119 protein-coding genes and 1 tRNA gene (2 of these 120 running past the window's edge) are annotated in these 110,856 nt (G+C 62.6%); 66 read left to right on the top strand and 54 right to left on the bottom strand.

Annotation, left to right across the window (positions count from 1 at the left end):
* A protein-coding gene (locus AC07OE_RS08525; RefSeq protein WP_495070140.1) for a rhodanese-like domain-containing protein crosses the window boundary here: on the top strand, positions 1–608 show its 3' portion. Its footprint begins 40 nt before the window's first position; 608 of the gene's 648 nt are visible here — the last part of the coding sequence; its start codon lies beyond the left edge, outside the window; the stop codon is at positions 606–608.
* Between the two features lie 7 nt (positions 609–615).
* On the opposite strand, the gene AC07OE_RS08530 is transcribed toward AC07OE_RS08525, so the two are convergent.
* Positions 616–1,095: a TetR/AcrR family transcriptional regulator gene (locus AC07OE_RS08530; RefSeq protein ID WP_495070141.1), complete on the bottom strand. Its 480-nt coding sequence runs from the start codon at positions 1,093–1,095 to the stop codon at positions 616–618.
* Complete coding sequence (locus AC07OE_RS08535) at positions 1,068–1,193, bottom strand: hypothetical protein (RefSeq protein ID WP_495070142.1); 126 nt, start codon at positions 1,191–1,193, stop codon at positions 1,068–1,070. The genes AC07OE_RS08530 and AC07OE_RS08535 overlap by 28 nt, the downstream gene beginning before the upstream one ends.
* A 148-nt stretch (positions 1,194–1,341) precedes the next feature.
* On the opposite strand from AC07OE_RS08535, the gene AC07OE_RS08540 reads away from it, so the two are divergent.
* Positions 1,342–2,259: a sterol desaturase family protein gene (locus AC07OE_RS08540; RefSeq protein WP_495070143.1), complete on the top strand. Its 918-nt coding sequence runs from the start codon at positions 1,342–1,344 to the stop codon at positions 2,257–2,259.
* Positions 2,260–2,262: 3 nt separating this feature from the next.
* Here the strand turns inward: AC07OE_RS08540 and AC07OE_RS08545 are convergent, their stop codons facing one another.
* Complete coding sequence (locus AC07OE_RS08545; RefSeq protein ID WP_495070144.1) at positions 2,263–2,778, bottom strand: disulfide bond formation protein B; 516 nt, start codon at positions 2,776–2,778, stop codon at positions 2,263–2,265.
* 128 nt (positions 2,779–2,906) lie between these two features.
* Here AC07OE_RS08545 and AC07OE_RS08550 point away from each other — a divergent pair, with 128 nt between their 5' ends.
* Positions 2,907–3,179, top strand: a complete 273-nt coding sequence (locus tag AC07OE_RS08550; RefSeq protein WP_029709568.1) for an oxidative damage protection protein — start codon at positions 2,907–2,909, stop codon at positions 3,177–3,179.
* Positions 3,176–4,897, top strand: coding sequence for an FAD-dependent oxidoreductase (locus AC07OE_RS08555; RefSeq protein ID WP_495070145.1), 1,722 nt, complete (start codon positions 3,176–3,178; stop codon positions 4,895–4,897). Before AC07OE_RS08550 ends, AC07OE_RS08555 begins: the two co-directional genes overlap by 4 nt.
* On the opposite strand, the gene AC07OE_RS08560 is transcribed toward AC07OE_RS08555, so the two are convergent.
* The 7 genes from AC07OE_RS08560 to AC07OE_RS08590 form a co-directional block, all read right to left on the bottom strand.
* Positions 4,894–5,631, bottom strand: a complete 738-nt coding sequence (locus AC07OE_RS08560; RefSeq protein ID WP_495070146.1) for an ANTAR domain-containing protein — start codon at positions 5,629–5,631, stop codon at positions 4,894–4,896. The genes AC07OE_RS08555 and AC07OE_RS08560 overlap by 4 nt on opposite strands.
* A gap of 12 nt (positions 5,632–5,643) precedes the next feature.
* Positions 5,644–6,612: an ABC transporter permease gene (locus tag AC07OE_RS08565; protein ID WP_495070147.1), complete on the bottom strand. Its 969-nt coding sequence runs from the start codon at positions 6,610–6,612 to the stop codon at positions 5,644–5,646.
* Positions 6,605–7,729 carry an ABC transporter permease gene (locus tag AC07OE_RS08570; RefSeq protein ID WP_495070148.1) on the bottom strand — a complete coding sequence of 375 codons (1,125 nt, stop codon included), beginning with the start codon at positions 7,727–7,729 and terminating at the stop codon, positions 6,605–6,607. Before AC07OE_RS08570 ends, AC07OE_RS08565 begins: the two co-directional genes overlap by 8 nt.
* Entirely contained in the window at positions 7,726–9,279 is a 1,554-nt protein-coding gene (locus tag AC07OE_RS08575; RefSeq protein ID WP_495070149.1) for an ABC transporter ATP-binding protein, read from the bottom strand. The genes AC07OE_RS08570 and AC07OE_RS08575 overlap by 4 nt, the downstream gene beginning before the upstream one ends.
* Positions 9,280–9,401: 122 nt before the next feature.
* Positions 9,402–10,385: a BMP family lipoprotein gene (locus AC07OE_RS08580; RefSeq protein WP_495070150.1), complete on the bottom strand. Its 984-nt coding sequence runs from the start codon at positions 10,383–10,385 to the stop codon at positions 9,402–9,404.
* Between the two features lie 155 nt (positions 10,386–10,540).
* Positions 10,541–11,467, bottom strand: coding sequence for a pseudouridine-5'-phosphate glycosidase (locus tag AC07OE_RS08585; protein WP_495070480.1), 927 nt, complete (start codon positions 11,465–11,467; stop codon positions 10,541–10,543).
* A 25-nt stretch (positions 11,468–11,492) separates the two neighbouring features.
* Positions 11,493–12,443, bottom strand: coding sequence for a PfkB family carbohydrate kinase (locus AC07OE_RS08590; RefSeq protein ID WP_495070151.1), 951 nt, complete (start codon positions 12,441–12,443; stop codon positions 11,493–11,495).
* A gap of 83 nt (positions 12,444–12,526) precedes the next feature.
* On the opposite strand from AC07OE_RS08590, the gene AC07OE_RS08595 reads away from it, so the two are divergent.
* The 4 genes from AC07OE_RS08595 to AC07OE_RS08610 all read left to right on the top strand — a co-directional run bounded on the left by AC07OE_RS08595 (position 12,527) and on the right by AC07OE_RS08610 (position 16,201).
* A complete protein-coding gene (locus AC07OE_RS08595) occupies positions 12,527–13,459 on the top strand; it encodes a ribokinase (RefSeq protein WP_495070152.1) in 933 nt (310 codons plus the stop codon).
* A 31-nt stretch (positions 13,460–13,490) separates the two neighbouring features.
* The gene (locus AC07OE_RS08600; RefSeq protein WP_495070153.1) at positions 13,491–14,477 is read left to right on the top strand and encodes a nucleoside hydrolase; all 987 of its coding nucleotides are present in this window, start codon (positions 13,491–13,493) and stop codon (positions 14,475–14,477) included.
* Between the two features lie 24 nt (positions 14,478–14,501).
* Positions 14,502–15,347, top strand: a complete 846-nt coding sequence (locus AC07OE_RS08605; protein WP_495070154.1) for a 2OG-Fe(II) oxygenase family protein — start codon at positions 14,502–14,504, stop codon at positions 15,345–15,347.
* A gap of 107 nt (positions 15,348–15,454) precedes the next feature.
* A complete protein-coding gene (locus AC07OE_RS08610) occupies positions 15,455–16,201 on the top strand; it encodes a hypothetical protein (RefSeq protein ID WP_495070155.1) in 747 nt (248 codons plus the stop codon).
* Positions 16,202–16,215: 14 nt separating this feature from the next.
* Here the strand turns inward: AC07OE_RS08610 and AC07OE_RS08615 are convergent, their stop codons facing one another.
* Entirely contained in the window at positions 16,216–16,596 is a 381-nt protein-coding gene (locus AC07OE_RS08615; protein ID WP_495070156.1) for a MerR family transcriptional regulator, read from the bottom strand.
* Between the two features lie 75 nt (positions 16,597–16,671).
* On the opposite strand from AC07OE_RS08615, the gene AC07OE_RS08620 reads away from it, so the two are divergent.
* The 14 genes from AC07OE_RS08620 to AC07OE_RS08685 all read left to right on the top strand — a co-directional run bounded on the left by AC07OE_RS08620 (position 16,672) and on the right by AC07OE_RS08685 (position 27,893).
* Complete coding sequence (locus tag AC07OE_RS08620) at positions 16,672–17,130, top strand: SRPBCC family protein (RefSeq protein ID WP_495070157.1); 459 nt, start codon at positions 16,672–16,674, stop codon at positions 17,128–17,130.
* A gap of 89 nt (positions 17,131–17,219) precedes the next feature.
* A complete protein-coding gene (locus tag AC07OE_RS08625) occupies positions 17,220–18,011 on the top strand; it encodes a sulfite exporter TauE/SafE family protein (protein WP_495070158.1) in 792 nt (263 codons plus the stop codon).
* 2 nt (positions 18,012–18,013) lie between these two features.
* Entirely contained in the window at positions 18,014–19,831 is a 1,818-nt protein-coding gene (locus AC07OE_RS08630; protein ID WP_495070159.1) for a nitrite/sulfite reductase, read from the top strand.
* 29 nt (positions 19,832–19,860) lie between these two features.
* The gene (locus AC07OE_RS08635) at positions 19,861–20,259 is read left to right on the top strand and encodes a DUF934 domain-containing protein (protein ID WP_495070160.1); all 399 of its coding nucleotides are present in this window, start codon (positions 19,861–19,863) and stop codon (positions 20,257–20,259) included.
* A gap of 20 nt (positions 20,260–20,279) precedes the next feature.
* A complete protein-coding gene (locus tag AC07OE_RS08640; RefSeq protein WP_495070481.1) occupies positions 20,280–21,059 on the top strand; it encodes a phosphoadenylyl-sulfate reductase in 780 nt (259 codons plus the stop codon).
* Positions 21,056–21,988, top strand: a complete 933-nt coding sequence (gene cysD / locus AC07OE_RS08645) for a sulfate adenylyltransferase subunit CysD (RefSeq protein WP_495070161.1) — start codon at positions 21,056–21,058, stop codon at positions 21,986–21,988. Before AC07OE_RS08640 ends, cysD begins: the two co-directional genes overlap by 4 nt.
* Complete coding sequence (locus AC07OE_RS08650; RefSeq protein WP_495070162.1) at positions 21,988–23,319, top strand: sulfate adenylyltransferase subunit 1; 1,332 nt, start codon at positions 21,988–21,990, stop codon at positions 23,317–23,319. The genes cysD and AC07OE_RS08650 overlap by 1 nt, the downstream gene beginning before the upstream one ends.
* Positions 23,320–23,427: 108 nt before the next feature.
* Positions 23,428–23,757: a ferredoxin FdxA gene (gene fdxA, locus AC07OE_RS08655; protein ID WP_495070163.1), complete on the top strand. Its 330-nt coding sequence runs from the start codon at positions 23,428–23,430 to the stop codon at positions 23,755–23,757.
* A 13-nt stretch (positions 23,758–23,770) separates the two neighbouring features.
* Positions 23,771–24,835 carry an NAD(P)/FAD-dependent oxidoreductase gene (locus AC07OE_RS08660; RefSeq protein ID WP_495070164.1) on the top strand — a complete coding sequence of 355 codons (1,065 nt, stop codon included), beginning with the start codon at positions 23,771–23,773 and terminating at the stop codon, positions 24,833–24,835.
* A 66-nt stretch (positions 24,836–24,901) separates the two neighbouring features.
* Positions 24,902–24,977 (top strand) — tRNA-Asn (locus tag AC07OE_RS08665).
* 90 nt (positions 24,978–25,067) lie between these two features.
* Positions 25,068–25,343 carry a DnaJ domain-containing protein gene (locus AC07OE_RS08670; RefSeq protein ID WP_495070165.1) on the top strand — a complete coding sequence of 92 codons (276 nt, stop codon included), beginning with the start codon at positions 25,068–25,070 and terminating at the stop codon, positions 25,341–25,343.
* A gap of 12 nt (positions 25,344–25,355) precedes the next feature.
* Complete coding sequence (locus AC07OE_RS08675) at positions 25,356–25,907, top strand: hypothetical protein (protein WP_495070166.1); 552 nt, start codon at positions 25,356–25,358, stop codon at positions 25,905–25,907.
* Between the two features lie 16 nt (positions 25,908–25,923).
* Positions 25,924–26,673 carry a hypothetical protein gene (locus AC07OE_RS08680; protein ID WP_495070167.1) on the top strand — a complete coding sequence of 250 codons (750 nt, stop codon included), beginning with the start codon at positions 25,924–25,926 and terminating at the stop codon, positions 26,671–26,673.
* A gap of 2 nt (positions 26,674–26,675) precedes the next feature.
* Positions 26,676–27,893, top strand: coding sequence for a hypothetical protein (locus tag AC07OE_RS08685; RefSeq protein ID WP_495070168.1), 1,218 nt, complete (start codon positions 26,676–26,678; stop codon positions 27,891–27,893).
* 25 nt (positions 27,894–27,918) lie between these two features.
* On the opposite strand, the gene AC07OE_RS08690 is transcribed toward AC07OE_RS08685, so the two are convergent.
* The 10 genes from AC07OE_RS08690 to AC07OE_RS08735 form a co-directional block, all read right to left on the bottom strand.
* Positions 27,919–28,257, bottom strand: coding sequence for an L-rhamnose mutarotase (locus AC07OE_RS08690; RefSeq protein WP_495070169.1), 339 nt, complete (start codon positions 28,255–28,257; stop codon positions 27,919–27,921).
* A 20-nt stretch (positions 28,258–28,277) separates the two neighbouring features.
* On the bottom strand, positions 28,278–29,840 hold the full coding sequence (locus tag AC07OE_RS08695; protein WP_495070170.1) for a methyl-accepting chemotaxis protein: 1,563 nt from the start codon (positions 29,838–29,840) through the stop codon (positions 28,278–28,280).
* Positions 29,841–29,861: 21 nt separating this feature from the next.
* Positions 29,862–30,638, bottom strand: a complete 777-nt coding sequence (locus tag AC07OE_RS08700) for an L-fucose dehydrogenase (RefSeq protein ID WP_495070171.1) — start codon at positions 30,636–30,638, stop codon at positions 29,862–29,864.
* Between the two features lie 29 nt (positions 30,639–30,667).
* Positions 30,668–31,555 (bottom strand): L-fucono-1,5-lactonase, encoded by an 888-nt coding sequence (locus AC07OE_RS08705; RefSeq protein WP_495070172.1) that lies wholly within the window; start codon positions 31,553–31,555, stop codon positions 30,668–30,670.
* Positions 31,552–32,847: an L-fuconate dehydratase gene (locus AC07OE_RS08710; RefSeq protein WP_495070173.1), complete on the bottom strand. Its 1,296-nt coding sequence runs from the start codon at positions 32,845–32,847 to the stop codon at positions 31,552–31,554. The genes AC07OE_RS08705 and AC07OE_RS08710 overlap by 4 nt, the downstream gene beginning before the upstream one ends.
* Before the next feature lies 1 nt (position 32,848).
* Positions 32,849–33,703, bottom strand: a complete 855-nt coding sequence (locus AC07OE_RS08715; RefSeq protein WP_495070174.1) for a fumarylacetoacetate hydrolase family protein — start codon at positions 33,701–33,703, stop codon at positions 32,849–32,851.
* 127 nt (positions 33,704–33,830) lie between these two features.
* On the bottom strand, positions 33,831–34,772 hold the full coding sequence (locus AC07OE_RS08720) for an ABC transporter substrate-binding protein (RefSeq protein ID WP_495070175.1): 942 nt from the start codon (positions 34,770–34,772) through the stop codon (positions 33,831–33,833).
* A 104-nt stretch (positions 34,773–34,876) separates the two neighbouring features.
* Complete coding sequence (locus AC07OE_RS08725; protein ID WP_495070176.1) at positions 34,877–35,875, bottom strand: ABC transporter permease; 999 nt, start codon at positions 35,873–35,875, stop codon at positions 34,877–34,879.
* A gap of 30 nt (positions 35,876–35,905) precedes the next feature.
* Entirely contained in the window at positions 35,906–37,426 is a 1,521-nt protein-coding gene (locus AC07OE_RS08730; protein ID WP_495070177.1) for a sugar ABC transporter ATP-binding protein, read from the bottom strand.
* A gap of 25 nt (positions 37,427–37,451) precedes the next feature.
* Positions 37,452–38,213 carry an SDR family oxidoreductase gene (locus AC07OE_RS08735; RefSeq protein ID WP_495070178.1) on the bottom strand — a complete coding sequence of 254 codons (762 nt, stop codon included), beginning with the start codon at positions 38,211–38,213 and terminating at the stop codon, positions 37,452–37,454.
* 150 nt (positions 38,214–38,363) lie between these two features.
* Here AC07OE_RS08735 and AC07OE_RS08740 point away from each other — a divergent pair, with 150 nt between their 5' ends.
* Entirely contained in the window at positions 38,364–39,209 is an 846-nt protein-coding gene (locus AC07OE_RS08740) for an IclR family transcriptional regulator (RefSeq protein ID WP_495070179.1), read from the top strand.
* Between the two features lie 54 nt (positions 39,210–39,263).
* On the opposite strand, the gene AC07OE_RS08745 is transcribed toward AC07OE_RS08740, so the two are convergent.
* Complete coding sequence (locus tag AC07OE_RS08745; protein WP_495070180.1) at positions 39,264–39,803, bottom strand: hypothetical protein; 540 nt, start codon at positions 39,801–39,803, stop codon at positions 39,264–39,266.
* 133 nt (positions 39,804–39,936) lie between these two features.
* On the opposite strand from AC07OE_RS08745, the gene AC07OE_RS08750 reads away from it, so the two are divergent.
* The 3 genes from AC07OE_RS08750 to AC07OE_RS08760 all read left to right on the top strand — a co-directional run bounded on the left by AC07OE_RS08750 (position 39,937) and on the right by AC07OE_RS08760 (position 41,655).
* On the top strand, positions 39,937–40,533 hold the full coding sequence (locus tag AC07OE_RS08750) for a cytochrome b/b6 domain-containing protein (protein ID WP_495070181.1): 597 nt from the start codon (positions 39,937–39,939) through the stop codon (positions 40,531–40,533).
* 8 nt (positions 40,534–40,541) lie between these two features.
* Positions 40,542–41,336: a molybdopterin-dependent oxidoreductase gene (locus tag AC07OE_RS08755; protein ID WP_495070182.1), complete on the top strand. Its 795-nt coding sequence runs from the start codon at positions 40,542–40,544 to the stop codon at positions 41,334–41,336.
* Positions 41,337–41,406: 70 nt separating this feature from the next.
* Complete coding sequence (locus tag AC07OE_RS08760) at positions 41,407–41,655, top strand: pentapeptide MXKDX repeat protein (RefSeq protein ID WP_495070183.1); 249 nt, start codon at positions 41,407–41,409, stop codon at positions 41,653–41,655.
* A gap of 40 nt (positions 41,656–41,695) precedes the next feature.
* Here the strand turns inward: AC07OE_RS08760 and AC07OE_RS08765 are convergent, their stop codons facing one another.
* The 4 genes from AC07OE_RS08765 to AC07OE_RS08780 all read right to left on the bottom strand — a co-directional run bounded on the left by AC07OE_RS08765 (position 41,696) and on the right by AC07OE_RS08780 (position 46,107).
* Positions 41,696–43,957: a putative bifunctional diguanylate cyclase/phosphodiesterase gene (locus AC07OE_RS08765; RefSeq protein WP_495070184.1), complete on the bottom strand. Its 2,262-nt coding sequence runs from the start codon at positions 43,955–43,957 to the stop codon at positions 41,696–41,698.
* A 108-nt stretch (positions 43,958–44,065) separates the two neighbouring features.
* Positions 44,066–44,605, bottom strand: coding sequence for a CcdC protein domain-containing protein (locus tag AC07OE_RS08770; protein WP_495070185.1), 540 nt, complete (start codon positions 44,603–44,605; stop codon positions 44,066–44,068).
* Between the two features lie 8 nt (positions 44,606–44,613).
* Positions 44,614–45,012: a GFA family protein gene (locus tag AC07OE_RS08775; protein WP_495070186.1), complete on the bottom strand. Its 399-nt coding sequence runs from the start codon at positions 45,010–45,012 to the stop codon at positions 44,614–44,616.
* Positions 45,013–45,036: 24 nt separating this feature from the next.
* Positions 45,037–46,107, bottom strand: a complete 1,071-nt coding sequence (locus AC07OE_RS08780; RefSeq protein WP_495070187.1) for a 3'-5' exonuclease — start codon at positions 46,105–46,107, stop codon at positions 45,037–45,039.
* 69 nt (positions 46,108–46,176) lie between these two features.
* Here AC07OE_RS08780 and AC07OE_RS08785 point away from each other — a divergent pair, with 69 nt between their 5' ends.
* The 5 genes from AC07OE_RS08785 (at position 46,177) to AC07OE_RS08805 (ending at position 49,741) form a co-directional block, all read left to right on the top strand.
* Positions 46,177–46,635 (top strand): flavodoxin domain-containing protein, encoded by a 459-nt coding sequence (locus tag AC07OE_RS08785; RefSeq protein ID WP_495070188.1) that lies wholly within the window; start codon positions 46,177–46,179, stop codon positions 46,633–46,635.
* A 62-nt stretch (positions 46,636–46,697) separates the two neighbouring features.
* Entirely contained in the window at positions 46,698–47,594 is an 897-nt protein-coding gene (locus AC07OE_RS08790) for a CoA transferase (RefSeq protein ID WP_495070189.1), read from the top strand.
* A gap of 24 nt (positions 47,595–47,618) precedes the next feature.
* Entirely contained in the window at positions 47,619–48,698 is a 1,080-nt protein-coding gene (locus AC07OE_RS08795) for an acyltransferase family protein (protein WP_495070190.1), read from the top strand.
* Positions 48,699–48,728: 30 nt separating this feature from the next.
* On the top strand, positions 48,729–49,442 hold the full coding sequence (locus AC07OE_RS08800; RefSeq protein WP_495070191.1) for a YebC/PmpR family DNA-binding transcriptional regulator: 714 nt from the start codon (positions 48,729–48,731) through the stop codon (positions 49,440–49,442).
* 5 nt (positions 49,443–49,447) lie between these two features.
* Entirely contained in the window at positions 49,448–49,741 is a 294-nt protein-coding gene (locus tag AC07OE_RS08805; RefSeq protein ID WP_495070192.1) for a DUF1294 domain-containing protein, read from the top strand.
* Positions 49,742–49,790: 49 nt separating this feature from the next.
* Here the strand turns inward: AC07OE_RS08805 and AC07OE_RS08810 are convergent, their stop codons facing one another.
* The 9 genes from AC07OE_RS08810 to AC07OE_RS08850 all read right to left on the bottom strand — a co-directional run bounded on the left by AC07OE_RS08810 (position 49,791) and on the right by AC07OE_RS08850 (position 65,537).
* Entirely contained in the window at positions 49,791–50,615 is an 825-nt protein-coding gene (locus tag AC07OE_RS08810) for a substrate-binding periplasmic protein (protein ID WP_495070193.1), read from the bottom strand.
* 67 nt (positions 50,616–50,682) lie between these two features.
* Positions 50,683–53,151 (bottom strand): glycogen/starch/alpha-glucan phosphorylase, encoded by a 2,469-nt coding sequence (locus AC07OE_RS08815; RefSeq protein ID WP_495070194.1) that lies wholly within the window; start codon positions 53,149–53,151, stop codon positions 50,683–50,685.
* Positions 53,148–54,617, bottom strand: coding sequence for a glycogen synthase GlgA (gene glgA / locus AC07OE_RS08820; protein WP_495070482.1), 1,470 nt, complete (start codon positions 54,615–54,617; stop codon positions 53,148–53,150). The genes AC07OE_RS08815 and glgA overlap by 4 nt, the downstream gene beginning before the upstream one ends.
* A gap of 41 nt (positions 54,618–54,658) precedes the next feature.
* The gene (gene glgC / locus AC07OE_RS08825) at positions 54,659–55,963 is read right to left on the bottom strand and encodes a glucose-1-phosphate adenylyltransferase (protein WP_495070195.1); all 1,305 of its coding nucleotides are present in this window, start codon (positions 55,961–55,963) and stop codon (positions 54,659–54,661) included.
* A gap of 48 nt (positions 55,964–56,011) precedes the next feature.
* Positions 56,012–57,643 (bottom strand): alpha-D-glucose phosphate-specific phosphoglucomutase, encoded by a 1,632-nt coding sequence (locus AC07OE_RS08830; RefSeq protein WP_495070196.1) that lies wholly within the window; start codon positions 57,641–57,643, stop codon positions 56,012–56,014.
* A gap of 29 nt (positions 57,644–57,672) precedes the next feature.
* On the bottom strand, positions 57,673–59,766 hold the full coding sequence (gene glgX / locus AC07OE_RS08835; protein WP_495070197.1) for a glycogen debranching protein GlgX: 2,094 nt from the start codon (positions 59,764–59,766) through the stop codon (positions 57,673–57,675).
* A 24-nt stretch (positions 59,767–59,790) separates the two neighbouring features.
* On the bottom strand, positions 59,791–61,974 hold the full coding sequence (gene glgB / locus AC07OE_RS08840; protein WP_495070198.1) for a 1,4-alpha-glucan branching protein GlgB: 2,184 nt from the start codon (positions 61,972–61,974) through the stop codon (positions 59,791–59,793).
* A 159-nt stretch (positions 61,975–62,133) separates the two neighbouring features.
* Complete coding sequence (locus tag AC07OE_RS08845; protein ID WP_495070199.1) at positions 62,134–63,102, bottom strand: TraB/GumN family protein; 969 nt, start codon at positions 63,100–63,102, stop codon at positions 62,134–62,136.
* Between the two features lie 32 nt (positions 63,103–63,134).
* Positions 63,135–65,537, bottom strand: a complete 2,403-nt coding sequence (locus AC07OE_RS08850) for a YgiQ family radical SAM protein (protein ID WP_495070200.1) — start codon at positions 65,535–65,537, stop codon at positions 63,135–63,137.
* A gap of 269 nt (positions 65,538–65,806) precedes the next feature.
* On the opposite strand from AC07OE_RS08850, the gene AC07OE_RS08855 reads away from it, so the two are divergent.
* The 8 genes from AC07OE_RS08855 to AC07OE_RS08890 all read left to right on the top strand — a co-directional run bounded on the left by AC07OE_RS08855 (position 65,807) and on the right by AC07OE_RS08890 (position 74,022).
* A complete protein-coding gene (locus tag AC07OE_RS08855; RefSeq protein WP_495070201.1) occupies positions 65,807–66,652 on the top strand; it encodes a transporter substrate-binding domain-containing protein in 846 nt (281 codons plus the stop codon).
* A gap of 71 nt (positions 66,653–66,723) precedes the next feature.
* Positions 66,724–67,410, top strand: a complete 687-nt coding sequence (locus AC07OE_RS08860) for an ABC transporter permease (protein ID WP_495070202.1) — start codon at positions 66,724–66,726, stop codon at positions 67,408–67,410.
* The gene (locus AC07OE_RS08865; protein WP_495070203.1) at positions 67,407–68,120 is read left to right on the top strand and encodes an ABC transporter permease; all 714 of its coding nucleotides are present in this window, start codon (positions 67,407–67,409) and stop codon (positions 68,118–68,120) included. Before AC07OE_RS08860 ends, AC07OE_RS08865 begins: the two co-directional genes overlap by 4 nt.
* 6 nt (positions 68,121–68,126) lie before the next feature.
* Positions 68,127–69,254, top strand: a complete 1,128-nt coding sequence (locus AC07OE_RS08870; RefSeq protein ID WP_495070204.1) for a succinylglutamate desuccinylase/aspartoacylase family protein — start codon at positions 68,127–68,129, stop codon at positions 69,252–69,254.
* Between the two features lie 38 nt (positions 69,255–69,292).
* Positions 69,293–70,069: an ABC transporter ATP-binding protein gene (locus AC07OE_RS08875; protein WP_495070205.1), complete on the top strand. Its 777-nt coding sequence runs from the start codon at positions 69,293–69,295 to the stop codon at positions 70,067–70,069.
* A gap of 24 nt (positions 70,070–70,093) precedes the next feature.
* Positions 70,094–72,142, top strand: coding sequence for a diguanylate cyclase domain-containing protein (locus AC07OE_RS08880; protein ID WP_495070206.1), 2,049 nt, complete (start codon positions 70,094–70,096; stop codon positions 72,140–72,142).
* A gap of 7 nt (positions 72,143–72,149) precedes the next feature.
* Entirely contained in the window at positions 72,150–73,055 is a 906-nt protein-coding gene (gene yihG / locus AC07OE_RS08885; protein ID WP_495070207.1) for a 1-acylglycerol-3-phosphate O-acyltransferase, YihG family, read from the top strand.
* A gap of 37 nt (positions 73,056–73,092) precedes the next feature.
* Complete coding sequence (locus tag AC07OE_RS08890) at positions 73,093–74,022, top strand: DMT family transporter (protein WP_495070208.1); 930 nt, start codon at positions 73,093–73,095, stop codon at positions 74,020–74,022.
* 64 nt (positions 74,023–74,086) lie between these two features.
* Here AC07OE_RS08890 and AC07OE_RS08895 read toward each other — a convergent pair whose 3' ends face one another.
* From AC07OE_RS08895 to AC07OE_RS08905, 3 genes are read right to left on the bottom strand one after another with little or no spacing between them, the layout of a single operon-like run.
* Positions 74,087–74,998, bottom strand: a complete 912-nt coding sequence (locus AC07OE_RS08895) for an OmpA family protein (protein WP_495070209.1) — start codon at positions 74,996–74,998, stop codon at positions 74,087–74,089.
* A gap of 25 nt (positions 74,999–75,023) precedes the next feature.
* A complete protein-coding gene (locus AC07OE_RS08900) occupies positions 75,024–75,407 on the bottom strand; it encodes a DUF4398 domain-containing protein (RefSeq protein ID WP_495070210.1) in 384 nt (127 codons plus the stop codon).
* A 37-nt stretch (positions 75,408–75,444) separates the two neighbouring features.
* Positions 75,445–76,323 carry a transglutaminase-like domain-containing protein gene (locus tag AC07OE_RS08905; RefSeq protein ID WP_495070211.1) on the bottom strand — a complete coding sequence of 293 codons (879 nt, stop codon included), beginning with the start codon at positions 76,321–76,323 and terminating at the stop codon, positions 75,445–75,447.
* A 152-nt stretch (positions 76,324–76,475) separates the two neighbouring features.
* On the opposite strand from AC07OE_RS08905, the gene AC07OE_RS08910 reads away from it, so the two are divergent.
* The 4 genes from AC07OE_RS08910 (at position 76,476) to AC07OE_RS08925 (ending at position 80,828) form a co-directional block, all read left to right on the top strand.
* The gene (locus AC07OE_RS08910) at positions 76,476–77,951 is read left to right on the top strand and encodes a DHA2 family efflux MFS transporter permease subunit (protein ID WP_495070212.1); all 1,476 of its coding nucleotides are present in this window, start codon (positions 76,476–76,478) and stop codon (positions 77,949–77,951) included.
* A 182-nt stretch (positions 77,952–78,133) separates the two neighbouring features.
* Positions 78,134–79,267, top strand: a complete 1,134-nt coding sequence (locus tag AC07OE_RS08915) for a DUF3734 domain-containing protein (RefSeq protein ID WP_495070213.1) — start codon at positions 78,134–78,136, stop codon at positions 79,265–79,267.
* Complete coding sequence (locus AC07OE_RS08920; RefSeq protein WP_495070214.1) at positions 79,264–80,001, top strand: acetoacetate decarboxylase; 738 nt, start codon at positions 79,264–79,266, stop codon at positions 79,999–80,001. Before AC07OE_RS08915 ends, AC07OE_RS08920 begins: the two co-directional genes overlap by 4 nt.
* Positions 80,002–80,045: 44 nt before the next feature.
* Positions 80,046–80,828, top strand: coding sequence for a 3-hydroxybutyrate dehydrogenase (locus AC07OE_RS08925; protein ID WP_495070215.1), 783 nt, complete (start codon positions 80,046–80,048; stop codon positions 80,826–80,828).
* Here the strand turns inward: AC07OE_RS08925 and ybgC are convergent.
* Positions 80,818–81,261: a tol-pal system-associated acyl-CoA thioesterase gene (ybgC, locus tag AC07OE_RS08930; RefSeq protein ID WP_495070216.1), complete on the bottom strand. Its 444-nt coding sequence runs from the start codon at positions 81,259–81,261 to the stop codon at positions 80,818–80,820. The genes AC07OE_RS08925 and ybgC overlap by 11 nt on opposite strands.
* Positions 81,262–81,398: 137 nt before the next feature.
* On the opposite strand from ybgC, the gene cobG reads away from it, so the two are divergent.
* Genes cobG through cobJ form a run of 4 tightly spaced genes read left to right on the top strand, consistent with a single transcriptional unit; the run spans position 81,399 to position 84,652 of the window.
* Positions 81,399–82,559, top strand: coding sequence for a precorrin-3B synthase (cobG, locus tag AC07OE_RS08935; RefSeq protein ID WP_495070217.1), 1,161 nt, complete (start codon positions 81,399–81,401; stop codon positions 82,557–82,559).
* Entirely contained in the window at positions 82,543–83,175 is a 633-nt protein-coding gene (locus tag AC07OE_RS08940) for a precorrin-8X methylmutase (protein WP_495070218.1), read from the top strand. The genes cobG and AC07OE_RS08940 overlap by 17 nt, the downstream gene beginning before the upstream one ends.
* A complete protein-coding gene (locus AC07OE_RS08945) occupies positions 83,175–83,906 on the top strand; it encodes a precorrin-2 C(20)-methyltransferase (RefSeq protein ID WP_495070219.1) in 732 nt (243 codons plus the stop codon). The genes AC07OE_RS08940 and AC07OE_RS08945 overlap by 1 nt, the downstream gene beginning before the upstream one ends.
* Positions 83,903–84,652: a precorrin-3B C(17)-methyltransferase gene (cobJ, locus tag AC07OE_RS08950; protein WP_495070220.1), complete on the top strand. Its 750-nt coding sequence runs from the start codon at positions 83,903–83,905 to the stop codon at positions 84,650–84,652. The genes AC07OE_RS08945 and cobJ overlap by 4 nt, the downstream gene beginning before the upstream one ends.
* Here cobJ and AC07OE_RS08955 read toward each other — a convergent pair.
* Positions 84,613–85,410 carry a cobalt-precorrin-6A reductase gene (locus AC07OE_RS08955; RefSeq protein ID WP_495070221.1) on the bottom strand — a complete coding sequence of 266 codons (798 nt, stop codon included), beginning with the start codon at positions 85,408–85,410 and terminating at the stop codon, positions 84,613–84,615. The genes cobJ and AC07OE_RS08955 overlap by 40 nt on opposite strands.
* Here AC07OE_RS08955 and cbiE point away from each other — a divergent pair.
* Genes cbiE through cobF form a run of 4 tightly spaced genes read left to right on the top strand, consistent with a single transcriptional unit; the run spans position 85,379 to position 88,491 of the window.
* Entirely contained in the window at positions 85,379–86,560 is a 1,182-nt protein-coding gene (gene cbiE / locus AC07OE_RS08960; RefSeq protein ID WP_495070222.1) for a precorrin-6y C5,15-methyltransferase (decarboxylating) subunit CbiE, read from the top strand. The genes AC07OE_RS08955 and cbiE overlap by 32 nt on opposite strands.
* 10 nt (positions 86,561–86,570) lie before the next feature.
* The gene (locus AC07OE_RS08965; protein ID WP_495070223.1) at positions 86,571–86,960 is read left to right on the top strand and encodes a cobalamin biosynthesis protein; all 390 of its coding nucleotides are present in this window, start codon (positions 86,571–86,573) and stop codon (positions 86,958–86,960) included.
* Positions 86,957–87,745: a precorrin-4 C(11)-methyltransferase gene (gene cobM / locus AC07OE_RS08970; protein ID WP_495070224.1), complete on the top strand. Its 789-nt coding sequence runs from the start codon at positions 86,957–86,959 to the stop codon at positions 87,743–87,745. Before AC07OE_RS08965 ends, cobM begins: the two co-directional genes overlap by 4 nt.
* Positions 87,742–88,491 carry a precorrin-6A synthase (deacetylating) gene (gene cobF / locus AC07OE_RS08975; protein WP_495070225.1) on the top strand — a complete coding sequence of 250 codons (750 nt, stop codon included), beginning with the start codon at positions 87,742–87,744 and terminating at the stop codon, positions 88,489–88,491. The genes cobM and cobF overlap by 4 nt, the downstream gene beginning before the upstream one ends.
* A 33-nt stretch (positions 88,492–88,524) precedes the next feature.
* Here cobF and AC07OE_RS08980 read toward each other — a convergent pair whose 3' ends face one another.
* The 4 genes from AC07OE_RS08980 to AC07OE_RS08995 form a co-directional block, all read right to left on the bottom strand.
* A complete protein-coding gene (locus AC07OE_RS08980; protein WP_495070226.1) occupies positions 88,525–89,133 on the bottom strand; it encodes a hypothetical protein in 609 nt (202 codons plus the stop codon).
* A 12-nt stretch (positions 89,134–89,145) separates the two neighbouring features.
* On the bottom strand, positions 89,146–89,598 hold the full coding sequence (locus tag AC07OE_RS08985) for a DUF4864 domain-containing protein (RefSeq protein ID WP_495070227.1): 453 nt from the start codon (positions 89,596–89,598) through the stop codon (positions 89,146–89,148).
* Between the two features lie 44 nt (positions 89,599–89,642).
* On the bottom strand, positions 89,643–89,786 hold the full coding sequence (locus AC07OE_RS08990) for a hypothetical protein (protein ID WP_495070228.1): 144 nt from the start codon (positions 89,784–89,786) through the stop codon (positions 89,643–89,645).
* Between the two features lie 131 nt (positions 89,787–89,917).
* Entirely contained in the window at positions 89,918–90,490 is a 573-nt protein-coding gene (locus AC07OE_RS08995; RefSeq protein ID WP_495070229.1) for a glutathione peroxidase, read from the bottom strand.
* A gap of 172 nt (positions 90,491–90,662) precedes the next feature.
* Here AC07OE_RS08995 and AC07OE_RS09000 point away from each other — a divergent pair, with 172 nt between their 5' ends.
* Positions 90,663–91,163 carry a hypothetical protein gene (locus AC07OE_RS09000; RefSeq protein WP_495070230.1) on the top strand — a complete coding sequence of 167 codons (501 nt, stop codon included), beginning with the start codon at positions 90,663–90,665 and terminating at the stop codon, positions 91,161–91,163.
* A 29-nt stretch (positions 91,164–91,192) separates the two neighbouring features.
* On the opposite strand, the gene AC07OE_RS09005 is transcribed toward AC07OE_RS09000, so the two are convergent.
* On the bottom strand, positions 91,193–92,356 hold the full coding sequence (locus tag AC07OE_RS09005; RefSeq protein WP_495070231.1) for an acyl-CoA dehydrogenase family protein: 1,164 nt from the start codon (positions 92,354–92,356) through the stop codon (positions 91,193–91,195).
* Positions 92,357–92,485: 129 nt separating this feature from the next.
* On the opposite strand from AC07OE_RS09005, the gene AC07OE_RS09010 reads away from it, so the two are divergent.
* From AC07OE_RS09010 to AC07OE_RS09040, 7 genes are all read left to right on the top strand, one after another.
* On the top strand, positions 92,486–93,691 hold the full coding sequence (locus tag AC07OE_RS09010; RefSeq protein WP_495070232.1) for an acetyl-CoA C-acetyltransferase: 1,206 nt from the start codon (positions 92,486–92,488) through the stop codon (positions 93,689–93,691).
* A gap of 69 nt (positions 93,692–93,760) precedes the next feature.
* Positions 93,761–95,920 (top strand): 3-hydroxyacyl-CoA dehydrogenase NAD-binding domain-containing protein, encoded by a 2,160-nt coding sequence (locus AC07OE_RS09015; protein ID WP_495070233.1) that lies wholly within the window; start codon positions 93,761–93,763, stop codon positions 95,918–95,920.
* 10 nt (positions 95,921–95,930) lie between these two features.
* Entirely contained in the window at positions 95,931–96,842 is a 912-nt protein-coding gene (locus AC07OE_RS09020) for an esterase/lipase family protein (RefSeq protein ID WP_495070234.1), read from the top strand.
* Positions 96,839–97,663, top strand: coding sequence for a metal-dependent hydrolase (locus AC07OE_RS09025; protein ID WP_495070235.1), 825 nt, complete (start codon positions 96,839–96,841; stop codon positions 97,661–97,663). Before AC07OE_RS09020 ends, AC07OE_RS09025 begins: the two co-directional genes overlap by 4 nt.
* 9 nt (positions 97,664–97,672) lie before the next feature.
* The gene (locus AC07OE_RS09030; protein WP_495070236.1) at positions 97,673–98,278 is read left to right on the top strand and encodes a chromate transporter; all 606 of its coding nucleotides are present in this window, start codon (positions 97,673–97,675) and stop codon (positions 98,276–98,278) included.
* Complete coding sequence (locus AC07OE_RS09035; protein WP_495070237.1) at positions 98,275–98,871, top strand: chromate transporter; 597 nt, start codon at positions 98,275–98,277, stop codon at positions 98,869–98,871. The genes AC07OE_RS09030 and AC07OE_RS09035 overlap by 4 nt, the downstream gene beginning before the upstream one ends.
* 24 nt (positions 98,872–98,895) lie before the next feature.
* Positions 98,896–99,267, top strand: a complete 372-nt coding sequence (locus tag AC07OE_RS09040; protein WP_495070238.1) for a hypothetical protein — start codon at positions 98,896–98,898, stop codon at positions 99,265–99,267.
* A 98-nt stretch (positions 99,268–99,365) separates the two neighbouring features.
* Here AC07OE_RS09040 and AC07OE_RS09045 read toward each other — a convergent pair whose 3' ends face one another.
* From AC07OE_RS09045 to AC07OE_RS09055, 3 genes are all read right to left on the bottom strand, one after another.
* Positions 99,366–99,677 carry a hypothetical protein gene (locus tag AC07OE_RS09045; protein WP_495070239.1) on the bottom strand — a complete coding sequence of 104 codons (312 nt, stop codon included), beginning with the start codon at positions 99,675–99,677 and terminating at the stop codon, positions 99,366–99,368.
* On the bottom strand, positions 99,674–100,228 hold the full coding sequence (locus AC07OE_RS09050) for a hypothetical protein (RefSeq protein WP_495070240.1): 555 nt from the start codon (positions 100,226–100,228) through the stop codon (positions 99,674–99,676). Before AC07OE_RS09050 ends, AC07OE_RS09045 begins: the two co-directional genes overlap by 4 nt.
* 262 nt (positions 100,229–100,490) lie before the next feature.
* Complete coding sequence (locus AC07OE_RS09055) at positions 100,491–101,252, bottom strand: SDR family oxidoreductase (RefSeq protein WP_495070241.1); 762 nt, start codon at positions 101,250–101,252, stop codon at positions 100,491–100,493.
* A gap of 218 nt (positions 101,253–101,470) precedes the next feature.
* On the opposite strand from AC07OE_RS09055, the gene AC07OE_RS09060 reads away from it, so the two are divergent.
* Positions 101,471–101,890 carry an ester cyclase gene (locus tag AC07OE_RS09060; RefSeq protein WP_495070242.1) on the top strand — a complete coding sequence of 140 codons (420 nt, stop codon included), beginning with the start codon at positions 101,471–101,473 and terminating at the stop codon, positions 101,888–101,890.
* Here the strand turns inward: AC07OE_RS09060 and AC07OE_RS09065 are convergent, their stop codons facing one another.
* From AC07OE_RS09065 to AC07OE_RS09080, 4 genes are all read right to left on the bottom strand, one after another.
* The gene (locus AC07OE_RS09065; RefSeq protein ID WP_495070243.1) at positions 101,891–102,355 is read right to left on the bottom strand and encodes a MarR family winged helix-turn-helix transcriptional regulator; all 465 of its coding nucleotides are present in this window, start codon (positions 102,353–102,355) and stop codon (positions 101,891–101,893) included.
* A gap of 133 nt (positions 102,356–102,488) precedes the next feature.
* A complete protein-coding gene (gene rlmB, locus AC07OE_RS09070; RefSeq protein WP_495070244.1) occupies positions 102,489–103,268 on the bottom strand; it encodes a 23S rRNA (guanosine(2251)-2'-O)-methyltransferase RlmB in 780 nt (259 codons plus the stop codon).
* Positions 103,269–103,275: 7 nt separating this feature from the next.
* Positions 103,276–103,644, bottom strand: a complete 369-nt coding sequence (locus tag AC07OE_RS09075) for a 2OG-Fe(II) oxygenase family protein (RefSeq protein ID WP_495070245.1) — start codon at positions 103,642–103,644, stop codon at positions 103,276–103,278.
* The gene (locus tag AC07OE_RS09080; protein WP_495070246.1) at positions 103,641–104,258 is read right to left on the bottom strand and encodes a TetR/AcrR family transcriptional regulator; all 618 of its coding nucleotides are present in this window, start codon (positions 104,256–104,258) and stop codon (positions 103,641–103,643) included. Before AC07OE_RS09080 ends, AC07OE_RS09075 begins: the two co-directional genes overlap by 4 nt.
* A gap of 86 nt (positions 104,259–104,344) precedes the next feature.
* On the opposite strand from AC07OE_RS09080, the gene AC07OE_RS09085 reads away from it, so the two are divergent.
* Positions 104,345–104,773, top strand: a complete 429-nt coding sequence (locus AC07OE_RS09085; RefSeq protein WP_495070247.1) for an LIC_13387 family protein — start codon at positions 104,345–104,347, stop codon at positions 104,771–104,773.
* On the top strand, positions 104,770–105,165 hold the full coding sequence (locus AC07OE_RS09090) for a DUF4345 domain-containing protein (protein ID WP_495070248.1): 396 nt from the start codon (positions 104,770–104,772) through the stop codon (positions 105,163–105,165). The genes AC07OE_RS09085 and AC07OE_RS09090 overlap by 4 nt, the downstream gene beginning before the upstream one ends.
* Here the strand turns inward: AC07OE_RS09090 and AC07OE_RS09095 are convergent.
* Together AC07OE_RS09095 and AC07OE_RS09100 are read right to left on the bottom strand one after the other, a co-directional pair.
* Positions 105,142–106,347 carry a DUF2325 domain-containing protein gene (locus tag AC07OE_RS09095; RefSeq protein ID WP_495070249.1) on the bottom strand — a complete coding sequence of 402 codons (1,206 nt, stop codon included), beginning with the start codon at positions 106,345–106,347 and terminating at the stop codon, positions 105,142–105,144. The genes AC07OE_RS09090 and AC07OE_RS09095 overlap by 24 nt on opposite strands.
* A 94-nt stretch (positions 106,348–106,441) precedes the next feature.
* Positions 106,442–106,759, bottom strand: coding sequence for a hypothetical protein (locus AC07OE_RS09100; protein WP_495070250.1), 318 nt, complete (start codon positions 106,757–106,759; stop codon positions 106,442–106,444).
* Positions 106,760–106,942: 183 nt separating this feature from the next.
* Between AC07OE_RS09100 and bfr the strand changes: the two genes are divergently transcribed.
* The 4 genes from bfr to AC07OE_RS09120 form a co-directional block, all read left to right on the top strand.
* Positions 106,943–107,419, top strand: a complete 477-nt coding sequence (gene bfr / locus AC07OE_RS09105; RefSeq protein WP_495070251.1) for a bacterioferritin — start codon at positions 106,943–106,945, stop codon at positions 107,417–107,419.
* A gap of 124 nt (positions 107,420–107,543) precedes the next feature.
* The gene (locus AC07OE_RS09110; RefSeq protein ID WP_495070252.1) at positions 107,544–108,701 is read left to right on the top strand and encodes an imelysin family protein; all 1,158 of its coding nucleotides are present in this window, start codon (positions 107,544–107,546) and stop codon (positions 108,699–108,701) included.
* Positions 108,701–110,143: a di-heme oxidoreductase family protein gene (locus tag AC07OE_RS09115; protein WP_495070253.1), complete on the top strand. Its 1,443-nt coding sequence runs from the start codon at positions 108,701–108,703 to the stop codon at positions 110,141–110,143. The genes AC07OE_RS09110 and AC07OE_RS09115 overlap by 1 nt, the downstream gene beginning before the upstream one ends.
* A gap of 47 nt (positions 110,144–110,190) precedes the next feature.
* Positions 110,191–110,856 carry the 5' portion of an imelysin family protein gene (locus tag AC07OE_RS09120; RefSeq protein WP_495070254.1) on the top strand. The gene runs 360 nt beyond the window's last position, so only the first 666 of its 1,026 coding nucleotides appear in the window; its start codon is at positions 110,191–110,193; its stop codon lies off the right edge, out of view.

Here is a 110,856-nt window from a genome sequence, read left to right on the forward strand (position 1 = left end):
CCCTGGCCAGCAACTTCGGCAGCAAAGAGGCTTGGTTAACAGCTTTTTTGACCACCGCCCAGGCAACCACCCAACCAGGTTCGGCACTGCTGGTGTTTCAGCCGCACACAGGGGTACTGGTGAACCAGTGGTCGCCGACCGCCAGCCCGGCTGGCAGAGACGAGCTGGTTCTGCTGGCGCTCAACCAGGACGCGTTCTCTGAAACCGCGGTACGAGACCCGGAGGCCTTCCTGTGCAGCATCCCATGGGACGAGGTCTACGCGCGCTACCAGAACGCCGTCCACGACGCCACCGAGTCTCTGGGTGCAACCCAGGCCGATGTGGCCGACGCCATCTTGCTGGACGTACGCCGTGCAGGCGTGTTTGAGAAAGCGCCCACCAAACTGGAGGGCTCGCAGTGGAAGGATCCTGCGGCCGTTGGCCAATGGGCGCGCGATTTGCCTGCGGACACGGAGATCATCGTCTACTGCGTCTATGGCCATGAGGTAGGCCGGGTCACGGCCCTGCGGTTGCAGGCAGCAGGCCTGAACGCGCGCTACCTGGCGGGTGGCATTGATGCATGGCAAGCCGCAGGACTTGCCGTAGAGCCCAAGCCCGTAAGCGCCTGAGCCTGCGTCAGGAAGCAGACGTGGCCAACACTGGCTGGCTCCATTGTTCAAACAGGGCTTCAATTTCAGCAGGCTTGTGGGGCCGGTTGCTGCCTAGCCACCAGGCCAACAGTTCAAACAACGCCCCACCCAGGTAGTGCGCTTGGGCCGCGGCCTGCCAGCCGCGTCCCTTGTTGTACGTGCCGGCCTGGACCAGCTCAATCAACAGCTCCCGGAAGCGGTCTTGCACATAGTGGCCTGAGCGGCGCCCCAGCAGGGCGCGGAATACATCCTGCGCCTCATGCACATGGGCAATCAGGCCCGACACAAACGCCAGGCGCCCCTGCTGCGCCGGACCCGCTTGGGCTTGCGCCAGCAAGGCATCCCGCAAGCCGGCAAAGTTCGCTTTGAGCAGCTCCTCCTTGTTCGGGTAGTGCTGGTAGAAGGTCGAGCGGCCAATATTGGCACGGTCGCACAGGGTTAGTAATCGATGGCGTCCCAGCCGCACTCCACCATCAGCGCCATCAAGGCTTCACGCAAGGCATCCCTGGTGCGTTGGATGCGGCGGTCCACCATGTCTGCGGGTGCGGGCGAACGGGTTTTCATACAAGTCTCCTGAACACCGGACGCAAAAGTGTCTGGTTATGGACGAAGGGCTTGGCACAGTGCTTGGTGGCCTGTACCAGGGACGGCAAGATGGCGGCCACGGAGCCTGTTATCGAACACGGTGTCCGCTATCTTTTCAAGGAATTGTATGCACCCTTCTTCCTCTGTGCCCTCACCAGCCCCAAGCTTCAAGCCACTGCGCGGTGTTGTGGGCAGTTTGGTCTCCTACCTCTTTTATCCGCTGTTGCTGGGCACCACATTGGCGCTTTACTTCGGTGCGCAGCTGCATGGCTGGAATCTGGCGACCGTCTTTGCCTGGATGGGCGGTGCGCGCATGGTGCTGATGCTGGCTGTGGAATTTGCCTTTCCCGCGAAGCCTGAGTGGAAGATGAGTTGGGCCAGCTTCACGCGCGATCTGAAGTACATGGCGGTGAACGGTGGCATCACCGGGCTTCTGAAATTCGGGCTGGGCTGGCTGGCGCTTGACCTGAGCCGCTACAACACGGGCATCGTGGCCAACACTTCCATCTTGGTGGAGTTTCTGGCGCTGCTACTGGTGTTCGAGTTTTTTCAGTACTGGTACCACAGGTTGAGCCATGTCGGCACGGGCCGCTGGGGCGCCTGGCTATGGAAAGTCCATGTAGCCCACCATTTGCCAGACAAGGTGTATCTGCTGATGCATCCCGTGGGCCACCCCCTGAACCTGTTGATCTCTCTGGCCCTGGTGCAGTGGCCGTTGGTGGTACTGGGCGCACGCCCGGAATCCATCTTTTTGTTCAACGCCCTCATGGGACTGCAGGGGCTGGTGTCCCACTTCAATGTGGACATCAAGGCGGGCCCCCTGAATTACCTGCTAGTGGGAGCAGAGTTGCACCGCTTTCACCACAGTGCGGATATGGCCGAGGCAAAGAACTTTGGGGTGTTGACGCCGTTTTGGGATTTGGTATTCCGCACTTTTGTCTACAACCCCAAGCGCTTCCCCACCGCGCTGGGAGTTCAAGCGCCGGGCCAATACCCCGCCAGCAGCGAAATGGGCAAGGTCTTGGCCCTGCCCTTCAAACCCTGAAAACTAGGCCCGGCGCAGGCTGCGCCAGGTCTGCAAAGAACCCACCAGCGCCAAGCCGCAAAAGCACAGGAACGACCAGTTGGCAATGGTGCCTCCCAGGAACGTCCAGTCGACCTTGCTGCAATCGCCCCCGCCGCGGAAGATCATGGGCAGTGCGCGCTTGAGGGGGAAGGTTTCAATCATGCCGTACAGGTCGCGCCCGCAGGACACCACCTCGGGCGGGTACCACTGCAACCAGCTCTGGCGCGCGGCCACGTAGGCGCCTAGTACCGACAGCACCACCAGCAGCACACCGCCGCCAACATGTAAGCCTTTTCTACTGCTAGCCACCGTCAGTGCTGCACAGACTGCTACCAAAACAAGAGCATACCGTTGCACGATGCACATCGGGCAGGGCTCCAGCCCCACCACATGCTGCAAATACAGGCCAAACGCCAGCAGCCCCACACACACCAGCGCCACCGCGCCATACACACGCCGCGGCGCGTGGTCCATCCAGTCCAGTACCAGTTTCAACATCAATGTCCCAAGGTTGATTGCAGCGTGTTGGTGCCGCCGCCGCGGCCGAAGTTCCCTGTGCCCGGAAGGGCCATGCAAACCCCATAAAATTCAGCCTTCTGATTTTTACACCATCCAAAGGCATCTCCATGGCACGCACCGTTCAATGTATCAAGCTGGGCAAAGAAGCCGAAGGCCTGGACTTTCCCCCGTACCCCGGCGAACTGGGCAAACGCATCTGGGAAGGTGTAAGCAAGGAAGCCTGGGCGGCCTGGCTCAAGCATCAGACCATGCTGGTCAACGAAAACCGCCTGAACCTGGCCGACGCACGCGCCCGCCAATACCTGGCCCGACAGATGGAAAACCATTTCTTTGGTGACGGCGCCGACGCCGCACAAGGCTACGTTCCGCCCTCGGCTTGACCCTGAACCGACTCACGCTCTGCCGCCTGCCTGGCGGCTGGGCGGGCGAAGCGTCTTGGACTGTGCTCGACACGCGCTTTGCAGCTGGCGAAGCGTTCCTGGATTGCTGGCAGGCTTGGCAAGCCGACCCGCAGCGACCCCGCATGCTGCATTACGTGGGCATCCTGAGCCTGCCAGAGCTGCAGGCACTGGGCACCCCTTCCTGTAGCGGCTCCCCACCCACAGACTTAGCCCAAGCACTGGTAGACCGGTGCCAGGACTTGGGCACCGGCTTTCACCGTTTGCTGCTGGACGGCGGCCAGGTGTCGCTCACGCTGTGCGTCGGCGATACCAAACCCGTGCTCGCCGAGCTCGCATTCAAAGCCAACACCGTCTGGGCGCAGCACGATGCCGGCTGGGACAAATGGACCGCTAAGGCCCTGGCGCGCTGCTGCCAGCGCGGTGCCCGCCTGGTGCTCCAGGCGGCGTCCGATCCGGCCAAAGACTGGCTCGCGGAAGCCGGCTTTGTAAATATAGAAGGCGGCGCCTATCTGAGCGCTGAATTCAACCCGCGCTGGTCTTTGGGGCCGCGCGACGCCGAGCCCCCCCGTCGTACACCGGCCCGCTGCGTCATCATTGGTGCGGGCCTGTCAGGGGCCAGCGTGGCCCATGCCCTCGCCTTGCGCGGCTGGGACGTCACCGTGCTGGACAGGCACCCTGCGCCCGCCAGCGGTGCCTCCGGCCTGCCAGCGGGTCTCGTCGTACCCCACGTGTCAGCAGACGACAGCCCGCGCTCGCGCATGTCACGCGTGGGCGTGCACTTGATGCTGCACCACGCCCGCACGCTGCTCCATGAGGGTCGGGATTGGCAACTGACGGGCGTGCAGGAGCAGCAACTCGACACTGCCAGGTCCCTTTGGCACACCGAGGCCGCCTGGATTCAGCCGGGGCAGCTGATCAAACGGTGGCTGGACCACCCCAATATTCACTACCAAGGCAAATCCCCGGTGGCCGAGCTGCAGCAGAACAGCGATGGTGCTTGGAGTTTGCAAGGTGCATCGGGTACTACGCTGGCACATGCCGATGTCGTCGTATGCGCCAATGCCACAGGCAGCGTGCCCTTGCTGCTCAACACGCAAACGGCGCCCATGCTCAGCCCCGGGCTGTCGCAAAGACTCTCCAGCTTGCAAGCCGTACACGGCACCGTCAGTCTCGGCCCCGTACCCCGGCCCATGCCCGCCACCTGGCCAAGCCACCCGGTCAACGGCCACGGCAGCTTTATTCCGGACGTGCCTCTCGCACCTGGCCGCACGTGGCTGGCCGGCGCAACGTTTGAGCCTGAAGCCATTCCCGAACGCACCAGTTCGGCCATCGCACCGCTCTACGAGCAGCACCAGGCGAATGCCAAGAAGCTGTCTGAACTGCTGCCCGTCATCGGCATGTACTTGGCACCCGAATTTGAAAACGGGCAGGTCAACCACTGGTCGGGCACACGCTGCGTGACACACGACCGGTTGCCGCTCGTGGGGCCCCTCATCGAGGGTGCACAGCCCTCGCTGTGGATGCAGGTGGGCATGGGAGCACGGGGGCTGAGTTTTTCTGCGCTTGGAGCGGAGTTGCTGGTAGCCCGCCTGTGCGGAGAACCCTGGCCCCTGGAAGCCAGCTTGGCGCGCAGCCTGGATGTGGGCCGCACCGGCCGCCGCCGCGGCGCCACGCGCAGGCCAGTATCAGAGGACTAGACGCGCTGCAGCAGGGCGAACACTTGCTGGGGATTGAACGGCATTTCCATCACACCCATGCAGCCCATGCGCTCGGCAAGATTGATGGTTTTCCAGCTCGGCTGTTGCACCACGGCGATCACACTGCGCTGGGGTGCGGGCATGTCCTGCAGATGTTTGACCATGGCCCACGCGTCGATTTTTTCGGCATCCACATGCACCAGCACGACGTCAAATGAACGTTCCTTGAGCTTGGTATCCAGCTGAGCCAGCGTTTCCACTTCCTCCAGCGCCGTGATGCCTGCCAATGCCAAACGGGCACGCAGGTACAAGCGCGCCTCGGAAGGCAGCGCTGCCAGCAGCGCGACGCGGATGCCGGGTGGCAACGCAGCCACCGTGGGCTCGTCGAGCGAGATGTCGATGTCTACATCGGGCGATGCCACGAACAACTCATCCAGCATGTGCACCATGGCGGCCCAGTCCACGGGGCGTTGTACGGTGCGCCAGGCGCGCGTCGGCGCCTGTGCGCCTACGCAAATCATCTTCAAATGGGGATTGAATCCGGGGGAGACCAGCTCCAAGCCAGCCTCGTAACTATCCACATCAATCAGGGCAACCTGCGGAGAAGCCGGAGACTCGGGCGACCACAGCGAATACTGCAGACCATCCCGCGCCGACAAACGGAACAAGGTGTTGAGCGAATGCCGCTCAACGTCGCTAAACCCTACAACCTTGACCCAAACGGTAGATGCCATACACCCGAGAGTCTAGCGCTCCTTGGTATACGGTTTGCCCAAGGCCTGGGGTGCTACCGCTTTGCCGATAAAGCCCGCCAACAGCACCACCGTCAAAAGGTACGGCAAGGCCTGGATCAGTTGCACCGGCACCTCGCCCATGCCCGGCACATGCACTCCCTGAAGGCGGATAGCCGCTGCATCAAGAAAGCCAAACAACAGGCAAGCCCAGAAAGCGCTCACCGGGTGCCAGCGGCCAAAGATCAGTGCAGCCAGGGCCATGAAGCCGCGGCCTGCCGTCATATTGGCCGAGAAGTTGGCACTTTGCGCCAACACCAAGTAACCGCCTGCCAGGCCGCACAACACTCCGTTGAGCGTAAGCGCGGTGTAGCGCAAGCGGCTGACCGACACACCGGCAGCATCCACCATCTGCGGGTTCTCCCCCACCGCGCGCAAGCGCAGCCCAAAACGGGTCCGAAACAACAGCCACCAGGTAGCGGGCACCAGCGCGAATGCCAGGTACACCAAGGCGTTGTGGCTTAGAAAGCCCAAGCCCAACAAATTGCCCACCACGGGAATGCGTTGGGCCGCCTCTTGCAGCGCCGGAAACAGCGGCTGTATGCGCACGGCCGCACTCACGGGCGGTGTCTGTCCGCCCTGCTCAAACCACGCAATGCCCAGCACCACGGTCATGCCGGCGGCAATGATGTTGATAGCCACACCCGACACCACCTGGTCACCCTTGTGGCTCACGCAGGCCAGACCATGCATCCACGACAGGGCCGTAGCCACGAGCACTCCAACCAGCAGTGCCAGCATGGTGGACTCGTAGGTGGCCCCCATGGCGCCAGCGGCAAACGCGGCAGCCAGCATCTTGCCTTCCAGCCCAATATCCACTACGCCCGAGCGTTCGGACAGCAAGCCAGCCAACGCGCACAAAATCAGCGGTGTGGACACGCGTAGCGTGGACGCCAGCATGGCAACAAACAACGTGTCATCCATGGCGCACCCCCACCTTGAAAACCTTGGCCACTTGCACCAATACCCAGCCCAGCATAGGCGCAATTACATACGTCATGGCACCGGAAAACAGCACAATAAAACCCTGCAGCATCACCACCATGTCGCGGCTGAAGCCCGTCACTTCGAAGGCCACCTCGGCCCCGCCCTGGAACAGCGCACCAAACAACACACTGGCGAAAATAATTCCCACCGGATGGTTGCGCCCCATGAGCGCAACCGCAATGCCAGTGAAGCCAGCGCCACTGACAAACTCCAGCAGCAAACGGCCGTTCACACCAGCAATCTCGTTCATGCCCACCAGCCCGGCAAGCCCGCCAGAAATAGACATGGCAATCATGATCTGGTGGCGGGAACGGATGCCTGCGTACTCCGCCGCACTGGGACTGGAACCTACGGCACGCAGGTGGTAGCCCGCGCGGGTGCGCCACAAGAACAGGTACACGCCCAGTGCGGCAGCCAGGGCCAGCAACAGGCTCAGGTTCAACGGCGAATCGGCCCACTCCACTCCCAACCAGCCAAGCGCTACATGCATGGCGGGCAGCTTGGCGGATTCCGCAAATGCCGCGCTTTCCACCGACATGGAGCCGGCAGGCCGCAGGTGGTTCACCAGCAGGTACACCAACAAGCTGCTGGCGATGAAATTGAACATGATGGTTGTGATCACCACGTGGCTGCCGCGGTAGGCTTGCAGATAGGCTGGCACGGCAGCCCAGGCTGCACCAAACAAGGCCCCCGACAGCACCATGAGCGGTAGCATGATCCAGGCTGGCAAGGCATGCGACAACCACAGAGCCACCAGGCCCACACCGAGCCCGCCCAAAATGGCCTGGCCTTCACCACCAATATTGAACAGGCCGCCATGGAAGGCCACGGCGACGGCCAGACCCGTGAAGATGAAGGTAGTGGCGTAGTAAAGCGTGTAACTGATCCCGCGCTGGGTACCAAACGCACCGTGGACCAGCACCGAGATCACTTCCACGGGGTCCTGCCCCACCAGAGCCACAACGCCAGCGGCAGCCAGCAAGGCCACCATCAGGCACACCACCGGCAACAGGACCAAATCCGCCCAACGGGGCAAGGGGTAGGCGCCGCTCATTGCGCACCTCCAGTCATCAGCAGGCCAATACCTGCTTCAGTGCAATCCTGAATGGCCAGCTCTCCGGTGACCCGCCCTTGGTTCATCACAATGACCCTGTCTGACAATGCCAAAATTTCATCCAGTTCGCTGGATACCACCAGCACCGCGCAGCCTGCGTCGCGCATGGCGCGCAGCTGCGAATAAATGAACTCGATCGCGCCGATGTCCACGCCGCGCGTGGGCTGGCCCACCAGCAACACCTTGGGCGACTGGCCCAGCTCACGCGCCAGCACCAGTTTTTGCTGGTTGCCGCCCGAGAACTTGCTGCTGCCCAGCTCCGGGTCGCGCGGGCGCACATCGAAGCGCTCCATCATGCGCGCCGTAGCCTGGCGCATACGTCCATGGGCCATCCAGCCACGCGTGGCATATTCGGCCAGGCCGTCATAGCCCAGTACGGCAGACTCCCAGGCCACAAAATCCATCACCATGGCACGCGCGTGGCGGTCTTCAGGCACATGGGCCAGGCCCATCGCACGAGCAGTTTGCGGGTCGAGCCAGCGCTGGGGGGCAAACTGCCGCCCACCCAATGCCAGACTGCCTTCTTGCGGCGACAGTAAACCGGACAGCACATCCAGCAACTCACTCTGGCCGTTGCCAGACACACCGGCCACGCCCACAATTTCCCCGGCGCGCAGCTGCAGGTTCAGACCCTGCAGGCGCACCACCTGCATGGCATCGCGCACCAGCACATCGCGCAAGTCCAGCAGCACTTCCCCCACGGGGCGCACGTCTTCATCCAGGCGACCCATCTGAACCTTGCGGCCGACCATAGCCTCCGCCAAACCTTCGATGGAAGCCTCTGCAATCGGCAGCTCCTGGACCACGCGGCCACCCCGCATCACAGTCACCCTGTCGCACAGGCCCATGACCTCCTTGAGCTTATGGGTGATCAGCAAAATGGTGGTGCCCTGTCCGCGTAATACGCGTAACACCTTGAACAAATGTTCGGTTTCCTGCGGTGTCAGCACGGCTGTGGGCTCATCCAGAATTAGCACCTTGGCGCCACGGTACAGAGCCTTGAGGATTTCCAGGCGCTGACGATCGCCCACCGGCAAGTCTGTAACGAGCGCATCCAGCTTGACTTGCAGGCCCGTGGCCCGCATGAGCTCATCCAATTTGCGGCGTACCGTGGCATCGGCCTTTTGCAGAAGCCAGTGGGGCTCGGCACCCAGCATTACGTTTTCCAGCGCAGTCAGCGTGTCCACCAGCATGAAGTGTTGGTGAACCATGCCAATGCCCTGGGCAATGGCATCGTCCGCGTTGCGTATGGTCACTGGCTTGCCCAACACGGCAATCGACCCACTGTCGGCCTGGTAGAAGCCGTAGAGGATGGACATCAGTGTGCTTTTGCCCGCTCCGTTTTCGCCCACGATGCCGTGGACCGTGCCACTGTGCACGCGCAGCTCCACATCCGCGTTGGCGGCCACAGCGCCAAACCGCTTGTTGATGCCACTCATGTGCACTGCCGGCTGGGCAGCCATGGCTGGCGATACGCTCTCTGAACTCAAATCTTGCTCCTCACAGGGGCACTCCCACCGATGTGAAAAGCCCACGACACCAAAGGCACCGCGGGCTTGTCTGTCCGTAGGGCGGGCCCGGACCAGCGTCCTGTGCCCACCTTGTCAGGTTCTTAGAACTTGCAGGCGTTGTCCGCCATGAAATCAGCCACTTTGATCTTGCCGCTGATGATGTCAGCCTTGGCAGCTTCCACCTTTTTCTTCATGTCGGCCGTCACCAGCTTGGCGTTGTTGGCGTCCATGGCATAGTCCACGCCACCTTCTTTCAGGCCCAACACGGAGATGCCAGGCTTGTGGCCCTTGGCCACGTTGTAAACAGCCACGTCCACGCGCTTGAGCATGGAAGTCAGCATCGTGCCGGGCTGCAGATGGTTCTGGTTGCTGTCCACACCAATGGCCAGCTTGCCGCTGTCCTTGGCAGCCTGGTACACACCGATGCCAGTGCCCCCAGCAGCAGCAAACACGACGTCCACACCTTGCGAGAACTGGGCCTTGGCCAACTCGCCACCACGTGCTGGGTCGTTCCAGGCGGCACCGGTCGTGCCGGTCATGTTGCCAATCATTTCAGCCTTGGGGTTGGCCCACATAGCGCCTTGCTTGTAGCCGCACTCAAACTTGCGGATCAGAGGGATGTCCATGCCGCCCACAAAGCCGACCTTGCCACTCTTGCTGGCCATCGCAGCCATCGCGCCCACCAGGAAGCTGCCTTCTTGTTCCTTGAACACGACGGACTGCACGTTGGGCAGGTCCACCACCATGTCGATGATGGCGAATTGCAGCTTGGGGAATTCCTTGGCTACTTTTTCGATGCTGGACGCCTGGCCGAAACCAATGCCGATGATGGGGCTGGCACCGCGTTCAGCCATACGGCGGATCGCTTGCTCACGCTGGGATTCGTTGGTGATTTCAAACTGGAGGTACTTCTTGCCAGTTTCCTTTTTCCACTTTTCGATGCCGGTGTAGGCAGCTTCGTTGAAGGACTTGTCGAACTTGCCGCCCATGTCGAACACGACCGCGGGATCAGCGGCCATGGCTTGGAAGCTGGCAGCCAGAGTAGCAGCCAAAAGGCTCATGTGCACAGTAGTTTTCATGTTCATAACGTCTCGCAATTCCCTATAAGGTTTAAAAAAAGACACGGCTTTCAATGTAAGCCAAGAATACCTTCGCGCTGTAGTGTCACCATCAGTGCTTATCCGTATATAAGTTAATCGTTATAACCTGTTTATCGTTACAAGCATCCGACTTTTGTCACTCAGGCGCCCTTGCCCAATCCGGCCAGTTCAATGCCCACGGCGGCAGCCAGTCTGGCGTTATTCAGTACCAACTGGATGTTGGCCGCCAGGCTGTCGCCACCCGTGATGTCACACACACGGGCCAGCAAAAACGGTGTGGACTCCTTGCCACCAATGTTTTGGGCCTGGGCTTCGGCCAGCGCCTGCTCAATGGCCGCGTCAATCGCGGCCCGCGGCATGGCATAAGCCTCGGGGATAGGATTAGCAATGACCATGCCACCCTGGAGGGACATGGCCCACTTGACGTGTAAAGCCCGCGCAATCTGCTGCGGGGTGTCCAGCCGGTAGTCCACGGAGAACGTGCTGTCGCGTGTAAAGAAGGCCGGCAAGGCATTGGTCTGGTAGCCCACCACGGGCACGCCATGCGTTTCCAGGTACTCCAGCGTCAGGCGCAAATCCAGAATCGACTTGGCACCCGCACACACCACAGCCACGGGCGTTTGGGCCAGTTCCTGCAAGTCTGCAGATACATCAAAGCTTTGCTGCGCACCGCGGTGCACGCCGCCAATGCCCCCCGTGGCAAACAGGCGAATGCCCGCCATGGCCGCAATGATCATGGTGGATGCCACCGTGGTGGCACCCGTCGCACCGGCGGCCACGATGAAAGGGACATCACGACGGCTCACTTTCACCACATCTCGGCCCGACTTGCCCAACGCCTCAATCTCTGCCGTCGACAACCCCGCCTTCAGGCGGCCGTTGACGATGGCAATGGTGGCGGGCACCGCACCGTGGCTGCGCACTTCCTGCTCCACCTGCAGCGCCGTGGCCACGTTTTGCGGGTACGGCATGCCGTGGGAAATGATGGTGGATTCGAGTGCCACAACGGGCTGACCCGCATCCAGCGCGCGCTGCACTTCGGGGGCAATATCAAGATAGGCGTTCAGTGTCATAGAGGTTCCAAAAAATATCTCAAGCCGCTACAGCGGCCAAATGTCTTTGCACCGCTGCGTGCGACAGGTCCAAAGCGTTGGCGAATGTACTGGAAAGGGTGATCTCGGCGCAGGCCATGGCGTATTCCACACTGCGCGGCAAGGACAGGCCCAGTGTGTGCGCATGCACCAATCCGGCCAGCAAAGCGTCGCCCGCCCCCGTGGTGCTGACCACCGGCACTTTGGCAGCGGCGCGCACGCCGGTGCTGCCGTCGGCATCGCACCAGGCTACCCCGGTGGCGCCCAGGCTCAGCACCACGCGCTGCACGCCCAGGCCATGCAAGGCCAGTGCGGCACGTTGGGCATCTTCGTTGGTATCGACCGCTGTGCCGCAGAGGGCTTGCGCCTCAATACGGTTGACCTTGAGCGTGTGTAACCGGCCCAACACGGGCACCAGGCGCTGGCATTTGGCCACCGACACGGTATCCACAAACACGGGCTGCGTCGCATGCTCCAGCAACCAAGCCAGAGTGGGGGCACTCAGGTTGCAATCCAGCACAAGCACGTCCGTCTGTGGGCGCATGGCGGGCTCGGCACGCAATAACGCGGGCGTCAGACTGTCCAGAACGGCCATGTCGTTCACCGCCAAAGCCATATCACCATCTGGTCCGTGCATGGACAGGTAAGTGGCGGTGCGTTGCCCGGTCAATGCTTTGACCCCGGCCACATCCACGCCGACGCTGCGGGTGTGGGTCAAAATGTCACGCCCGAAGGCATCATTGCCCACGACAGAGACCAGTGCCACCGCACTGCCCAGGCGCGCCAGATTCTCCGCAATGTTGCGGCCCACGCCACCGGGCGCGTAATGGATATGGCCTGGCGTTGAGTCGCCGGCCAACAGGGGAATGGACGCTTTGGCGCCCACGTCCATATTGGCGCCGCCCACTACGGTGATACGGGCGATGCCGGTACGGGTCATTTGCTGGGACATTGGGGTCTATACGCCGGGACTTATCGTTGAATGGGAAATTCGGCGTCAGAATAGACGCTCTTTGTGTACAGAAAGTGCAACCGATGATACTTGTGGCTGGCTCTGCGAATCTGGACTTTGTGGTCCGGGCCCATCACATCCCCAGCCCGGGAGAAACCGTGCTGGGCCGCGATTTCAAAACCTTCCCAGGTGGCAAAGGTGCCAACCAGGCCGTGGCCAGCGCCCGCGCCGGTGCGGCGCCCACGCACATGTTGGTCGGCCTGGGAAATGATGCATTTGCCGTACCGCTGGAGGCGTCACTCACAGGTGCAGGCGTACAACTTCACATCGTCCGCACGCCTGACCACCCCACCGGTACCGCTTTCATCTGCGTGTCCGATGATGCCGAGAATGCCATCACGGTGGCACCGGGCGCCAACGCCCAGTTGCGTCCCGAGCACCTGCCCAATCTGAAGGGCTTCACCCACATCCTTCTGCAATTGGAAACCCCACTGGAGACGGTAACCGCCTATGCCAAGGCCGCCCGCGCCCAGGGTGTAACGGTCGTGCTGAATGCAGCCCCCGCGCAAAGCCTGCCTGCCGAGTTGCTGGCACACACCGACGTGCTGGTAGTGAACGAAGGCGAGCTGGCTACCGTGTCCGGCCACAGTGGCAGCATTGCCGAATGCCTCGCGCGTATCAACGTGCCTACCGTGGTCGTCACCCTGGGGCACCACGGCAGTTGCGCGCGCCAACACGGTGCATTCACCCTGCAAGGTGCCTACCCCATCACGCCCGTGGACACCACTGGCGCAGGGGACACCTTCTGTGGCAGCTTGGTCGCAGCCCTCAGCCAGGGCAAGAGCCTGCCCGACGCACTGCAGTACGCCAGCGCCGCCAGTGCCATTGCCTGCACACGCTGGGGCGCCCAGTCCAGCATTCCCGAAGCGGCGGAGGTCACTGCCTTCATCGCGCAGCTCGCCAAAACCTCCCCCGAGGCCGAGCAGGCGCTACGCGCCTTCTGTGGCCTGAGCTGATTTTTGAATCTTTTTTAACCGAGACGTTTGTATGAGCAATACCACCGCACGCAAAGTAATTTATGACACCGACCCTGGTGTAGACGACGCCATGGCGCTGTACTACGCGCTGGCCCACCCCGGTATCGATGTGGTGGGTATCACCACCACCTTTGGCAACGTGACGGTGGAGCAAGCCGCCGTTAACGGCCTGTACTTGACCGAAATCGCCGGCAAGAAAATTCCCGTGACCCAAGGTGTGAAAACCCCCTGGCTCAAAGCCCCCGGCACCCCGCCCGACTTCATCCACGGCGCCGATGGCCTGGGCAACCTGCCTAGCCGCGTGCCCACCAAGAGCGTGTTGGACCCCCGCCCCTCCGCCCAGTTCATCGTGGACATGGCGCGCGCCCACCCCGGTGAAATCACCCTGGTGGCCGTAGGCCCCTTGGGCAATCTGGCCACCGCGCTGAAGCTGGAGCCCAACCTGCCCAAGCTGCTGCAAGAAGTCATCATCATGGGCGGCACGGTCGCTGAGCCTGGCAACGTGTCTCCCGTGGCCGAAGCCAACATCTGGAACGACCCGCACTCGGCCGACTTTGTGTTCACTGCCGGCTGGAAACTCACCATGGTGGGCCTGGACGTGACGCACCAGTTGATCCTGCCACTGGCACTGTTCAAGAAGGTAGCCGACCAGCACAAGCATGTCGCCACCGACGTGTTGCACCATGCCGTGGCCTTCTATGCCGACTTCTACAGCGGCATGTACCCGCATGTGGCCAAGATCCACGGCTGTTTTGGCCATGACGTGCTGGCCTTTGTGGCACTGACCAACCCGGAGATGTTCGAGATTCAAAGTGGTCGAATTCGCGTGGCACTGGACGGCGCTGGCAATGGCCAAACCATGATGCGCCGCAAGGACATTTTCTACCCTCAACCCGGCTGGGGCGACGAGATGCCCGTCACGCAGGTCTGCATGAACTTGCAAGTGGACGCAGCGCGCGACCTGATCGAATCCACCCTGCTGTCGAATTGGCTGTAATTTTTGACCCTAGCGAGAACCGCCATGCATTTACCCGTCGTTGACTTCACCAGCCCAACCGCTCCACAAGAGTTTTGCAAGAGCCTGCATGAAACAGGCTTTGGCGTGCTGAAGAACCACCCGCTGAGCCAGGACCTGGTGGAAAGCATCTACGCCGAATGGCTGGGGTTCTTCCAATCCGAGGCCAAAGACAAGTACCCCAACGACCCGGTAAAACATGATGGTTACTTCTCGCCCAGCGTGTCTGAAACGGCCAAGAACAATACCAAGAAAGACCTCAAGGAGTTCTTCCACATCTACCCCTGGGGCCGCTATCCCGCAGAGGTAAGTGACAACGCCAAGCGCTACTATGCCCAGGGCGCCAACTTGGCGGCGACCTTGCTGGGCTGGGTGGAAGAAAACTCACCGCCCGAGGTCAAGGCCCGCTACTCCATGCCACTGCCCAAGATGATCGAAGGCAGCGACCACACGCTCTTGCGCGTGCTGCACTACCCGCCCCTGCGTGGCGACGAAGAACCTGGTGCCGTGCGTGCCGCCGCCCACGGCGACATCAACCTGCTGACCATCCTGCCCGCGGCCACCGAACCCGGTCTGCAAGTGCTGGGCAAGGACAACGCCTGGTTCGACGTGCCTTGCGACTTCGGTCTGTTGATCGTCAACATTGGCGACATGTTGCAGGAAGCCTCAGGCCATTACTACCCCAGCACCGTGCACCGTGTACTGAACCCCGCGGGCGAAGGCGCCAAGAAGTCGCGCATCTCACTGCCGCTGTTCCTGCACCCGCGCCGCGAAGTCGTGCTGTCCGAACGCTACACGGTGGAAAAATACTTTAACGAGCGCATGGAAGAACTGCGCGGCAAAAAGTACTAGGCACCCGCGCAGGAAATAACCGCCTTTTCCCCGCCATATCGGCTGACCTGCACCCGCGGCCTGCGGTACCTTCGTGCGCACGCGCCATCTGCGCACAGGGGATCACTGTGGACATCAGCCAAATACTCAAGTCCAGCACTGCTGGCACCAACACCAGCACCCAAACTGCCGAGCAGAAGGCGGCCCAGGCGGCAGCCAAACTAAGCCCGGCTGCGCAGGCCGCTACCAAAGCGGGTAGCCGCATCCAGTCGCAGCTGGACACCACTACCACCCAACTCTCCGCATACGGCAAACTCATCTCCACCGTATCCGATGCGCAGCTCGCTGCCAAAAGCCTGCGTGGGCTTACCGCCGCATCGCCAACTGCGGATGTGAAAGCAGCGGTCAGCAAATTGGTCAACACCTTCAATACCGCCATCACCACCGGCAAGACCACAGCAGGCATTGCCGAGTCCGGCAACGCCAAACGTGTGAGCAATGACCTGGGGCGGGCCATCACCGCAGCCCCCGGTGTGCTGGATGCACTCAAGAAAATCGGCTTCAAGCAAGCGTCAGACGGTACGCTGACGGTGGATGCAGCGAAGTTCGACGCGGCACAAAAAGCCGCCCCTGCCGCCGTGGAGGCCACGCTGGAGAAGCTGGGCAACTTGGTCGACAAGGTGGCTACCAAAGAACTGGCCGCAGGCAGCGCCGTGGCGGGTTCGATCGACGCGCTGAACCAGCGCGCAACCCTGCTTAAAACCCAGAAGAACGCCATGGCCACGCTGATGCAGCAACTGGCCACCCAATCCTCCAGCAGCAACAGCTCTGGGTTTGGGGGGTATGGGGTGTCTGCCTACCAGGCGAACAGCTGAAACCCTGAGTGGCTTCAACCGGGCGCGTCACTGCCCATGTGACGCGCCGCCCGGTCTTCCAGACGCTGCTGTTCCCGCATCAGTACCTTGCTGACCTTGCGCAGGTTTGCAATCTGGGCTTGCACCGCGGCGCGTTTCTCTGCCATGAGGCGGGCGCCTTGCGCGCAATCAATGCTTTTGGCACGCATGGCGCTCAGCACCTCGCGGATCTCCTGCAATGAGAACCCCAGGGATTGGAGCTGTTGCAGCAACGTGGTGTCTTTGACCGCGGACTCCGAGTAATCGCGGTAGTTGTTGGCCCCGCGGCTGACGCCGACCAGCAGGCCTTCCCGTTCGTAAAAGCGCAGGGCATGGCGCCCCAGTCCGGTTTTGCTTTCCAGCTCGGCAATGCGCATGGATATTTCTCTTGACTGTAGACCCAACTCTACAGATTAGCATGGACTTCCAAACAACTTGACGACGACATGCCCATGCATTTGCTGACCGAAAAAACCACTCACATTCGACGTCCTGCAGAGGCTGTATTCAACTATGCGGTGAACATGGAGACGTTTGGAGAATGGTTCCCGGGCATCATCAGCATCGCATCGGCAAACGACCTTCCTCATGGGCAGGTGGGGAAAAAATACCTTGAAACGGCGTCAATGCCGTTGAGGGGAACACGAAAAATCCCACTGGAAGTGCATGAGATACAGGGGCATCATTTTTTCGCCACGCAAGGACTGCTTCTGCCCTTGTTGCCACGCATGGAAATTTCACTAAATGAAACAGGCATCAATTCCTGCCAACTCATATGGCGTATGTTCAGCAGAAATGACAGCCTCCTTGTCAGGTATACCTTGCTCCCACTGGCCAAGCGCGTGATGGACAAACGCGCTGCACTGGGTGTTGCGGCACTGAGGAAACGACTGGAAGATAGCGCACCGTAAGGCAAGGGGATATCTATATAACCAAACCTCATACCCCCATAGCAAAAAAATAGTTTTCAATCTAAGCCCGCCCCCCTAAAGTCCGTGCCATGCATGATTTGGCGTTTGTATTTGCGGGCTTCTTTGTGGGCTTGGTGGTGGGGCTCACTGGGGTCGGCGGCGGCTCGCTGATGACGCCCATCCTGATCTTCTTTTTCGGTATCAAGCCCTACCTTGCGGTCGGCACCGACCTGCTATTTGCCGCGTTCACCAAAATGGGGGGCACCATCAAACTGGCGCGCTCCAAGCATATTGATTGGCGCGTGGTGCTTAATCTGTCTGCCGGCAGCATTCCCGCCGCGCTCATCACCCTCTACACCCTGCACACCTTGGGCGCGACTAGCCCCACGGTGCAGCATGTCATGACCACCACACTGGGTGGCGCGTTGTTGTTGACGGCTGCGGCCACGCTGTACAAGGCCCTGCGCGGCAAGGCGGCGCCAGTGTCCGTGGCCGTGGGCCAGGAAGCTGCGGCCGCCCTCCCCCGCCACTGGAGCCTGCCGCTGCTGTTCGGCGCCCTCATTGGCACGCTGGTTACACTCACGTCCGTCGGCGCGGGCGCCATTGGTGTCACGGTGTTGATGCTGCTGTACCCGCTGCTGCCTCTGCCGCGCATTGTGGCGGCGGACATTGCGTATGCGGTGCCGCTGACGCTGGTGGCCGGTTTGGGCCATGCCTCGCTGGGTTCGGTGGACTGGCCCATGCTGGCCAAGCTGCTGGCGGGCTCGATTCCCGGCATCTGGGTGGGTTCGCACCTGATGTTCAAAACGCCTGAGCGCGTCATTCGTTCTTTGCTTTCCATTCTTCTTGCCTATGCTGGCTTGAAACTCATTGCACTCTGACCATGTACCAATACACCGAATTTGACCGCCAGTTCGTCCGCGCCCGTGCTGCCCAGCACCGCGACCAGCTGGAACGCAACCTGGCTGGCACGCTGAGCGACGACGAGTTCCGCCCCCTGCGCCTGCAAAACGGCTGGTACATCCAGCGCTACGCGCCGATGCTGCGCGTGGCTGTGCCCTACGGCGAGTTGTCCAGCGCCCAGCTGCGCGTGCTGGCCCGCATCGCCCGTGAATACGACCACCCCAGCAAAGAAGTGTTCGACAAGGCCATTGGTACCCAGGCGACCTGGGGCACCACCCACCTGCCCGTGGGCTACGGCCACTTCACCACACGCCAGAACGTGCAGTTCAACTGGATTCCGCTGGCCAAGAGCGCCGACGTGATGGACCTGCTGGCCACGGTCAACATGCACGGCATCCAGACCAGCGGCAACTGCATTCGCAACATCACCAGCGACGAGCTGGCTGGCGTGGCGCCCGATGAGATTGCTGACCCGCGCCCCTGGGCCGAAATCATGCGCCAGTGGAGCACGCTGCACCCCGAGTTCGCCTTCCTGCCGCGCAAGTTCAAGATCGCCATCACCGGCGCCACGGCCGACCGAGCAGCCACTTACTGGCACGACGTGGGCCTGCACCTGAAGAAGAACGAGGCGGGTGAGTTGGGCTTCAAGGTACTGGTGGGCGGTGGCATGGGCCGCACGCCCGTCATCGGCACCACCATCCGCGAATTTCTGCCTGCGCTGCAGATCATGAATTACCTGGAAGCCGTGGTGCGCGTCTACAACCGCTGGGGCCGCCGCGACAACATGTACAAGGCGCGCATCAAGATTTTGGTGAAGGCCGAAGGCCAGCGCTATATCGACGAGGTGGAAGCCGAGTACCAGCAGATCCTGACCGTGGACGGCGCGCCGCACACCATCACCCAGGCCGAGCTGGACCGCGTTACTGCATCCTTTGTGCCGCCAGCCCTCGTGGAACGTGCGCCGGCAGCTACCAAAACCGTAGCAGTTCCGCCCGAACGCCAGAAGGACTACGACCGCTGGTTGCAGCAAAACGTCGCCAAGCACCAGAACCCCCAACTGCGTGCCGTGACCCTGAGCTTCAAGCGCCTGGGCCAGGCCCCTGGCGACGCCGACGCCGACCAGCTGGACACCGCCGCCGCCCTGGCGGACGAGTTCAGCGCTGGCGAAGTGCGCGTGACGCATGACCAAAACTTGCTGTTGCCTTGGGTGCACGAAGCCGACCTGCCCGCCCTGTGGGTGGCGGCCAGCCATGCCGGCCTGGCGCGCAGCAACATCCGCCTGCTGACCGACATGATTGCCTGCCCCGGCGGCGATTTTTGTGCGCTGGCGAATGCCCGCTCTATCCCGATTGCCGAAGCCATCACCGAGCGCTACCAGGACATGGACGAGCTACACGACCTGGGCGAGATCGACCTGCACATCAGCGGCTGCATCAACAGCTGCGGCCACCACCACAGCGGCCACATCGGTATTCTGGGTGTGGATAAAGACGGCAAGGAGTGGTACCAGGTGTCCCTGGGCGGCTCCGATGGCTCCACGCTGAGCGGCGCTGCCGTGCCCGGCAAGGTGGTGGGTCCCTCCTTTGGTGCGGGCGAAGTACCTGGTGTCATCGAAGCACTGCTGGACACCTTCCGCCTGAACCGCCAAGGCCGCGAGACCTTCATCGACTGCGTGAAGCGCGTGGGCTTTGACACCTTCAAGGCCGCCGCCAACAGCGCCCGCCTGGCCGACAAGCACGAAGACCTGCACGCCCTGCCCAAGTCGTCTGGCTATGCCAAAGACGCGCAAGAAGCCTGAATCCCGGACGCAGAAAGAGAGAATTCACTATGAAATTGATAGCTGCCTCCGTACATTCCAACGGGGCTACTGCCGAAAATGCTCAAAACATTCTCGCCATTGCCAACACCGAAGACCCGCGCAGCCTGTCGCTCGAAGGCGTGACCCGCATCGACCTGCACTTCCCCAAGTTCACCGACGGCCGCGCCTACAGCCAGGCCTTCCTGCTGCGCCGCCGCCTGGGCTTCACCGGCGAAATCCGCGCCACGGGCGATGTGCTGATTGACCAACTGGTGCAGATGGAACGCACAGGCTTTGACGTGGCCGTGCTGCGCGAAGACCAGAACGTGGACTTTGCCCAGCGCCAGTTCGACCGCTACCGCGGCTTCTACCAGGGTGACGCCGTCACCGTGAAGCCAGTCTTCGCCCGTGAAGGAGCTACCGCATGAGCGACGACACCGTCTCCAGCCTGGGCAGCCGCTTTGCCGTGCAGGCCCAGCCCGCCGGCAGCGCTATCACACGCAACGCCGCGCCCAGCGGCGAGTACACCATCAAACTGGCCGAAGCCCAAGCCGTGCTGGCCCAGGCGGCAGCCCAATTTGCGGGTGAAGACGGCGCGCCTTCCAAGGTGACACAGGCCTCCAGCCTGGGCGCCGAAGACGTGGTCATCAGCCACCTGATCAACAGCCTGAAGCTGGACATCGGCATTTTCGTGCTGGAAACCGGCCGCCTGCACCAGGAAACCCTGGACCTGCTGGAGCGCTTCAAGGCGTCCAGCCGGGCTGCCGTCACCGTCTACACGCCTGTGCAAGAGTCCGTCATCCACTTCGTGGACCGCGAAGGCAAGGACGCGATGTACAAGAGCATTGAGCTGCGCAAGGCCTGCTGCGGCATCCGCAAGATGGAACCGCTGGAGCGGGCCCTCAAGGGCAAGGACGCCTGGGTGACCGGTCTGCGCCGTGAGCAGTCGGGTGCGCGTGCCGATGTGCCGCTGGTGGACACCAGCGAGAAGCGCACCAAGATCAACCCCCTGGCCAACTGGACCTGGGGTGATGTGTGGCACTACATCCGCGAGAACAAGCTGGACTACAACCCCCTGCACGACCAGTTCTACCCCAGTATCGGCTGCGAGCCCTGCACCCGCGCCATCAGCCTGGGTGAGGACTTCCGCTCCGGCCGCTGGTGGTGGGAGGACGAGGCCGCCAAGGAATGCGGCCTGCACGTGAAACACGAAGAAGCAAAAGCATGAACGCCATGACAGACACCTCCCATTTCAATCGCCTCTCCAACCAGCACCTCGACGCGCTGGAAGAAGAGACGATCTTCATCCTGCGCGAAGTGGCGGCCGCCTTTGAGCGCCCCGCCCTGCTGTTCTCGGGCGGCAAGGACTCGCTGGTCATGCTCAAGTGCGCCGAGAAAGCCTTTGGCGTGGGCCGTATTCCCTATCCGCTGCTGATGATCGACACCGGCCACAACTTCCACGAAGTGACCGACTTCCGCGACTTCCGCGCCAAAGAATTGGGCGCCGAATTGATCGTGCGCAGCGTGGAAGACTCCATGGCCCGCGGCACCGTGCGCCTGGCCCACCCTGGCGAAAGCCGCAATGTGCACCAGTCGGTCACGCTGCTGGAAGCCATCGACGAATTCCGCTTCGACGCGCTGATTGGCGGCGCCCGCCGTGATGAAGAAAAGGCCCGCGCCAAGGAGCGCATCTTTTCCCACCGCGACAACTTCGGCCAATGGCAACCCAAGGCCCAGCGCCCCGAGCTGTGGACGCTCTTCAACACCCGCCTGCAGCCCGGTGAACACTTCCGCGTGTTCCCCATCAGCAACTGGACCGAGCTGGACGTCTGGCAATACATCGAACGCGAAAAGATCGCACTCCCCAGCCTCTACTACACGCACAAGCGCGACGTGGTGGAGCGCAAGGGCCTGCTGGTGCCCGTAACCGACCTGACCCCTGCCAAGGATGGCGAGAAGATCGAAAGCCGCGACGTGCGCTTCCGCACCGTGGGCGACATCACCTGCACCTGCCCGGTGGACAGCCTAGCTGCTACAGCGGCTGACATCGTGATCGAAACCCTGGCCGCCGACGTGAGCGAACGCGGTGCTACCCGCATGGACGACAAAACTTCTGAGGCTTCCATGGAGAAGCGCAAGAAAGACGGATACTTCTGATGACTGCTACTGTTTCTATAGCTACTCCCGCACATTCCACGGGGGCTAGCGGCCAAAATGACACCTCATCCGCGCTGCGCTTCATCACCTGCGGCAGTGTGGACGACGGCAAGAGCACGCTGATTGGCCGCCTGCTGGTGGACAGCCGCTCGGTGCTGCAAGACCAACTGGCCAACGTCTCCAAGAGCGGTGAAGCCGACCTGGCGCTGTTCACCGACGGACTCTCTGCCGAGCGCGAACAAGGCATCACCATCGACGTGGCCTACCGCTACTTCGCCACGCCCGCCCGCAAATTCATCATTGGCGATGCGCCCGGCCATGAGCAGTACACCCGCAACATGGTCACCGCGGCCAGCAGCGCCCACGCGGCCGTCGTGCTGGTAGACGCCACCAAGCTGAAGTGGAATGTGGACGGCCTGGTGGACCTACTGCCCCAGACCCGCCGCCACAGCCTGCTGGTGAACCTGCTGCGCGTGCCCGGCATCATCTTTGCCGTGAACAAGCTCGACGCGCTGGGCGACGACGCGGCCAAGGCCTTTGCCAAGATCACCGAGGCGCTGCACGACTTTGCCGCGCAAGCTGGCATTGCCGTCACCGCCACCATTCCCATGTCGGCCCTGAAAGGCCACAACGTGGTGACCGCCAACCCCGGCTGGTGCGGCTACAGCGGCCCCAGTTTGCTAAGCCTGCTGGAAACCCTGCCGGTGACGGCAGCTGAAACCGACGTGCCCTTCGCCTTCCCCGTGCAGTGGGTCGAAAAGTTCCATGACTCGGCTGACACCAGCAAGGGCCGCCGCGTGTTCTGGGGCCGTGTGGCCACGGGCACCGTGCAGCCTGGCGACACCGTCTCCATCCTGCCCAGCGGCAAGACCGCCGTGGTGGCCCAGGTGCTGAACCACGCCCGCGTGCCCAAGAACGTGGGGGCCGGTCACGGCGCCGGCCTGGTGCTGGACCGCGAGGTAGACGTGTCGCGCGGTGACTGGATTCTGGCCTCCAATGACGCGCCCAGCCACTTCGAGACCACGCGCGAGATCAAGGCCACCGTGGCCTGGATGGACGACGAACCCCTGGTCGCCGGCCGGGTCTACCTGGCGCTGCATGGTCACCGCTGGATCAAGGCCAAGGTTAAGCGCATCGTGCACAGCCTGGACATCAACACCCTGCAAGAGCACGATGCGAAAGAGATCCTTCCCAACGCCATTGGCCACATTGAAGTGTCTCTGCAGGAGCCGATTGCGGCTCTGCCCTATGCCCAAAGCCGGGTGCTGGGGTCGCTGATTCTGGTGGACACGGCAAGCCACAAGACCTCGGGCGCGCTGCTGCTGGGTTGATGCAACGCAAAGGAGTCGCCCCTGTTTACAGGGTCGACTTCAAAACCCAATAAAATCAAAGGCTTGGCACCTTGTTGCCACATTTACTACTACTAGCCGCCAAACAACATGACACACATCGTCACCGAAGCCTGTATCAAGTGCAAATACACCGACTGCGTGGACGTGTGCCCCGTGGACTGCTTCCGCGAAGGCCCCAACTTTCTGACCATCGACCCCGATGAATGCATCGACTGCGCCGTCTGCATTCCCGAATGCCCGGTGAATGCCATTTACGCCGAAGAAGACGCGCCCAAAGACCAGCAGCACATGATTCAGCTCAATGCCGAGCTGGCACGCCTGCCGGGATGGAAGAGCATCACCAAGCGCAAAGCGCCCCTGCCCGAAGCCGACGACTGGAAAGACAAAACCGGCAAGCTGTCTGAACTGATCCGCTGACGCGGCACACGGCATGGCTGTACCCGTCATTGAAGCCGATGCCGTCGTGATAGGCGCAGGCCCGGTGGGCCTGTTCCAGGTCTTCCAGCTCGGCCTACTGGAAGTCAAAACCCATGTGATCGACGCCCTGCCCTATGTGGGCGGCCAGTGCGTCGAGCTCTACCCCGACAAACCCATTTACGACATCCCCGCAGTGCCGGTCACTACCGGCCGCGGCCTGACCGAAAGCCTGCAGCAGCAAATCGCCGCGTTCGGCGCGCAGATGCATTTGGGTCAGCAGGTTGCATCCGTACAGCGTCAGGACGATGGTCGCATCCACCTAGCCACAACCCATGGCCAAGCCTTTGTGACCAAGGCCCTTTTCATCGCCTCGGGGGTGGGTGCATTTGTGGCACGCAGCCTGCATCTGGAAGGCATCGCGGCGTTCGAAGGCAGCCAGTTGCACTACCGCACGCCGGCTGTGGATAGCCTGTCCAAACGCCATGTGGTCATTCACGGCGGTGGTGACGCCGCGCTGGAATGTGCGCTGCAGGTGCTGGCCCCCGACAACACCCACCGCCCGGCTTCGGTCACGCTGGTGCACCGGCGTGATGTGTTGGTGGCAGAGGCCGACACCCTTGCTCGCGTACAGGCGCTACGCGCGAGTGGTGCGTTACGCTTTGTGGCCGCACAGATCACCGGCTTTGAGGCGACCGATGGCGTACTCAAGGCGCTGCAGATTCTGGATGCGGAAGGCAAGACACGCTCACTGCCCGCCGACCAGGTCCTGGTGTTTCTCGGCGTTTCACCCAAAATGGGCCCCATTTCCAAATGGGGCGTGGCCATGGAGCGCAAACAAGTAACGGTGAACACCGAAGACTTTGGTACCAATGTGCCTGGCATATTTGCCGTGGGCGACATCAACACCTACCCCGGCAAAAAAAAGCTGATCCTCTGCGGCTTTCACGAAGCGACATTGGCCGCATATGGCGCCATGCCCTTCATCTTTCCCGAGAAAAAAGTGATGCTGCAATACACCACGACCAGCCCGCGCCTGCATGCGCTGCTGGGCGTGCAGACGCCGCAAAAAAATGCGTGACTTTTTTCAAAAAAACCGGCGCTTTCCAAATCACCCAAAAAATCACGCTATAATTCAAGGCTTCATTCCTCAATAGCTCAGTTGGTAGAGCGCCGGACTGTTAATCCGTAGGTCCCTGGTTCGAGCCCAGGTTGAGGAGCCAGACAAAGCCGCAAGGCTGCAAAAACCCCGCTGCCAAACACAGCGGGGTTTTTGTTTTACGGCAGAAATGCGCTTCCATGAAAGCCGTCGCATGAAAGACCATTACGCAGCCCTCGGGCTCAACAGCGCGGCCACGCTGTCCGATATCAAGAAGGCCTTCCGCCAAAAGGCCGCGCTGTACCACCCTGACCGCAACCCGGCTGCCGACGCAGCCCAGCGGTTCCGGGAGGTTCAGGAGGCCTATGACGTGCTGTCCGACGATGACAAGCGCCAGGCCTATGACGACAACCGTCGCCGGGGCCTGCTGGACAGCCCGATTGAGACCGCACGTGAAATCTGGAACGCCTATTTCGGCCGCATTCTTTGAGTTAGACAACCCATGAGCATTTCCCCATTTTTCCAACACCTGCGCAGTGCCTACGAAGCGGAGATTGACGATCTGGCATCGGACTCCGAAGGCACCCACGTGTTGCCCAAAAAGCTGGCCGAGCGGCGTAAGGAGCTGGGCTTTTTGCTCAGCATGCTGGAGCTCAGCCCCGAGATGGTGGCCGTGGTGTTCCACCAAGCCTTCCGCTTCAAGTCGCCTGCTGCACTGAACGATTTGCTCTCGCACGAATCAGAAGAACTCCCCGAGTGGAGTGAGTTGAGCGACTCCATCGAAATTGCGCCCTGGGCCCGTCCGCTGGCGGAGCAGGTGCTCAAGCAGCCCGCCGGTCCCTGGTTCATGTGCGTGGCCGCGGCACTGGAATACATGTATGCCCGCCCCGACAGCCGCCCTGCCGCAACCCATGGCGAGGACGACGAAGACAGCGACACGAACGCCGAAGACGGTGGCCAGGATGGACTGGACGAGGACGAACGCGAAGCCCGCGTGAGCGAGGAAGAAGGCGCCGCCTGGATGGTCGAACAAGGCTTTGACCACAAAGACTGATTGAGCTGAGAACACGATGTCCCAACTTGCCCTGATTGAAAAAACCCAAGCCCTCATCGCCGCTGGCGACATCGTGGGCGCCGAATCCGTGTTGACCGAGCTGGCTGACAGCGAAGGCGATGGCGCCCTGATGGTGGTGCTGGAGCAACTGCCGCCCAAAGACATTCTGGCTGTGATCCGCGAGTACGACGACTCCAAGGAATCCATCGTCAACCTGCTGATCACACCGCAGCAGTTCGCGCACGCGGTGGTCATTGAAAAGCAGTACAAGGACCTGACCCGCACCCACCTGCGCGGCATGATGAACTCGGTCATCTTCCGCGATGACGCAACCGATGCCGTGGAGTTTTTGACTGCGATTGGTGACCTCGAAGGCGGCAGCGAAGCCCTGGCCGACTACTTCACCGAAAAGTGGAGCCGCGTGGAGGCCTTTGCCCGTACCGGAACCTTTGACACGGTGGAGGATGACGGCGAAATGCTGTCCGAGCAGGCACTGTTGCAGTCCGCCTATGTGCGTCCGCGTGTGGAGCTGGACGAAGTCGCCGACCAGGACTGGATGCAACTGGCATGGCTGCTGCGCCACGAAGTGCCTGACCTGTTCATTGAAATGCTCATCGTCTTGCGGGCCAAGGCCCGTGCCCATGACATGGGCCTGGAGGACGAAGAAGAGGCCGAGGAAGACGACGGCAAGGTAGAAACCGGCGACACCGACCGCGGCAAAGCCACGCCCGCTGCACGTGAAGACGACGAAGAATCCGCCATCTGACCATGTCTGCGCAGCCGCAAGCCGTCTCCCTGTTCGATGCCCGCCCCTTCTTCGAGAAGGCGCTGTCCTATGGCGTGCAGCACGGCCTGATAGACCAGGCCAAGCTGGATGCCATATGCGCTGATGCACCCAAGGGCATGGTGCAGATTGCCCGCTACTTTGGCACCGAGTTTTTGCGCCCCGAGCTGGAGCAGGCCAAGGACCGCATGGTCAACCTGGTAAGCCTGTACCTGGAACACAGCTGCGACGGTGACCTGCACCGCGCGGCCGAGGCGCTGCGCGATCACAGCTTTCTCTCGCGCTCCAAAGGCGGCTCCGACATGCTCAAGGCGCTGATCGCCATGCCGCAGAGCACGCACTTTGGCATGAACGAACGCAGCGGCTTTCGCGACGAGCACATCCCCCAGCTGGCCAAATGGGCCCTGCGCAGCCTGCCCGACTACCAGGCCGAACTCGCTACCCGCAGCAGCGTGGCTGCCGTGGTGGACGCAGCCCTGTGGCTGGCCCAGCAGCTGGGTGTGGACGAAGACGCACTGGAAGAAGCCGGCAAGGACGCCGAGGCCGTGATCCGCACCGCGCTGCTGGCACTGGCCCTCAAGCGCACCAAGATGCCCGACTGGGTGCTGTTCGAAAAAATGGTGTTGGCGCTGCGCAAGAAGTTCGCCACGCAAACCGACAAGTTCAACATTCCCCTGCCCAAGGGCTTGCCCGACGAATACGCAGAGACCGTGGAGGCCGTGCGCCAATCGCTGTTGCAGGATGCGCCGAAGTGGCTGGAATCCACCGTGCCCGCGCGCAAGCTGTTTGACCAGACGCCGGCCTTCATGGGTCGCTATTTCTGGCAAGAAGACGCGCTGGCCGAGGTGGAGCACTTTGCCCGCGCCACCAGCAAAGCCTGGGACAAGGCCACCGGCGGCAATGACGACGAGAGTTCGTTGCTTACGCTGTTTTTGTGCATGGCGGCAGGCAGCACGCCCAAGACATTGCTGACCGAGAAGGCCGCAGCCACACTGGTGCGCAAGATCCGCAAGTCGGGGTTGAAACCTGAGCTCGCCCGTGCATTCATTGCGGAACACGCTCCGGCCCAGCACCAGGATGACTACGCCAGCCTGTGGGACAACTTCATCGAGGACGCGCTGCCCACACTGCAGAGCGACCACGACCACACTTTCAACGATGCCATCGCCCTGCTTCGGCGGGAATGCCATATCGGGGCTTGAAGCCCTGGGCAATTGACCTGCGCGATTATTGGGTCGCCAAATCGAAGATCTTGGCCATGGGCACCCATTTCTCCCCTGCGGGTGTCCATGGCGTGGGCGCCTGGTAGGTCCACATCAGGGTCTCCCAGCGCACGATGGCCGGGTTGTTCAACGACGCATGGGCCATGCCTTCGGCGCTGTACACCGCAGGGTCCACCTCCATCACCATGAACAGGCGCGTGCCCAAGCGGTAAATCTCCATGCCCAGTACGCCCTGGGTGCGCAAGTGTTCCCGCACCTCGGGCCAGATTTTTTCATGGGCTTTTTCGTACTCGGCAATGCGCTGAGCATCGTCCACCAGATCCAGGGCCAGGGCGTAACGCATGGGGATTCCTCTTGTGCATGTCAGGCGGGTACCGCCCTGATTCTGAACTGTGCCACTGTACCCACCAAATCATGGGCCTGGCTTTGCAGGCTGCCGGCTGCGGCAGCCATCTGCTCGACCAGCGCGGCGTTCTGTTGCGTGGCTTGGTCCATCTGGCGCACGGCCTCTCCTACTTGGGATACACCTGCGCTCTGCTCTGAACTGGCTGCGCTGATTTCAGACATGATGCCGGTGACGCGCTGAATCGCCGACACCACCTCCGCCATGGTCTCACCGGCCCGGTCCACCAGTTGGTTCCCCAGAGCCACACGCTCCACACTGGTGTCGATCAACTCTTTGATCTCTTTGGCGGCCTGCGCAGACCGGCCCGCCAGCGAACGCACTTCCGATGCCACCACGGCAAAACCGCGGCCCTGCTCTCCCGCACGGGCGGCCTCTACGGCAGCGTTCAGCGCGAGGATGTTGGTCTGGAATGCAATGCCGTCGATGACACTGATGATGTCGGCAATTTTTTGGGAAGACTCGTTGATGCCTTTCATGGTCTCCACCACCTGCCCCACCACCGCTCCGCCCTGCGTGGCCACAGTTGATGCCGTCATCGCAAGCTGACTGGCTTGCTGGGCACTGTCGGCGTTTTGCTTCACGGTTGAGCCCAGCTCCTCCATGGAGGCAGCGGTTTCTTCCAGCGCACTCGCCTGTTGTTCGGTACGGGCACTGAGGTCGTTGTTGCCATGGGCAATTTCAGAGCTGGCCGTCGCCACAGCCTCGGACCCAGAGCGCACCGACAACACCACCTGGACCAGGTTGGCCTGCATGCTCTTCATGGCGGCCATCAGGCTGCTGGTGTCGTTGTGATGCACCGCAATGTCCTGGGTCAAATCTCCCGCGCCAATGTGCAGCGCCACCCGTGCCGCGTCCCTGGGCTCGCCTCCGAGCTGCGACACCAACAGCCTGACAATGACCAAAGAAACGCCCACGGCCAACAACACACTGACAACGGCAATCGTGCCCAACTGCAGCAGTGCCGCTTTGTAGACCTTGTTGGAATCGTCGAACGCCACCCGGTTGGCGTCCTGCTGGTAGCGCATGCCGGCGTCCAGCGCACTCTGCCAATCCCCAATCGCGTCCCCCACCAGTTTGAGGGCTTTGATCGCTTCAGAGTCGCGGTGCTCCTGTACTGCGGCGTAAAGACCGTCCAACAGCGGCCCGGCCTTCTGATGGGCGTCGTCGACCTTCTGCCAAGGCCCTTGGGTTTGCGAGAAAACATCCGACGTCGACAGCTTTTCGCGGACCTTGTTGTAGCGCTCTGCCTCGGCCTTGTAGGCCTTGATCTCGTCGAGGATTTCTGCATCGCTATTGAGCAGAATGATTTTGCGCACCGAGAGGCTGATGTTGGAGACCGATTTGTGCAGGTCATGCGCAATTGCAATTTGCGCATTGTTGGTGGTTTCCATTTGCACCAGGTTGGCATGCATGCGGCGCATCATTTCGGCATTGATGGCACTGGACACCAGGTACACCACCACCAGCAAACCAAACCCGGCGTACAGAATTTGGGAAATCTTCAGATCAGAGAGCTTCACTTAGTGTCTTTTCCGAAGAACCTAGGACAAGGCGCGATCCAGATGGGTGTAACCGCCGTCCACAAAAATCCATTGACCCGTGGTGTGCGACGACGCATCGGACAACAGGAAGACGCACATGTTCGCCATCTCTTCCGACGTGGTCATGCGGTGGCCCAGCGGAATCTTGGCGGTGATCGCTGCCAGCTTCTCTTGCGGCTTGTCGAAGCTGTTGATCCAACGCTCATAGAGCGGCGTCATGACCTCGGCGGGGATCAATGCATTCACCCGGACGCCGTCTTCCAGCAGTGCGGCAGCCCATTCCCTCGTCAGGGAGAGCTGGGCCCCTTTGGACGCACAGTAGCCGCTGGTGTTGCCCTGCCCAGTTACCGCCGTCTTTGACGACACGTTGACGATGGCGCCCTTCACCACCTTGAGGTGCGGCACGCAGTAGTGCGCCATGGTGTAGTAGTGGATCAGGTTACGCTCCAGCGAGCCAACAAAAGCATCGCGGCCAGCATCCAAGCCGATGTTGTCGTTAATACCGGCGTTGTTCACCAAGCCGTCGATGCGCCCAAAACGTTCTACCGTCTGCGCCACGGCGTCGCGGCAGGCGGCTTCGTCGGACAGTTCCACCTGCACGAACAGGTGCTGGCGGGCCAAGGTCTTGAGCTGCTGGGCAAAGTCCTGAGGCATGGGGCTCTTGCCGAACACCACGGGGATCGCACCTTCCCGGGCCAGCGTGAGCGAGATGGCCGCGCCAATGCCACTGGCGCCACCAGTGACGATGACCACCTTGTCTTGTAAATGCAAATCCATGGGAACTCTCGGTCAAATGTCTATGGGGGTCAATCTGCCAGGGCCTGCACATTCAGGCCATAGCAGCGAATGGCATTGCCACTCCAGAAGGCGTCTTGCTCGCGCACGGTCAGGCGCGTGCTGGCCCATTTGTGCGCCAGCCCGTGCACCACGTCATACGGTGCCGCCAGCTGGCACACCGGCCAGTCGGAACCAAACATCAGTCGCTGCGGTCCGAACGCATCCAGCGCTTGGTCAAAGCAGGACAGGATGATCTTGGCATCATCGGGGCTTACCCCCGCACGGCCACTCCAGTCGGCCTCGGTCACTACGCCCGAGAGCTTGCACATCACATGGGGCAACGTGGCCAACTCGCGGATGCAGCTGCTCCATCGGCCGGGCACCTCGGTGCTGCGGGCCCAGTCTCGCACTGCGGGCTTGCCCACATGGTCCAGCACCAACCAGTGCTGGTCGTGGCGGGCACAAAACTCGGTCACGCTGGGCAACTGGTGGTCAAACACCAGCACGTCATAGACCAAACCCCGCTGTTGCACCGCACGCAGCCCAGCACTGATGGCAGGCGCATTCACCCAAGCACTCACATCCGCCTCGTCCTGCAGGATGTGGCGCAGGCCTTTGAAGGCCGCGTGGTCAGCCCACTGCTCCAGGTGGTGCTCCAGATCAGCAGCACCCAAGTCGGCCCACCCGACGACCCCCAGCACCTCGGGGTTCTGGTCGGCAAGCCGTAGCAAAAAATCAGTCTCGGCAGACAGCGTGCGGGCCTGCACCGCCACAACGCCGTCCACCCCCGAAACGCCCATCGCCGCTTCACAGTCCGAGGGCATGCAATCCTGCTTCAGCAGGGGCATGGCCTCACTGATCCAGGGAAACTCCTCGGCGCGGTAGCGCCAGTAGTGCTGGTGGGTGTCTATCTTCATGCCGCAATGGGTTGGGGTTGGAAGGTGTACTGCGTGAGCGATGCGGCCTTCATCTCGATCGAGAAACCTGCCGCTTGCGGAGGCATGTAGGCAGCGTTCTCGATCACGCATGGATCCACAAAGTGCTCGTGCAGATGGTCCACGAATTCGATCACACGGCCTTCGCGGGTTCCGGCAATGCACAGGTAGTCGATCATGGACAGGTGCTGCACATACTCACACAGGCCCACGCCACCGGCGTGCGGGCACACCGGCAGGTTGTACTTGGCGGCCATCAGCATCACCGCCAGGATTTCGTTGACACCGCCCAGGCGGCAGGAGTCGATCTGCACCACGTCAATGGCGCCGCGCATGATGAGCTGCTTGAAAATGATGCGGTTCTGGCACATCTCGCCCGTTGCCACTTTCATCTTGCCGAGCATGGATTCGCGAATCTGGCGGTGCCCTTCGATGTCGTCGGGGCTGGTGGGTTCTTCGATGAACCAGGGTTTGGCGAATGCCAATTCCTCCAACCAGCCGATGGCTTGCGGCACTTCCCACACCTGATTCGCGTCGATCATCAGATGACGATGGGGGCCTAACACCTCGCGGGCAATGCGCAGGCGGCGGATGTCGTCGGCCTTGTCGCGACCTACCTTGAGTTTGATGTGGTTAAAGCCAGCGTCCACAGCCTCTCGGGCCAGGCGACGCAACTTCTCATCGTCATAGCCCAGCCAGCCAGCAGACGTGGTGTAGCAGGGATAGCCCTCGCGCTCCAGCGTGGCCCAACGCTCCTCCTTACCCACCGCGCGTTCACGCAGCAGGGCCAGGGCTTCTTCGGGCGTGATGCAATCGGTGATGTAGCGGAAGTCGATGAGCTTCACCAACTCTTCGGGGCTCATGCGCGCCACCAGCTTCCACACCGGAACACCTTCGAGCTTGGCCCACAGATCCCACACGGCGTTGACCACGGCGCCCGTAGCCAGGTGAATGGCGCCCTTGTCCGGACCAATCCAGCGCAGTTGGCTGTCCGAGGTGATGTAACGCCAGAAGCGCCCCATATCCTCGGCCACCCAGGCCATGTCCAGGCCCACCACCAGGTGGCGCATGGCTTCGATGGCGGCGCAGCAGATTTCGTTGCCGCGGCCAATGGTAAAGGTCAGGCCGTGGCCTTCATTGCCAGGCTGGTCGGTCTCCAGAATCACATAGGCCGCGGAATAGTCCGGGTCCGGGTTCATGGCGTCCGAACCATCCAGATGTTGGGACGTGGGGAAGCGCACGTCGACGACGCGCATGTTGGTGACTTTGGTCATATCAGGCCTGTACGGTCTTTTGGGTTTGGGTCCCCAGGCCATCGATGCCCAGGTGAATGGTCTGGCCCGCGCGCAGGTACACCGGTGGCTTCTGGCCCATGCCCACACCGGGCGGGGTTCCGGTGGAAATCACATCGCCCGGCTGCAGGCTCATGAACTTGCTGAGGTAGGCAATGAGAAATTGGACCCCGTAGACCATGGTGGAAGTGCTTCCATTCTGATAGCGCTTGCCATCTACCTCCAGCCACATCTTGAGGGCTTGTGGGTCGGGCACCTCATCGGCGGTGACCAGCCAAGGACCGGTGGGGCCGAAGGTGTCACAGCCCTTGCCCTTGTCCCAGGTGCCGCTGCGGTCCAGCTGGTATTCGCGCTCGGACACATCGTTCACTACGCAATAGCCCGCCACGTGGGACAGCGCGTCGGCTTGCGCGATGTAGCGGCCGCCCTTGCCAATGACCACGCCCAACTCCACTTCCCAATCGGTCTTGACCGAGCCGCGCGGAATCTCCACCTGGTCATCGGGGCCGACGATGGCGCTGGTCCATTTGTTGAAGACCACGGGCTCGGGCGGCACCTGCATGCCACTCTCGGCCGCGTGGTCCGAGTAGTTCAATCCAATGCAGATGAACTTGCCCACGCTGCCCACACAGGCACCCAGGCGCAAGTCTTTCTGCGGAGTACCCGCCACCAGGGGCAGGCTCTCAGTGTTCACGCCACGCAAACGCCCCAGGCTCTCGGGCAGCAGTGCAGCCCCGGCCACATCGGCAATCTGTCCCGACAGGTCGCGCACGCGGCCTTGGGCATCCAACACACCGGGCTTCTCCTGACCTGGCAATCCGTAGCGTACTAATTTCACAGTCTTTCCTTTTCAGTCAACAAAATCAGGGCACCCGCGGAACTGGGCTCTACCAGGCCGCTGGGTGCGCCCCCCTCCCGCCGCAGGCGAGAGAGGGAGGAGCGGCGCAGCCGCTCAGGGGTGCATTTCAATCGTAAAGAACGGCCGCAATCTTGGCGTCCTTCATATTGCTCTTGTCGTAGTAGTAGAAGCCGGTGTCGATGATCTTGGGCAGCGCCTCACCCTTAAGAGCCTTCACCGCAGCCTCTACCGTCTTGTAGCCAATGCCCACAGGGTTTTGGGTGATGGAGCCTGCAATAGTGCCGTCGTTGATCATGTCCTTTTGCGCCTTGCCGGAATCGAAGCCGATGATGACCAAGCCCGTCTTCTTGGCTTCCTTGATACCTTTGCCGGCACCGATGGCTCCGGGTTCATTGGTACCAAAAATACCTTTGAGCTGGGGGTGTGCCTGCAGCAAGGCTTTGGCAATTTCAGCAGACTTCAGCTGGTCGCCACCGTACTGCACATCCACCACCTTGATCTTGGGGTATTTGGCCTTGATCTGGTTCAGGAATCCGTCGCGGCGGTCCACACCGGTGCGGCTGGTCTGGTCATGGGCGATCACGGCCACTTCACCTTCGCCACCAATTTTCTCGGCCATCTTGTCTGCAGCCAGAGCAGCAGCAGCCACGTTGTTCGTAGTCGCTGTGGTCACTGGAATGTCACTGTCCACGCCCGAGTCGAATGCGATCACCGGGATTTTGGCCGCTTGCGCCTTCTTCAGCAGAGGAATGGACGCCTTGCTGTCCAGCGCAGCAAAGCCAATGGCAGCTGGCTTCTTGGCCATGGCCGCAGACAGCATGTCGATCTGCTTGTCCACTTGCTGTTCGGTTTCTGGGCCTTCGAAGGTGACCTTCACCTTGTAGTCCTTGGCGGCTTGGTCAGCGCCCTGCTTCACAGCTTGCCAGAACTGGTGCTGGAAGCCCTTGGAGATCAGGGGAATGTAGACCTCCTGGGCCGTTGCGAAGCTGGAAAAACCAGCCAAGGCCAGGCCAGCAGTCAGGGCCAGTAGTTGTCGTTTTGCGTTCATGGGTTGTCTCCTGTTAGAAAAAGTTATGTCACACGGAATCACGAAAAAAAGCGAGAGAGAAATCGAAAAAGTAGGCGTCGGGCATGGGGCGTGGTGCGGTCTCCTTATTTCTTGTTGCGGCGCAGGTTGTCGGTGTAGACCGCCAAAATGATGATGAGTCCGGTGAGCACCATCTGCCACTCTTGGGCGACCGACATGATGCGCAAGCCATTGATCAGTACGCTCATGATGAAAGCGCCAATGATGGTTCCCAGAATCGTGCCCACCCCACCGCTGAGCGACGTGCCGCCGATCACCACGGCGGCGATGGCATCCAGCTCGTAACCCTGGCCCAGTGCGGGCTGTGCGGAGTTCAACCGCGATGCAATCAACAACCCCGAGACGCCACAAATGCCACCTGCAAAGGTGTAGATGATGACTTTCCACCGGTCCACATTCACACCCGAAAGGCGAACCGCTTCTTCGTTGCTGCCCAGCGCGAAGGTGTAGCGGCCTAGCGCCGTCTTGTTCAGCACCACCGCACAAACCACCGCCACCACAAACATGATGAGGACCCCATTGGGGATGGGTAGCGCAGGAATGAGATCGCCGATCAGCGAGCCCAGAGAAATCTGGTCAAACCCCTCCACATCATTGAAGTAGATGGGCCGGGTGTGGGTAATCAGCAGGGACAAGCCCTTGAGCAACATCATCATGCCCAGCGTGGCGATGAAGGGAGGTACCTTGAGTTTGGTGATCGCCAGGCCAGAAACACAGCCCGACAACGCCCCCATAGCCAGTGCACACACAACGCCCAGGGGCATGGGCATCCCCAAATTCACCATGAATACGCCCGCCATCACAGCGCAGAAGGTCATGAGCACACCGACCGACAGGTCAATACCCGAAGTAATGATGACAAAGGTACTGGCAATGGCCAGCACGCCAATGACCGTGGTGGATTGCAGGATGCCGATGATGTTGTCCTGCGTCATGAAGGCATCGGGCTTGAGGACGGTGAACACCACGATCAGTGCAATCAGACTGGCGAAGGCCAGCAGTTTTTGCTTGGTCTGGCCGCCAGACAAGCGCGCCAGCCAGGAGGGAGAGTTCGATTCAGACATGGAAGAGTTACCTTGGTGTTTTTATGAATGTCAGTGCACAACGGCCGCGGGGTTGTCCGTCTCGCGCCGCGTGGCCAGGGCCATGAGCTGCTCTTGCGTGGCCTCGTCGCCGCGCACTTCCCCGGTGATACGGCCTTCGCACATCACGAGCACACGGTGGCTCAGTTGCAGCACTTCAGGCAGTTCACTGGAGATGACCACAATGGCCCGACCCTGAGAAGCCAGGTCGTTGAGCAGCTTGTAGATTTCGCTCTTGGCACCCACGTCGATACCGCGTGTGGGTTCGTCAAAAATCAGTACCTCGCAGTCCTGCACCAGCCACTTGGCGATCACTACCTTTTGCTGGTTGCCACCGGACAGCAGCTTGGCGGTTTGTGTCAGCGTTGGCGTCTTGATGCGCAGCTTCTCCACCATCTGCTGCGAGATGGTGCGAATGGCCGGGCGGTTCAGGAACACGCCCCACTTCAACCAGCGCTTCAGACTGGGCAGCGTGATGTTGGACTCGACGTCCATGCCCGTGGCCAAGCCAAAGTGTTTGCGGTCTTCTGACAGGTAGCCAATACCGGCCTGCACGGCGTCCTCCGGTGAAGTGAGCCGAATGACCTGTCCGCGCACGCGCACTTCGCCCGACTCCACCGGGTCTGCGCCAAACACGGCCCGCGCCACCTCGGTGCGGCCCGCGCCCATGAGACCGGCAAAACCCAGAATCTCGCCGCGGCGCACGCTGAAGTTCACATCGCGGATGGCACGCCCCCGGTTCAGGCCACGCACCTCCAGCAGCACCTCATTAGCCGAGGTATCGGGAATCGTCTTCTCGGTCTGCTCCAGCTTACGGCCTACCATCATGGCGATCACGTCGGACATGGGTGTTGTAGCAGGCACGGTGGCAATGTAGGTGCCATCGCGCATCACCGTGATGCGGTCGGCAATGCGCTGGATCTCGTCCATCTTGTGCGAGATGTAGACAATGCCAACGCCTTCCTCTTTCAGCTGGCGGATGATGCGAAACAGGTCTTCAATCTCGGCGTTGTTCAGTGCGGCAGTGGGCTCGTCCATGATGAGCACGCGCGACTTGTGCGACAGCGCCTTGGCGATCTCCACCATCTGCTGGCGCGCCACTGTCAGCTCGCCAATCGGCGTGGTGGGGGCCAGCGCCAGGTGCATGCGGTCAAACAGGGCCTGTGCGTCGCGGTTGAGCTGGTCTTCGTCCAGAAACAGGCCTCCCAGTTTGCGCGGCTCACGCCCCAGATAGATGTTTTGTGCGGCCGTCAGGTGGCCCATCAGATGCAACTCCTGGTGGATGATGCCGATGGCCAGCGACTGTGCGTGGGCCGGACTCTCGATCTCCACCGGCTTGCCATCCAGCAGCACCTCGCCACTGTCCTTGCGGTAGACGCCAGCCAGGATTTTCATCAGCGTGGACTTGCCCGCGCCGTTCTCGCCCATCAGGGCATGCACCTCGCCCGGCATCAGGTCAAAGCGCACACCGTCCAGCGCCTTCACGCCAGGGAACGATTTACTGAGGTTTTGTAGGGAAACCAGTGGGGTCACGATCAGGCCTTGTGTGTTGCGACGCTCAGATGGTGACACCACCGTCTACCAGCAGAGTCTGCCCGGTGACAAAGCGTGATTCGTCACTGGCCAGGTACACCACCATGGGCGTGATGTCGGACACCGAGGCCAGGCGTCCCATCGGCTGGCGCGCAACGAAGTCTTTTTCGGCCTGCACGGGATCAGCCGCACTGGCAATGCGCCCGCGCAGCGACGGCGTATCGACCGTGCCGGGGCACAACGCATTGGCGCGCAGGCCGGTCTTCACATAGTCGGCCGCCAGCGATTTGGTGAGGCCAATGACTGCGGCCTTGGTGGCGCCATAGGCGCAGCGGTTGGCAAAGCCTTTGATGCTGGACGCCATGGAAGCCATGTTGATGATGGACACGCTGCCACCTGTAGTTTCCGCCTTGGCCAGCATGGCGGGCAAAAAGGCGCGTGTCATGCGAAACATGCTTTTCACGTTCAGCTCGAAGCTCAGGTCCCAATCAGCCTCCGTGCACTCCAGCACACTGCCGTTGGCAACCATGCCTGCACAGTTGAACAAGGCGTCCAATGCCGGGGTACGGGCGGCCAGGGCTGCCACTGCGGCGTCGCTGCGCACATCCAGCAGCTCCACCTGAATGCCGCTGTGCTCAGCGGCCAGGCTATCCAGAAAGGATTGGTTGATGTCGGTGGCGATCACGCGGGCGCCCTCGGCCGCACAGGCCAGCGCACTGGCCCGGCCGATACCTTGGGCCGCCGCCGTGATGAGCACTGTTTTACCTTGCAAACGCCCTTGACCCATGCTGCTGACTCCGGTTTAATAATTCAAATATGAATAAACAATTCATGTATGAAGCAGAATGATAGGCATGTTTGCTGCCGCAACGCCTAGTACTTACCCTAGGCCACGGAGGCTCTGCTATAAAAACCCAAGAACGAAAGCGCCCACCCCATGACCACGCCAGAACCCAAGCCCCGCGGCCGCCGCCCCAAGACCGAAGAACCGCAAGACCTGCTGGCCGGGGACGAGCGCTACCGCGCACCCGCGCTCGACAAGGGGCTGGACATTCTGGAATTGCTGGCCACGCAACCGCATGGTCTGACGCGCGCCGAAATCGTGAAGGAGATGGACCGCAGCGCCAGCGAGATCTACCGCATGCTGGAGCGGCTGGTGGCGCGCCAGTACGTCATGCGCAATCCGTCGGGTGACCGCTACGCGCTGAGCCTGAAACTCTTTGCATTGGCCAATATGCATCCACCCTTGAGCCGCCTGATCAACCAGGCGCTGCCCATCATGGATGACTTCGCGCGCAAGGCCGAGCAGTCATGCCACATGGGGGTGTACGACCGGGGCAACGTGCTGATCAGCGCACAGATCAACAGCCCCAGCGGCTGGAGCTTTGCGGTGCAACGCGGTGCGCGTGTGGGCCTGCTGGACACGGCCTCGGGCCATTTGCTACTGGCCTATGCGGACGAAGGGAGCTACCGTCGCATGCTCGCCGAACACACGCCGCTGGACGGCGAAGTTCCCATCACCGAGGAAAACTTGCAGGCCACCCTGTCCGACGTGCGCCGACGCGGATACCTGGAACGCAACAGCGCGCAAACATTGGGGGTGGTGGACATTTCCTTCCCCATCCTGGGCCCGGACAACACGGCCCTGGCCACCCTCACCTGCCCCTACATCCGACGCATCGACCGGCACATTGGCCCTGACATGGCCGATGTGCGCGAACACCTGCGCGAGGCCGCAAAGACCCTGTCATTGACGCAGGGCATGGCGCGCGAACTGCCGTGAATTGCTATGGAATATGTAGCTGCAAGCGCATATTTCACGGGGGCTAGAAGCCTTTTACGTTACAAACACATACTTGCCGGACTGCTTTTTGGGTGAGAACACCAGAAAGTCCGGGAACAGTTTGTAGCGCACGTACCAGACATAGGCGAGCACCGCAACGTTGATGGCCACCGCCACTAGGGTAACGACGGGGTCGGTGTTGAAGTCCTTGAATGCCTTGGGCAACTGCGCCACCTGTAGCAGCAGGTAGGCGTTGTAAAACCCTGCGAGGTTTTTGTAAAAACCCCAGGCAAAGAACAGGGGTAGCCCCGCACACAGCAGCAGCGCAAACGCCTTGCCACCCGGCCCCCACGCGGCAGCCATACCCCAACCGATCCACAGCCCCAGCAGCGCCTGGGCATACATGACCCACAGCAGGCGGTCCACCTTGTCGGCATGCTCGTCCACCTCGGCAACATCCACATGCGATGCGATGTAGTGCGCCAGCACGCTGTCGCGCACACCGTGCCCGGACAGCAGCCGGAACACGGCCGTTTTTCCCACACCGGCGGTCAGCAAGGCATCCACCTTGGCTTTGATTTGTTTTTTGTTCACGCTTTCTCTCCCTGAAGCAGGAAGTCTAAAAAAACGCAACGGATTTGCCCATCCCCCGAACGGGTGAAAACACCTTCACAAAAATAAATACAGGATTTTTGTAAGAACGGCGCGGAGTGCGTGACTAACGCCCATGCAAACCAAAACGCCCCCCGTCCATCCTGCTTGGCTACGCGTCATGCACTGGATCAACGCCCTTGCCGTGGTGGTACTGGTGATGAGCGGCTGGAAGATTTACAACGCAACCGCCTTCCTGGGCTTCGTCTTCCCCAAAGAGATCACGCTGGGGGGCTGGCTAGGTGGTGCGTTGCTGTGGCACTTTGCTGCCATGTGGGTGCTGGGCATCAACGGCCTGGCCTACCTGGTACTGAACCTCGCCACCCGGCGCCTTGGCAACCGTTTCCTTCCGGTCTCCCGCAAAGCCCTGATAACCGACGTGCAGGCTGCCCTGCGCGGCCGCCTGACGCACGCGGACCCACGCCACTACAACGCGGTGCAGCGCGTGGCCTATCTGTTTGTGATGTTGGACAGCGTCTTGTTGGTGCTCTCAGGCCTGGTGCTTTGGAAATCCGTGCAGTTTCCATTGCTGCGGTTCCTGCTGGGCGGCTACGAAGGCGCGCGCCTTGTGCATTTCGCAGCCATGGCCACACTGGTTGGCTTTGTTGTCATTCACCTGGTCATGGTCGCACTGGTACCGCGCACCCTGGTCTATATGGTCCGCGGCCGCTGAGAAACATCATGAACATCCGAACCCCCAAGCGCCTGGACATCGACGGCCCCGCCGTATTGCAAGACGCCGTGGCCCGCCTTGCCTACGCCAACCCCGATATGCAATCGGGCCGACGCAACTTCCTGCGCCGCTCGCTCACGCTCGGCGGGCTGTCCATGCTGACCGGCTGCACCCTGGTGGATGACAGCAGTGTCGAAACCGCGCTGACCCGCATTTCCCGCATGAACGATGAGGTGCAGGGCTGGCTGTTTGACCCCAATCGACTGGCCCCCACCTACCCGGACTCGATGATCACGCGGCCCTTTCCGTTCAACGCCTTTTACAGCGAAGACGAGGTGCAAGACATTGACGGCGGCGCGTTCCGCCTGGAAGTCACCGGCCTGGTGGCCGACAAACGCAAATGGTCACTGCCAGAGCTGCAGGCCATGCCCCAGATTGAACAGGTGACCCGCCATATCTGTGTAGAGGGCTGGAGTGCCATCGGCAAATGGGGTGGTGTGTCGTTTGGCAGTTTTCTGCGCCGCGTGGGGGCCGACCTGAGCGCCAAGTACGTGGGCTTCAAGTGCTCGGACGATTACTTCACCAGCATTGACATGGCTACAGCGTTGCACCCGCAAACCACCTTGGCCTTGACCTACGACGGCCAACCCCTGCCACCCAAGTACGGCTTTCCCATGAAGCTACGGATTCCCACCAAGCTGGGCTACAAAAACCCCAAACACATTCAAGCGATTTTCGTCACCAACACCTACCCTGGCGGCTACTGGGAAGACCAAGGGTACAACTGGTTCGGAGGTAGCTGAGCTCGGCTCAGGTACGTCCAAACACCGGCACTTCTGCCACACCACTCTCCACACTTTTACGGGAATTACCATGAAAAAACTGACTGCCACCCTCCTCTCTGCATTCATGCTGCTGGCCACTACGGGCGCCATGGCTGCCGACGAAATGAAGAAGGACGCCATGGGCAAAGATGGCATGACCAAAGACTGCATGAGCAAAGACGCCATGGGCAAAGACTGCAAAAAAGCCCCCATGAAGAAGGACGCCATGAAGAAAGATGGCATGGAAAAAGACGCGATGGCTAAAGACGAAATGGCCAAGGACGAAATGAAGAAGTAATTCCCCGGGGGTCGCTGGCCGACGCTTTTGCCTGAATACCCTAGCAAAAAAATGTAGGGCTTTTTCCTTCAGGAAACTGCAGCAACAGGTCTTGCAGACTCAGCGGTCGGCTCAGCAAAAAACCCTGGATCAGCGTGCAGCCGGCCTGCCGCAGCACCTTCAACTGGGGCAGCGTCTCCACGCCTTCGGCTATCACGTCAAGCCGCATGTGCTGGCCCAGGTCGACAATGGTCGTAACAATGGCACGGTCCCGTTCCTGGGTTGGCAGGTCCCGCACAAACGAGCGGTCCACCTTCATTGAGGAAATGGGCAGGTTCTTCAGCATGGACAGTGAGGAATGCCCCATGCCAAAGTCGTCCAGGCTGATCTCGAAGCCCAGCTTGCGCAGGTCATGCATCACGCGCACCACCTGCTCGGGGTGCTGCATCAGCATGCCCTCGGTCAGCTCCAGCGAAATGCTGCTGGGGTCTACCCCCAACGACGCCGTGAGCTGGCGCAAGTTTTCGGGCAAGGCGCTGTTGGCAAATTCGGTGGCCGCCATGTTCACGTGCACCTTGAGCCCCGCAAAGCCCGCCCCACGCAACGTGGCCAGGTCGCGACAGGCCTGCGCCATCACCCATTGGTCAATCTCCACAATCAGGTGGCTCTGCTCGGCAATGGGGATGAACAAGTCCGGCGACACCAGCGTGCCGTCCTGGCGGCGCCAGCGCACCAGCGCTTCCACTGCATGCATGCGGCCCGAGGCAATGTCGAAAATCGGCTGGTAAGCCAGGAACAGGGCGTTGTCCTGCAGCGCATGGTGCAGCTCCGTCTCAATGGCCAGCCGCCGGGCAATGGTGGCCTGCTGCTGCGCCAGCAAATTGGGGCTGCTGTTGGAGAAGACATCGCTGTTGTTGCGGCCGTTTTGCTTCACGCGGTACATCGCCGCATCGGCGCTGCGTAGCAACTCCGGGCTGGTCAGGCCGTTGTCGGGAAAGCGGCTGATGCCTACACTGGCCGACACCGTGAGCTCGATGCCCTCGTACTCGAAGGGCGTACGGGCGGCCTCCAGAATCTCTTCGGCAATGCGGGCCAGATCGGCATCGTTGCGGCAGGGCACCAGCACCGCAAACTCGTCCCCCCCCAAGCGCCCCACCACGGCGTCATCAGGTGCCACCTGCTTGAGCCGGGCCGCAAACCCGCGCAAGACCACATTGCCTGCTTCATGGCCAAACGCATCGTTGATGGGCTTGAAGCGATCCAGGTCGATATACATCAGCCCGAACCCGGTATTGGCCCTGGCCGCTCGCGCACAGCGACGGTCCAGCAGCGCATAAAAGTGCCCGCGATTGGCCAGCTCGGTGAGCTCGTCCACCTGTGCCATGTGGCGAATTTCCGCTTCCTTTTCCAGGCGCCCCGCGGTTTGGGCGATCAGGGCGCCAATGGTCTTGGAGAGCTTGGGCAACTGGGCCTCTGGCTGGCGCGACAGGCTGCTGTAGAACTCCAGCACGCCCGGGCGGTGGTGCACGCCATCGTCCGACACGTAGGTCACTGGAAACACATAGCCCGACCACAGGCCACAGGCGCGGGCACTGGCATGGCGCAGAAAACGCGGGTCGTTGCCCATGCTCTCCACCCACTGCGCCTCGCCACTTTCCCAGACCCGCCCCACCAGGCCCTGCCCAGCCTGCATGAACAGGCTGGTGCTGGCTTGCGAAAACTCCGCCAGGTCGTAGTCCGCAGGGTGCCAAAAGTTTTTACAGGACAGGTGCGGCTGCACCAGACCCGACTCCTCCATGGCCCAGTAGGCGCCCCACTCCCAGCCCAGGTTTTTGCAGATCAGCTGAATGGCGTTGTCAATGGCGTCACCCAGCGCATGGCTGCCCACGAGGTACTCGGTCAGCTCAAAGCCCAGGCGCTCGCGCACTGCCGCATGTTTGACGGGGCTGATGTCCTGCAGCATGCCATTGACCAATTGTGGGTGCTGCGCATCAGCGGGCAGCGTAGAAATACGCAGCCAGCGCATACCTTCGGCCGCACTGAGCACGCGCACCTCCATACTCCCGGTACAGGGCGCAGTCTTGTCCGACAGCAGCGCCGCCAGCCGGGCCGCATCATCGGGCACCACGTGGATCAGGCACTCGTCCAGGTTCTTGTGGTGACGCCCCTGCACATCCAGGAGGGTTGCCGCGTGGCTGGACAGCAAGACCTGCCCGCTGTGCACGTCATGCCACCACAGACCAAACCCCGCGGTGGCCTCCACGGCAGACGCGTGGTCGGTATCCGTGCGCAGCTTGGCCCGCAGGGGAACAGAAATGCCCAACTTTGGGGCTAAGTCCAGAAGAGCGCCAACGAAGACCGCCATTGATTACCCATGTCATACCTTATGGTTGACAGGGAATGCAAGTTACATGCCGACACATTCTGGGCCTCAGACCTGCCGTGCTTCCCGCTCCCGTTTGGCCCGCAGCACCGCCCAGCGCCAACGCACCAGACCGATGGCATAGGTGACGTAGTACGCACCCAGCAGCCCGAACACCGCCAGCGTGAGCGGGCTGCGGGCAAAGTCATCCAGGCCGTGCGACCCACTGGCCTGCATGCCGTAAACCTCCACCAGACGGTAGGCGATGCGCGCCACAAACAGCAGTGACAGCGCAATGCCCAGGTGCGCATTGGGCGTGTAAAACAGTCCCGTGGACGTTGGTTCAAACCGCGTCCGCCCCAAGCCGAAGCGCCCCAGCAGCACGCCGCCGGCCACCCCGGCGGCCAGCCACCACAGGCGCTCCGGGTGCGCGTGGGCCGCCAAGGCCAGGATGACAAACAGCAGCGGAAAAATCACCAGTGTGACCCAGGGCCGCACCTTGGACAGGCGCTGCCGCCCCACCAAGCGGCGAAAGCGCGAGTACACGCGCCAGACGATCAACGGGAGCAAAACCATCAGGGTGATGGTGGATGAACCGGGGGCTTGCATACAACGACCTACAGGTAACTGGTGATGGCGGGTGCCGAAGCCTTGTCATGCAGACCGTCAATAAAAACCACGGGCGCAGCGGCCAGGGTCTGCGGGCTGACGCCTTCCAAGCACCCCAGGTTCACACTGTAAATCTGGTGTCCTTCGGGCGTGTTGCCCACACCATGGGCACGTACGCCGCAATGGCGGCAAAAGTAGTGCTGGTTGAGCCGGGTGTTGAACAGGTACTCGGTCAACGCCCCCTCGCCCGCCAGCAGTCGAAACGCGCCGGGTCGCACCACCGCGTGCCAAAAACGGGTGCGGCTGCAGATGGAGCAGTTGCAGCGGTAGGTGGCCGCGGTCAAGTCCAGGTCGGCCTCAAAGCGCACTGCACCGCAGTGGCAACTTCCCTGGTAGGTGGTCAGCATGGGGTACCTCCGCCAAAGGACCGTTCACAGTTGCTGGTGCACCACCACGCCGCCGCGGTTGGAGTACTTGGTCAGCGCGTCCATTTTCTCGATCTGCACTGCAGCGTGACGATGGTTGTAGACATGTTCGCGCAGCCAGTCGAATTCAGCATGCAGCGCCGCGTCGTCGGCCAGGCGCGTGGCCCAGACGCGCTGGTCCGCGTTCCAGCGGTAGCCGCGCGCCTTCAGCAGGTCTTTGGCATCAAACGGCGCATTGGTGGCGCTCAGGCGGTAGCTGGGGTGGTTGGCGGCCTCCAGCAGCTGGGCCAGGCCCGTGTGGGGGGCATGCGGCAGCGGCACGGCCAGCACGGCCAAGAGCGCGTGGCAGTCCATTTCGGCGCGGTGGGCGTCGTAAAACAACCCCAGCTCCTGTGCCAGGCTCTCCAGCTTGGCAGAGCCGCGGCCCTGGGCCTTCCAATCAATGTCGGCAAACGAGCAAGACCATGCCACCTTGGCGAACTGCGGCAAGCGGCTCTCCACAAACGGCCGGTCAAAGCCCGCGTTGTGGGCAATGACCACATCCACCCCGTCCAGCAGCGTCGCCACACGGTCCAGGTCCAGTGCCTGGCCCTGCACGTCGGCATCGGTGATGCCGGTGATCTTCACCACGTCGGCCGGGATCGGCTTGCCCGGGTCTTCCAGCCCGTCATACACCTGCACCGGCCCCACAGGCAGGCCGGTGGCGGTGTCCACGTCCACGCGCAACAACGCCAGTTCAATGATTTTTTCGCGGGCCTGATCCAGGCCCGTGGTCTCCGTGTCCAGCACCAGAATGCGCTTGACCGCGCCCTGCGCCGTGGGCCAGTTCAGCCGGGGCACCAGGCGGCGCTGCACACGGTAGTCGGGGTGGGCTTCGAGCAGGCGGGCCGCAGCCTCTGCGTCCAGCGGCGAAGCCTGCACGGCGGGCAGGGCCTCTGCCACGACAGTGGGCGCTGCGCGGGCCGTGGCCGGCGCCTTGGCGGCGGCACTGGACGCACGCTTTTTGGCTGCCGGCTTGGTGCTGGGCAGCGTGGGCAAATCGGGCAAAAAGTCAAAACCGAGCTGGTCTGTGGTCACGGGTGCACCTGGCAAGAATAGGTGCTCCATTATTGCCCCTATCATCGGCGCCACCCTCCGAGAACCCCTATGCAAATCACCATTCTTGTGGGCACCGTGCATGGCAACGCCAGCGCTGTGGCCCAGGCCCTGCAACTGGCCGCCGATGACATTGCGGCCCAGATCACCGTACTGCCCATGGACGGGCTGGATATCAGCATCTTTGACCAGCCCGGTGCCTTCATTGTCTGCACCAGCACCACCGGCAGCGGCGATGTGCCCGACAACGCGCAAGCGCTGTTCCACTCACTGGATGCCCAGGCCAAATACCTGGGCCATGTGCGCTTTGGCCTGGTGGCGCTGTGCGACAGCAGCTATGGCGACAGCTTCATGGGCGGTGGCAAACAGTTTGACGAACGCCTGCGCGACCTGGGCGCCCAGCGCGTGGGTGAGATCTGCGTGCTGGACGCCATGGAGACCACCCAGCCAGAGGAAGACGCCATCGCCTGGCTCAAGCCATGGGCAGTCCAACTGGCGACAGCTGCATAACAAATAGGCTTCTAGCCCTCGTAAAATATGCGCGAGCAGCTTCACTTTTGATAGCACGCACCATGACTACCAGCGCTTCCAAACCCGCCACCGCCGCCCAACTGCTGCGTCAACTCAAGGGCGTGCGCATCCTCAGCTTGGCGTTGAACCTGCCGGGACCAGCCGCGCTGATGCGCTGCCACGCCATGGGCGCCAGTTGCGTGAAGCTGGAGCCGCCGCAGGGCGATCCCATGGGCGCCTACAACCCCAAGGCTTATGCCACGTTGCACGCGGGCATGAAGATCGCCAGCGCCGACCTCAAGACCGAGGCCGGCCAGAAAACCCTGCACAAGGAACTGGCCCGCACCGATGTGCTGCTCACCTCATTTCGCCCCTCCGCGCTCAAGAAGCTCGGGCTGGAGTGGAAGTTGCTGCGCAAACAGTACCCCGAGCTCTCGGTCGTGGCCATCGTCGGCGCCCCCGGCGCGCGCGCCGAGGAGCCCGGTCACGACCTGACCTACCTGGCCGAAAACGGTCTGGTGACCGGGCTGGACCTGCCGCCCACGCTGTACGCCGACATGGGCGGCTCCCTCATGGCGTCCGAGGCCGTGTTGCAGGCCCGACTGCACCAGCTGCAAAAAGGCAAGGGCACCTACCTGGAAGTGGCACTGTCCGACGCCGCCGGCTACCTGGCCCTGCCGCGCAGCTGGGGCCTCACCACGCCGGGTGCCGCCGTGGGTGGGGGCCACGCGGGTTACCGGGTCTACCCCTGCAAAGACGGCCGCGTGGCCCTGGCCGCGCTGGAACCCCACTTTGCCGCCGCACTGGGTGCCGAGGCGGGTCTGCGACAATCGGGGCTTCTGGCCCTGTTCGCCCCCGAGGCGCACGCAGCCATCGCCGCCTTTCTGGCTGGCAAAACCCGCCAGCAACTGGATGCGCTGGCCCTTTCCAAAGACATACCGCTGTACACGCTGGCCTGAAACAGGCCGGCCTCTTTTTGTTTGATGACTGCCGCCCGCGCCCCCTCCCCCCAGTTTCGCCTGATCGACATCCTTAAAGTCGTTGCCGCCCAGTGCATCGTGTTGCACCACTTTTCAGCCTACGGCCCGCTGTCCGATGCCGCGGCCGAAGTAGCCCCTACGGCCAGCGAGTGGCTGTTTGACGACGCGCGCATTGCCGTACAGGTGTTTCTTGTCGTGGCCGGCTACCTGGCCGCACGCGGCATGGCGTTCACCGTGCGCCGCGCGCCCAGCGTGTTGCAGGCGCTGGGCCAGCGCTACCTGCGCCTGGTGGTGCCGTTCGCCGCCGCGCTGGGCCTGACCATCCTGTGTGCGGCCATTGCCCGCCCCCATCTGGACGGCGACCTGGTGCCCGCCGCGCCCAGCCTGGCACAACTGGCGGCCCACGCCAGTCTGCTGCACAGTGTGCTGGACGTGGAATCGCTTTCCGCCGGCGTCTGGTATGTGGCGATCGACTTTCAGCTCTACGCCATGATCGCGCTGCTGCTGTGGCTGGGCCGCGGCCAGCGCCTGTTGAGCCTGGGTCTGGTGGCGGCGCTGGCCGTGGCCTCGCTCACCTGGTTCAACATGGATGCCTCGCTGGACGCCTGGGCGCCCTACTTCTTTGGCGCCTATGGCCTGGGCGCACTGGCCTGGTGGGGCGGCCTACGGGCGCGCCATGGTGTGATGGCACTGGGCCTGTACCTGACGACGCTAAGCGCGGGCCTGGCCTCCCTGGTGGTGGACTTCCGCTCACGCATTGCGCTGGCCCTCAGCGTCTCGGCCGTGCTGGCCACCTTTGGCAGCTATCGCCTGGCCCTGCCCCGCGCGGTGGACCGCTGGGTGGGCCGCCTGAGCCGCACCTCGTACGCGCTGTTTCTGGTGCACTTCTCGGTGCTGCTGTTGGCCAATGCGCTCTGGGCCGAGCTAGAGCTGGACGATGCTGAATGGGCGCTGGTCTTCATCGCCGCCAGCTGGGTGCTGAGCCTGGTGGCCAGCTACGCCTTCCACACCCAGGTGGAACTGCGCTTTGAGCAATGGCGCCGCAGCGCCAAAGACGCCATCGCGGCCCAGGCCGCCAAGTAAAATCCGCCATCCAACTCAGAAAGATTCGCTATGGGCGCGCAATGGAAAGCAAAGGGCAAGGCCCTGGTGGCCGATGCCAAGGGCCGGCTGTTTACCAAGCTGGTGAAAGAAATTACCGTGGCCGCACGCGGCGGTGCCGACCCGGCCGCCAACGCCAAGCTGCGCCTGGTGGTGGAGCAGGCCCGCAAGGTCTCCATGCCCAAGGACACACTGGACCGCGCCATCAAAAAGGGCGCTGGCCTGACCGGTGAAGTGGTGCACTATGAGCACGTGATCTACGAAGGCTTTGCCCCGCACCAGGTGGCCGTAATGGTGGAATGCCTGACCGACAACGTGAAGCGCACTGCGCCTGAGATGCGCGTGCTGTTCCGCAAGGGCCAGTTGGGCACCAGCGGCTCCGTGGCATGGGACTTCAACCACCTGGGCATGATCGAAGCCGCGCCCACCGCAGCAGACTCCGACCCCGAAGTCGCCGCCATCGAAGCGGGTGCCCAAGACTTTGAGCCCGGCGACGAAGAAGGCAACACCGTCTTTTATACCGACCCCACCGACCTGGACCTGGTGAGCCGCGCCCTGCCCAACTTCGGCTTCAACGTGCTGTCCGCCAAGCTGGGCTACAAAGCCAAGAACCCGGTGGACCCCAGCAGCCTGAGCGCCGAAGCACTGGAAGAAGTGGAAGCCTTCCTGGCCGCCATCGACGGCAACGACGACGTGCAGAACGTCTACGTGGCACTGGCCGGCTAATTCCCATGGCCCTGTGGCTCGTTGCCGCCTGGGCCGTCCTCAACCTGCTGACCTTCGCGCTCTACGCGCGCGACAAGCACGCCGCCCGCACCGGCCAGTGGCGCACCCCGGAAAACACGCTGCACCTGCTCAGCCTGCTGGGCGGCTGGCCCGCAGCGCGGGTGGCGCAGCGTGTGTTGCGGCACAAGACCAGCAAGGCCAGTTTTCAGGCGATGTACTGGCTGACGGTAGTGGGCAACCTGGCTGGCGTGGGGGCTTGGGTGTTCCGGGATACGTTCAAAGCGCTATGGTTTCAATAGCTGCTAGCGCACATTCCACGGGGGCTAAAGGCCTTTTTCCTCAAGAAGCTTACTTGCCTGCCTGCTTGCGCCAGAGCTGAATGTTTGCCTCAATCAGTTTGTTCATCACGCCCTGCTTTTGCAAGGTGTAGAGCGCGCGGGACACCCGGCCACGAAACTCGCCGGTGTTGCAGGGGGATTTGTGCGACAGCGTCACATACAGGCTCTCGTTGCTGATGGACGGTGACACGGTGCGCAGGCCAGTGATTTCCATCTTGGCGGCATAGGCCAGGCCGGGGTCTTCCTCGTAAACCAGGTAGTCCACGCGCCCGGCCTGCAGCACCTTCAGGGCATTTTCCAGACTGGCGACACTGTCAATGGTCAGTGACTCTTTGGCATAGCGGTCAAAGCTTTCACCAAAGCTGTTGTTGATCACGGTCACCCCCTTGAGACCCTGCAGGTCGCTCCACTTCCGGTACTTGATGGGCTTGCTCGCCTGCACCCAGATGACCGATCGTGTCTCACGAAACGCCGGGTAGAAGTAATCCATGTACTCCAGCCGTGGCAGCGTGTAGAAGGCGCCGGCAATCATGTCGGCGCGGCCACTGCGCACCACCTCCTGCACGCGCGCCCAATTGCCCACATATTTCATCTCGATGCTGACCCCCATTTCCTTGGCCAGCAATTGCATCAGGTCGGCATTGGCGCCGACCAGACGCGTGTCATCGGTGGGGTCGCGCCACAGGTAGGGCGGGTACTCGGGGTTGCCGGTGACTACCAGCTTGTCACAGGCGTCGGCGGCCCATGCCCCCAGTGGCTGCCCTAACGCACATACCAACGCCAGCACAAGGGCCCACGGCCCCCCGACATGACTGCCTCTGCCATTGTTCAACATGGTGTCCCCCAACGCGGGGCCCCGGTTATGCGTTGCGCCGTTCGGCGTCGGCAGCGCTGTCGCGGCCCTATGAGGCCAGCTCCAGCGGCTTGCTGCGCCAAATCTTGTCTGCGTACTCCCCAATCGTCCTGTCCGAAGAAAACGGGCCCATGGCCGCCACATTGCGCAGGGCCTTGACGGTCCAGGCATCACGGTTCTGGTAAGCCACATCCACCTGCTCCTGGGCGGCGATGTAGGCTGCGTAATCGGCCAACAGCAGGTAATGGTCGCCCCAATTTACCAGCAAGTCATAGATCGCCTGGAAGCGCCCCGGCTCGTCGGGGCTGAAGAGGCCATCCCGGATAGCCTCCAGCACCGCGGTGAGCTCGGCGTTGCCCTCTGCAATAGCGCGCGGCTGGTAGCCAGCGGCGCGCGTGGCGGCCACCTGCGGCGTGGTCATGCCGAAGATGAAAATGTTGTCGGCGCCCACGTTTTCCAGGATCTCGACGTTGGCACCGTCCAGCGTGCCGATGGTGAGTGCGCCATTCAGGGCAAACTTCATGTTGCCGGTGCCGGACGCCTCAGTGCCCGCGGTGGAAATTTGCTCGGACAAATCGGCCGCAGGGATGATGCGCTCGGCCAGGCTCACGCTGTAGTTGGGGATGAACACCACCTTGAGCAGATGGCCCACACGCGGGTCGTTGTTCACCACGCTGGCCACGTTGTTGATCAGGTGGATGATCTGCTTGGCCATGTGGTAGGCCGATGCGGCCTTGCCTGCAAATACCACCACGCGGGGCACGGTCACGCTGCCGGGGTGGTTGATGATGCGCAAATAGCGCGTGACCACATGCAGCACATTGAGCAGCTGGCGCTTGTACTCGTGGATGCGCTTGACCTGCACGTCGTACAACGCATCGGTGGGGATGGTCAGGCCCATATGGGCCTGCACCCAGGCGGCCAGGCGCTCCTTGTTGGCGAGCTTGGCGCCCTGAAAGGCCTCGATCACCTTGGGGCTAGTCAACACGCCGTTCAGGCCACTGAGCTGCGTGAGGTCCCGGCGCCAGCCGGTGCCCACCTGCTTGTCCAGCACGGCGGACAGCGCCGGGTTGGCCTGCGCCAGCCAGCGGCGTGGCGTGATGCCATTGGTCTTGTTGTTGAAACGATCGGGCCAGAGGTTGGCAAAGTCCAGAAAGATGCTTTCCTTCATGAGCTCGGAGTGCAGCGCCGACACGCCGTTGACCGAGTGGCTGGTCACCACGGCCAGGTAGGCCATGCGCACGCGGCGCTCGCCGCCCTCGTCCACCAGGCTGACCTTGCGCAGCAGTTCGGCACTGCCGCCACGCTGGGAAATCTGGGCCAGGAACTGGGCGTTGATGTCGTAAATGATCTGCAGGTGGCGCGGCAGGATGCGGCCCATCATCTCCACGGGCCAGGTCTCCAGCGCCTCGTGCATGAGGGTGTGGTTGGTGTAGCTGAACACGCCCTGGCACAGGCGCCAGGCATCGGCCCAGGGCAGGTGGTGTTCGTCCAGCAGCAGGCGCATGAGCTCGGGAATGGCCAACACCGGGTGGGTGTCGTTGAGGTGGATGCTGACCTTGTTGGGCAGGTTCTCAAAGCCCGTGTGGGTGCGCAGATAGCGGCGCAGCAGATCCTGCACGCTGGCGCTGCAGAAGAAGTACTCCTGGTGCAAGCGCAGCTCGCGGCCCGAGGGCGTGGAGTCGTCCGGATAGAGCACGCGAGACACGTTCTCGGAGTGGTTCTTGGTCTCCACCGCCGCAAAGTAATTGCCACGGTTGAAGGCACCCAGGTCAATCTCCTGCGTGGCCTTGGCCGACCACAGGCGCAGCGTATTGGTGGCCTTGGTGGCATAGCCGGGGATGATGGTGTCGTAGGCCATGGCCTGCACATCGTGGCTGTCCACCCATTTGTAGGCGTCACCCTCCTTCACCACATGGCCGCCAAACTGCACGCGGTAGGTCACCTCGGGACGCGGGAACTCCCAGGGGTTGCCGTGGGTGAGCCAGTAGTCGGGCACCTCCACCTGCCGGCCGTCCACAATGGTCTGGCGGAACATGCCGTAGTCGTAACGGATGCCGTAGCCAAAGCCCGGAATGTTGAGCGTGGCCATGGAGTCGAGAAAACACGCGGCCAGGCGACCCAGGCCACCATTGCCCAGTGCCGCGTCGGGCTCCAGCTCGGTCACCGCGTCGATGTCCACACCAAAGTCGGCCAGAGCCTGCTTGACCCGCTCGCGCAGGCCCACGGCCAGCATGGCGTTGCTGAAGGTGCGGCCAATCAGAAATTCCATGCTGAGGTAGTAGACGCGCTTGGCGTCCTGTGCGTACTGGGCGCGCGTGGTGGTCATCCAGCGCTCCACCAGCTGGTCGCGCACGGCGTAGGCGGCGGCGTGCAGCCAGTCTTCGGGGCGTGCGGCCTGCGGGTCTTTGCCGACCACGAACATCAGCTTGTTGGCAATGGAGCGCTTGAGGGATTCGAGGTCGCGGCCGGGCGCGTCAAATTCAAAATTCACGGGGGTGGGCGTCGAGTTGGTCATACGTGGATCAGCTGTTGGTACAGCGCGGTGTAGTGCCCGGCGGCGGTAGTCCAGTCGAAGGCAAGCTTCATGCCGGTCTGGCGCACGCGGCTCCATTCGGCCTTGCGGTGGTACAGCGCGAAGGCCCGACGCACCGCGCGGCGGTACTGGGTTTCATCAAAATCGTCAAATACAAAACCAGTGGCGCTGCGGTCTTCCAGGGTTTCCAGGTCAGAGTCCACCACGGTGTCGGCCAAGCCACCGACCCGGCGCACCAGCGGCAGGCTGCCGTATTTCAGGCCGTACATCTGGGTCAAGCCGCAGGGCTCAAAACGCGAGGGCACCAGCGTCACATCGCTGCCCGCAAAGATGCGGTGAGCAAAGGTCTCGTCATAGCCGAGCTTGACCGCCACCCGGCCTGCGTGGGTCCTGGCCTGGGCCACAAAGGCCTGCTCCAACCCGGTCTCCCCACTGCCCAGCACCAGCAGCTGGCCACCCCGCGTGACGATCTCGTCCACCGCGGCCAGCACCAGTGGCAGGCCTTTCTGCTCGGTCAGGCGACTCACCACCGCAAACAGCGGCGCATCGGGCTCCAGCGCGAGGCCCATTTCGGCCTGGAGCACCGCCTTGTTCTGTGCCTTGCCAGCCATGCGGCGGGCGTCATACGGGTGGGCAATCAGCGCATCGGTGGCTGGGTTCCACACGCTGTCGTCCACCGCGTTCAGGATGCCGCTCAGGTGCTGGTTGCGTGCACGCAGCAGGCCGTCCAGCCCGCAGCCCTGCTCCGCCCCCTGGATCTCCCGGGCATACGTGGGGCTGACGGTGGTGATGTGGTTGGCATAAAACAGCCCCGCTTTCATGAACGAGAGCTGGCCGTGGAACTCCATGCCATGCACATGGAAGGCGCGCCCGGGCAGGCCCAGGTCGCCAAAATGTTCAGGTCCAAACACGCCCTGGTAGGCCAGATTGTGCACGGTGTAGACCGAAGGCACGTGCGGGCCGCGGCCTTCATTCCAGAGCGCCAGGCTGGCCGGAGCCAGCGCAGCGTGCCAGTCATGGCTGTGCACCAATTGGGGGCGCCACTGTGCATCCAGGCCGTGCACCACATGGGCTGCCGCCAGACCCAGCGCCGCAAAGCGCCGGTGGTTGTCGCCATAGGCCTGCTTGTTCGCATCTTCGTAGGGGTTGCCCGGCCGGTCGTACAGACCGGGAGCGATGAGCACATAGGCGCCCAGCGTGCGGCCCTCACGCGCCAGCGCGGGCAGCGTGCCGTAGACCACCTCCACGCGCTCGCCCCAGGGCATGGCAAAGCTACCCACAGGCACCGACCCATCCAGCCCTGCGCAGATGGCCGGAAAGCCCGGCAGCATCACGCGCACATCACATCCAGCCTCTTGCAAGGCCGCAGGCAGCGCCCCGGCAATGTCGGCCAGCCCTCCGGTTTTGAGCAGCGGAAAAATCTCGGCACTGACTTGCAGGATGCGCATGGATGAGGGCATTTTGGAGGTGTGGATGCGGTGGTGGGGAATCAGGGTGCCGGCAGGCGGTTCAGCATGTCCTTGGTGACCAGGACCACGCCATTTTCGGTGCGCTCGAAGCGTGCGGCATCGGCCACCGGATCTTCGCCGATCACCAGCCCTTCTGGCACGGTGCAACCGCGGTCCACCACCACGCGACTCAGGCGGCAACCGCGGCCAATGGTCACCTCGGGCAGCAACACGGCCTGGTCGATGACGCAGAAGGAGTGCACGCGCACGCTGCTGAACAGTACCGAGTTGCTCACGATGGAGCCCGACACAATGCAGCCGCCCGACACCATGGTGTTGATGGCCTGGCCGTGTTTGCCATCGGCGTCCTGCACAAACTTGGCCGGGGGCAGCTGGCGCTGGCTGGTCCAGATGGGCCAGTTAGTGTCATAAATGTCCAGCTCGGGGGTGACGGACGCCAGATCGAGGTTGGCCTCCCAGAACGCATCAATGGTCCCGACATCGCGCCAGTAGGGAATCGCGTCGGGGGTGGATGACACACAGGACATCGAGAACGGATGGGCAATCGCCCTGCCCTCGCGCACCACGCGCGGGATCACGTCCTTGCCAAAGTCGTGGCTGGAGTTGGGATTGGCAATGTCGTCTTCCAGCAGGTCGTAGAGGTATTTGGAATCGAAGATGTAGATGCCCATGCTGGCCAAGGACACGGCATCGTTGCCAGGCATGGGGGGCGGATCGGCCGGTTTTTCCACGAACTCGGTGATCTTGCGGGTATCGTCCACGGCCATCACACCGAATGCGCTCGCTTCGGCGCGTGGCACTTCAATGCAGCCCACGGTGCAGCCTGCGCCGCTGTCCACATGGTCCTTGAGCATCAGCGAGTAGTCCATCTTGTAGACGTGGTCGCCGGCGAGCACCACCACGTACTCGGGTTTGCTGCTCTGGATGATGTCCAGATTCTGGTAAATGGCATCGGCCGTGCCGCGGTACCAGTGCTCCTCGTCCACGCGCTGCTGCGCAGGCAGCAGGTCCACCATCTCGTTCAGCTCGGCACGCAGAAAACTCCAGCCGCGCTGCAGGTGGCGCAACAGCGAGTGCGACTTGTACTGGGTGATCACGCCAATGCGGCGAATGCCGGAGTTCACGCAGTTGGACAGCGCGAAGTCGACGATCCGGAACTTGCCGCCAAAGTACACCGCGGGTTTGGCACGGCGGTCGGTCAGCTGCTTGAGGCGTGAACCACGGCCTCCGGCCAGCACCAGGGCGATGGTGCGACGTACCAGCATGTGGGGCTGCATATGGCGCTCTTGCTGCACCAGGCTGCGTTGGGTCTCCGTTGTGTTCATGTTTGTCTCCTGTTCATTTTTAGTGGGGAAAGTGGGTATCGGTGTATCTCAGGTCATCACGGTCGGGTGGTCCATGCCGGTGAAGGCCCGGACTTTGGCCACGGTTTCGGCCAGTGCCACTAGCGGCTGCAAGGCCTCTTGTGCAGGCAGGTCCTGGCGGGCAGGATTGGGTTCGTGGCGCTCCAGATAGATCCGCAAGGTGGCGCCTTCCGTGCCGGTGCCCGAGAGGCGGAACACCACGCGCGAGCCGTCGGTCAGCACCACGCGCACGCCCTGCTTCTGGCTCACGCTGCCGTCCACGGGGTCGGTGTAGGCAAAGTCATCTGCAAAGGCGATGGGCAAGCCGGCCACCGTGGTGCCGCCCAGCGCGGGCAGGACCGCACGCAGCTCGCGCATCAGCGCATCGGCCTTGTCGGTGGGAATGGCCTCGTAGTCGTGGCGCGAATAGACACAGCGGCCATGCTGCTGCCACAGCGCACGCACCAGCTGCTCCACGGTCTGGCCTGTGGTGGCTACCAGGTTGAGCCAGAACAGCACGGCCCACAGGCCATCTTTTTCACGCACGTGGCTGGAGCCCGTGCCGTAGCTCTCCTCGCCGCACAGCGTGACCTTGCCCGCATCCATGAGGTTGCCAAAAAACTTCCAGCCTGTGGGCGTCTCAAAACACGGGATACCCAACGCCTTGGCCACGCGATCTACCGCAGTGCTGGTGGGCATGGAGCGCGCAACACCGGCCAGACCTGCCTTGTAGCCGGGCACCTGGGTGGCATGCGCCGCCAGCACCGCCAGGCTGTCGGACGGCGACACAACAAACTTGCGGCCCACCACCATGTTGCGGTCTGCATCACCGTCACTCGCGGCCCCCATGTCGGGCGCGTTGTCGGCAAACAGGTGGGCGATCAGGTCTTCGGCATTCACCGGGTTGGGGTCGGGGTGCAGGCCACCAAAGTCTTCCAGCGGCTCGGCATTCACCACGGTGCCGGCAGGCGCACCCAGCTCGCCCTCCAGCAATGCCTTGGCATACGGTCCACCCACGGCCCACATAGCGTCGTAGCGCAACCGGAAACCACCCGCAAACAGTGTGCGAATGGCCGCAAAGTCAAACAGGCCGCGCATCACTTCGGCATAGTCCGCCACGGGGTCGATCACCACAATCTCAGTACCTTCGAGCTGGCTGACGCCCAAAGCATCCAGCGCCACATCCTGCGTGTCGGTGGTATGGAGTTGGGTGACCTGCTGGGTGCGCGCATAGACTGCTTCAGTCACCTTCTCGGGTGCCGGTCCGCCATTGGCCACGTTGTATTTGATGCCGAAGTCGCCATCAGGCCCGCCGGGGTTGTGGCTGGCCGACAGCACGATGCCACCGCTGGCGCCGTGCTTACGGATCACGGCACTCACCGCCGGCGTGGACAGAATGCCGCCTTGCCCTACCAGCACGCGGGCGTAGCCCTTGGCCGCCGCCATGCGCAGAATGGTCTGGATCGCAACGCGGTTGTAAAAACGTCCGTCCCCCCCCACCACCAGGGTCAGGCCTGCGGCATCGGGCAGTACGTCAAACAACGCCTGCACGAAGTTCTCCAGATAGCGCGGCTGCTGGAACACAGTCACTTTTTTGCGCAACCCCGAGGTACCGGGGCGTTGGCCGTCAAACGGCGTGGTGGGCAAGGTGATGATGGACATAGGTCGTTGGGACGTAGTAACAAAACGGGTTAAGGAACAGCGGCGCTGGCCAACCAAAGACTCTGGGCTGGCACTTGCACCCGCAGTGGCAAGGCCATATCCGGTGCGGTGCCGGCATGGGTTTCCAAACGCAGGCGCCAGCGGGTCCCGGCAGGCGGCACGGGCAGAGCGAACTCCATGCTGTCAGCGGTCGGGTTGAGCAACAGCAGGCAGGCGGCGGGTGGCAGCGCAGCGGCTGGAGTCGGCGCAGGAAGCAGGTGCAACACCAGAGCGCGCTCCTGCGGGTGGTGCCAATCCGACGCGCTGAGAACCTCGCCATGTGGCGCCCACCATTGCGCTACCGGTGCGTGCTGCGGACCATGGTCGGCGCTGCTGCGCCACCAGGCCTTGCTGTGCAACAAAGGAAGTGCGCGCCGCAACGCCAACACCTGCGCCACAAAGGCCGTCAGGCTGCTATCCGCCCGGTCCCAATGCAGCCAGGTCGTGGGGTTGTCCTGGCAGTACGCGTTGTTGTTGCCGCCCTGGCTGTGGCCCAGCTCATCACCGGCCAACAGCATGGGGGTGCCCAGCGACCAGAGCAGGCCGGCCAGCAGCACGCGCTGTTGACGGGCGCGCAGTACCTGCACCTGTGGGTCATCGCTGGGGCCTTCCACGCCATTGTTCACACTCAGGTTGTGGCCATGGCCATCGCGGTTGTGCTCGCCATTGGCCTCGTTGTGGCGCTCGGCGTAGCTCACCAGGTCCATCAGCGTAAAGCCGTCGTGCGCGGTCACCAGATTCACGCTGCTGTGCGCTGCGCGCCGCATGGGGTTGAAAGCATCCACCGAGCCGGCCAGGCGGTTGGCCAGATCAGCGCGGCTGGCGCCGTGCTGCAGCCACGCGCTGCGCTGGGTATCGCGAAAGCGGTCGTTCCACTCCAGCCACCCGGCCGGAAACGCACCCAGCTGGTAACCGCCGGGGCCGATATCCCAGGGCTCGGCCACCATGAGCCGGTCGCGAAGCACCGGGTCTTGGGCCACCGCCATGAGGAATGGGGCGTTGGCCTCGAAGCGATGCCCACGGTCGGCGCCCGCGCGTGCCATTACCGGCGCAAGGTCAAAGCGGAAACCGTCCACACCAAACTCCTGCACCCAGCCACGCAGGCTGTCCATCACGGTGCGCAACACCAGCGGGTGGCTCAGGTTCAGGCAGTTGCCGCAACCGGTCCAGTTGGCGTACAGCGCGGGGTTGCTGCTGTCCAGGTGGTAGTAGGTCGCGTTATCAATGCCGCGCAGGCTGAGGGTCGGGCCGAGCTCATCGGTTTCGCCCGTGTGGTTGTAGACCACATCCAGAATGACCTCCAGCCCTGCGGCGTGCAGCGCATCCACCAGCGCGCGAAATTCGCTGCGCGGGCTGGTGCCCTGGGTTCCGCTCCAGTAGCGGTGTTCCGGGGCATTCCAGGCAATCGGGCTGTAGCCCCAGTAGTTGGACAGGCCCAAGCGGATCAGCCGCACTTCGTCCGCACGGTGTGCCACGGGCATCAGGCTCACGGTGGTGACACCCAGGCTGCGCAAATGCGCGATCGCTGCGGGATGCGCCAGGCCTGCATAGCTACCCCGCAAGGCGGCTGGCACATCCGGGTGCAAGGCGGTGAAGCCCTTCAGGTGCAGCTCGTAGAGCACACGCTGCGCGGGGTCCACCTGCACCCGCCCCTGCACAGGCGGAAGATCGCGAACAACCCGGGCCTTGAGCGCAGTGGCGGCGTTGTCGCGCGTATCCTGCTGGTTGGGGTTGCCGGGCACATGGCCCAGGTGGATATCGTCGCCATCGTAGCGGCCCACCACCTCACGTGCTGCCGGGTCCAGCAGCAATTTGGCGGGGTTAAAACGCTGGCCGTGCGCAGGGCTCCAGGGGGCATGCACACGCCAGCCGTAAACCAGGCCCGCCTCGGCACCAGGCAAAAAACCATGCCACAGGCCATCGACCGGGCCTTGCATGGGCAGGCGTTGCACCTCCCGCGTGGCACTGGTGTCAAACAAACACAGCTCCACGGCTTGCGCGTTGGGTGCCGCCAGGCAAAAGTTCACGCCCAGGTCGCGCAACTGTGCGCCCAAGGGTTGCATGTGGCCGGGTTGCAAGGTCATGACCGACTGGATCCGCGAGGTCGTTTAAGGGGTCACCCGGGTGAGCACAAGGCATGCCAATGGCGGTAAGGTCAGTACCACGGACTGCGCGCGGTGATGGGCGGCAACCGCATCGGTGCTCAATTCGCCATTGCCCACACCGCTGCCACCGTACACCACGTTGTCGGTGTTGATCAGTTCTCGCCAGGTACCTGCGCTGGGCATGCCAATACGATACCCATAGCGCGGCAGGGGCGTGAAGTTGCACACCACAACGGCGCTCTCGCCCTTTTGACCATGGCGCACAAATGCCACGACCGACTGGGTCGCATCCTCATGGGCGATCCAGTCGAACCCATCACTTTGCACGTCCTGCTGGTGCAACGCCGGGAAGGCCTGGTACACCCGGTTCAGGTCGCGCACCAGGCGCTGCACGCCCTGGTGGGCAGGCTGCTGTTCCAGCGGCCAGGAGAGTTCTGTCCCATCGGCCCATTCGGTCGGTTGTGCGAGTTCCCCGCCCATGAACAACAGCTTCTTGCCCGGGTAGGCCCACATGAAACCGTAGAGCGCGCGCAGGTTGGCAAAGCGCTGCCACTCGTCGCCCGGCATCTTGCCCAGCAGCGAGCCCTTGCCGTGGACCACTTCGTCATGTGAGAGCGGCAACACAAAGTTTTCCGTGAAGGCGTACATCAGCCCGAAGGTGAGCTGGTTGTGGTGGTGCCGGCGGTGCACCGGGTCCAGCGACGCGTACTTCAGCGTGTCGTGCATCCAGCCCATGTTCCATTTGTAGTGAAAGCCCAGGCCGCCGCTTTGCAGGTCTGCGCTGGGCGGGCGGCTCACGCCGGGGAAGGCGGTGGACTCTTCGGCCAACGTGATGGCGCCGGGCCGCTCGGTGCCCACAGTGTGGTTCATGCGGCGCAAAAACTCAATCGCCTCCAGGTTCTCGCGCCCGCCGTGTTTGTTGGGAATCCACTGCCCTTCCTCTCGGCTGTAATCGCGGTACAGCATGGAGGCCACGGCGTCCACGCGCAGGCCGTCGATGCCATAGCGTTCCAGCCAGTACAGCGCGTTGCCGACCAGGAAGTTGCGCACCTCGGTGCGGCCAAAGTTGTAGATCAGCGTGTTCCAGTCCTGGTGAAAGCCTTCCTTGGGGTCGGCGTATTCGTACAGGTGGGTGCCGTCAAACTCGGCCAGGCCATGTGCGTCACTGGGGAAGTGCGCGGGCACCCAGTCCAGAATCACGCCCAGACCGGCGGCATGCGCAGCGTCCACAAAGAACTTGAAGTCTTCGGGTGAGCCAAAGCGCGACGTAGGCGCAAACAGGCCCAGCGGCTGGTAGCCCCAGGAGCCGTCAAACGGGTGCTCGCTGACAGGCAGCAACTCCAGGTGGGTAAAGCCCATTTCCTTAGCGTATGGCACCAACGTGTCGGCGAGTTCGCGGTAGCTGAGCCAGCGCCAGCCATCGGCCTTGCGCCAGGAGCCCAGGTGCACCTCATAAATGCTGATGGGCTTGTCGAATGCATTGGCTGCCGCGCGGTCCGCGCGCATGGGCAAGCGCGGTGGCAGCGGATAGACCACGCTGGCGGTGTCGGGCCGCAGCTGGGCGTGAAAGGCAAAGGGATCGGCCTTGACGGCGATCTGGCCGCGTGCGCCGAGGATTTCAAACTTGTAGAGATCGCCTTGGGCGACGTCGGGGATGAAAATTTCCCACACGCCACACTCGCGCCGCAAGCGCATGGGGTGACGCCGGCCATCCCACTGGTTGAACGAGCCCACCACCGAGACACGGCGGGCATTCGGTGCCCACACGGCAAAGCTGGCCCCCGACACGCCGTTGATGCAAACCAGGTGTGCGCCCAGGCACTCAAACGGGCGCTGGTGCGTGCCCTCTGCCAAGAGCCACAGGTCCAGGTCTTGCAGCACCAGAGGAAAGTTGTAGGGGTCTTCGATCAGTTGCTCCGGGCCATCAGCCCACTGCACGCGCAGCAGATAGGCAAAGGGCGCTAGGCCGGCCTCCAGCAACACGCCAAACACATCGGTGCCTGCTTGACGCGCCAGTGCAGCACGCACCAGCCCCGTGGTTTTGTCCACCAGATCCACCGCAGTGGCACCCGGCAACAGGGCGTTGAGCGCCAAGCCGTCGGGACGGGAATGCATGCCCAATACGCCAAAAGGATCGGGGTGCTCTGCCCGCATCAGTGCGGACAGGTCGTGGTCTTGCAGCGTCATGGTGTGGGGGTCGGCACCGGGGTGCCGCCGCTTTGTCTCTTGTTGACGAACAGCTTAGTGCATTCTCAAGGCGTTTTACTTAATCAATACCCCTGCACTGCCTCCAAACCCCAATTTGTAACCGCTTTTGTTGCGAGTTACCGATACGCAAGCCTCGATTTAGCGTAGCCGTTCGACTTGGTAGCCCCGCGCAGCCAGCAAGGCCGGCAGCCCTTGCGGCCCCGCCATGTGCAAACTGCCCACCGCCACCAGCAGCTTTTTACCCCCCATGTGCAAGGCGTCCACACGCTGCGCGAGGCCGGGATTGCGGTCATCCAGCAGGCGGCGCATCTGCTCCTTTTCATTGGGCGTGCTGGCACACTCGCACCATTCGCTGTAGCGGGAGAGCGCATCGAAATCGGCCGTATCCCAGACCTGCACAGTGCGCAACAGCATCTTGCGCAAACGGTCGGACTCCAGGTCATCCAGCCCCTCACGGACCACAGCGGTGGCTTCAGCAGCGTTGCGGGCCAGCAAAGCGTGCATTTGCTCCTGCACGGTTTCCAGCGACACCACAGGGCGGGCCATGCTGCGCGCCACCAGGGACAGCAACACCTCAGAGCCATAGGTGGGGTCCAGCCCGTCGCGCCGCCCCGCCAAGGCGGACAGGGTAATAAGCTGCATTTCGGCCGGCGTCGTGTCCACGTCCTGGGTCGGCAGACACTGGGCCTGCAATTGGCGTAACAGCCGCGCCCGCAGCGCCGCGGTCAAGGGCCGCAGCTTCACCCGCGCCATGCCTGCCGCCATCTCGCGCTGCACATCGGCATTCAACGGATCCAGTTCCAGCGCGAGTGTGTCGGTGGCTTGCAGTGCCTCCCGCAACAAGGGGCCCGCCGCCATCCATTCAGCACGTCCCACATGCAAGGTGCCGTAGAGGTAGGAGTTGTGGCCGCCCTTGCTCACCCGCCACAGCAGGCCGTGGTCTTGGGCTTGGGCTGCGGCGGCTTGGAACAGCGTGTCATTCAGCGGCTGGGCGGCAGGCGGGCAAGTGCCATCCGCCCCCTCTGCGGCCACGGCGCCAACACTACCGAGCAGCCAGCCCAGCATGCAGATTGCTATGAATTGAATAGCTGCTCGCGCAGATCGCATGGGGGCTAGCGGCCTTTTGGGCTTACAAGAGCCTAGCGTGGCTTGCGCGGCAGCCGGGCGCTAGACTTGGCCGCTCCGGTCACACGCGGGGGCAAGCCTGTGTGCTGGGTTAGCATGCGGCCCTTGACCGGCTTCACTGCCGCAGCCGTCTTGGCCGGTGCCACGGTGGAGTTCTTCTTACGCGCGCTTTGGTAGCTGCCATCCACCAACGGCTGGAAGGTGGGGATCAGATGGTGCTTGCCATTGCCCACCAGATCGGCGCGGCCCATGGCTTTGAGGGCCTCACGCAGGAGCGGCCAGTTGTTGGGATCGTGGTAGCGCAGAAAGGCCTTGTGCAGGCGGCGGCGTTTCTCGCCGCGCACGATGTCCACGGTCTCTTCATCGCTCTGCGCGGTGCGGTGCACGCGCTTGAGCGTGTTGCGGCCCGAGTGGTACATGGCCGTGGCGGTGGCCATGGGGCTGGGGTAGAAGGTCTGCACTTGGTCGGCGCGAAAACCGTTCTTCTTCAGCCAGATGGCCAGGTTCATCATGTCTTCATCGGACGTGCCCGGGTGGGCGGCAATGAAGTAGGGAATCAGGAACTGCTTTTTGCCCGCCTCAGTGCTGAATTTCTCGAACAGCTGCTTGAACTTGTCGTAGCTGCCGATGCCGGGCTTCATCATCTTGGTCAGCGGCCCCTGCTCGGTGTGCTCGGGGGCGATCTTGAGGTAGCCACCCACATGGTGCTGTACCAGTTCCTTGACGTACTCAGGGCTCTTCACGGCCAGGTCGTAGCGCAGACCGGAGCCAATCAGGATTTTCTTGATGCCCTTCAAGGCGCGCGCACGGCGGTAGATCTTGATCAGCGGGTCGTGGTTGGTGGTCAGGTTCTGGCAGATGCCGGGGTAGACGCAGCTGGGCTTGCGGCAAGCGGCCTCGATCTCGGGGCTGCGACAGCCCAGTCGGTACATATTGGCCGTGGGGCCGCCCAGGTCGGAGATGGTGCCGGTGAAGCCCTTCACCTTGTCGCGGATGTCTTCGACTTCCTTGATGATGGACTCTTCCGAGCGGCTCTGGATGATGCGGCCCTCATGCTCGGTGATCGAGCAGAAGGTACAGCCACCAAAGCAGCCGCGCATGATGTTCACCGAGAAACGGATCATTTCCCAGGCGGGAATCTTGGTGGCACCGTCATGGCTGCCGTTCTCGTCGGCATAGCTGGGGTGCGGGCCACGCGCATACGGCAGGTCAAACACCATGTCCATCTCCGCCGTGGTCAGTGGGATGGGAGGCGGGTTGATCCAGACATCCCGTGCCGTGGTGCCCTCGCCGTGCGCCTGTACCAGCGCGCGCGCGTTGCCGGGGTTGGTTTCCAGGTGCAGCACCCGGTTGGCGTGAGCGTAGAGGATGGGGTCGCTCTTCACCTGCTCGTAGCTGGGCAGGCGGATGACCGAGCGCTCACGCGGTGGCACCTTGTACTTGCCCAGGCCATGCAGTGCAGGGTTCGGCACAAACTTCAAGGGCTGTATGGTCACAGCCCCCGTCGGTATTGCACTACCAGCTCCTGAATTCATAGCGCCACCCGCCTCGGCAGCCTGCGCCACGGCCTTGGCTTCGTCTTCCTTGGCGCAGGTGGCGCCGTTTTCGGCGGCCTGCTCGCTGGTGGTCATGTAGGGGTTGATGTGGGCTTCCACACGACCCGGCTCGTCCACGGTGGTGGAGGTGATCTCAAACCACCCCTTGCCAGTCTCATCGTCGGACCGACGCACAAAAGCGGTGCCACGCACATCGGTGATCTGCTCCACCGGCTCCTTGGCCGCCAGGCGATGGGCGATTTCGACGATCGCGCGCTCGGCGTTGCCGTACAGCAGCAGGTCGCACTTGGCGTCCACCACGATGCTGCGGCGCACCTTGTCGCTCCAGTAGTCGTAGTGGGCAATACGGCGCAGGCTGCCTTCGATACCACCCAGGATGATGGGCACGTCCTTGTAGGCCTCGCGGCAACGCTGGCTGTAGACGATGGCAGCGCGGTCGGGGCGCTTGCCGCCCACATCGCCCGGCGTGTAGGCATCATCACTGCGGATTTTGCGGTCCGCCGTGTAGCGGTTGATCATGGAATCCATGTTGCCACTGGTCACGCCCCAGAACAGATCGGGCTTGCCCAGGGCCTTGAAAGCTTCGGCGCTGGACCAGTCAGGCTGGGCAATGATGCCGACCCGAAAACCCTGGGCCTCCAGCATGCGGCCAATGACGGCCATCCCAAAGCTGGGGTGATCTACATAGGCGTCGCCGGTCACCAGAATGACGTCGCAGCTGTCCCAGCCCAGTTTGTCCATCTCGGCGCGGCTCATCGGCAAGAAACCGGCCGTGCCAAAGCGGGCTGCCCAGTACTTGCGGTAACTGGACAGCGGCTTGGCGGCGCGCGCGAAAAAGGAGACGTCGACTGGGGCGTTCATGGGCAATCCGGGGGTAACCCCAGAGTGTAAGGTTTTGTGCCTGTTCACGCACCCGCAGGGACAAGCGCGACAGGGAGAGGCAAAGCGCAATCGGAACTTTGCAAGCTGTTCGCCAGCGGAAAGCGCCAAATGCCTGATTTTCCACGGTAAAAACCCCAATGCACTGGTGTGGGGCGGCATCAAATTTGCTGTGCTTAGCCCGTAGAATGATTTTTCTTACATTTTCAAACCGCCGGGAATGCGTTTCCGGTATTTCAAAGGATCTATCCATGAAGAAACTCCTGCTGGCTCTGGCAGTGACCTCCCTTTTGGCCGCCTGTGGCAAAAAAGAAGAAGCTGCGCCCGCAGCGCCTGCGGCTCCCGCGTCGGCTCCCGCCGCTGCCGCGGCCGCGCCCGAAGAGGCCGTGTTGAAGGTCGCCATCGACCCCACCTACGAACCCTTCACCTTTAAGTCCGCCGACGGCAAGCCCACCGGATTTGACGTGGACATTGCATCCGCCCTGTGCGAGCAAATCAAGCGCAAGTGCGAGTTCGTGGAACAAGTCTGGGACAGCATGATCCCCGGTCTGAACGCCAAGAAGTACGACGTCATCATCAGCTCCATGTCCATCACTGACGAGCGCCTGAAGGAAGTCGACTTCACCGACAAGTACTACAACACCCCCAGCCGCATCGTGCTGAAGAAGACCGTCAAGTACACCGACCCCGCCTCCATCAAGGGCAAGAAGATTGGTGTTCTGAAGGGTTCCACCCAGGAAAAATACGCACTGGGCGACTTGAAGCCCGCTGGCGTGATCGTGAACTCCTACGAAGCACAAGACCAGGTTTACCTGGACATCAAGTCGGGGCGCCTGGACGGTACCGTGGCCGACTACATGGAAGTCACCGGTGGTTTCCTGTCCAAGCCCGAAGGCGCCAACTACCAGTTGGTCGGACCTGACCTGAAGGACCCCAAGTACTACGGCTACGGCGCCGGCATCGCCCTGCGCAAGGGTGAAGACAAGCTCAAGGCCGAGCTGAACGACGCCATCAAGGCCATCCGCAGCAACGGCACCTACAAGACCCTGAACGACAAGTACTTTGCCAAGTACAACATTGACGTTTACGGCGAATAAATCTTGTAATTGCTCAACCAGCGGGGCGCGTTTCTGCGCCCCGTTGCGTTAAACGCTACCCCAGCCCCTCCATGAATGCTTATTACATCGCAATCCTGCAAGGCTCGGTCCTGACCGTCGGCGTCTCGCTTTGCGCCCTGTTGGTATCCATCATCCTGGGCCTGCTTGGCGCTGCGGCCAAACTCTCGGGGCGCCCGGTGCTGGTGTCCATTGCCTCAACTTACACCACCGTCATCCGCGGGGTGCCTGATCTGGTCGTCATGCTGCTGGTGTTTTACGGTGGCACCATCGGCCTGAACCATCTGCTGGAGCTTTCTGGCAGCAAAGCCACCATCGATATCAATCCCTTTGCCGCAGGGGTGCTCACCCTGGGCTTCATTTACGGCGCCTACATGACGGAAACCTTCCGCGGCGCCATCCTTTCCATCCCCAAAGGCCAGATGGAAGCCGCCTGGGCCTTTGGCATGGGGCCAGTGCGAACCTTTGTGCGCATCACCACGCCGCAAATGGTGCGCTACGCCCTCCCCGGCTTCACGAACAACTGGCTGGTCCTGATCAAGTCCACCGCGCTGGTGAGCCTGATTGGCCTGAAGGAAATGACCTACCTCTCCAAACAGGCCAGTGCCGCCACGCGCTCGCCATTTGCGTTCTTCCTGTTCACCGCAGCCCTGTTCCTGATCTACACCACCATCTCGCTGTACGCACTGCGCAAGCTCAATGCGCGCTACAGCCTGGGCACCAAGCGGGGTGAGCTATGAAATGGTATGTAATTTTTGAGCCCCAGAACCTGGAGCTCTACACCACCGGCATTCTCACCACGCTAGGGTTGCTGTTCTCTTCGCTGGGCATTGGCGCCGTATTGGCACTGATCTTCGCGCTGCTGCTCACCGGCCCCTGGGCCCCACTGCGCTGGATCGTCGGCGCCTACACCTACGTCATCCGCGGCACGCCGCTGCTGATTCAGGTCTACCTGATTTATTACGGCTTGGGCCAACTGGAATGGATACAGGCGCGCTGGGACGATGTCTGGCCCTGGACGAATTTCAAGGAACCCTTCTTCTGCGCGCTACTGGCCTTCAGCCTGAACACCGCGGGCTACACGGCCGAAATGCTGGCCGGCGCCATTCGCGAAACATCTGCGGGCGAAATCGAATCGGCCCAGGCGTATGGCATGAGCCGGTTCCAGGTCATGCGCTACATCGTGCTGCCCAGCGCACTGCGGCGCACCTTGCCGGCGTACAGCAACGAAGTGGTCATGATGCTGCAAAGCACCAGCCTGGCCAGTGCGGTACCCAGCATGCTGGACGTGACTGCGGCGGCCAGCCGCGTCTACTCGGACTATTACCTGCCGTTTGAAGCCTATATTGCCGCGGCGGCCATTTACTTGGTCGCATCGTTCTGCCTGATCGGCATCTTCCGACTGGCAGAAAAGCAATTCCTGGCCTACCTCGCGCCCCGCAAGCACTAAGACGCCATGCAACGCATCGACCACCCCCTGCTTTCCAACAGCCTGGGCAGCCATCGCAGCCTCAGCAGCTTCCACTACGGCACACCGGGCCGAGGCCCCAAGGTCTACATCCAGGCCAGCCTGCATGCCGAAGAACTCCCCGGCATGCTGGTGGCCCACCACCTGCGCGCCCACCTGGATGCGGCCGAGGTGGCCGGCGCCATCGTGGGCGAAGTGATCCTGGTGCCCGTGGCCAACCCGATTGGCCTGGCCCAGCGCGTGGACCACAAGCCCATGGGCCGCTTCGAGCTGGACAGCTCCGAAAACTTCAACCGCCACTACCCCGATCTGGCGCAGGCCGTGTTCCCGGTGGTGAAAGACGCGCTGGGCGCCGACCCGGCCGCCAATGTGGCAGCGGTGCGCCGTGCCATGGGCCAGTACCTGAAGGCATGGAAGCCTGCCACCGAGCTGCAAAGCCTGCGCCGCACCCTGCTGGCATTGGCCCATGACGCGGACTACGTGATCGACCTGCATTGCGACTGCGAAGGCGTGATGCATTTCTACACCGAGGAAAGCTGCTGGCCCCAACTCGCACCGTTGGCCCATTTGCTCCAGGCCCGTGCCATCCTGCTGGCCAAGAACTCCGGTGGCGGTCCGTTCGACGAATGCCTGTCCGGGGCCTGGTGGCAGCTGGCCGAAGCCCTCAAATCCGCGGGTCGCAGCGCTCCGCTGCCCCAGGGTTGCTGCAGCACCACGGTGGAGCTGCGGGGTGAGGCCGATGTCACCCACGCCTGGGCGCGCGAAGACGCCGCGGCCGTATTCGCCTTTCTGCAACATAGCGGAGCCATTGCGGGAGGCCCGGTGGTGGTTCCAGATGCCCGATGTGATGCCACGCCGCTGGCAGGTTCCGAAACCCTGAATACCCCGGTGCCCGGCGTCGTGGTCTACGCAGCCGATGTGGGCCAGACACTGAAGGTGGGCGACCTGGTCGCCGAGATCATCGACCCCATTGCCAACACCACCCACCGCGTGGTGGCCGGTGTGGCCGGCGTGTTTTACGCGCGGGTACGCGACCGCTATGCCATCTCGGGCGCAGAAATCGGCAAGATCGCCGGCGCCATCCCTTTCCGAACCGGGGAGCTGCTGGGCGCCTGAGCGCCCTGCCCCACTCCAACGCTTTACCCTGCACTGCAATGACCAGCAAACCTCTCAAACTCCAGGTTGAAAACATCCACAAGCGCTTTGGCAGCAATGAGGTGCTCAAGGGCGTGTCCCTGTCCGCCCATGCGGGCGATGTGATCAGCATCATTGGCAGCTCCGGCTCGGGCAAGAGCACGTTTTTGCGCTGCATCAACATGCTGGAACGCCCGCACCAGGGCCGCATCAACGTGGCAGGTGAAGAGCTGGTGCTGGTGCCCGGCCCCACAGGCGAACTGGTGGCCAAAGACGCCAAGCAGTTGCAGCGCCTGCGCACGCGTCTGGCCATGGTGTTCCAGCACTTCAACCTCTGGGCCCACATGACCGTGTTGCAAAACATCATCGAGGTCCCGGTCCATGTGCTGGGCATTCCCAAAGACCAGGCCGTGGACACCGCGCGCAAGTACCTGGCCAAGGTGGGCCTGTCCAACGTGGAGGACCGCTACCCCGCCCACATGAGCGGTGGCCAGCAGCAACGCGTGGCGATTGCCCGTGCGCTGGCCGTAGAACCCGAAGTCATGTTGTTCGACGAGCCCACCAGTGCGCTGGACCCCGAGCTGGTGTCCGAGGTTCTCAAGGTCATGAAGAACCTAGCGCAGGAAGGCCGCACCATGGTGGTTGTGACCCATGAGATGGGTTTTGCCCGTGAAGTGGCCAACCACCTGATCTTTTTGCACAAGGGCCTGGTCGAGGAAGAAGGCAACCCCGCCCAGGTGCTGGCCAACCCCAAGAGTGAGCGCCTGGCGCAGTTTCTGTCGGGCAGCCTGAAGTAAGCACGGCACCTTACCCCACACGCCATGCCGCTGCGGGAAACCTCCACGCTCTTTGAGCAGCTGCCCATCGGGGCGTATCGCTCCAGCGTGGATGGCAAGCTGCTCAAAGTCAACGCGGCTTTTTTGCGCCTCAACGGCTACAGCAGCGAAGAGGAGATGCAGCAACACCTGCAAGACCATGGCCGCGACCCCTATGTGCACCCCCAACGGCGCGAGAAGTTTGCCGAACTGATCCTGTCCCAGGGCCAGGTTACCAACTTTGTCTCGGAGATGTACCGGTTGAAAACCGGCGAGCGCATCTGGGTCCGCGAGCACGCCCACGTGATGCTGGGAGAGGACGGCGAAGTGCTGTACTTCGAGGGCACCATGGAGGACATCACGCGTGAACGCGCGTCAAGGGCCGCCATGCGCAAGAGCGAGGCGTTGCTGCGCAACGTGCTGCAAACCATCCCCGACCAGGTCTGGCTCAAGGACATTGATGGCGTCTACCTGACCTGCAATGACGCTTTTGCGAATCACCTGGGCATCACGCCCGCCGACATCATCGGCACGCGCGATGCGCACTGGGTGGAAGAGTCGGTGGCGGAGACCTTTCTGGCCAGCGACCGCTGGGCCATCCAGGCCGGCCGCTCGGTCACGTTTGAGGAAAACGCCTTCACCACCATCAACCCCAAGGGCGATCTGTTTGAGGTGACCAAAACGCCCATGCGCGACAACGATGGCAACGTCATTGGCGTGCTCGGCATGTCCCGCAACATTCAGGAGCGCAAGGTGGCCGAAGCCCTGCTGCGCGATACCACCGAGCAGCTGGAGCTGGCCATCATGGGTGCAGACCTCGGCCGCTGGGACCACGACTTGACCAATGAGCGCGGCTATTTTCTGGACGCACGCTCCTGCCAGATGCTGGGGCGCGATCCGCGCGAAAGCGAGTTTGGGCGCGCCTGGGGCCATCTGGTACACCCGGACGATCTGAGCAGCGCCATGCAGGCCATGCGCGGCCACCTGACCGGTAGCTCTTCGGCCTACCAGGCCGAATACCGCGCGCGCCATACGGATGGCCGCTGGATCTGGCTCAGCAGCCGCGGCAAGGTGGTGCAGTTCAGCAAGGACGGCGCGCCCCAGCGCATGGTGGGCACGCTGATGGACATTTCGGGCCGCAAACAGGCCGAAGCCGAGTTGCAAGCCACCCAGGCCGAGCTGCAGGCCACGCTGACGGCCCTGCCCGACCTGCTGTTCGAATTCAACGCTACCGGCCACTACCGCGCCGTGCACAGCCGCGACGTCGCCATGCTGTCTCGCCCCCCCGAGGTGCTACTGAACCGCGCCGTGGATGAAGTGCTCCCCAAAGACGCGGCCGACGCATGCATGGCCGCGCTGCGTGAGGCCCAGGCCAACGGTCGTTCGCACGGCATGCAGTACAGCCTGGAGTTGGCCGCAGGCAAGCTGTGGTTTGAACTGTCGGTGGTGCGCAAACCCACGGTTCCTGGCGAAGAAGAGCGCTTTATCGCGATTGCGCGCGACATCACAGAACGCAAGAACTCCGAAGAGGCGATCCGCCACCTGGCTTTCCATGACACGCTGACCGGCCTGCCCAACCGCCGCCTGCTCACCGATCGCCTGCAGCAGGCCCTGGGCGCAAGCCACCGCAAGGGGGAACATGGTGCGCTGATGTTCCTGGACCTGGACCAGTTCAAGCAGTTGAACGACACCCATGGCCACGACGTAGGCGACCTGCTGCTGCAGGAAGTGGCGCGACGCCTGCAGCAAAGCATTCGCGCGATAGACACCGTGGCACGCTTGGGCGGTGATGAGTTTGTGGTGCTGGTACAGGACCTGAGCGCCGATGTTGAAGAGGCCCGCCTGCATGCCACCACCGTCGGCCACAAGATTCTGGCCAGCCTGAACGACCCCTACTTGCTCAACGCCCACCTGCACACCACCACCCCCAGCATCGGCATTACACTGTTCCAAGGCGAGGACATGGTGCCCAACGACGTGCTCAAGCAGGCCGACACGGCCATGTACCAAGCCAAGGCCAACGGTAGAAACACCCTGTGTTTCTACCAACCCTGAAAGCCCCATGCTGCACTTTTTGCCTGCGCCCCTGCTGGGGCTGATTGCTGCGTTGCTGCTCACGCTCAACATACTGGTCTGGGTACCTGTTCTGCTGTTTTTCGCACTGGTCAAACTGGTGTTGCCGTTTCGGGCCGTACGCCTGGCCATCGACCCCATCCTGTTGTTCATCGCTGAAGGCTGGATTGGCTGCAACAGTGGCTGGATGGCGCTGACCCAGCGCACCGATTGGGACGTACGCGGCTTGGAGGACCTGGATCACCACAGTTGGTACATGGTGAGCAGCAACCACCAGTCCTGGGTGGACATCTTTGCCCTGCAGCACCTGCTGAACCGGCGCATTCCGCTGCTCAAGTTCTTCCTCAAGCAGCAGCTGATCTGGGTGCCCATCATGGGCCTGGCCTGGTGGGCACTGGAGTTTCCCTTCATGCGCCGGCACAGCGAGGCCTACCTGAAAAAACACCCCGAGATGCGCGGCAAGGACCAAGAGACCACGCGCCGGGCCTGCGAGAAATTCGCCCTCATTCCCACCAGCGTGATGAACTTTCTGGAAGGCACCCGCTTCACAACCGCCAAGCATGCCCAGCAACAGTCGCCCTACCAGCACCTGCTCAAGCCCAAGGCCGGTGGCCTGGCTCTGGCGCTGCAGGCCATGGGCGACAAGTTCCAGTCCATCCTGGACGTGACCATCGTCTACCCAGACGGTGTGCCCACATTCTGGTCTTTCCTCTGCGGCCAGCTGCCGCGCGTGGTGGTGCGCGTTCGCTCCATCCCGGTGCCTACCCAGCTCCTGGGTGGCGACTATGGCCAAGACCCTGTGTTCCGCGAAGCTTTCGCCCAATGGGTGCAGCAACTTTGGCGCGAAAAAGACGCGCAGATTGCCGCCCTACGGGCACAGCACCCACCCCGCTAACCCGAACTCCGGCGCCTGACGGCGCCACCGCTGCCCCGTGTCACCCCCTACGCCTTTTTTCACCCGACCGCGCGTCGTCTTTTTGCTGGCCAGCCTGTGCTGCCTGCTCTGGGGCAGTGCCTACCCGGCTATCAAGCAGGGCTATGTCTTGCTCACCATCCACCGCAACGACCTGGCCGCCCAACTGCTGTTTGCGGGCTACCGCTTTGTAGGCGCGGGCCTGCTGCTTCTGGTGTTTGCGCGGCTCACGGGCCGGTCGTTGGCGTTGCACCGCCTGCAAACCGGACAGCTTGCACTGCTGGGGATACTGCAGACCACGCTGCAGTACATCTTCTTCTACATTGGCCTGGCCCACACCACGGGGGTGAAGGCCTCGATCCTCAATGCTTCAGGCGTGTTTTTTAGCGTGTTGCTGGCGCATTTTGTGTACCACAACGACACACTGACCCTGCGCAAGCTGATGGGCTGCGCGCTGGGCTTTCTCGGGGTGCTGGCCGTGAACATTGGCGGACTGCTGGGTGGCGGAGCGACGGAGGGTGAATTCACACTGCTGGGCGAAGGTTTCATTGTGCTGGCAGCCCTGGTGCTCTCTGCTGCCTCGCTGTACGGCAAGCGCATCTCGCAAACCATGGACTCGGTCGTCATGACGGGATACCAACTGGGCACGGGCGGCGCAGTGCTGGTGTTGATTGGCTGGATGGCTGGCGGGCATACCGGCACGTTCACCCTGGCGCCCAGCCTGCTGTTGGCGTACATGGCCCTGCTGTCGGCCGTGGCCTTTGCGCTCTGGGGCGTGCTGCTGAAGTTCAACCGCGTGAGCACCGTGGCGGTGTACAGCTTTTTGGTACCCGTATTTGGTGCCTGCCTTTCGGCGCTGTTCCTGGGCGAATCGCTGCTGGAATGGAAATACCTGGTGGCCCTGGTGCTGGTAAGCCTGGGCATCTGGTGGGTTACACAGGAAAAATAGCCGCAGCTCCCGTAGGAACTGCGGCAGAAGCTATTAAAACAATAGCAATCGGTATCAGTGACGGTCAACGTTGCGGGGTCTTGCCGGTCTCATCCGACAACACAATCTCCACGCGGCGGTTCAGCTGGCGGCTGGCCGCGGTGTCGTTGGCGGCAACTGGATAGGCCTCGCCATAACCGCGCACACTGATGCGCTCGCTACCAATGCCCATCTGCAACAGCGCCTCGCGCACCGTCATGCCGCGGCGCTCGGACAATTGCTGGTTGTAGGCGTCAGCCCCGGTGCTGTCGGTGAAGCCTTCCACCAGCACATTGCGGCTGGGGTTTTGCTTGAGCACGTCGGCCAACTTTTGCGCACTGCGCATGCCACCTGCGGTCAGGTTGGCCTTGTCGCTGCCAAACAGCACATCCCCCAACGTGATCACCATGCCGCGCTCGGTTTTCTTGGTGGACAGCTCTGCCAGTTGGCTTTCCAGCAATGCTGCGCGAGCCTGGGCGTCCGCGGTGGCGGCACGGGCTTCATCGGCCTTGCGCTGGGCATCTGCCGCGTCACGCTGCGCCATCTGCGCGGCCGTCTGGGCCTGCTGCGCGTTGGCTGTGGCCTGGTTGGCTTCGTTGGTGCGTTGGTTCAGTTGCATCTGGTCGCGCTCCCGGGCGGTGCGGGCCACTTCGGCCTCGGCTGTCTTCTGCTTCACCACCTCTTGGGTAATGGCAATTTTTTGTTGTGCCAGGTAGGCCAGCTGGTCCACCTTGGCCAGGCTCTCTCCTTTGTCTGCGGCCGTGTTGGCCTGTTGCATGGCAATGCCGGCCTGCTGCAATTCCATGGGTGCGTAGTTGCCCACGTTGGGGTTGCGCTGTACTTGGGCATAGTCGTTGCGGGCACTCTCCAGCTGGGTGGTGCTGGTGGGGCCAGACGCACAGGCGCCGAGGAATAGGGTCATCGCCAAAGCGATGGGGGTCAGGTAAGCATGTTTCATGGGGAACTCCTTGGGATATGGGGGACTACTTGACCGCATTGGCCCGGTCCAACTCTTCGCGCAATACGCGGATGTCGTCCTGCAACGCCTCAGCCACGGCCTGCGCTTTGGCGGAGTTGGCCTTGCTCTGGGCCAGCTTGGCATCGGCCTGGGCCTCGGTGGCCAGCGCTGTGGCAGTCTTGTAGTCCTTGGCGGTCATGGCCTGGTTGGCCAGCGTCAATTTCTCGCGGGCAGCAGCCATCTCGGCCGGGGCAAACTGCATGCCGTCAGCGCCGGCCGCGTTGTCCACCGCCGCTTGGGACACGGCCACATTGGCAGTGGCCGCAGTTTGGGTGCGGGTGGCGCAGCCCACGCTGGCCAAAACGGCCAGGGTGCAGACGACAAACAGGGTGGTGGTAGTTGGTTTCATTTCTTCTCTCCGGTAAATGGGGGACCGATGGTCCCGTCTAGTGGTAGTTGGCAATCCCGTCGGTAGACAGGGCGTGGGGAACGTGTTCGGGCACCACCAACACGCCTTGCGCGTTGGGGATGGCCTGGATTTGCATGATGGGTGCCGTGCCCTGCACGCCGCCAAACATGGTGGCAAAGGCGGAATCTGCTGCGTCGCGCCCCGTGGCAAAACGCACAAAGCCCATGGGGATGGCGGTGCCGGAAGGATCGAACAGGTACCAGCGGTTGCCCACAAAGGCTTCCACATAGGCGTGAAAATCGGTAGGCCCCAAAGCGGGGTCGGCGCCGTAGTCAATACCGGTGGCAAAGCGCGCGGGGATATTCACGCCGCGGCACAGCGCAATCATCAAGTGGGCAAAGTCGCGGCACACGCCGGTTTCATCCACCAGGGTGTCCAGCGCCGTGGTGTTGCCGTTGGAGGTGTTGGAGCGAAACACCACGCGTTGGGTAACCCAGTTGCAAATGGCCTGCACACGGGTATAGCCCTGGGGCAGGTGGCCAAACTCTTTGACCGCCAGGCGGTGCAGACGATCCGACTCGCAGTAGCGGCTGGGGTAGATGTAAGGCAGCACGGAACCGGGCAACTGGGCCACCGGAACCTCGGGCACCTCCAGCGGCTGGGCCACGTGGTGGGCCAGATCCACCACCGCTTCATAGCGCACGGTCAGGGGCCCGGCAAAGGCCTTGAGCCGCAGGTAGCGGTTGTGGGTCACCGCATCGGTGTACATCTTGGGTGTCACCTGCTGGCTGACTGTGAGCAACTCACTCACCACCGCCTGGTGGGCGGTCTGCGCCGCATGGATATTGAAAATGAAATCACATCCGGGCGGAGTGATGTTGTAGTTCAGCACGATGGAGAAGCTCAGGCGCAACATGGGAGACTCATCCTAAAAACCTGCATGCCAAGCCCGATGGGCAAGGTCAGCGGTGAAGTGGTCCAAGCATGGGGCCGCGCGGTCTCACTGGCTAGGGATCAGCGCCGCGACCTGCGGTAGTCGCAGTCCTACAAACCCGGCAAAATGGGCTTATGCCGTCTACCGACACCCTTGCCAGCCTGCAGGCCCGCCATGGAGAACGCTACCGCTGGTTGCTGCTCTTGTCCGTGATGATTGGGACCATGGCGTCCATCATGTCGTCCACCATCATCAATGTGGCCGTGCCGGACATGAGCCACTACTTCGGTCTGGGGCAGGACCGCATGCAGTGGGTGTCATCGGGCTTCATGGTGGCCATGACCGTGTCCATGCTGACCACGCCCTGGCTGCTAGCGCGCTTTGGCTACCGCAGCACTTACGCCTGGTCCATGCTGCTGCTGTTGGCGGGGGGCATTGCAGGTGGCTTCAGCCGCAACTTTGACCTGGTGCTGCTGGCCCGCGTGGCCGAGGGCCTGGCCTCGGGGGTGGTGCAACCCATACCCGCCATCATCATCCTGCATGCCTTTGGCTCCAACGAACAGGGACGTGCCAGTGGCGTGTTTGGCATGGGCGTGGTGCTGGCGCCAGCCATTGGCCCCAGCATTGGCGGCCTGCTGGTGGACTGGTTTGGCTGGCGCTCCACCTTCTTCATGGTGGTTCCGTTTTGCCTGGCCTCGCTCTACATGGGGCGGCGCTTCATACCCGCCTTCACCAGCGCCAACGAAGGTGATACCCAGGCCAGGAAGCCCACGCTGGACTGGCGTGGCCTGGGCCTCGCCACTGCTGTCACCCTGTGCCTGCTCAACGGGCTGGTCTCGCTGCACAGCGGGGGCTTCACCCATTCGGCGCTGATGCTGGGCACGTCGGCGCTGGCGCTGCTGGTGTTTGTCAAATGGCAGCGGCGTCTGAGCCACATCCACCGGGGCCCCCATCAGCAGGCGCCGCTCATGAACCTGGCGCTGTTCAACCACCGGCAGTTCGCCATGGGCAGCCTGGTGTCCTTCATCTACGGCACGGCGCTGTTTGGCTCCACCTACCTGTTGCCGGTGTACCTGCAGATGGGGCTGGGCATGTCGGCATCGCACGTGGGCACCATCATGCTGCCCGCCGGGATCGCGCTGGCCATCACCATTCCGCTGGTGGGCCGCCTGGCCGACAAACACCCCACGCACCTGCTGGTCAGCATCGGCCTGCTGTTGCTGGCGCTGGGCTTTGCGCTGATGGTGACCGTGGGCCTGGGCACAGCCATTGCATTCATTGTGGGCTGGGTGGTGGTGGGACGCATCGGGCTGGGCTTCATCCTGCCGTCGCTGAACCTGGGCTCCATGCGCGGCCTCTCCAAGCACCTCATTCCACAGGGTTCCAGCGTCATCAACTTTGTGCGCATGGTCGGTGGCGCAGTGGGGGTCAGCGTGTGCGCCATCGTGCTGGAGTGGCGGCTGGCCGCACACGGCCAGTCCCTGGCCCACCCCAGCACCAACCCCGAGCGACTCACGGCATTCAATGAATCGTTTCTCATGCTGGCGGCGCTGTGCGCCATTGCCGTGGTGGCGGCCTGGCAGCTGCGGCCGGAGAAACACAAACGCTGAGCCAGCCATTTGCTCCTGAATTTATAGCTGCTCGTGCATATTTCACGGGGGCGACAGGCATATTTCTTGCAAATACGTCGGTTCGGCAGCTTTACCCAATGTTCACACTTTTGCGCATTGACACTGGCCGGTGCAGCCATCACCATGGGCTGAACACCTAACCTGAGAGCGAACAACCGTACATGACATCGAATTTGGACAAAGAGTGCATCCTGGTGCTGCAAGGCGGCGGGGCACTGGGGTCGTACCAGGCCGGCGTGTTTGAGGCACTCAGCAAGGTCTACCGCGAACCCACCTGGATGGCAGGCATCTCGATTGGCGCCATTAACTCGGCACTGATTGCGGGCAATCCCCCGGCCCGGCGCGTGGCGCGGCTGCGCGAGTTCTGGGAACTGGTCAGCTCATCGCTGGCGCCGCCCACCGTGGCCAGTGCACCGCTGCGCGAACTGTTGAACGAAACCAGTGCCAACCAGGCGATGCTGTTCGGCGTGCCAGGCTTCTATGCGCCGCGCTTCCCGCCCGCACCCCTGCAGCCCCGCGGCACACTGGAGGCCATCAGCTACTACGACACCACACCGCTGCGCCAGACACTGGAGCGCCTGGTGGACTTTGATTTGATCAACACCGGTGCCGTGCGGCTATCGGTGGGCGCGGTGAATGTGCGCACCGGCAACTTTGAGTACTTTGACTCGGCCAAGCAGCGCATCGACATGCGCCACATCATGGCCAGCGGCGCATTGCCCCCGGGCTTTGCGCCGGTGGAAATTGATGGCGAACACTACTGGGACGGCGGTCTGGTGTCCAACACCCCACTGCAGTACGTGCTGGACCAACCCGCAGAGAAGCACCAGCGCACGGTATTCCAGGTGGACCTGTTTGCAGCGACGGGCGCCCTGCCCACCACGCTGCCCGAGGTGACAGAGCGCGAGAAGGACATTCGCTTTTCCAGCCGCACACGGCTCAACACCACCATGGAGCTGGACCGCCAAGTGATTGCCCAAGCCGCACAGCGCCTGCTGGCCAAGCTGCCGCCTGAGCTGCGCCATGACCCCGACGCCCGCGCGCTGGCACGCCTGCGCTGCGAAGGTGGTGTGGATGTGGTGCACCTGATTTACCGCAGCAAGCACTACGAGAGCCAGTCCAAGGACTACGAGTTTTCCCGCCTGTCCATGGAAGAACACTGGGACAGCGGCCGTGCCGACATGGCCCACACCTTGCACGACCCGCGATGGACCGGACGCGAGCGCAACGCCACCGGTGTGCGCGTGTTTGACTTGGCTTCTGACGCCACTCCTTCTGCAGGATCCCCCAAATGAACATTGCCGATGTGAAACGCAACGCCTTTGCGATGCCGCTAACCAGCCCGGCCTTCCCACCCGGCCCCTACCGCTTCATCAACCGCGAGTTTCTGGTTGTCACCTACCGCACCGATATGGACGCACTGCGTGCGGTGGTGCCCGAACCGCTGCAGATCAGCGAACCCATCGTCAAGTACGAGTTCATCCGCATGCCCGACTCCACAGGCTTTGGCGATTACACCGAGTCAGGGCAAGTGATCCCGGTCAGCTTTGAAGGTGTGGCCGGTGGCTATGTGCACTCCATGTACCTGAATGACGAAGCCCCCATTGCCGGGGGACGCGAGCTGTGGGGCTTCCCGAAAAAGCTGGCGTCGCCGCGCATGGTGGTAGAAACCGACACGCTGCTGGGCACATTGGACTATGGCTCGGTGCGCGTGGCCACCGCCACCATGGGCTACAAACACCGCGCGCTGGACACCGCGGCGGTGCGCGCAGGCATGCTGGCGCCCAACTACCTGCTCAAGATCATCCCCCACGTGGACGGCAGCCCGCGCATCTGCGAACTGGTGCGCTACTTCCTGGAAGATGTGACCGTCAAGGGTGCCTGGACCGGCCCGGCCGCGCTGGAACTGGCCCACCATGCATTGGCCCCCGTAGCCCGCCTGCCTGTATTGGAGGTGCTCTCGGGCACCCACATCCTGTCCGATATGACGCTGGGTATGGGCAGTGTGGTCCACGACTACTTGGCCTGACCCCACGCCTCCTTTTTCTACTCCACTCTGTTGAAAGCCCTCCCATGAAACTCCAGAACAAAGTCTGCATCGTTACCGGCGCTGCCAGCGGCATTGGCAAGGAAATCGCCCTCACCTACGCCCGCGAAGGCGGCAAGGTCGTCATCGCAGACTTGAACAAAGACGCAGCCCAGGCTACCGCCGATGAGATTACCCAGGCCGGCGGTACGGCAGTGGCCGTGGCCATGGACGTGACCAACGAAGACCAGGTGAACGCCGCGGTAGCGGAAGTGGTAGCAACCTATGGAGGCGTGGATGTGTTGGTCAGCAATGCAGGCATCCAGATCGTGCACCCGATTGAAGAGTTTCCGTTTGCCGACTGGAAGAAGATGCTGGCCATTCACCTGGATGGCGCCTTCCTCACCACCAAGGCCGTCATGCCGCACATGCAGCAGTCCGGCAACGGCGGCAGCATCATCTACATGGGCTCGGTGCACTCCAAGGAAGCGTCGGTCCTGAAGTCCGCCTATGTCACGGCCAAGCACGGACTCATCGGCCTGTGCAAGACCGTATCCAAAGAGGGCGGCAAGCACAAGATCCGCGCCAACGTCATTTGTCCCGGCTTTGTGCGCACGCCGCTGGTCGAAAAACAAATCCCCGAGCAGGCCGCGGCCTTGGGCATCAGCGAGGACGATGTCATCAAGAAAGTGATGCTCAAGGAAACCGTGGATGGCGAATTCACCACCGTGCAGGACGTGGCCGAGGTGGCCTTGCTGTTTGCCAGCTTCAACTCCAATGCACTGACGGGTCAGTCCATCGTCGTGAGTCACGGCTGGTTCATGCAGTAGGCACGGCCACCAGCACCTGCGGCGGAATGCGCCGCGGCTTGAGCGTCTCTGCGTGCACGCAGCCAATGCGGATGCGGCCCAGCGCCAGCAGCGTGTCGCCACGCCAGGCTTCCTGCTCCAGCACCATGCTGGCCGCGCCCTGCTCCACGACCTGAACGCTGACGGTAATCAGGTCGTCGAGTTTTGCCGGCGCCAGGTAGCGCATTTGCACCTCCGCCACGACAAACATCGCCCCCGTTTCCTCACGCAGGGCCTGCTGCCCCACGCCTGCGGCACGCAGCCATTCGGTGCGGGCGCGCTCAAAAAATTTCAGGTAGTTGGCATAAAAGACAACGCCGCCGGCGTCGGTGTCTTCCCAGTAAATTCGGATGGCAAAGGGGTTGCTAAGTTCGGGCACGGGCAATAGGCTCCAGTAGGCGGCGGTCGTCTGCATTCTATTTCTGGGGTATGACCATGGGCATGGCAATTTGATAGTGAGATACTTGAAGGCTCGCACCCCATTCGCACGGTTTTGAAACCCTTACAGCACCGCAACCGCCGCCCCCGAAATGGGTTGCCGACACCAGCACCATGAGCCTTCCGCGTATTCAAGGTTGGTGCCCAGGCGCGCTGCAGCCTATGTTGGCCGAAGACGGCTGGGTTGTTCGGATCCGCCCGCAGCTGGGCCGACTCACACAGACCCAGGCCCGTGGCATTGCAGCCCTGGCCAGCCACTATGCGCAAGACACCGTAGAGATCACTGGCCGCGCCAATCTGCAACTGCGTGGCATCACGGATATCGACTACCCGGCGTTGCTGTCAGGCCTGCAAGCATTGAACCTGGTAGATGCCGATATACGGGCAGAGTCGCGCCGCAACCTGTTGCTGGCTCCCTTCTGGCAAGTCGGCGACGGTACGACCGAGCTGGCCAACGCTTTGGCACTGGCACTGAATGCGCCCCAGGCCCCTGATCTCCCCGCGAAATTTGGTTTTGCACTCGACATCGGAGATACGCCGGTCCTGCGCGCCAGCTCGGCCGACATTCGCGTGGAGCGTTGCGATGCCGGTTTTCTGGTGTACGCCGATGGAAGCACCACCGGCGCGCTGGCGCATGTGGACGACATAGTTGCCCTTGCCATGGCACTGGCTCAGTGGTTTGTCGAAGTTGGTGGCCTCGCAACCCCACGCAAACGCATGTCGGCCCTGGTCGCGAGCCAGCGGCTGCCGCACCCCTTTACCACCACACCAGTGCCAGCTGCCGCACAGCACCCGCAGCCACTGGGCCGCGTGCCGCAGGGCTATCTGGCGGCGCTGGAGTTTGGACAATTACCCGCGACCACGCTGGCTGCGTTGGCAGAGCTGGCGCCCCTGCGCCTGACACCCTGGCGCAGCGTGCTGTTGGAAGGCGTGGACGCCGTCCCCGCCCTCCCAGACCTCATCACCCGCGCCGACGACCCGCGCTTGCGCATCCACGCCTGCACGGGCGCGCCTGGTTGCGGGCAGGCAGCAGGCACAACCCGGCCCCTGGCCCGCGCACTGGCGGCCTCCCTACCAGTTGGCAAGACACTGCATGTAACTGGCTGCAGCAAGGGCTGCGCCCACCCCGCAGCTGCATTGACAGTGGTAGCCACTGCCAACGGGTACAACCTGATTCAACACGGAAGTGCCGCCTCACCACCCGATTGGATGGGACTGACCCCGGCGGCACTGGCCACCCAGATACAACAGCAATCGCATGCGACACCTTTATGAAACCGATGGCGAGACCATCTACCGGCAGTCCTTTGCAATCATCCGCGCCGAGGCCGACCTGGCCCGCTTTGACGCCGTGGAAGAAATGGCTGCAGTGCGCATGGTGCACGCGGCCGGCATGGTGGGCCTGGAATCGCACATCCACTTCACGCCCGGCATGGCCCAGGCTACCCGAGCCGCGCTGGAGGCCGGTGCGCCGATTCTGTGTGACGTGCGCATGGTGAGCGAAGGCATTACCCGCACCCGCCTGCCCGCCAACAACGCGGTGATCTGCACCTTGCAAGATCCTGAAGTGCGTGTACTGGCGCAAACGCTGGGCACCACCCGCAGCGCGGCCGCAGTAGAGCTGTGGCGCCCGCACCTGGCCGGTGCCGTGGTCGCCATTGGCAATGCGCCCACCGCGCTGTTTCACCTGCTGAACCTGCTGCAAGACCCCGATACTCCAAGGCCTGCCGCCATCATTGCCTGCCCGGTGGGCTTTGTGGGCGCGGCTGAATCCAAGGCCGCGCTGATGGCGGCGCCACCGGTGCCGTCCATGGTGGTGCGCGGCCGGCTGGGCGGCTCGGCCATCACGGTGGCGGCCATCAACGCGCTGGCCAGCCGGAGGGAGATTTGATGGGCCGCATTGTCTGTGCCGGCCTGGGGCCTGGCGACCCCGATCTGATGAGCGTGCGCTCGGACCGCGCCATCCGCGGTGCCAGCCATGTGGCCTACTTCCGCAAAAAAGGCCGCCCCGGCCAGGCCCGGCGCATTGTGGAGGGCATGCTGGCACCCCACGCGGTGGAGTACCCGATGGAGTACCCGGTCACCACCGAGCTGCCCTTTGACAGTCCCGAATACATCCACTGCCTGGCCACCTTTTACGACAACTGGGCCAGCCGTCTGGCCGCGCTGGCACAAACCCAAGACGTACTGGTGCTGTGCGAAGGTGACCCGTTTTTCTATGGTTCCTTCATGCACCTGTACACCCGCCTGCAGGGGCGCACCAAGGTCGACGTCATTCCCGGAATCCCTGGCATGGTGGGCTGCTGGTCGGCCACACAAACGCCCATCACCTGGGGCGACGATGTCATGACCGTGCTGATGGGCACCCTGCCGGACGCAGAGCTGGAGCGGCATATGCAGTCGGCCGACGCACTGGTCATCATGAAAACTGGACGCAACCTGCCCCGCGTGCGCCGTGCGCTGCAAGCCACGGGCCGATTGGAACAGGCTTGGTTGGTAGAGCGCGGCACCATGCCGGGCCAGCGCGTGCTGCCGCTGGCCGAGGTAGATGGCAACGACTGCCCTTACTTCGCCATCGTGCTGGTACACGGCCAGGGCCGGCGCCCGGAGGTGCAGGAATGAGTGGCTGGTTGTGCATTGCCGGCCTGGGGCCGGGCGACGAGCAGTTGGTAACGCCCGAGGTCAGCGCCGTGCTGGCTGAGGCAACCGACATCGTGGGTTACATCCCTTACGTGGCGCGCATTGCGCCTCGGCCGGGGCTCACCCTGCATGCCTCGGACAACCGGGTGGAGATGGACCGGGCGCGTGCAGCGTTGCAAATGGCCGCCTCGGGCCACAAGGTGGTGGTGGTGTCCTCGGGCGACCCCGGTGTGTTTGCCATGGCGGCAGCCGTGTTCGAGGCACTGGAAGGCCAACCGCAGTGGCAGGCACTGGACATCCGCGTCCTCCCCGGCATCACCGCCATGCTGGCAGCCGCTGCCAAGGCCGGCGCGCCTCTGGGGCACGATTTTTGCGCCATCAACCTCAGCGACAACCTCAAGCCCGCCAGCCTGATCGAAGCCCGCGTGCGCGCTGCCGCTGGTGCAGACTTTGCGATGGCCTTTTACAACCCGCGTTCCGTCAGCCGCCCAGACACCTTTGTGCGCATCCTCGCCGTGTTGCTGGAGCTGTGTGGCCCCGACCGACTCGTCACCTTTGCGCGGGCCGTGAGCACGCCTGAGGAGCGCATTGCCACCGTCACCCTGGCGCAGGCCCGTGCCGATATGGCCGACATGCGCACCGTGGTCATCGTGGGCAATAGCGCGACCCGGCGGGTGGGACGGTTTGTTTACACGCCGCGTTCAGTGGCCAGGCCGGTGCTGCCATGAGGACCCGCAATCCACTGCAGCACCTCGTCGACACGTGCCACGGTGGGGCGCGGCGGGATGGCGGGACGGTCGATCAAAATGACGGGCAAGCCCAGGGCGCGTGCCGCGCGGAGCTTGGCCTCGGCACCGCTGCCGCCGGAGTTTTTGGCCATGATGTGCGTGATGCGGTGCTGCTGCAGCAAGGCGGTATCGTCGGCTACGGTAAACGGGCCACGGGCCAAAACAATGTGCCCGCGCTCGGATGGCAACTCTACCGAAGCATCCACCAGGCGCAGCAAGAACCAGTGCTGCGGCAGGGCCAGAAACGGCGTCAAGTGTTGGCGGCCAATGGCAAGAAAAACACGGGCGGGAGCTTCGGGCAGCGCACGCACTGCGGAGTCCATATCAGGCACCTGTTGCCAACGGTCGCCTGCCTGCGCCTGCCAAGCAGGGCGCTCAAGCGCCAACAGCGGAATGCCGGTCACAGCACAGGCATCAACAGCGTTGCGGCTCATTTGGGCGGCGAAGGGATGGGTGGCGTCCACCACATGGCTGATGCGCTGCTCCCGCAGCCAGGCACGCAAACCATCCACCCCGCCAAAGCCACCAACCCGCACGGGCAGCGGCTGCGGCAGTGGCGATTCGGTACGGCCAGCGTAGGAAAAAATGGCATCCACCCGCGCATCTGCCAAGGCCTGGGCCAGACGGCTGGCTTCGGTGGTGCCCCCCAACACGAGAACACGCGGTATGGCTGAACCCTGGCTTTCAATCATTGGCATGGGGGAGGATGGGCTGCATGGTCTGTCGGATGGTAGCCGCTCGGCCCTGGCGAACGCGCGGCATGTGGTCGGTGGCCCCCGGCACCTGGCCTTGGCGCAGGTGGGGGAACGCGGTATCGCCTGGCCCGTGCCGTTTGACATCGCCCCCGTGCTGGCGCTGCGCGGTCAGCCTGTCGTCGTGTTGGCCTCGGGTGATCCGTTTTGGTTTGGTGCCGGTGGCAGCTTGGCCAAGCGCCTGGATGCCCATGAATGGCAGGTGTTTCCTGCCCCCAGCACCTTCGCCTGGGCTGCTGCCCGGCTGGGTTGGGCGCTGGAAACCACACATTGTTTTGGACTACACGCCACGCCGTTCGCGACCACCCTACAGGCGCTGCATACAGGTCAACGGCTTGTCTGCCTGCTGCGCGATGGCGCGGCAGTCGCGGACTATGCGCAGTGGCTGACGGATCTGGGCGCGGGGGACTCCTGCGTCTGGGTATTGGAAGCCTTGGGCGGCTCGCGTGAGCGCGTGCGCGAGGCTACGGCACGGACTTGTCAGTTTGCCGACGTGGCTGCACCGGTGGCCATCGCGGTTGAGGTGGCGGGCTTGACTGGCATGGCGCGCACACCAGGCCGCCCCGACGCCGACTTTGCCCACGACGGTCAGATCACCAAATCCCCCGTGCGAGCCATCACGCTGGCCGCGCTGGCGCCACGCCAAGGGGAACACCTGTGGGACCTGGGCTCGGGCTCCGGCTCGGTGGCCGTGGAGTGGTGCTTGGCCAGCGGTACGGCCAGTGCTGTGGAACAGCATGCCGAACGGGTGGCCAATATCCAGGCCAACGCACAGCAATTTGGCGTGGCTGCAGCTTTGACGGTGGTGCATGGGCCTGCCTCACAGTCGCTGCAGAGCTTGCCCAAGCCCGACGCGGTGTTTGTGGGGGGCGGGTTTGATTTGGCGCTGTTCGAAGCACTTCGCGCAATCGTGCCGCAAGGTTGCCGCCTGGTGGTCAACGCCGTGACGCTGGAAACCGAGTCCGCACTGCTGCAGCTGCATGCACTGCACGGTGGCGAACTGCTGCGCATCGAGCTAGCGCATGCTGCACCGCTCGGGCGCATGCGCGGCTGGCAGCCTAGCCGTCCGGTGGTGCAGTGGAGCACCCGGTTGTGAAGGGCTGGACATGAGCGTGGCCGGGTTCGGGTTTCGTGCTGCGGCGACTACTGAGTCGTTGAAACATGCTCTGGAGCTTGCCTTGGCGCAAACGGACGCGCCTATCACCTTGACCGCGCTGGCCACGGCCTGGGACAAGGCGACAGCCCCAGCGTTTGTGCGCTTTGCCGCCGAGTGGGGGCTGCCGGTACTGGCTATTCCTGCAGATGCTTTGCGCGCACAGCCGGCCCACACCAGCGCCTATGTGCCGGCACGGTATGGCGAGCACAGCCTGGCCGAATCTTCTGCGCTGGCGGCCGCGAGCCCCGGTGCGCAACTGCGGGGGCCACGTTGCGTGTCGCCAGATCGCCTGGCCACGGCGGCCATCGCATTCGTGCTGCCTGAAAATACCTCCCCATGACTGTTCACTTCATTGGCGCCGGCCCCGGCGCCCCCGACTTGCTGACCCTGCGCGGCCGCGACCTGATTGCTGCTAGTCCGGTGTGCCTGTACGCGGGCTCCCTGGTGCCCGAGGGCGTTCTGGCGCATTGCCCCGCCGGTGCCCGTATCGTCAACACCGCGCCGCTGTCTTTGGAACAAATCATTGACGAGATTCGCGCAGCACACGCCGCAGGGCACGATGTGGCGCGCCTGCATTCGGGCGATCTATCGGTCTGGTCCGCCATGGGGGAGCAATTGCGTTGCCTGCGTGAAGAAGGCATTCCCTACAGCGTTACGCCGGGCGTGCCCTCGTTCGCGGCGGCGGCCGCCACGCTGGAAGCCGAGCTGACCCTGCCAGGCCTCTGTCAGTCGGTGGTGCTGACCCGCACCTCGGGGCGTGCCTCGGCCATGCCGGAGGCCGAGTCCCTGCACAACTTCGCGCAGACCGGGGCGGTGCTGGCGATCCACTTGTCCATCCATGTGCTAGAGCGCGTGGTGCAAGAGCTCACCCCCCACTACGGTGCCGACTGCCCCGTGGCCGTGGTGTGGCGTGCCAGTTGGCCCGACGAGCGCGTGGTGCGCGCCACCCTGGCCACGGTGGAGGCCGCGGTGGGTGATGGCATGGAGCGCACGGCGATCATTCTGGTGGGCCGCACCCTGGGCGCGCAGGACTTTGCCACCAGCCGCCTGTATGCCGGCGACTACGACCGGCGTTACCGCCCCGTGGGCACCGCCCCCCGCTTCCCCGAAGGCAGCACGCCATGATCGAGCTGAGCCTGGTGGGCATGGGCACCGGCAACCCGGACCACGTCACTCGCCAGGGCGTGGCAGCACTGAATGCGGCGGACCTGATCCTGCTGCCACGCAAGGGCGCAGACAAGGCGGACCTGGCCGATTTGCGCGCCAACCTGTGTGCGCAGTTGATTTCCAACCCGGCCACGCGCGTGGTAGGTTTTGACATGCCGGTGCGCGACAGCGCCGACCCCGACTACCAAGGCGGCGTGAACCGCTGGCACGATGCCATTGCAGAGGTGTGGCTGGCGCACATCCAGGCACATCTGCCGCAGGGTGGGCGCTTGGCCTTGCTGGTGTGGGGTGATCCGTCCTTGTATGACAGCACACTGCGCATTGCCGAGCGTCTGGCGACACAACTGCCACTGCGAGTCTCGGTGGTGCCGGGTATCACGGCGCTGCAGGCGCTCACCGCGGCCCACGCCATTGCGCTGAATGAGATCAATGCCCCAGTGACCATCACCACGGGACGCCGACTGCGCGACCATGGCTGGCCTGTAGGCGCCAGCACCGTGGCGGTGATGCTGGATGGCCAGTGTGCGTTTCAGCAGTTGCCCTCGAAGGGCATTCACATCTGGTGGGGCGCCTATCTGGGCATGTCGAACCAAATATGCATCAGCGGCCCGCTGGCGAATGTTGGTCAAAAAATCCTGGATCAGCGCCAGACTGCCCGTGCTGCGCATGGTTGGATCATGGACACCTACCTGCTACGCAAGTAGCCTTCTGAACCCAGCCTCACACGGAATATCCGATTAATACGGCAATTGGAATCCATTACGCCCCGCGCTGATGCGCAACGCAGTGGGCACGCCATCCACCATCTGGGCGGACAGCGAAACGCTGGCACCAGGCACCAGCAGGCTACGGTCACCGGGGCGGAAAGTGACAACGGGGGCCTCGGGCGGCACCACGATGGTCTTCTCTCCGTCTTTGTATTTCACCTGCAGGGTGCGACCGGACGCACTGGTCACCACTTGGTCCACCGTGGCGTTGGTCATGGTGCTTTGGGGTTGCAGGTCAAAGGGCCGGTGGCCCTCGCCCAGGCCGCGGGCGGCTTCTGGGAAAACGGTCACCGCAATCGCCCGCTGTGTGCCATCCGGCTGTGGCACAGCCGCCGTACCGATGAAGCTGCCGGGCTGGATATCCGACAACGCAATGGGGTACACCTCTGACACGGTCAAATCCTTGGACAACGCAAGCTCGATGACCTCACCATTGCGCTCCTCGAGTGTGAACGAGGTGGCCCCGGCCTGCTGCACCGTGCCACGCAGGCGCTGCGGCGGAGACGAAGTCTGCGCAACTACAGCACTGGCAGCGAAGCACAGCACTAGGTTGAAAAAACGGCGAGAAAGGATGCGCATGTGGAAGCTCCGTCAAACCATGGTACCCGTGGCAGGATTCACAGCGCACCCGGTAATGCGCCAGGACTTGTTTTTCTGCTTCTGCAACGTGTAAGTGGCAATCCAGGGTGTGCCATCGTCTTCGGTCAGCTGCACCTTGAGCATGGCCTCGCTCGCATCGCCCACGGGTTTCAGGAAAGTGGCGGAGGCTGGGCGGTAGACCACCTCATACTGGTTGCGAACCATATCCATGAAATGGGCCGCCGTGCCCATCAGGCGTCGGATGTTGGGGGCCGCATACGAGAAGGCCTTGTCTGCATCGTCCTGCGCAAAGGCATCAAGCTGGCTGCGCACGACGCTGAGGACCTGTTTTTCGTCCTTAGCACTCAGTGCCTGCGCTTGGACAGCCAAGGCTCCCAGTGCCAGCGCAAAGAAAAGCAGGCAATGCCGCAACACTTTGGAAAAAACAACCGGAGATTTAGCCATAAGGACCTCCCAGGAAAAGAACAGAAGTCAGTCCACCAGCAGCGTCAGTGGTCCAGTTTGGACGGACTGCTCAGGCTGGCCAGTGCGTCCATCCAGGCGGCTTGCTGGGCGCTGCACTTCATGTGGCGTTGCAACTCTCGCTGGAACACCGTCAGCCGCGGCGGGCGCGACTGGGTTGGCGGAGTCAAGGATTTGCTAGGCTGCCGTACATGTGTCATTGGCCTTCCCCACGAGTGTTGCGACCATATTAGCAAGTTGTGCCAAGGCTGGGGGGCTCCGGTGCCATTTTCAGCATGAATCCGACAGCGTGGCCACCACACTACTGCAAGGCACGCTCCAGCGCCGCAATGAGCTTAGGGCTTTGCGGCTCCACCTCGCTGGGGTAGGTGGCCACGACCCTGCCGCTGCGATCCAACAGGTACTTGTGAAAGTTCCACTGGGGCGTGCTACCGGTGGCCTTGGCCAGCTCCGCATACAGGGCATTTCTTTGCTTGCCGGTGACCACCGATTTGGAGAACATCGGAAATTTCACCCCGTAAGTGTTGAAGCAAAAGTCGGCGATCTCTTTGGAGGAACCCGGCTCCTGCTGGCCAAAGTCATTGGAAGGAAACCCCAGGACCACCAAGCCGCGTTTTTCGTACTTGGCGTATAGGGCTTCCAGGCCCTGGTATTGGCTGGTGAATCCGCAGTAGCTGGCGGTGTTGACCACCAACACGACCTTGCCAGCGTATTGGCACAGGTTCTGCGGGCTGTCGTCCTGCAAGCGCGGAAACTGGTGCTGCAGCAAGGCCGGGCAGGCAGGGGCTGATTGGGGCGTCGTCTGCGCCTGCACCGCCAGAGGCAGGCAACTCAGGATACAGACGCAAAGAATTGTTAAAAAACTGGCGCGCATGGGGTGTGCCTCACTTGAACGATTACCACTCTAGCGGGGTTGTTCGTACCACGTCGGGCGCAGGGGTTTGGCTGGTGCAATGCCGCATTCACCGCTTGCAATACTTACATTTTCAAACGTATGCTGTGACAGCACAGGGCCAGAATCGCCGGACGTCTTTGGAGAATACGCGATGAAAAAACAGCTTTTGACTGCGGTGCTTGCCACCAGCTTTTTGGCCCTGAGCCTGCCTGCCCAATCTGCGGGTGGTTCCCATGGTGGCGGTGGGGGCGGAGGCTCTCACGGCGGAGGCAGCAGCAACGGTGGCGGCTTGAGCGAGTCGCATGCGGCCGAGCCCAAAGAGGCGAAAGAAGCTAAAGAGGCCAAGACTGAGCATGTGGCTCGCACAGAGAAGACGCCGGCACAACAACTGACGCAGAACAAGAAACTCGCAGACAACCTCAGCAAGCTTCTGCCGCCCGGCACGGACCTGCAAGCGGCCTCGGAAGGATTCAAGAATCTGGGCCAGTTTGTCGCCGCGGTCCATGTCAGCAAAAACCTCGGCATTCCCTTTGCCGACCTCAAAACCAAAATGATGGACGGAGCCAGTCTGGGCGGCGCCATCAAGGCCCTGCGCCCCGATGCGGATGCGGACGCAGAAACCAGAAAGGCCCAAAGGCAGGCCAGAGCCTGAGGGCAACCGAGTTGCGCTAAAGGGTCGGCCTATTTGGCCCCCAGCCCCATGGACCGCGTGATCACCTCTTTCATGATCTCGTTGGTGCCGCCGTAGATGCGTTGCACGCGTGCATCCGCGTAGGCGCGAGTGATGGGGTATTCCCACATGTAGCCGTAGCCGCCAAACAGCTGCACACATTCGTCCATCACCTTGCACTGCAGGTCGGTGGTCCAGTACTTGGCCATGCTGGCGGTAGCGGTGTCCAGCTTGTCCACGTTCACGAGTTCGCAGCATTTATCGACAAACACACGCGCCACCTGCACCTGGGTCTGCAGCTCGGCGAGGGTGAATCGGGTGTTCTGGAAGCTGGCGACCGGTTGGCCAAACACCTTGCGTTCTTTCACATAGTCCACGGTCCAGTCAATAGCTGCCTGGGCCGCGGCCACCGCAGTGATGGAAATCTGCAGCCGCTCCCAGGGCAGTTGCTCCATCAGGCAGATGAAGCCCTTGTTCTCATACGCCTTGCCGCCCAGTAGGTTGTCGGCTGGCACGCGCACGTTGTCAAAGAACAGCTCGGATGTGTCCTGCGCCTTCATGCCCAGCTTCTTGAGGCGCTGGCCCACGCTGAAGCCCGGCATGCCGCGCTCCACCAGCAGCAGGCTGGTGCCCTTGCCGCCCGCAGCCGGGTTGGTCTTGGCGACCACGACCACCAGGTCCGCATGCCAGCCGTTGGTGATGAAGGTCTTGCTGCCGTTGAGCAGGTAGCTGCCATCTGGTTGCTGGATAGCGGTTGCCTTGATGCCCTGCAGGTCCGAGCCCGCAGCGGGCTCGCTCATGGCAATGGCGCCCACCATCTCTCCGCTGGCCAGTTTGGGCAGGTACTTGGCTTTCTGTTCGGGCGTGCCGTAGTGCAGGATGTACGGCGCCACGATCTCACTGTGCAGGCTGAAGCCAATGCCCGTGAAGCCGCCGCGCGCCAGTTCCTCCATCTGGATGACCGAGTACAGCTTGTCCGCCTGGGAGCCGCCATATTCCTCGGGCATGGTCATGCAGAGAAAGCCGTTCTCGCCAGCCTTGTTCCACACGGCGCGGTCCACATAGCCCTGCTCTTCCCATTCGGCGTGGAAGGGCGCAATCTCTTTCTCCATGAAGCGGCGAAAGCTGTCGCGGAAAGACTCGTGGTCGGGGGAAAACAGGGTGCGTTCAATCATGGGGTTTCCTCGGGTCATGTGACATTATTTTTACAAAGCATTTGCTTGGTAAAAAGAATATACTGCAATTCAGTCCAGAACGACAGGCCTTGCCCTGCCCTGCGCCCGAACAACCCGAGGAGACACCCCATGAGCGAAGCATTTGTGTTTGACGCCATCCGCACCCCGCGCGGCAAGGGCAAGAAAGACGGCAGCCTGCACGAGGTCAAACCCGTCACGCTCTTGGCCGGTCTGCTGACCGACCTGCAGCAGCGCCACGGCTTTGATACCTCGCGCGTGGATGACGTAGTGATGGGTGTGGTGTCCCCCGTGGGCGACCAGGGCGCCGTGATTCCCAAGGTGGCCGCGCTCAAAGCGGGCTGGGACTTCCAGGCGGCCGGCGTGCAGATCAACCGCTTCTGCGCCTCCGGCCTGGAGGCCGTGAACATGGCGGCGCAAAAGGTGCGCTCCGGCTGGGAAGACTTGGTGGTGGCCGGTGGCGTGGAGAGCATGAGCCGCGTGCCGATAGGCTCCGACGGTGGCGCCTGGGCCATGGACCCCGAAACCAATTCGCAAACCCTGTTTGTGCCCCAAGGCATTGGTGCGGACCTGATCGCCACGCTGGAAGGCTTCACCCGCGCCGATGTGGACGCCTACGCGCTCGAATCACAACGCCGCGCCACCAAGGCGCAGGCGGCGGGCTACTTTGATGCGTCCGTACGGCCCGTGAAGGACGCTCTGGGCCAGACCATTCTGGCGCGCGACGAATTCATCAAACCCGGCACCACGCTGGAAGGCCTGGCCGGGCTCAAACCCGCGTTTGCCGACATGGGCGGCATGGGCTTTGATGCCGTGGCGCTGACCCGTTACCCGCAGGTGGAGCGCATCCACCATGTGCACCACGCGGGCAACTCCTCGGGCATTGTGGACGGCGCCGCAGCCGTGCTGGTGGGCAACGAGGCCGCGGCCAAGGCGCACAACCTCACACCGCGCGCCCGCATTGTGGCCACGGCGCTCAGCGGTGCCGACCCCACCATCATGCTCACCGGCCCCATGCCCGCCACGCGCAAGGCGCTGGCCAAGGCAGGCCTCAGCGTGGATGACATTGACCTGTTTGAAGTGAACGAGGCCTTTGCCGCGGTGGTGATGCGCTTCATGAAAGAGATGAAGGTGCCGCACGACAAGGTGAACGTGAACGGCGGCGCCATCGCCATGGGCCACCCGCTGGGTGCCACGGGCGCCATGATTCTGGGCACGCTGATTGATGAGCTGCACCGCCGCAAGCTGCGCTACGGCCTGGCCACGCTGTGCGTGGGCGGCGGCATGGGCATTGCGACCATTGTCGAGCGACTTTGAAACCTTTTAGGCCTCCAGCCCCCGTATCCATTGCGCAAGCAGCTCCTCAATTCATAGCAGGAACCTTCCATGAAAACCATCCGCTATTCCCTGGACAACGGTATCGCCACCATCACCTTTGACGAACCAGACTCCCCCGTCAACACCATGTGCCTGCAGTGGCAGGAAGACATGGACGCCGTGGCCGCCCGCGTGCTGCAGGACAAGGACAGCATCACCGGTATCTTGCTGGCGTCGGCAAAAACCACCTTCTTCGCTGGGGCCGACCTCAAGGCCGCCATGCGCCTGACCCCGGCGGACGCGCCGCGCATCTTTGAAGAAATCGAGCGCGTCAAAAAGAACTTCCGCACCATCGAGACCCTGGGCAAGCCCGTGGTCAGCCTGCTCAACGGCACGGCGCTGGGCGGCGGCTGGGAGGTGGCGCTGGTGGGCCATTACCGCATTGCCGTGGACGACAAGAAGACCCAGTTTGGCCTGCCTGAGGTGACGCTGGGCCTGCTGCCCGGCGCCAGCGGCGTGACCAAGATGACGCGCCACCTGGGCCTGATGGGCGCGCAGCCCTACCTGGTGGAGGGCAAGACCTTCAGCCCCAGCCAGGCCAAGAGCCTGGGCCTGGTGCATGAGCTGGTGGCGTCCGGCCCCGACGCGGCGGCAGAAATGAAGACGAAGGCCCTGGCCTGGATTGCCGCCAACCCCAACGCCCAACACCCCTGGGAAGCCAAGGGCTACAAGGTGCCCGGCGGCCTGCCCAGCAACCCGGCCGTGGCGCAGATGCTGCCGGTGGCGCCGGCCGTCATCAAGAAGCAGACGCGCGGCCTCTACCCCGCGCCCGAGGCCATCATCGCCTGCATGGTGGAAGGCCTGCAGGTCGATATAGAGACCGCGCTGCGCATCGAGAGCCGGTACCTGGCCAAGCTCATGTCCGGCCCGCAGGCCAAGGCCATGATCAACACCTTCTTCTTCAACCTCAACGCCATCAAGAGCGGCCAGAGCCGCCCGGCCGGCGTGCCACGCTTCAAGCCCGCCAAGGTGGGCCTGCTGGGCGCGGGCATGATGGGCGCGGGCATTGCCTACAGCCAGGCGAGCAAAGGCATTGCCACGGTGCTGAAGGACTTGAGCCAGGAGAAGGCCGACCTGGGCAAGAGCTACAGCGCCAAAATCACCCAGGGCCGCGTGGACAAGGGCCGCATGAAGCCCGAGGCGCAACAGGCCATCCTCGACCTGATCCACCCCACCGGCAGCACGGCCGACCTGCAGGGCTGCGACCTCATCATCGAAGCCGTGTTCGAGAACCGCGAGCTGAAAGCCCGCGTGACGCAAGAGGCCGAGCCCCTGCTGGCGCCCGGCGGCTTCTTCGCTTCCAACACCTCCACCCTGCCCATCACCGGCCTGGCCACGGCCAGCCGCGACGCCAGCAAGTTCATCGGCATCCACTTCTTCAGCCCGGTGGACAAGATGAAGCTGGTGGAAATCATCAAGGGCAAACAGACGGATGACGAAACCGTGGCCCGCGCCTACGACTATGTGCAGGCCCTGGGCAAGTTCCCCATCGTGGTGAACGACTCGCGCGGCTTCTTCACCAGCCGCGTATTCGGCACCTTTGTGATGGAAGGCGCGGCCATGCTGGGCGAAGGCATTCCCGCTGCCGCCATCGAGAACGCCGGCATCCAGTGCGGCATGCCCGTGGGCCCGCTGGCCGTGCTGGACGAAACGACGCTCACGCTGAGCATGCATGTGATGGAGCAGACCCGCAAAGACTTTGAGGCCGAGGGCAAGACCTATGTGGCCACACCGGGCGAACTGGTGGTGGAGCAGATGGTGCGCAAACATGAGCGCCCCGGACGCGCTGGCGGCGCGGGCTTCTATGAGTACCCCACCGAGAAAGGCGCCAAGAAGTTTCTGTGGCCTGACCTCAAAGGGCTGTTTGAGAAGCCGGATGCGCCATGGACCATCACCGACCTGAAAGACCGCCTGCTCTACCGCCAGGCGGTGGAGACCGCGCGCTGCCTGAGCGAAAACGTGCTGACCAGCGTGCACGACGCCAACATTGGCTCCATCTTCGGCATCGGCTTTCCGGCCTGGACCGGTGGCGCCATGCAGTTCATTTATGGCATGGGTATAGAGGCGTTTGAGGCACGGGCCGCCGAACTGGCCGCGCAGTATGGCTCGGGCTTTGCGCTGAGCGATGATGTGAAAGCCGCCATCCGCCGTCACCAACCTCAGTACTGACCCCACGTCCATGCTCGCCCGCCTGCTACGCCGCATTCTGTTCACCCAAATGGCGCTGGGCGCCCTGTTGGGTTGGGCAGCGTCGCGGTCGTATGGCGGGGCGGTGTGGCTGCTTCTGGGGGCTATCGCCCTGCCCTGCGCCACGCTGGTGGGGGTGAACCTGGTGTCGGCCCTAAAGTCCCGCGCGGCGGGTGAGCCTGCGGCGCACTGGTGGAGTGCCTGGTTGGGTGAGACGGTGGCCGAGTTCCAGACCTTTGTGCTGCGCCAGCCCTGGACCGTGCAAGCCCCTGCCGTACTGCCCGCCACGGGCGGCACGCCCCAGCTGCCTGTGGTGCTGGTGCATGGTTACCTGTGCAACCACCGGCTGTGGGACCCCGTGGCCACGCAGCTGCGCGCCCAGGGCCACGCAATGTTGGCGGTGAATCTGGAGCCAGTGTTTACCTCCATCGATGACTACGCCCCCATCGTGGAGGCCGCGGTACAGGCGTTGCGCCAGCATGCGGGCACAGACCAGGTGCTGCTGGTGGGCCACAGCATGGGCGGCCTGGCCATCCGTGCCTGGATGCGCGCCCACGGTACGGCCCGGGTGGCGCGCGTTATCACGCTGGGCACACCGCACGCGGGCACGCAGATCGATGCGCACCCGCGCACCCCCAATGGCCGGCAGATGGACTGGAACAGCGCCTGGTTGCAGGACTTGGCCGCCTCCGAATCCGCAGAGCTGCGCGGCCTGCTGCGCATTGCCATTACCCCGCAAGACAACATCGTCTACCCCCAGCGCGCACAGACCCTGCCCGGCATCACGCCCACGGTGTTTGACGGCGTGGGCCATGTGCAGCTGTGCACCGACGCGACCGTGATCCAATGGCTGCTGGCCCAGCTGCACGGCCTGCACCCTTCTTCACCCGGAGCCTCCGCATGACCCACCTCGTGGTTCGCAAACTGCTGATTGACCTGAGCACGCCCTTTGCCGTGCGCTGGAACGGGGGCGACGCCTTTCGTTCGGCCTTTTTCAACGCGCTGTCCATGAGCTTTCCGCTGGGTGAGCAGTACTTCATGGACTCGGTGCGCGCCGGCCTGAAGACCCTGCCCGAGGACCAGCGTGCGCGCTTTGCGGCCGAGGTGCAGGGCTTTGTGGGCCAAGAGGCCACACACCGCCGCATCCACGCGCTGTTCAATGGGCATCTGGAACAGCAGGGTTTTGACAACGCGCTGGAGCGCCGCGCCGCCAAACGCCTGCAAGCCAATGCGCACCGCGATGTGCGCATCCACGTGGCCGCCACCGCGGCCACCGAACACCTGACCGCCATCTTTGCCGACTGGATGCTGGCCCACCCCGAGGCACTGGCGGGCAGCGAGGACCGCCTGAAAACCCTGTGGCTGTGGCACAGCGCCGAAGAGTCCGAACACTGCAGCACCGCGTTTGATATGTACCAGGCCATAGGCGGCAACCACGAGTGGCGCCTGCGCCTGTTTCGCTACATCACCATGACCTTCTTTGCCGATGTAACGCGCCAAACCATCCGCAACCTTTGGCACGACGGCGCGTTGTTCCGCTGGGGCACCTGGCGCAGCGCAGGACGGTTCCTGTTTGGCAAGGCGGGCATCATCTCCAGCAACCGGGCGCTGTGGCGCGCCTACCTGCGCGAAGATTTTCACCCCCGCCAGCAGGACACCACTCGGTCGCAACAGTGGCTGCGCGACAATAGCGACCAGTTCACTGTGGTGGGGCAGCCCGCCTGAATCGCCTGCATGTCGCCCAGCACACCCGCCTCCACGCACCGCCCCGCCCCGCGCTCCAAAACGGACCTGTTCATCTCCTTCTCGCTGCTGGCCCTACAGGGCTTTGGTGGCGTGCTGGCCATTGCCCAGCGCGAACTGGTGGAGCGCAAGAAATGGCTCACCGCCGAAGAGTTTGTGGAGGACTGGGCCGTGGCGCAGATCCTTCCCGGGCCGAATGTGGTGAACCTCTCGCTGATGCTGGGTGACCGCTACTTTGGCTGGCGCGGCGCCATTGCGGGCGTAGCCGGCATGCTGTGCGTTCCACTGGTCTTGGTGCTGGTCATGGCCGCAGCCTTTGCCGGCGTGGCCGATAACCCGCAGGCCCAGGGCGCACTACGTGGCATGGGAGCGGTGGCCGCCGGACTCATCATCGCCGCCGGGCTGCGCCTGGTACCTGCGCTCAAAAGCAATGTCATGGGTCTGGCGGCCTGCATGGGGCTGATGGCCGCAACCTTTGTGGCCGTGGCCCTGCTGCGCGTGCCACTGGCTTGGGTGCTGCTGGGCTTAGGCGGTCTGGGCGGCCTGTGGGCCTATGTCTGCCTGGGCAAGCGGGCCGACAAGAAGGAGGCCCCATGAGCATCACCATGCACGCCAGCCAGTGGCTGGAACTGCTGCTGCACTTTGGCACGCTCTCGCTGCTGGCGGTGGGCGGCGCCATTACTACCGCGCCCGACATGCAGCGCTTTCTGGTGGTGCAACAAGCCTGGCTGGACGACGAGCAGTTCAGCAACAGCATAGCGCTCGCCCAGGCCGCGCCGGGCCCCAACATCCTGTTTGTGCCCCTGCTGGGCTGGAACATTGGTCTCAACGCAGGTGGCGGCCTGGGTGCAGGCTGGCACGGCATAGCCCTGGCGCTGCTGGGCGTGTTGATATCGATGGTCGGCATCATGCTGCCCAGCTCCCTACTCACCTTCACCGCAGCGCGCTGGGGCCACCGCAACCGCGAGTTGCGCGCCGTACGTGCCTTCAAACAAGGCATGGCCCCGCTGGTGATCGCCCTGCTAGTCGCCACCGGCTGGATTTTGGCCGCCAACCACAAAGCCGACGCCCACCACCTGGCCCTCTGGGCCGTTACCGCCGTCAGCACCTACCTTGTATGGAAGACCCGCCTCCATATTCTGTGGATGCTGGGCGCCGGGGCGATTGCGGGATGGATGGGCTGGATCTAGAGGAAAGAAGCGCCGGCTACCCGCATGAACGCCGAGACCTACGTCAATCCAGTCTTTCTGGGGCTAAACGTCGTCGCCATGATTGCGCTTTGGGCACTCCGAATAAAACTGCCTTCCGGGAATCGCCGTCTATCAATCGCTAGACAACAATTTACCAGCGTGCGAATGGATAGCGGTGATCCCAAATACTCATTTGCCGGAAATGAAGCGCAAGTTGTGCGCGAACTTAGGGACAGCAGTCACGGTGAAAGCACAAGCTATGTGCTGACCATCCATGCCATCAACAGCCACGGCGAGTATTTTGTTTTCAGGTCTGATGGTGACAAACACAGCATCAAACACCTTGAGCAGTCGCTGGCCCGGGCCGTTCTGAAGGACGACTATCGGTCCCCGTGAATTGGTTTAGAGCAGCGCCCCCGCATCTGCACCATCCGTCAAGAGTCGACCCGATTCTCACGGATTGCAGCGCACTTGCGCTGCCTAGAAAAATCTCTTTAAAAGCGGTGTCGAGAAGCTCCTGAAACGTCAGGGGCAATGTCACCAACGTATTTAGCCAGCAGAACAAAACCCGCCGCCAAGAAGGATGTTGAGAAACCCATGTAAGTCAAGTCATACCCAATCAGCGTCAGGAGCAAAGCCACTCCGGAAACAAGCAAAAACTGCACGATAGCGGCATACCTTCCATACAGTTTTCTTGAAACAAAAAATACCATAAGTGATGAGAGTATTGCTGGAGGTATGAATGCAATTGCAAAGGCAACTTCTCGATATTGTTTAAGAAGGCCAAATTCGCTCAACCATTTCAAAAATAAATTGTTGAGATAAATGTATAAAACAAAAGAAAAAATATTAAAACAGGAGCAAAAAATATTGCAGCCAGTGGTTTGATTAAGGATGAGTCTATCGACTGAATGAATTTCGGCCTCTGTTGAAGATTTGATTTCAACCAATCCGCCTGAATGCACAAAAATACAAGAGCCAGAGGCAGACAGAGAAGCAGCATCATCAGATTGAAGTCGTTGTTGGATACTTCAGACAGATGAGAAATTTGCAGAATCGTAATAAGCAAAAGAATGGGGGCAGTTTTTAAGGATTTCTGATAGATATTAAATCTTCTCTGAAATACGAATGCAGCCAACTGAATGATGGATAGTAAAAACGTCAAAACACCTACGGTGGCGGATAAAAACAAATCATATGAAAATAAATGATTTCCATTGAACGTAAATCTAGCCAGCACACTAACCATTAGAGCAATGCCAAATAACTGTAGCGTCGCTCCGAAGAAAATCAGAGTGGAAAATAATATTCCGGTCCATTTAAGTTTCATTGCCTTTGCACGCGCCAGAAGCGTCAATCGTTCCTACTGCAATTTTGAAGGTCACTCAAGGCATTGCCTATCCCCCGTTCGAGTGAATTTAAAAGCGGGAACCACGCGGTGTGAAAATACGATTTGACCACTCAAAAGCAGCCATTCGCGGGCGTGCGCTTCTGGCCCGAAGCAGCCTGGTAAATATGTGATCGCAACATCGAAATTCCGGTAGCCATCAAATAGTGCTCACGGAATTCCGCAGGAGATGGTCAGTCAGACCGGAATACGCGCCACTCCAGCTTCATACTCATATGGAAGTCAGGCCACCATCCACCGTGTGCGCATGGCCAGTCACAAAGCTGGCCGCGTCCGAGCTGAGCCATAGCACCGCGGCCGCAACCTCGTCCGCCTCACCAATACGGCCGATGGGATGCGCCCCCGCCACCGTGGTGGCCACCTTGGGATCGGCCTGCACCGCGCGCTCGAACATGACGGTGCGGATAACACCCGGGCACACAGCATTCACGCGGATACCCTTTCGCCCGTACTCCACGGCAACCGATTTGGTGAGACCGATAACCGCGTGCTTGCTTGCGCTGTAGGCAGACATTTTGGGTGCACCGACCAGGCCCGCCACGGAGGCAGTGTTCACGATGGCACCGCCGCCCTGCTTCAGCATCTGTGCTACCTGGTACTTCATGCACAACCAGACGCCCTTGACGTTGACACCCATGATGCGGTCGAAGGTGGCTTCCTCGCAGTCGGCCAGGCGCATGTGTTCTTCCTCAATGCCCGCGTTGTTGAACGCACAATCCAGCCGTCCAAAATGCGCGACCACTTGCGCCACCATGGCCTCTACCTGGACGGCTTGCGTCACATCTGCCTGGATAAAGATGGCCTCCAGGCCCAACGCCTGGACCTGAGCGGCGGTTTCCTGCCCCGCTTGCACATCCCGGTCGGTCACTGCCACTTTGGCACCTGCATTGGCAAAGGCCAATGCGCTGGCCCTGCCAATGCCGCCACCGCCGCCCGTGACCAACACCACCTTGTTGTCAAACCGCATGTTCATCATGTTCCCTTGCAGAAAAGAAGATGCATCTTAGGTGCGCGTCGCGATGCTGCGGCGTGTTGGCGTAACGCGGGTGACAGCGAACATTGCGAATGTTTTCGCTGTCCGCCAGGGCTGGCAGTGCTCCACAACCCAAGACCGTACGCATTCATATATACAGTTCGGCTGTATATAATTCACAAATTTGAGATCTGAACAGCAATGAAGGATTACGCGCCATGGACACAACACTGGAAGACATGAAGGCAGCGGTCCGCCGCTTCAATGTGGAAGTCATTGAACAAGGAAGCCGCGCCGCATTTGAGGCGCTGATGGACCCAGAGTTCATCAACCGCTCTGCACCAGAAGGTGCACCTGCTGGCCCGGAAAGCATGTGGAACACGTTTGAGAATGTCTTGCGACCGGCCTTGGCAAATTTGCAGGTGCGCATCCTTGATCAACTGGCGGAAGCCGACAAGGTCACCACGCGCAAGACGATCTCTGGCGTTCACTCGGGCACATTCTTTGGTGTGGCTCCCACGGGCCGCACGGTCTCTATCGACGTGATCGATATCGTTCGCTTGCGAGAGGGGCGCTACCTGGAGCACTGGGGCGCGAACAACCTTGCCGGCGTGGTGGCTGCGCTCCGGGCTGGCTGATCACTCCCCAGCCGCGTCTTTGCCCGCAATCTTTCGCAAAACCGGAATGGCCGAACGAAGAATCTCCCGTTCGGAATCCGCAAGCTTGGTATCCAAAATGTCGGCAAGCCATTGCGAACGGGCATCCCGTGCAGACTCCAATACCGACTGCCCTGATGCGGTCAGGGTGACCAGTTGACTGCGCGCGTCGCGGGGGTCGGGCTCTCGTGACACGAGCCCTGCGGCCTCAAGGCCGGCGATGACCAGCCGCATGCTCTGATGTTTGACCCCGCGCATCTCTGCAAGTGCCGCGACACTGATGGGGCCCCTGCGATCCAGATATACCAAGGTCTCGCTCTGCGCAGAAGTGGGCTCGTCCACCTGCGCCCTGACATGGCGCACAAAGTCACTGACCGCATGGCGCAAAGCTTCCGCCATCTCCTGCAGTTCGACGCGGCTTGCGGAAGTCTTCTTGGTCTTGGTCACGCAAACTCCTCGCAGCCAACTACAGCCATGCCTGGGTGCAGAACACCCAGATAAAATTGGCTGTAGCCCCCGTCAATATTGCGCTGGAAGCTCCTGATTTTGTAGCAATCACCACCGCACCCCGAGATCCCATTTACTTCGAGGCAGCAGTGCGCTGGCGCAGCGCCTCGTACAGACACACGCCACTGGCCACCGACACATTCAGGCTTTCCACCGCGCCCTGCATGGGGATGCTGACGAGCTGGTCGCAGGTCTTGGCGGTGAGCTGGCGCATGCCATCGCCCTCCGCACCCAGCACTAGGGCCACGGGGCCTTTGAGGTCGGCCTGGTAGAGGTTGCTGGTCGCCTGGTCGCTGGTGCCAATGATCCAGATGTTGCGTTCCTTGAGCTCATTGAGCGTGCGCGCCAGGTTGGTCACCATGAAATACGGCACGGTCTCAGCCGCACCGCTGGCCACCTTGGCCACAGTGGCGTTGATACCCGCTGCGTGGTCTTTCGGGGCGATGACGCAATGCGCGCCTGCGCCATCGGCCACGCGCAAACAGGCACCCAGGTTGTGCGGGTCGGTCACACCGTCCAGCACCAGGATGAGCGGGTTGGTGCGTTCAGCCGGCGGCAGATTGGCATTGGAGGCTTCCAGGTTTTCGAGCAGCTCGTCCAGTGAATGGACCTGCTTGATCTCTTGCACTCGGGCGGCCACGCCCTGGTGGCCATGGCTGCCAGCAATCTTGGCCAAGCGCATGCCATCAGCCTCGACCAGGCGAATACCGGCCTCGGCCACTTTCTCCAGGAACTGGCGCATCCGCGCGTCGCGGCGCGTGGGCTCGTAGAAGATTTCGATGATGGATTTGGGGGCGGTCTTCAGGCGCACGCCCACGGCGTGAAAGCCGAATAGCACTTTGGGGGATGACATGCCCCGATTATCGGGCCTGCGCCTTCAGCACCCAGCCCAACGACAGCACGTAGCGGCTGCCGCCCACCACACGGGTCACGCTGTGTTCACAGGCATCGGGCCGAAACAGCTTGATGCGGCGGCTGGCGTAAATCGGCGTGGCGCAGACAAATTCACCACCCGAGCGCGGCGACTTGAGCACGATATTGAGGCGGTAGTGGCGCCCGGCCTGCACCGGGTCGGTGTGCGGCGGGATCTCCGAACCCTCGGGGTAGCGGATCAGGTAGCTGTCAAACGGCAGCGGCCAGCGCGCGGTGAGCAGCAGCATCTTGTCGTAGCCCGTGCCCTGGCGGCCACGCTGCCAGCGGAAGGCGGTTTGCAAGTAATGCTTGATCATGCCGTGGCTCCCATTGCACCCAAGGCCCGCACCGCCAGTTGCCGCGCCAGCCCTTCGGGCGGCCCCACCGCAATCGGCAACCCTTCCAGCGCGCCATCGATCAGCAGGTTGCTCAGCCCGTGGGCCAGGCTCCAACCGGTCAGCGCGAGTTCGGGGCCCCGCTGTGGATCGTGTGCGCTGGCGGCGGCCAGCACCACACCAAAGGCGCGTTCGGCCGCCACCTTGAAATTGGGGTAGTCCTGCTTGCGCGCGAGCAGCGGGCCAAACATGAGGCGGAACTGGGCCGGCCGCGCCAACGCGCAGGCCACATAGGCATCGTTGATTTTGAGCATGCGCTCGGCCGTGTCGGGCTCGGTGGCGGCCTGCTCCAACGCCTGGGCCAGCAGGCCAAACGCGCGCTCGGCCACGGCAGCCAGCAAGTCATTTAGGCTGGCGAAGTGGTGGTACGGCGCGGCGTGGGACACGCCCGCAGCCTTGGCCACATCGCGCAGCGTGAGGCCCTGGGCCCCGCGCTCGGCCAACACCGTATCAGCGGCAACCAGCAGGGTTTCACGCAGGTTGCCATGGTGGTAGGGCTTGGGGGGTGGTTTTGGGGTCTTCTTGGCGGGAGGCATGGCTCGATCTTGACATGCGAAAGATATACGTGCAACATCGCGCAAATCTTTCTCTTGTAAAGATAAATTTTAAAAAGGCCCCCGCCATGCAGCTCGCCGCCCTGCTCTTTGCCTCCGGCGCCACTGTGGTGGGACTGCTGGGGAGCGTTCACCTGCTCTACACCTTCCATGGCAGCAAGTTGCACCCGCGCGACGCAGCCACCGCACTGGCCATGCAGGCCACACACCCGGTGCTGACGCGCGAGACCACGGTATGGCTAGCGGTGAAGGGCTTTAACGCCAGCCACAGCCTGGGCGCCATGCTGTTTGGGCTGGTGTATGGCTACCTGGCTACGCAACACATAGCGCTGTTGCAGCAGTCGGTGTTCTTGCAGGCGCTGGGCATGGGCACGCTGCTGGCCTACCTGGCGCTGGCGCGGCGCTACTGGTTCAGTATTCCGCGGCGTGGCATTGCGCTGGCCTGCGTACTGTTTGCGGCAGGCCTGCTGGCCACGTGGACACAGGTGCAACCATGAGCCTACGCCAATTGCAAGTCACAACAGCCCTGCTGGGCGCGGTGCCCGTGCTCACCGGCCTGATCAGCATGATGGGATTGAGCGACCCGCTGTACGCAAAGCTGGCCCTGCCACGCGATGCGACGCTGGACAGCAATATGCGCTTTCTGGGCGGCGTATGGCTGGGCCTGGGCCTCTGTGTGTGGTGGCTGGTGCCGCGCATCGCGAGCCAGACCGCGCTGTTCCGTGCGGTCTGGCTGATGATTTTTTTGGGCGGTGTGGGACGGTTGGTCTCGTTGCTGGCGGTGGGCGTGCCGCTGCTGCCGTTTGTGGGCTTTACGGTACTGGAGATCGTGGGGGCGCCGGTGTTTGTCTGGTGGCAAAGCAGGCTACGGAACCACCCCCTCGGATAGCGCCAACCCGCGTTCCAAAGACGACGCACTCGGGTTCTCCACGAACACACAACGCTTGCCGGTGCGCTTGCAAAAATCCTTCACGCGCCAGTAAGCGTTGTGGCTGATGCAACCCGTCTGGCAAATCACCAAGTCTGCGGCCGCCAGATTGGCGTCCAGCACCGAGGCGTTGTCTTCTACACCCCCATCGTGGTGGGCAAAGCGGCCGCCCACGCGCTCGACCACATCACGGTAGTTGGCAATGTTGCCGCTGCGCCCGCCCACACACAGCACCATCTTTTGGTGCAGTTGTATCGGCATGGCCTGCACACGGGCTAGCGCCCCTTCCTCCGGGATGGCGGCAGCTTCACGCGGCACGGCAGCCTTCTCCGCCATCGCGAGCTTGCGTCGCAGCTCCGCGTTTTGCTCCTCCAGTTCGGTCTGGCGCTGGGCCATTTGGTCCACACGCCGCTGCAGACGTTGCTTGTCTTCCAGATCGGGAATGGACGCCTGCAGGGCTCCCAGATCTTGCGACAGGAAACTGATGCGGCTGTCTTTGGTGATGGCATCCGCCCGGGCTTGCAGCAGTTCGCCCTGCAGACGCTCAATGTCGGCCGTCTTCTGCGCCATCACCCGCGTGATGCGCTCCTGCACTTTGCCCAGCTCGCGCGTCAGCACGGCATTTTCTTCCGCCAGCGCGTTGAAGCGCGCCATCTCCAGCCGCACGCCTGCGCCTGCCTGGTGCTGGAACATGTGCAAATCCCTGCACATGGCTTCCTGCAGCGCCATGTCGCAACGCGGATGCGTCAGGGCGGCCCAAAAGGCACCTGCCACATCACCCGCCTTGAGCGACTTGATCCAGAGATCGGCCACGGCCAGCGGGCTCTTGGCGGTCTTGAACCAGAGAATCTCGCGTGCGTAGCGGATGTCCAGCTCTGCCTGCATCAGCTCGGACAGCTTGGAGCGTCGCGCGCATTCGGACACTGCGCCGGCATGCACCTCGTAGTCGTTGGCCACGGCACTGCCGCCCAGAGCCTTGTTGACCAGCCGACGCAGCACGTCGATGGGCAAGCTCACCCCAACCAAGGGGCAATGGCACTGATGCCCCAGGTCCCACAGGCGTTTGCGCCGAGACCCCTGGGGGGGAGCCGCGGCGGTCTCGTGGTGGCAAAAGCTACCATGGCTGTGTGCACTGGCAGACATGGACGGACCTCCAAATGCTATCTTTTCAATAGCTGCTTGCGCATGGTTGACGGGGGCTACAGGCATCATTTCATCCAAATGGCTGGTATGTTGTTCACTGCACCACCTGCGGACTGCTGTGCCACAGGCCGCGCTCTGCGCTGGGCAACGGGGCTTGCACGTTGCCCTGGCTATGGTCCAACCAACGGCCGCGCAAGGACCACAGCAAGGTCTTGAAACCGGGCGACAGCATGGGGTCTTCGGCCAAGGCCGTGAGGTTGGAAACGATCTTGACCACCATCGCCTCTCGGTGTGCGCCACAGCAGGCTTGCACGTGGCCAGTCATCAGCGCCAGCGTGCCAGCCAGCAAGGCTTCGGCACAGGGCATGGTGTATTCCTCCGTGGTGTGGGGTGTGACAGGGGTGCTTGGCATGGCGTCTCCTTGGGTCCTTGTGGGGTGCTGCGTGCATTTCGCATTGATTTCAGTATATGCGAATCATTCTCATTTGCAAAACCATTTGGATTCCATGGAATTTATCTCCACGCCTTCAGCGCAAGACGTTGGATTGCCCCGCTGCGCTGGCCATAATGGCGGTTTGATTCAAAGGAGTTCCCCATGAAAGGCGACGCACAAGTCATTGGCCATTTGCAGGCCCAACTGAAGAACGAACTCACCGCCATCAACCAGTATTTCCTGCACTACCGCATGTACAAGCACTGGGGTTTGGAGAAGCTCGCCAAGAAGGAATATTCCGAGTCGATTGGCGAAATGAAGCACGCCGACATGCTGATGGATCGCATCTTCATGCTCGACGGCCTGCCCAACCTGCAGGACATGGCCAAGATACTGGTGGGTGAAGATGTCCCGGAGTGCCTGACCTGCGACCTGAAGGCGGAAGTCGGCGCGCAAGCCTCCATCAAAGCCGGCATTGCCCATTGCGAATCGGTGCGCGACTACGTGTCCCGCGACCTGCTGCAAAAGATCCTGGACGACACCGAAGAACATATCGACTTCCTGGAAACCCAGATCGATCTGATCGGCAAAGTAGGCCTGCAGAACTACCTGCAAAGCCAGATGGGCGAGTTGTCCTAAGTCCCAAGTCGCGTCCTCTCTCTCACCACACAGCCAGCATTCGCTGGCTTTTTTTGCATCACAAATGAGAACGATTTGCATTATTATGTGGGCCACGATCACTTTGCACTATTGAAAGGCTTTCATGCACAAGCGTCAGTTCCTCCAGGCCAGCCTGCTCAGCGCCGCCATGTTGTTGGGCGTGTCCGCCCAGGCCCAGACCACCGAGCCCAAGGCTGTGGTGCAGCATTACGCCACCCTGGTGTTCGCCAACTACAGTGATGTGCTGACCAGCGCACAAGCCCTGCAAAAGGCCATCAACGCCTTTGCGGCTTCGCCTTCCGCGCAAGGCTTGGAAGACGCGAGAAAAGCCTGGCTGGCCGCGCGCGAGTTTTATGGCCAGACCGAGGCCTTCCGCTTCTACAGCGGCCCCATTGACGACGACAAGGGCCCCGAAGGCCGCCTGAATTCCTGGCCACTGGACGAGTCCTACATTGACCGCGTGGTGGGCAAGCCCGCGTCAGGCATCGTCAACAACCCCAAGATCAAGATCAACAAGGCCACACTGACCAAGCTGAACGAACGCGGTGGCGAAGAGAACATCGCAGCTGGATGGCACGCCATCGAATTCCTGCTGTGGGGCCAGGACGTGAGCGAAACCGGCCCCGGTGACCGCTCGTTTGAAGACTATGTGAACGGCAAGGCCCCCAACGCCGACCGCCGTCGCGCCTACCTCACCACCGTCACAGAACTGTTGATTGACGACCTGAGCTACCTGGTCAAAGCCTGGCAACCGGGCGCCAAAAACTACCGTGCCAAATTTGAGCAAGGCGGCATCCAGTCCGTGCGCAAGATGATCGTGGGCATGGGCTCGTTGTCGCGCGGCGAACTGGCCGGCGAGCGACTGGAAGTGGCCATGAATACGCAGGACAAGGAAGACGAACACTCCTGCTTCTCGGACAACACCCACCGCGACGTGGTGGCGAATGCCCAGGGCATTCAGAACGTCTGGCTGGGCAGCTACACGCGCCTGGACGGCAGCACGCTGCTCGGTCCTTCGATCAAGGACTTGGTAGCAGCGAAAGACGCCGCACTGGCCGACAAGGTGAGCCAGCAAATCGCCCAAAGCGTGGCCAATGCCAACGCCATCCAGGCTCCGTTTGACCGCGAAATTGTGGGCGACAAGAATGCTCCGGGCCGCATCCGCGTGCAAAAAACCATCGACAGTCTGGTGCAACAGTCCAAAGACATCACCGAAGCCGCCGCGGCACTGGGCATCACCAAACTGGCACAGACCAAGTGATGCGGGCCCGTGAGAAAGTTGGCCTGGCGCTGACAGCTGCGGGCGCCTTGGCCGCACTGGCATGGCCACTCTGGGGCCACACCGATGCCGATCTCTCCGGCGCGGTTCAGGGTGAGCTCACCGCCGGCGAGGCCACGGCCTTTGCGACCGGGCGCAACGCCTTTTCAATGCCCCTTCCCACGCTGGACGACAACGAGCGTGCACGCTTCGCCGTGGGCAATTCCTTCTTCCGTCGCAATTGGGTGGAGGCGCCCGCCTCCACCACGGCGCGTGATGGCCTGGGGCCACACTTCATCGCCCGCTCCTGCGGCGGTTGCCACGTGCAAGACGGCCGCGGTGCCCCACCCGACTTCCGCAAAGGCCTGAGCGAGCCGCCGGTGGCGCTGCTCATACGCCTGTCCATCCCCGGCGTGGGAGCGCACGGCGGTGTGGTGTCTGACCCGGTGTATGGCGACCAGCTCAACAACGCCGCCATCCAGGGCGTGCAGCCCGAAGGCCAAGTGCGCATCCGCTACCAGAACTTGCAAGGCAAGTTTGCCGACGGCACGGCCTACACCCTGCGCAAACCGATCTACAGCCTGACCAACCTGGCCTATGGCCCACTGGCGGCTGGCGCCATGCTCAGCCCACGCATCGCACCGCAGATGGCCGGCGTGGGGCTGCTGGAAGCCATTCCCGAATCCGAGATCCTGGCCAACGCTGCCGCGCAGGCCGGTGCACCAGGCCCAGTGAAAGGCCAACCCAACCATGTGTGGGACGACTTTGCCCAGAGCATGCGCGTGGGCCGTTTTGGCTGGAAAGCCAACCAGGCCAGCATTGCAAGCCAGACGGCCGGCGCGTTTCTGGGCGACATGGGCATCACCTCCACCCAGCACCCCGACGAGGCCTGCACCCCCGCGCAGAAAGACTGCCTGGCCGCACCACGCGGCGCCCAGGGCAAAGCGCCCGAAATTGATGACCGCACGCTGTCGGACGTGATCTTCTACGAGTCCACACTGGCACCCGCTGCGCGGCGCAATGTGAACGACGTGAACGTGCAGCGCGGCCAGGCCCTGTTTGCCCAAGCCCAATGCAGCGCCTGCCACCGCCCCAGCTACACCACGGGGGAGACGCCGTTCCCGCGCCTGTCCAGCCCCAAAGTGCAAGGGCTCAAGATCTGGCCTTACACCGACCTGCTGCTGCACGACATGGGTCCGGACCTGGCCGATGGACGCCCCGACTTTGCCGCCAACGGCCGGCAATGGAAAACCCCGCCGCTGTGGGGCGTGGGCCTGGTGCACGACGTGAACGGCCACCGCCGCCTGTTGCATGACGGGCGCGCCAACGGCGTGCTCGAAGCCATCCTCTGGCACGGTGGCGAAGCGCAGCATGCCAAACAGCGCGTGCTGCAGCTCAACGCCCGAGACCGTCAGGCACTGGTGGCCTTTGTGGAGTCCCTGTGAAACGACGTGCCCTTCTCGCCTGTATACCTTTGGGCTTGCTAGCCCCCATGGATATTGCGCGAGCAGCTCCTAAAAGCGTAGCAGATCAAACCTCGTTTGACCTTTTCGCAGGTACGTCCGCCAGCACCGGCCCCTTTCTGTCGGCGCGCCAGCGGGTGCTGGCACTGCTGCAGGACCACTACATCTCCGTAGCCGAAGCCCTGCAGCAAAGCGCCACGGCGCTGCACGCATCGCTGGCCACCCCGGTCACGCACTGGCAAGCGCAGCAACCGCTGTGGGTGCAGACCATGCTGCACTGGGAGCGTCTGGCGGCCGTGGCCGTGGGCCCGCTGCTGGAACGGCGCGCTGCGCGCTTCATCGACTTCTGGCCCACTCGCCCGGCGCAGATCCAGCGCCAGCTGGATGCCAATGCAGCCACCCCACTGACGCAAGAGCAGATTGAATCCGTGGGCAGCGCCGCCCGCGGACTGCCCGCGCTGGAGTGGATCTTCTGGCGCGTGCCCGCCAACCCATCCAACCAGCACTACGCCCGGCTGCTGGCACAGCATGTGCTCAACGAATGCACCGTCCTGCTGGACGGCTACCGCGCCATGGCTGCGGCACCGCGCAGCGAGGAAGAAGCCAGCACGCTGTATGGCGAATGGTATGGCCAGGCCGTGGGTGGATTGGACCAACTGCGCATCAAGAAAATGGTGCCCGATACGCGGGGCAAG

The organism is Rhodoferax sp. GW821-FHT09E07, from assembly GCF_059416145.1.

Bases quoted from the DNA above. Each gene is read 5' to 3' on its own strand.
- AC07OE_RS08860 (WP_495070202.1), top strand. From the start codon at position 66,724: ATGAATGCTTATTACATCGCAATCCTGCAAGGCTCGGTCCTGACCGTC.
- AC07OE_RS08705 (WP_495070172.1), bottom strand. From the start codon at position 31,555: ATGAAGATAGACACCCACCAGCACTACTGGCGCTACCGCGCCGAGGAG.
- AC07OE_RS08540 (WP_495070143.1), top strand. From the start codon at position 1,342: ATGCACCCTTCTTCCTCTGTGCCCTCACCAGCCCCAAGCTTCAAGCCA.
- AC07OE_RS08630 (WP_495070159.1), top strand. From the start codon at position 18,014: ATGTACCAATACACCGAATTTGACCGCCAGTTCGTCCGCGCCCGTGCT.
- glgA (WP_495070482.1), bottom strand. From the start codon at position 54,617: ATGCGCATCCTGCAAGTCAGTGCCGAGATTTTTCCGCTGCTCAAAACC.
- AC07OE_RS09095 (WP_495070249.1), bottom strand. From the start codon at position 106,347: ATGTCTGCCAGTGCACACAGCCATGGTAGCTTTTGCCACCACGAGACC.
- AC07OE_RS08865 (WP_495070203.1), top strand. From the start codon at position 67,407: ATGAAATGGTATGTAATTTTTGAGCCCCAGAACCTGGAGCTCTACACC.
- AC07OE_RS08900 (WP_495070210.1), bottom strand. From the start codon at position 75,407: ATGAAACCAACTACCACCACCCTGTTTGTCGTCTGCACCCTGGCCGTT.
- AC07OE_RS08535 (WP_495070142.1), bottom strand. From the start codon at position 1,193: ATGAAAACCCGTTCGCCCGCACCCGCAGACATGGTGGACCGCCGCATC.
- AC07OE_RS09085 (WP_495070247.1), top strand. From the start codon at position 104,345: ATGCAGCTCGCCGCCCTGCTCTTTGCCTCCGGCGCCACTGTGGTGGGA.
- AC07OE_RS08805 (WP_495070192.1), top strand. From the start codon at position 49,448: ATGGCCCTGTGGCTCGTTGCCGCCTGGGCCGTCCTCAACCTGCTGACC.
- AC07OE_RS08760 (WP_495070183.1), top strand. From the start codon at position 41,407: ATGAAAAAACTGACTGCCACCCTCCTCTCTGCATTCATGCTGCTGGCC.
- AC07OE_RS08775 (WP_495070186.1), bottom strand. From the start codon at position 45,012: ATGCTGACCACCTACCAGGGAAGTTGCCACTGCGGTGCAGTGCGCTTT.
- AC07OE_RS09110 (WP_495070252.1), top strand. From the start codon at position 107,544: ATGCACAAGCGTCAGTTCCTCCAGGCCAGCCTGCTCAGCGCCGCCATG.
- AC07OE_RS08560 (WP_495070146.1), bottom strand. From the start codon at position 5,631: ATGGCATCTACCGTTTGGGTCAAGGTTGTAGGGTTTAGCGACGTTGAG.
- cobG (WP_495070217.1), top strand. From the start codon at position 81,399: ATGAGCCTTCCGCGTATTCAAGGTTGGTGCCCAGGCGCGCTGCAGCCT.
- AC07OE_RS08750 (WP_495070181.1), top strand. From the start codon at position 39,937: ATGCAAACCAAAACGCCCCCCGTCCATCCTGCTTGGCTACGCGTCATG.
- AC07OE_RS08615 (WP_495070156.1), bottom strand. From the start codon at position 16,596: ATGCGCATTGCCGAGCTGGAAAGCAAAACCGGACTGGGGCGCCATGCC.
- AC07OE_RS08870 (WP_495070204.1), top strand. From the start codon at position 68,127: ATGCAACGCATCGACCACCCCCTGCTTTCCAACAGCCTGGGCAGCCAT.
- AC07OE_RS08785 (WP_495070188.1), top strand. From the start codon at position 46,177: ATGCAAATCACCATTCTTGTGGGCACCGTGCATGGCAACGCCAGCGCT.
- AC07OE_RS08650 (WP_495070162.1), top strand. From the start codon at position 21,988: ATGACTGCTACTGTTTCTATAGCTACTCCCGCACATTCCACGGGGGCT.
- AC07OE_RS09040 (WP_495070238.1), top strand. From the start codon at position 98,896: ATGAACGCCGAGACCTACGTCAATCCAGTCTTTCTGGGGCTAAACGTC.
- AC07OE_RS09060 (WP_495070242.1), top strand. From the start codon at position 101,471: ATGGACACAACACTGGAAGACATGAAGGCAGCGGTCCGCCGCTTCAAT.
- cobF (WP_495070225.1), top strand. From the start codon at position 87,742: ATGATCGAGCTGAGCCTGGTGGGCATGGGCACCGGCAACCCGGACCAC.
- AC07OE_RS09055 (WP_495070241.1), bottom strand. From the start codon at position 101,252: ATGAACATGCGGTTTGACAACAAGGTGGTGTTGGTCACGGGCGGCGGT.
- AC07OE_RS08985 (WP_495070227.1), bottom strand. From the start codon at position 89,598: ATGGCTAAATCTCCGGTTGTTTTTTCCAAAGTGTTGCGGCATTGCCTG.
- AC07OE_RS08660 (WP_495070164.1), top strand. From the start codon at position 23,771: ATGGCTGTACCCGTCATTGAAGCCGATGCCGTCGTGATAGGCGCAGGC.
- AC07OE_RS08545 (WP_495070144.1), bottom strand. From the start codon at position 2,778: ATGTTGAAACTGGTACTGGACTGGATGGACCACGCGCCGCGGCGTGTG.
- cobM (WP_495070224.1), top strand. From the start codon at position 86,957: ATGACTGTTCACTTCATTGGCGCCGGCCCCGGCGCCCCCGACTTGCTG.
- ybgC (WP_495070216.1), bottom strand. From the start codon at position 81,261: ATGCAGACGACCGCCGCCTACTGGAGCCTATTGCCCGTGCCCGAACTT.
- AC07OE_RS08945 (WP_495070219.1), top strand. From the start codon at position 83,175: ATGGGCCGCATTGTCTGTGCCGGCCTGGGGCCTGGCGACCCCGATCTG.
- cbiE (WP_495070222.1), top strand. From the start codon at position 85,379: ATGGCTGAACCCTGGCTTTCAATCATTGGCATGGGGGAGGATGGGCTG.
- AC07OE_RS08940 (WP_495070218.1), top strand. From the start codon at position 82,543: ATGCGACACCTTTATGAAACCGATGGCGAGACCATCTACCGGCAGTCC.
- AC07OE_RS08725 (WP_495070176.1), bottom strand. From the start codon at position 35,875: ATGTCTGAATCGAACTCTCCCTCCTGGCTGGCGCGCTTGTCTGGCGGC.
- AC07OE_RS09020 (WP_495070234.1), top strand. From the start codon at position 95,931: ATGCTCGCCCGCCTGCTACGCCGCATTCTGTTCACCCAAATGGCGCTG.
- glgX (WP_495070197.1), bottom strand. From the start codon at position 59,766: ATGACCTTGCAACCCGGCCACATGCAACCCTTGGGCGCACAGTTGCGC.
- AC07OE_RS08995 (WP_495070229.1), bottom strand. From the start codon at position 90,490: ATGCGCGCCAGTTTTTTAACAATTCTTTGCGTCTGTATCCTGAGTTGC.
- AC07OE_RS08595 (WP_495070152.1), top strand. From the start codon at position 12,527: ATGATACTTGTGGCTGGCTCTGCGAATCTGGACTTTGTGGTCCGGGCC.
- AC07OE_RS08895 (WP_495070209.1), bottom strand. From the start codon at position 74,998: ATGAAACATGCTTACCTGACCCCCATCGCTTTGGCGATGACCCTATTC.
- AC07OE_RS08955 (WP_495070221.1), bottom strand. From the start codon at position 85,410: ATGCCAATGATTGAAAGCCAGGGTTCAGCCATACCGCGTGTTCTCGTG.
- glgC (WP_495070195.1), bottom strand. From the start codon at position 55,963: ATGAACACAACGGAGACCCAACGCAGCCTGGTGCAGCAAGAGCGCCAT.
- yihG (WP_495070207.1), top strand. From the start codon at position 72,150: ATGCTGCACTTTTTGCCTGCGCCCCTGCTGGGGCTGATTGCTGCGTTG.
- AC07OE_RS08925 (WP_495070215.1), top strand. From the start codon at position 80,046: ATGAAACTCCAGAACAAAGTCTGCATCGTTACCGGCGCTGCCAGCGGC.
- AC07OE_RS08800 (WP_495070191.1), top strand. From the start codon at position 48,729: ATGGGCGCGCAATGGAAAGCAAAGGGCAAGGCCCTGGTGGCCGATGCC.
- AC07OE_RS09090 (WP_495070248.1), top strand. From the start codon at position 104,770: ATGAGCCTACGCCAATTGCAAGTCACAACAGCCCTGCTGGGCGCGGTG.
- AC07OE_RS08625 (WP_495070158.1), top strand. From the start codon at position 17,220: ATGCATGATTTGGCGTTTGTATTTGCGGGCTTCTTTGTGGGCTTGGTG.
- AC07OE_RS08735 (WP_495070178.1), bottom strand. From the start codon at position 38,213: ATGGGTCAAGGGCGTTTGCAAGGTAAAACAGTGCTCATCACGGCGGCG.
- AC07OE_RS09080 (WP_495070246.1), bottom strand. From the start codon at position 104,258: ATGCCTCCCGCCAAGAAGACCCCAAAACCACCCCCCAAGCCCTACCAC.
- AC07OE_RS08915 (WP_495070213.1), top strand. From the start codon at position 78,134: ATGACATCGAATTTGGACAAAGAGTGCATCCTGGTGCTGCAAGGCGGC.
- AC07OE_RS08565 (WP_495070147.1), bottom strand. From the start codon at position 6,612: ATGGATGACACGTTGTTTGTTGCCATGCTGGCGTCCACGCTACGCGTG.
- AC07OE_RS08875 (WP_495070205.1), top strand. From the start codon at position 69,293: ATGACCAGCAAACCTCTCAAACTCCAGGTTGAAAACATCCACAAGCGC.
- AC07OE_RS08590 (WP_495070151.1), bottom strand. From the start codon at position 12,443: ATGTCCCAGCAAATGACCCGTACCGGCATCGCCCGTATCACCGTAGTG.
- AC07OE_RS08710 (WP_495070173.1), bottom strand. From the start codon at position 32,847: ATGACCAAAGTCACCAACATGCGCGTCGTCGACGTGCGCTTCCCCACG.
- AC07OE_RS08965 (WP_495070223.1), top strand. From the start codon at position 86,571: ATGAGCGTGGCCGGGTTCGGGTTTCGTGCTGCGGCGACTACTGAGTCG.
- AC07OE_RS09075 (WP_495070245.1), bottom strand. From the start codon at position 103,644: ATGATCAAGCATTACTTGCAAACCGCCTTCCGCTGGCAGCGTGGCCGC.
- AC07OE_RS08845 (WP_495070199.1), bottom strand. From the start codon at position 63,102: ATGCGATCTGCGCGAGCAGCTATTCAATTCATAGCAATCTGCATGCTG.
- cobJ (WP_495070220.1), top strand. From the start codon at position 83,903: ATGAGTGGCTGGTTGTGCATTGCCGGCCTGGGGCCGGGCGACGAGCAG.
- AC07OE_RS08600 (WP_495070153.1), top strand. From the start codon at position 13,491: ATGAGCAATACCACCGCACGCAAAGTAATTTATGACACCGACCCTGGT.
- AC07OE_RS08635 (WP_495070160.1), top strand. From the start codon at position 19,861: ATGAAATTGATAGCTGCCTCCGTACATTCCAACGGGGCTACTGCCGAA.
- AC07OE_RS08920 (WP_495070214.1), top strand. From the start codon at position 79,264: ATGAACATTGCCGATGTGAAACGCAACGCCTTTGCGATGCCGCTAACC.
- AC07OE_RS08680 (WP_495070167.1), top strand. From the start codon at position 25,924: ATGTCCCAACTTGCCCTGATTGAAAAAACCCAAGCCCTCATCGCCGCT.
- AC07OE_RS08830 (WP_495070196.1), bottom strand. From the start codon at position 57,643: ATGTCCATCATCACCTTGCCCACCACGCCGTTTGACGGCCAACGCCCC.
- AC07OE_RS09035 (WP_495070237.1), top strand. From the start codon at position 98,275: ATGAGCATCACCATGCACGCCAGCCAGTGGCTGGAACTGCTGCTGCAC.
- AC07OE_RS08620 (WP_495070157.1), top strand. From the start codon at position 16,672: ATGCATTTGCTGACCGAAAAAACCACTCACATTCGACGTCCTGCAGAG.
- AC07OE_RS08570 (WP_495070148.1), bottom strand. From the start codon at position 7,729: ATGAGCGGCGCCTACCCCTTGCCCCGTTGGGCGGATTTGGTCCTGTTG.
- AC07OE_RS09115 (WP_495070253.1), top strand. From the start codon at position 108,701: ATGCGGGCCCGTGAGAAAGTTGGCCTGGCGCTGACAGCTGCGGGCGCC.
- AC07OE_RS08770 (WP_495070185.1), bottom strand. From the start codon at position 44,605: ATGCAAGCCCCCGGTTCATCCACCATCACCCTGATGGTTTTGCTCCCG.
- AC07OE_RS08855 (WP_495070201.1), top strand. From the start codon at position 65,807: ATGAAGAAACTCCTGCTGGCTCTGGCAGTGACCTCCCTTTTGGCCGCC.
- AC07OE_RS08980 (WP_495070226.1), bottom strand. From the start codon at position 89,133: ATGCGCATCCTTTCTCGCCGTTTTTTCAACCTAGTGCTGTGCTTCGCT.
- AC07OE_RS08580 (WP_495070150.1), bottom strand. From the start codon at position 10,385: ATGAACATGAAAACTACTGTGCACATGAGCCTTTTGGCTGCTACTCTG.
- AC07OE_RS09010 (WP_495070232.1), top strand. From the start codon at position 92,486: ATGAGCGAAGCATTTGTGTTTGACGCCATCCGCACCCCGCGCGGCAAG.
- bfr (WP_495070251.1), top strand. From the start codon at position 106,943: ATGAAAGGCGACGCACAAGTCATTGGCCATTTGCAGGCCCAACTGAAG.
- AC07OE_RS09005 (WP_495070231.1), bottom strand. From the start codon at position 92,356: ATGATTGAACGCACCCTGTTTTCCCCCGACCACGAGTCTTTCCGCGAC.
- AC07OE_RS09100 (WP_495070250.1), bottom strand. From the start codon at position 106,759: ATGCCAAGCACCCCTGTCACACCCCACACCACGGAGGAATACACCATG.
- cysD (WP_495070161.1), top strand. From the start codon at position 21,056: ATGAACGCCATGACAGACACCTCCCATTTCAATCGCCTCTCCAACCAG.
- AC07OE_RS08690 (WP_495070169.1), bottom strand. From the start codon at position 28,257: ATGCGTTACGCCCTGGCCCTGGATCTGGTGGACGATGCTCAGCGCATT.
- AC07OE_RS08850 (WP_495070200.1), bottom strand. From the start codon at position 65,537: ATGAACGCCCCAGTCGACGTCTCCTTTTTCGCGCGCGCCGCCAAGCCG.
- AC07OE_RS08905 (WP_495070211.1), bottom strand. From the start codon at position 76,323: ATGTTGCGCCTGAGCTTCTCCATCGTGCTGAACTACAACATCACTCCG.
- AC07OE_RS09000 (WP_495070230.1), top strand. From the start codon at position 90,663: ATGAAAAAACAGCTTTTGACTGCGGTGCTTGCCACCAGCTTTTTGGCC.
- AC07OE_RS08685 (WP_495070168.1), top strand. From the start codon at position 26,676: ATGTCTGCGCAGCCGCAAGCCGTCTCCCTGTTCGATGCCCGCCCCTTC.
- AC07OE_RS08790 (WP_495070189.1), top strand. From the start codon at position 46,698: ATGACTACCAGCGCTTCCAAACCCGCCACCGCCGCCCAACTGCTGCGT.
- AC07OE_RS08795 (WP_495070190.1), top strand. From the start codon at position 47,619: ATGACTGCCGCCCGCGCCCCCTCCCCCCAGTTTCGCCTGATCGACATC.
- AC07OE_RS08755 (WP_495070182.1), top strand. From the start codon at position 40,542: ATGAACATCCGAACCCCCAAGCGCCTGGACATCGACGGCCCCGCCGTA.
- AC07OE_RS08720 (WP_495070175.1), bottom strand. From the start codon at position 34,772: ATGAACGCAAAACGACAACTACTGGCCCTGACTGCTGGCCTGGCCTTG.
- AC07OE_RS09025 (WP_495070235.1), top strand. From the start codon at position 96,839: ATGACCCACCTCGTGGTTCGCAAACTGCTGATTGACCTGAGCACGCCC.
- AC07OE_RS08815 (WP_495070194.1), bottom strand. From the start codon at position 53,151: ATGACCAACTCGACGCCCACCCCCGTGAATTTTGAATTTGACGCGCCC.
- AC07OE_RS08880 (WP_495070206.1), top strand. From the start codon at position 70,094: ATGCCGCTGCGGGAAACCTCCACGCTCTTTGAGCAGCTGCCCATCGGG.
- glgB (WP_495070198.1), bottom strand. From the start codon at position 61,974: ATGACGCTGCAAGACCACGACCTGTCCGCACTGATGCGGGCAGAGCAC.
- rlmB (WP_495070244.1), bottom strand. From the start codon at position 103,268: ATGTCATCCCCCAAAGTGCTATTCGGCTTTCACGCCGTGGGCGTGCGC.
- AC07OE_RS09030 (WP_495070236.1), top strand. From the start codon at position 97,673: ATGTCGCCCAGCACACCCGCCTCCACGCACCGCCCCGCCCCGCGCTCC.
- fdxA (WP_495070163.1), top strand. From the start codon at position 23,428: ATGACACACATCGTCACCGAAGCCTGTATCAAGTGCAAATACACCGAC.
- AC07OE_RS08550 (WP_029709568.1), top strand. From the start codon at position 2,907: ATGGCACGCACCGTTCAATGTATCAAGCTGGGCAAAGAAGCCGAAGGC.
- AC07OE_RS09015 (WP_495070233.1), top strand. From the start codon at position 93,761: ATGAAAACCATCCGCTATTCCCTGGACAACGGTATCGCCACCATCACC.
- AC07OE_RS08810 (WP_495070193.1), bottom strand. From the start codon at position 50,615: ATGTTGAACAATGGCAGAGGCAGTCATGTCGGGGGGCCGTGGGCCCTT.
- AC07OE_RS08670 (WP_495070165.1), top strand. From the start codon at position 25,068: ATGAAAGACCATTACGCAGCCCTCGGGCTCAACAGCGCGGCCACGCTG.
- AC07OE_RS08675 (WP_495070166.1), top strand. From the start codon at position 25,356: ATGAGCATTTCCCCATTTTTCCAACACCTGCGCAGTGCCTACGAAGCG.
- AC07OE_RS08605 (WP_495070154.1), top strand. From the start codon at position 14,502: ATGCATTTACCCGTCGTTGACTTCACCAGCCCAACCGCTCCACAAGAG.
- AC07OE_RS08910 (WP_495070212.1), top strand. From the start codon at position 76,476: ATGCCGTCTACCGACACCCTTGCCAGCCTGCAGGCCCGCCATGGAGAA.
- AC07OE_RS08700 (WP_495070171.1), bottom strand. From the start codon at position 30,638: ATGGATTTGCATTTACAAGACAAGGTGGTCATCGTCACTGGTGGCGCC.
- AC07OE_RS08740 (WP_495070179.1), top strand. From the start codon at position 38,364: ATGACCACGCCAGAACCCAAGCCCCGCGGCCGCCGCCCCAAGACCGAA.